We start from the raw sequence: 114,604 nt of genomic DNA, 5'->3' as shown, positions 1-114,604 counted from the left end.
TCGAAGCGGTGGCCTGGTACTGGCACTTCGTCGACGTGGTGTGGCTGGGCCTGTTCCTGTTCGTGTACGTGCTGTAAGAGGTTGGAGCGGAGGGCGCGTAGCCGTTCCGCTCGTCTCCAAATAAGCGCGACACTTGCCCGTCATTCCCGCTTACGGGAATGACGGCTCAGAACGACAACGCTATCGTCCGATCCCGTGGGGCGTAATCCACCCCATGTAGATGCTGAGGATCACCAGCAGGATCAGCAGCACCGACAGCGCGATGCGGCGGGTGAGCGCGTTCACCGTGCGCTTGGTCTTGCCCTTGTCGACCAGCATGTAATACAGACCCGCGCCGAGGTTCCAGAGGATGAGTATCAGGAAGGCGACGATCACCAGGGTTTTCAGCGAATCGTTCATCACGGGCTCCAGCGCGGGCGCATGAGCGATTATCGCAGGCCTGGAACGAAGCGCGCATGAGCCGCTCTCGTCATCTTCCGCTTCTGTGGACGCTGGCGTTGCTCGCGGCAGCGGGTTTCTGCGCGCTCGGCACCTGGCAATACGGCCGCATGCATCAGAAACAGGCGATGCTGGATGCGGTGCAGACGGTGCTGCAGCGACGCGAAGCGCAATCAATGGCGCTGGCCGCCGATCCCGCGCGCAAGGCCGACTACGACTGGACGGCGGGCGAGGGCGAATTCGTACCGGGTCCCGCGCTGTTGCTCGACAACCAGCAGCGCGAGGATCGTGCCGGCGTGCGCGCGTATCGGCTGTTCCGGCCGGCTGCGGGCGCGCAGCCGCTATTGGTTGAGCTGGGCTGGCTACCGCTGCCCGGCGATCGCCGCCTGCCCGTGATCGCATTGCCGGCCGGCCGCCAGCGTATCCAGGGACTGCTGTCGCCGCCGCCCTCGCACGGCCTGCTGGCGGCCGTGGTCGCCAGGCAGCCGGACGGCACGCTGCTGACCACTGGCCTGGATGCCGCGGATCTGCCGCGCGAATTGCAGCTGGAGCGGTTGCCCCCGCGCGTGCTCAAGCTCGATCCCGCGCTCCCGCTCGGCTATGCGCGCGACCTGGACATTTTGCCCAACACCCTGACGCCGGAACGCCATCTCGGCTACGCCGTGCAGTGGTTCGCGCTGGCAATCGCGGTATTGGTGACGGCGTTGGTGCTGACTTTGCGCGGATCGAAGCCGAAAATAGCCGCATGAGCGAAGTCATCAACCCCCGCCAGCGCAATCGCAACCGGCTTCTGCTGCTGGTGATCTTCGGCGTGTTCTTCGGCGGCGCGATCCTCGCCGGCGCGTTGCGTTTCTCCGGCTGGAAGCCCGAGGGCATGAAGAACCACGGCGAACTGCTGCAGCCGCCCGGCGATCTGCGCAAGGTGGTGCCGCATCTGGCCGATGGCGGCGAATACCGCTGGGAGCCCGCGGCGCGCCGCTGGCGCATCGCGGTCGCGCCGCCGGCAGGTTGCGCTGAGGTATGCGTCGGACTCGCGCACCAGCTCGATGTGGTGTGGCAATTGTTCGGTCGTGACGCGGACCACGTCGACATTCTCTGGATCGGCACCCCGCCGCCGGCCGGCGCCAAGACCAACGCCGCCACGCGCGTATTGCGCGATGATCCGGCGCTGCGTGCGGTATTGCCGCGCCTGGATGCCCCATCCGATGCGGGCGCGAAAGAGAACAAGAATGGCATGAGCCTGCCCGTCTACGTCATCGATCCCAACGGCTTCGTGATCCTGCGCTACGCACCCGGCGCCGATCCCGGCGATTTGCGCGCCGACATGTCCAAGCTGTTGAAACTGATGTGAGGCCGGCGATGAGTCAGACTCGATGAGTGTGCCCACGAAACCGGCGATGTCTCGTCCCGCCGCCTACAAACCGGCTGTTTACAAGCACTTCCACAGGATCGCCTGGCTGGCGGTCGCGCTCGCGCTCACGGTGATCGTGTTCGGCTCGTTCGTGCGCCTGTCCAATGCCGGCCTCAGCTGTCCCGACTGGCCGACCTGCTACGGCCGCGCGGCCTGGCCGACGGCGGTGAATCAGGCGATCGACCATGCCGCGACCGCGATCCGTCCGGTCGAACCGCACAAAGCCTGGCGCGAACAGTTCCATCGCATGATCGCCGGCCTGCTCGGCGTGCTGGTGCTGACGCTGGCCTTGCTGTCCGCGCGCAAGCGCCGTTACGGCGTGCTGCAGATTCTCGCGGCATCGGCGCTGGTGGCGCTGGCGATCCCGCTGTACATGCGCGGGTTGCACGGCGCCGCGTCCGCACTGGCGGTGCTTGGCGAGGCGATCCTGCTGTTCGCCGCATTGCGCTGGTCGAATCTCGATCTCGCGCGGGCTTCGGCACTGACACTGGCCGTCATCATCTTCCAGGCACTGCTCGGGATGTGGACGGTGACCTGGCTGCTCAAACCCATCGTGGTGATGGGGCATCTGCTCGGCGGTCTGCTCACGCTCTCGCTGTTGGTCTGGATCGCCTGGCGCGCGACGCATCTGCCGATCCGTCTCGCCGATGCCGTGCGGCTGCGGCGCTGGCTGATCGTGACGCTGGTCCTGCTCGTGATCCAGATCGCGCTCGGCGGCTGGGTCAGCGCCAACTACGCCGCGCTGGCCTGCGCCAACGATTTCCCCAGATGCGTGGGGCAGTGGTGGCCGCCGCATGATTTTCGCGAAGGCTTCGTGCTCTGGCGCGGCATCGGCGTCGATTACGAAGGTGGCGTGCTTGATGGCGCCTCGCGCATCGCCATCCAGCTCGCGCATCGGATGATGGCGGTGGTCGCGTTCACGGCGCTGATCGCCACGGCGGTGCGGCTGCTGCGCACGCCCGGTTTGCGCGGCTGGGGGACGCTACTGGCATTGCTGGCCTGCACGCAGGTCGCGCTTGGCATCGCCAACGTCGTGCTGTCGCTGCCGTTGCAGGTCGCGGTCGCGCACAACGCCGGTGCCGCGCTGTTACTGTTCGTGCTGATCTCGCTGCTGGCGCGCTTGCGCTCGATCGATCAATGACATGAAAGGCACTTTCGGCCAGTACTGGGAACTGACGAAACCGCGCGTGGTGGCGCTGATCGTGTTCACCGCGCTGGTCGGCATGTTCTTGGCCGTGCCCGGCTTGCCGCCGCTGCGCGAGACCGTGTTCGGACTGCTCGGCATCTGGCTGGCGGCGGCGTCCGCCGCGGCGATCAACCACCTCATCGACCAGCGCATCGACAAGGTGATGGTGCGCACCGCGCATCGGCCCCTGGCGACCGGCGCATTGCGGCCGGCGCAGGTGCTGGCGTTCGCGGTGTTCCTCGGCGCGGTGTCGATGACGCTGCTGATCGCACTGGTCAACCCGCTCACCGCCGGGCTCACCTTCGCCTCGCTGATCGGCTACGCCGTCATCTACACCGGCTTCCTCAAGCGCGCCACGCCGCAGAACATCGTCATCGGCGGCATCGCCGGCGCCGCGCCGCCGCTGCTGGGCTGGGCCGCGGTCACCGACATGCGCCACGAATGGGACTGGGCGCATGCGTTGCTGCTGGTGCTGATCATCTTCGTGTGGACGCCGCCGCATTTCTGGGCGCTGGCGATCTTCCGCCGCGACGACTACGCGCGCGCGCTGATCCCGATGCTGCCGGTGACGCACGGCGTGGTCTACACGCGCTGGCAGATCCTGCTGTACACGTTGCTGCTGGTGGTGGCGACCATGCTGCCCTGGGCGGCGGGCATGAGTGGGCTGTTCTACCTCGGTGGCGCGCTGGTGCTGGGGCTGATGTTCGTCTGGTACGCCTGGAAGCTGATGAATCCGCCGGACGAGTTTTTCGCCATGCGCGTGTTCAATTATTCGGTGATCTATCTGATGGCGCTGTTCGCGTTCCTGCTGGTCGATCACTGGCTGCTGCCCGTGTTGCAGCCGACGCCCGCGTTTGAACTGCGGCCGACGTACTGACGGATCGATCAGCACCTCGTTCCGCGTTTCAATCAATGCATCAATCGGCGATATCGCCGGCGGTCGCATCCGCCGCGCGACGATGCGCGGCGCGCGCGTAACGCTGTGCCACGAAGGCGCAAACGATCAGCTGGATCTGGTGGAAGAGCATGATCGGCAACACGATCGCACCGAGGCTCGTGCCCGCGAACAGGACCTTCGCCATCGGCACGCCGGTCGCCAGGCTTTTCTTCGAGCCGCAGAAGACGATCGCGATCTCGTCCTCGCGCGAGAAGCCGAGACGGCGTGAGCCGAAGGTCAGGATCGTCATCACCAGCGCCAGCAACACGATGGCGATCAGCGCGACCGCGAACAGTGCGTCGAGCGGCGTCTTGCGCCACAGCCCCTCGATCACCGAGGCACTGAACGCGGTGTAGACCACCAGCAGGATCGTGCCCTGATCGGTGTAGCGCAGCACGCCGCGGTGACGCTCCACCCAGGCGCCGATCCACGGTCGCAGCAGATGGCCGGCGAGGAAGGGCAGCAACAATTGCAGCATGATGCTGCCGATCGCCTGTAGCGGATGCGCCATCGAGGCGCCGGCACCGTTCTGCGTGCCCGCGAGCAATCCCATCAGCAGCGGCGTGAGGAACACGCCGATCAGGCTCGACATCGAGGCGCTGCACACCGCCGCCGGCACGTTGCCGCCGGCCATCGAGGTGAAGGCGATCGACGACTGTACCGTCGACGGCAGCGTGCACAGGAACAGCACGCCGATATAAAGCTCCGGCGTGAGCAGCCAGTGCGCCAGCGGCTTGCCCGCCAGGCCCAGCAGCGGAAACAGCACGAAGGTGCTGGCGAAGATCGTCAGATGCAATCGCCATGCGGCCGCGCCGGCGATGATCGCCTCGCGCGCGAGCTTGGCGCCGTGGAGGAAGAACAGGAAGGCGATCCCGGCATCGGTGACGACGTCCATCACCTGTGCCGCGGTGCCGGACAGGGGCAGCAGCGAGGCGAGCAGGACGGTCGCCAGCAGTGCGAGGGTGAAGGAATCGATGCGGAGCTTGGACAGGATCGGCATGGCGGAAGTCTAGCGTCCCGCCCGCGTCATCTCGTGAGCGCGGCGAAACACGGAGTTCGGGCCGGCGCGAGGCGAGCCTATGATGACGCCACCGGATCATGGGAGCGGGCGATGGACAGGCGCGATTTCTGCATCGGCACCCTGGCGTTGGCGGCACCGGCCGCGGCGCAGGCGAAAAGCATCGGAAAACCGGGTCGACGCGCCATCGCACCGGCGGCCGACGGCACCTACGCGCAAGCGCACGAAGTCACGGGCGCCACGCGCGTGCTGTTCGTGAGCGGCCAGGTGCCGGCCGATGGCGAAGGCACGGTGCCCGAGGGCTTTCGCGCGCAGTGCCGCCTGGCCTGGGACAACGTCGGCGCGCAGCTCAAGGCCGCCGGCATGGATTACGGCCATCTGGCCAAGGTCACCATTTACCTCGCCGATCGCCGCTATCGCGACGAGGCGCGCGAGGTGCGTCAGCAAGTATTGGGCAAACTCGATACGCCGCCCGCGTTGACGGTGATCATCGCCGAGATCTTCGACGAGGCATGGCTGCTTGAGATCGAGGCCGTCGCGCTGGCGTGACGGCCTCTTCGAGGCAATGTCGAAAGTCTTCGTCATCCCAGCGCAAGCTGGAATGACGGCTCTTGCTTATTTCGTCTCGCTAAGCAGGTGCTGCTGCCAGAACAGGACGGACGCGGCATTGAAGTAGTCGCTGTTCGACTTCTTCTTGAAGCCGTGTCCTTCATCGTCGAACATCAGGAACCACACCGGCTGATCGTTGCCGCGCACGGCCTTGGCGATCTGCTCGGCCTCGGTATACGGCACTCGCGGATCGTTCTTGCCCTGCGCGACGAATAGCGGCACGCGGATCTTGCCCGCATTTTTCAGCGGCGAAATGCGTTCGAACACTGCTTTCATCTCCGGCACGCGCTCATCGCCATACTCGACGCGACGCAGATCGCGGCGATAGCTTTCGGTATTGTTGAGGAAGGTGGCGAAGTCCGAAATGCCGACGATATCGATGCCGGCGCGGATACGGTCGCTGTAGTGCACCAGTGAGGCCAGCGTCATGTAGCCGCCGTAGCTGCCGCCCATCACGCCGACGCGCTTGGCATCGAGTTCGGGCTGCTGCGCGATCCAATCGAGCAGGGCACCGATGTCCTTCACCGAATCCTCGCGCTTCTCGGCGTTGTCCAGCGTGACGTAGGTCTTGCCGTAGCCGGAGGAGCCGCGCACGTTCGGCACGAGCACGGCGATGCCGAGTTCGTTGACCAGGAACTGCGTGTTGGCGCTGAAGTTCGGAAATGCCTGAGCTTCCGGGCCGCCGTGGATGTTGATGATCACCGGCACCTTGCCGCCGTTGGCCGCCTTGGCGGGACGGTAGTAGAAGGCCGGGATCGTGCGTGGCTTGCCATCGACGCTGTCGAAGGTGGGGAAGCGCACCAGCGTCGGCGCGACGAACTTGCTGGTGTCGAGCCCGCCGACTTCGCTACGCGTCCAGCGCGTGAGCTTGGTGGACGTCAGGTCGATGACGTAGGCGTCGGTCGGCGAGGTCGCGGTGTTGAGGCTCAACGCCAGGCGCTTGCCGTCGGGTGAGAACTCCAGGCCGCCGATCAGACCGATCGGCAGCTCGGGCAGTTTCACCGGCGTGTGCGAGGGTAGCGACAGCACGTGCAAACGCGCGATGCCGTCCTCGTTGGTGGCGAAGGCCAGATGCTTGCCATCGCCGGAAATTTCGAGATCGGTGACATCCCACGGAATGTCCGCCGTCAGCGCCTTGAACGTACCGGTAGCGGGATCGTGATAGCGCAGCGTCTGGAATTCACTGGGCTTGCCGTCGATCGGTTCGTCGGAGACGAAATACACCGCCTTGCCGTCCGGCGCGAACTTGAAAGGACCGAACGCCGCCTTGCCGCCGTCGACGGGAAACATCTCCAGCTTGCCCGTCGTCAGGTCGACCACGCCCGGATACGCCTCCGTCGCCGACACGCCCTTGAAGACGAGCAGGCGCTTGCCGTCTGGCGAGAAATCCAGGGCTTCCCATGCGCCGCCCTCGGTGACGACGGCCTTCGCCTGTCCCGTGACGAGATCGCGTACCCAGACATCCGTATCGGTGCCGTTGCGCGCGGTGCTGCTGTAGGCGAGCAGCTTGCCGTCATGCGAGAGCTTCGGGACGTCGTTCTTGCTGCGCTTGCCATCGGTGAGCAGGCGCGTCTCGCGCGTATCGAGATCGAACCAGTGCAGTTGCCAGAATTCATCACCGCCCTTGTCCTTGCCGAACACGAAGCCGTTGCGCCTGGAGGCAGGCGTGATCTCGCTGAGCGGTTCCGCATAGAAGGTGAGCTGCTCGCGCATGCCGAGCGGTTCGCAAACGCGATGCGCCTGGTTGGTTTCGGCGAAGCGGGTGGTGATCAGCAGGCAGCCGTCCTGCGCCCAGCCGTTGACGGCGGCGCCGCGCGTGTTCTGATAGCGGCTGAGTTGTTCGGTCAGTGACGGCGGAATCGCGGGGATGCTTTCGCTGACGCGATTGCCCACGGTCTCGCGGGCCACGCGCTTGTCTTGCTGCTGCGTGCCTTGCGCGGGCGCGGATGTGATCCAGGATGCACAGGTGCAGGCGATGGCTGCGAACAACAGACCGCGAACGAGCTTCATGTCGACGTCCCCAGAAATGGAAGCCGCAGTCTAGCGCAAGGCCCCTGGGGTTTCCCCTACATAGGGTTGGTCCGAGTTACATCCCGATGCGTGAGTGAGGAGACTGCATTGCGAATGCAGCGCAGGGGGCTGCTCACGATCCGCGTTCGACCATCCGCAGTGCGGAGAGGGCCTGCCATGATCCACAACATCGTCAGGGGCGACACGCTTTCGGAACTCGCGCTTCGCTACGGGACTTCGGTCCATCGGCTGATGGCGTTGAATCCCAAGATCAAGGATGCCGACCTGATCTATGCGGGCGATACGCTGGATATTTCCGGCGACGCGTCACGTGGGCATGACGGAGCGAATGGCACGGGTGGGACGAGTGGCGTGTCCTCCGACACGCGCGTGGATTCCGGCATCGGCAATGCCGCCGCGATCGCGAAGCGCTTCATCGGCCGCGATGCCAGCGAACTCAAGCGCAGCGGCGAGTTGCCGATGAATCCCAACGTGCCGAGCAACGTGTGTTGTGCGAACTTCGTCACGGCTTGCCTGCAGAAGGCCGGCGTGATCGATTGGCACACCGATTCGGTCAGCGTGCTGCGCGACCGGTTGCAGGCCGAAGGTTGGCAGCGCGTCGACTTCCGTCACGCCAAGCCTGGCGATGTGGTGATCATGAAGAACGCCAACCAGTCGCATACCGTGCTGTTCGCCGGTCTCGATGCCAGCGGCCGGCCGCAGTTCATCGGCTCCAACAATCGCAATGCGGATGGCACGCAGGAAATCAGCTGGGGTGGGGCTTCCGGCAACTGGTACATTCTGTCGCGGCCAGGCTGATCGCCTTCTCGACGCGAATCAGTATTCGTGCGTGAGCACGATTTTCTGGAGCATCACTGGCCGAAGAGTGCGGCGGGCGCGCCGTAATCCTGTGGCCAGGATTCCCATGCGACGTCGGCGGGTCCGATGACGTGCGCGACAATCCTCCATTGCGCTTCCTCTTGCTTCAACAGCGCCGCATACACGTCGGAAAGGCCGCCGGTCGCGGCCTGCTCGGCCAGAGGCGTGCGGGAGTAATCGAGTCGCCGTCCATCGGGGGCGCGCAATTGCGCCAGCAGGAAGGCCCAGGCGCCGTAGCGATCAAGGCTGTCGACGTGCAGCGCGACAGGCAGCGCCAGCGTTTGTTCGGCAGGAATGCGGGCGATATCGAGAATGGTGCTGTAATCGGTATCGTCAGGTTGAAGCGCCTGCAACGTCGTTTGTGGAAACGAGGAATTCATGGCGACTCCGCTGCGGTCGATGCTCGAATACTAGAGCGTTATCGATTTGTCCGCGAATCAAGAAGGTTTGTTTGCTCGTCATTCCCGCGAAGGCGGGAATCCATGGACTTTCGTCAAGATAGCGGCCATCGGGCCGAACGTCCTTGGATTCCCGCCTTCGCGGGAATGACGAGCGACGTCTCTAGCACAGATCAAGAACGCCTCAGCGCGGCCCGGTCCTGCTGGCAAGCAAACCACGTAACTCGGCTTTGTCCGCATCATCGAGACTGGAGTCGCGTTGCTTCGCCTGCAATTCATCGACGCGCTGCTGCAGCGTCTGTTTGTCCAGCTGCGCGATGGTATCGAGGAATTCGCGCTGCCAGGCGGATTCCTCGCCCGGCAACTGCTGGCTCGCCAACTTCTGCAGCGCCGAGGCTTCCTCGCGGCCGTCGAAATGTTCGAGCAGGGCGCCGGTGCTGATCTCGGGACGCGCGCTGATCAGCGCGATCAGTTCGGTCAGCAGTTCGATGCCGGGTTGGCGCAGGCTGATGAAACGGAAGGGCGGCGCGAGTTCGAGCGCCAGCGCGGGCTTCTGCAGCAGCAGCGCGATCGCGCTGCGCACGAAGCTGCGCTTGGGCGCGGTCGTGGGCGTCGCATCGCGCGCGCGTTGCACGGGCACGTGCGTGTCGGGCGTGCTCGCGCGCGCGCCGACGCCGGTCAGTTCGGTGAGATGCTGCTTCATCAGATCGCCGAAAGCGCCATCGGGAATCTGCGCGAGCATCGGCTTGGCGCGTTCGGCCAACCGCGCCTTGCCATCGAGCGTGGCGAGGTTGACGTCGGCCGATAGCGAGTCGAACAGGAATTGCGACAACGGCGTGGCGGCGCGCAATCGCGCGTCGAAGCCCCCGGCACCTTCGCTGCGCACCAGCGTATCGGGATCTTCGCCGTCGGGCAGGAACAGGAAGAAGGCCTGGCGCCCATCACGCATGCGTGGCAGCACCGATTCCATCGCGCGGGTGGCCGCCTTGCGTCCGGCGGCGTCGCCGTCGAAGCAGAAGTACACGTCGGGTGCGTTGCGGAACAGCAGTTCGGCGTGATCAGGCGTCGTCGCTGTGCCGAGCGTGGCCACGGCCTGCGACACGCCATGCTGGAACAGCGCGATCACGTCCATGTAGCCTTCCACCACGATCAGTCGCTCGATCTTCTGGTGCGCCTGCCGTACCTGCCACAGGCCGTAGAGTTCGCGGCCCTTGTGGAACAGCGCGGTCTCCGGCGAGTTCAGATATTTCGGTGAATCTTCGGGATCGAGTACGCGCCCGCCGAAGGCGATCGCGCGGCCGCGGCGATCGAGGATCGGGAATATCACGCGATCACGGAACTTGTCGTAGACCGACCCTTTCTCGCTCTTCGACAACAGGCCGGCACGATCGAGCAGGTTCATGCGCCGCGCGTCGGTGCCGAGCGCGTCCTTCAGTGCCGAATAGCCATCCGGCGCATAGCCGATGGCGAACTGCGCGCGCACGCTCTCATCGACACCGCGGCGGTCGAGATAGGCGCGTGCCTTCTCGCTGGCATTCAACTGCCTGCGGAAGAATTGCGATGCCGCCTCCAGCGCGCTGTACAGATCGCGGCTGTCCGAATTCTCGTTGCGCTGCTGCGTCTCGCGCGGCACTTCCATGCCGACGCGCTTGGCCAGTTCGTCCACCGCATCGAGGAATTCGAGGCGGTCGTAGTTCATCAGGAACGAGATCGCCGTGCCGTGCGCGCCGCAGCCGAAGCAGTGGTAGAACTGCTTGGTCGGCGAGACGGTGAACGAGGGCGAGCGCTCGTCGTGGAACGGGCAGCGCGCCGAGTACTCCTTGCCCTGGCGCTTGAGCGGCACGCGCGCGTTGATCACCTCGACGATGTCCGTCCGGGCGAGCAGGTCGTCAATGAAGGCGTCGGGGATGCGGGCCATGCGACCATGATCGCATCTGTGTAAAGCGCCCGCGCCTTGAAGCCCCTCTCCCGCGAAGCGGGAGAGGGAAATGCGAGCGGAGCGAGCGAGGGTGAGGGGGCGGCTTTTCGCGAAAGACCGCGCCCCCTCACCCCCAACCCCTCTACCTGCTTCGCGGGAGAGGGGCTAGAACCATCGGAGCTAGGGTCGCCCCGGATGTGCGGAACGGGCGGGAGCGGGCTAGGATCGCCCCGTCCGATCAGGAGCGCCGCCATGTTTCCGTCCGACATCCGCCCGCCCGTCACCCCGCCGCCGCCCGCGACCTTGCCGACGACGTCCACCACCGCGCCCTACTGCCTGACCCCGGCGCAGACGCAGCAACTGGCCCAGCAATACGCGCCGATCCTGTATTTCCATCCGGACGAGCAGAATTTCCTGCAGAACCCGCAGACCTACATCGACCAGTCGACCCTGCGCCAGGAGCGCGATTTCTGGGGCGACAAGGAGCTCTACGGGCTCGGCGAGGTTCCCGGCAGCGAGTTGGCCGGGATCGGAGAAGACAACCAGGACGCCGACGGCCAACTCTTCCTCGACCACCAGAACGAGGAACTCGGCGACGGCATCCGCGCCGGCGACCTCGGCAACAGCCAGAACCTCTACCAGTACGATCCGGCCTCCAACACCATCACCTATCACCTGTTCTATTCGTACAACGACGGCCCGCCGGGTGTGGGCGACGTGCAGAACCACGAAGGCGACTGGGAAAAGATCACGGTGCAGCTGGACAGCAACTTCCAGCCGGTGGAGGTGCGCTACAGCGCCCACAACGGCCTGAACGTCTCGCGTTCCTGGGCCGATGCGCCGAAGGAGGATGGCCGCCCCGTGTCGTATGTGGGGCAGGGCTCGCACGCCAACTATCCCGAGCCCGGCGACTGGTCCACCAACTTCCCCGGCGTGAACGACGTCGCCGCCACCGGCGGCATCCGCTTCGATCTGGCCGAGCGGCCGGCGGTGGACGTCACGCAGGAGGATTACTACGGCGGCTACGTGCTGTGGGGCGAGCGCGGCAGCGCCGCGGAAGTGGGCATCGGCGAGACGACGGGGCCGACCGGGCCTTCGGCCACCAAGGGGCCGATCCTCGACGCATCGCCACGCGAGCCGGAATAGACGAGCCGGTGTGGATCAGGGCGAAGTGAACTCGCCGGCGAGCTTGCGCAGTGCCTCGCCGTCGATGCGCTGCACCGTCCATTCGTCCATCGCCACGGCGCCGAGCCGGCGATAGAAATCGATCGCTGGCGCATTCCAGTCCAGCACCCACCATTCGAAACGGCCGCAATCGCGTTCGACCGCGAGTTTTGCCAAAAAGCGCATCAGCAGCAGGCCGAGTCCGCGGCCACGGAATTGCGGGCGGACGAACAGGTCTTCCAGATACAGGCCGCGCTTCCCGAGCCAGGTGGAGAAATTGTGGAAGAACAGCGCGAATCCGGCGGGTTCGCCATCCGCTTCCGCAATCACGACTTCCGCGCCCGGCCGCTCGCCGAACAGGCTCTCGGCGAGCGTGGCCTCGTCGGCCACGACCGCCTCCGGCGCGCGTTCGTATTCGGCCAGCTCGCGGATGAAGGCAAGGATCAGCGGGATGTCCGCGCGTGTGGCGAAGCGCAGGCGGACGCTTGCATCGGAAGTCTCGATCGGTGCGTTCATCGCGAACGCGATCAGGGAGAAAGCTTCTTCTTCACCAGCGCCGACACCTGGCCCATGTCGGCCTGCCCGGCGAGCTTGGGCTTCAGCACGCCCATCAGCTTGCCCATGTCGGCGGGGCCGGTAGCGCCGGTTTCAGCGATGGCGGCATCGATGGCTGCCAGGATCGCCGCCTCGTCCATCTTGGCGGGCAGGTAGCCTTCGATCACCACGATCTCGGCGCGCTCGACGGCGGCCAGGTCCTCGCGGTTGGCCTGCTCGTACTGGGTCACCGAGTCCTTGCGCTGCTTGACCATCTTGTCGAGCACGGCGACGACTTGCGCATCGTCAAGCTGAATACGTTCATCGACTTCCTTCTGCTTGATCGCGGCGTTGATCAGGCGGATCACGCCCAGGCGATCCTTGTCGCCCGACTTCATCGCGGACTTCATGTCGTCGGTGAGGCGTTGCTTGAGGCTCATGACAAATCTCCTGTATGCGGGTCCTTCCGCAAGAGCCCGCACATCCCGTGCGGACTTCTGAATGCTCTAAAACACAAAAAGCCGGCGACGCTTGCGCGTGCCGGCTTTGCGGACAAGCGACGCTGCCTCAGTAGAGGCGCTGGCGCTTGGTCACGTCGCGCGAGCTGCGGCGCGCCTGGCGCTTCACGGCCGCGGCGGCTTTGCGCTTGCGTTCCTGTGTCGGCTTCTCGTAGAACTCGCGCTTGCGGGTTTCGGCAAGCACGCCGGCCTTTTCGCAGGTGCGCTTGAAACGGCGCAGCGCAAACTCGAAGGGCTCGTTTTCGCGGACTTTGACGCTTGGCATGGAATCTCCGGGACAATAAATCACCGGGGTCCACCCGGCGAGCCGCGTATGATAGCTGCTGCCCTTGCGGGGGCGCAACCCATACCCAATTCTGACCTCATGCGTGTTCTAGGCATCGAAACCAGCTGCGACGAAACCGGCGTGGCCGTCTACGACACCGCCCTGTCCGGCGCGGCGGGGCTGCGCGCGCATGCCGTCTACAGCCAGATCGCCCTCCACGCTGAATACGGCGGGGTGGTGCCGGAGTTGGCCAGCCGCGATCACGTCCGCAAGCTGCTGCCGCTGATCCGCCAGACCCTGGCCGAGGCGGGCCTGGGCACGGGCGACCTCGAGGGGGTGGCCTATACCGCCGGTCCGGGCCTGGTCGGGGCGTTGCTGGTCGGGGCCGGGGTGGCGCGTTCGCTGGCCTGGGCGCTGGATCTGCCGGCGATCGGGGTGCATCACATGGAAGGTCATCTACTGGCCCCGCTGATGGAGGACGACCCGCCGGCCCCCCCGTTCGTGGCCCTGCTGGTCTCCGGCGGCCATACCCAGTTGGTCGCGGTCGAGGCCATCGGCCGCTACCGCCTGCTCGGCGAGACCCTGGATGACGCCGCCGGCGAAGCCTTCGACAAGACCGCCAAGCTGATGGGGCTGCCGTACCCCGGCGGACCGCAGCTGGCGGCGCTGGCCGAGCAGGCCCGGCAGCGGTCTGGCTCCGATCAGACCTGCTTCAATCAGAGTGGTCCGACCCGCCGCTACCGCTTCGCCCGGCCGATGACCGACCGGCCCGGCCTGGACTTCAGCTTTTCCGGCCTGAAGACCCAGGTGCTGCTGGCCTGGCAGGGCAGCGACCGCAGCGACACCACCCGCGCCGACATCGCCCTCGCGTTCGAGGATGCCGTGGTCGACACGCTGGCGATCAAGTGCGAACGCGCGCTCGACGCGGCCGGCAGCAAGGTGCTCGTGGTGGCCGGCGGCGTCGGCGCCAATCGCCATCTGCGCGCCAAGCTGCAGCAGATGGCGGTCAAGCGCGGCGGGCGCGTGTGCTTCCCGAGGCCTGCGCTGTGCACCGACAATGGCGCCATGATTGCCTTCGCGGGTGCGCTGCGCCTGCAGGCGGGGCAGCACGACAACGCCGAAGTGCACGTGACGCCGCGCTGGGACATGGCCACATTGCCCCCGGTCGTGGCCGGTGGCGTTCAGGCGTCATAATTCGCGTCTCTCCTCGCGCCTGCTTTCGGGATTCATGGATAAAGTCTTCATCGAGGCCCTCGAAATCGAGGCATTGATCGGCATCTACGACTGGGAGCGCCGCATCCGCCAGCCGCTGCTGTTCGACCTCGAAATGGACTTCGACAACCGCAAGCCGGCCGCGAGCGACGACATCGCCGATACGCTCAACTACAAGGACGTCAGCAAGCGGCTGATCGAGTTCGTCTCGCAATCCGACTACGGGTTGGTGGAAACACTGGCCGAACGCTGCGCCGAGATCGTGCTGCAGGAATTCGGCGTCGCGCGCGTGCGCCTGAAGCTGAGCAAGCCGGGCGCGGTGCGTGGCGCCAAGGCGGTCGGCGTGATCATCGAGCGCAGCGCCGCCTGATGGGCACGGCCTATCTGAGCCTCGGCAGCAACGTCGAGGCGGAGAAGCACATCGCGGCGGCGTTCGCCGCGCTGCGCGAGCGCTTTCCTGGCGCGACATTCTCGGCGGTGTATCGGACGCGCGCGGTCGGTTTCGAGGGCGCCGACTTCCTCAATGCCGCGGCCAGGATCGAATCGGATCTCGATCCTTATGCGCTCGATGCCTGGCTGCATGCGCTGGAGGATGCGCACGGCCGCGATCGCAGTGGGCCGCGCTTCGGTGATCGCACGCTCGATCTCGATCTGGTGCTCTACGACGATCTGGTGCTGGAAGGGGCGGGGCATCTGCAACTGCCGCGTGCGGAATTGCGGCATGCCTTCGTGCTGCGGCCGTTGGCCGAAATCGCACCGGATGCGGTGGAGCCGCGCAGCGGACTCACGCTGGAACGATTGTGGGCGTGTTCGCCAGACCGGAATGCGGTGATGGAGCTGGTTCCGGGATTTGGCGAGGAACTCCGGCGCCAGCAGGAGTGACGCGGCGGCTTTAAGGCGTCGTTCGGCAGGATGCTAGCCGCCGTCGGCGCCCTGGACCACCTCGTAGTGAGAGACGGTTGGGAACGGTTCGTAGAAGTGGTGTAGCCGTTGCTTCCACTCCTGGTATTCCGGCGATCCGCGAAAGCCAATTTCGTGGGCTTCGAGCGACTGCCAGCGGACAAGCAAAATGTACTCGCAGGGTCTCTCGATGCAGCGCCGCAGTTCATGCGAGAGATAGCCCGGCATTGCCGAAATGATGCGCTGGGCTTGCAGGAAGGCGGCTTCGAACTCTTCGGCTTGGCCGGCTCGGATCTGCAGCGGAGCGACTTCGAGGATCATGGGTAGGCATTCGCAGGGCAGGGCGGGGCATGCGCCGCGACACTCGGCAACTGGCGCCCGCGCCGAGCGGCGATGCGGCTTTGCTGCAGCGATGTCGGGCCTAGGCTATGTTCGCAAGATGCATGGGAAGAGGGTGTGCAGGCGATGATGGTGGTTGCGAGGCTGGTCATCGGGTCTGTGCGCAGGCAACCCCGTGCCTCCATGTTCCGGGTGCGAGCCGTCGTCGGGGGCGCGTTGCGCTCGGTCTAGGATTCGAGCATGCGTCCACCATCCAGGCGAATGATTTGCCCGGTGGTGTAGGTCGCATCCTGTAACAGCCAGCGCACGGCTTCGGCGATTTCTTCGGAGTTGCCGGTGCGGTTCAACGGCGTGCGCGCCAGGATCGCCTGCTGCTTGGCCGTATCGCCCTGATCGGGCCAGAGGATCGCGCCGGGCGCGATCGCGTTCACGCGCACGTCCGGCGCGAGTTCCAACGCCAGCGAGCGCGTGGCCATCACCAGCGCGGCCTTGGCCATGCAGTAGATCGTGTGGTCGCGCAGCGGGCGTTCGGCGTAGATGTCGGCGAGATTGACGATGGCGCCGCGCGTGGCCTTCAGATGCGGCGCCGCGGCCTGCGCCAGGAAGAACGGCGCGCGCGCGTTGGAGGCGAACAGTGCATCCCATTGCGCCGGTGTGGCGGTGCCGAGCGGCGTGGGCGTGAAGGTCGAGGCGTTGTTGACGAGCGCGTCGAGCCGGCCATAGCGGCCGATGGTGCGGGCCACGAGCTCCGGGATGCGATCGAATTCGGTCAGATCGGCTTGCAACGTCAGGACGCTGCCGCCGCGCCGTGCTTCGAGTTCCACGGCCAGTGCTTCCATCTCGGTGGCGGAATCACGGTAGTGCAGGGCCAGGTCGTAGCCCGCCGTGTGCAATGCACGCGCGATGGCGGCGCCGAGGCGGCGTGCTGCGCCGGTGATCAGGGCAACGGAGCGGGCGGATTGCGGTTCCGGCATGGGCACAGGATACGTGCAGAAGGCATGCGCGCGCGATGGGCGCCACACAGGGGGTTCCTGAAGCTCGGCGGTCGTACCCGACTGCTCGATCAACGACATGCGCCCCGGTAACACGAGGATGCATCGCTTCGCCTTATGCTGATGGCATGCCTTTCATTCCCCCAGACGCCGAGGCCTCGGCACATAGCGCGCGTTTGCGCGAGCTGATCCGCGCGCAGATCCTCGCCGCCGGTGGCGTGATCCCCTTCCATCGCTTCATGGAATTGGCGCTGTACGCGCCGGGCCTGGGCTATTACAGCGCTGGTGCGGCAAAGTTCGGCCGTGCCGGTGATTTCGTCACCGCGCCGGAGCTCGGTTCGCTGTTCGCCGAATGCGTTGCAGAGGCGGTGGCGCCGGTACTCCGCGAGATCGGCGAGCGTGCGGAATTCATGGAGCTGGGCGGCGGCAGCGGCGCCTTCGCCGAATATGCGATCAAGCGCCTGATGGCGATCGATGCGATGCCGGCGCGCTATGCGATCCTCGAGCCCAGCGCCGACCTGCGCGAACGCCAGCGCGAACATCTGCGCCGGCGCCTCACGCCGCCGGTGTTCGCCTGTGTGGAATGGCTGGACGGGCCGGTGCAGGAATCCTGGAACGGCGTGCTGTTCGCCAACGAAGTGATCGACGCCTTGCCGACCTCGCGTTTCACTTTGCGCGATGGCGAAGTGTTCGAGGAATTCGTCGCGCTCGATGGCGGCGGCGATTTCATGCGCACGGAACGACCAGCCGATGCGCTGCTGGCGGCGGCAGTGCGTCATGTCGAGCGGCAAGGGCCGGGGCCGTTCGCCGATGGCTATCGCTCCGAACTGTTGCCGCAGTTGCCGTATTGGGTGCAGGCGGTGATCGGCGGGCTCGATTCCGGCGCCATGCTGTTCGTCGATTACGGTTACCCGCGTCGCGAGTATTACGCGGCTTCGCGCGGCAACGGCACGTTGCGTGCGTTCTATCGGCACCATGTCGTCGACGACGTGTACGCGCGCGTCGGGTTGCAGGACATCACCGCCTCGGTGGATTTCACCGCGTTGGCCGAGGCCGGGACCGAGGCTGGTTTTGATTTCGCCGGATACTGCTCGCAGGCGAGTTTCCTGGTCGGCAACGGGCTGGAGCAGCGGCTGGCCGAACAGGAAACGCGCGCGCCCACCGAAGCGGCGCGCTATTCGCTGCGCCAGCAGGTGCAGCAACTGACATTGCCCGGTGCGATGGGCGAGCGTTTCCAGGCGATGGGCTTCGCGCGCGGTGTCGAATTCGGCACCGCGTTCCTCGCCGGCGACCTGAGTTTCCGTCTGTGAGTGTCGCCGCTTCGCTGAAACCGTTGCGGTACCCGCGCTTCTGGCTGGTGCTGTGGTGGCTGGCGGTGATCGTGACCGTGGCCGCCTGCCTCGTGCCCGCCGCCGACCTGCCCGAGACGCCGCCGGGGGGCGACAAGGTTCAGCATTTCCTGGCTTATTTCGTGCTGATGGCGAGCGCGGTGCAGCTCTATGCGGGCCAGCGCTCCCTGCTTCGTGTCGCGCTGGGTTTGCTCGTGATGGGGATCGCCATCGAGTTCGCGCAGGCCGCGCTCACGGCGACGCGGGCCGCGGATTTCTGGGATGCGGTTGCCGATCTGCTCGGCATCCTGGTGGGATGGGGCCTCGCGTGGACGCCCCTGCGGGATCTATTGCTGCATCTGGAGCGGAAGGCCGCACCGCGCGCGTGAGCGTGACGTGCGCGGCCATGCACGCGTCAGCGCGCGCGTCGCGCCACGGCGCGTTTGCTGGGCAGCAGAGTCACGCGGTCCACGACCCACATCGCCGGTCGCGTATCGCCGGTGAAAGTGATGCACAGGTCCTGCGTGGCGGCGGCCTGCTTGCGCAGCGACAGCTTCAACGTCGCGAAGCCGTCGGCGCCCGGTCTCGCCGGCAGGCGCGCGCGGCCCAGCACTTCGCCGTCACAGCCGGCGCGGATCTCCAGTTCACCTTCCGATGATGCGGCCGGTTGGAACTTGCGCTTGGCTTCGTCATGGGCGAGCTGGAAGTTGTACGGCACGTGCCCCGCGCGAACCTCGATGGCGGCGATGCCGCGCAGGTCGGCCTTCGGCCAGAGCCAGCAGGGGTTGAGGATGTCGGCGCCGAAGATTGCGCCCTCGCCCTCGCGCGGACCATCGTCCTCGAGGCGCATCATTGCTTCGCCGTTGCAGGATGCAAGCGTCGAGTTGCCGCGCGTGCGCAGTGAGACCGCATCGAAGTCGCGCGCACTGGCAGCGACCACGGCCTGCTCGCCAACGAACACCGCCGCCTTCACTTCCGCCGGAAGTTTCAGCACGAACGGCTCGGTGTAGCGCTGCGACTGCGCGGTAGGCGCGCTGCCATCGGTGGTGTAGCGAATGTCCTCGTATCCGGAGGGATTGGACAGCGCGATTGAGACCTGGTTGTCCGGGATATCGCCGGTGCCGTCGATCCACACCTGGAACGGCGTCTCGGCATAGGCAATGCCGAGTTGCCGGTACCGCGGCAGCTGCATCGGCAGGCGCGCGAGGAAATCGCGATAGTCCTTGCGCTCGGCCGGCGACCAGGCGATCTCCGCGACCGCCGCCAGACGCGGGAAGAGCATGTGCTGCACGCGCGCGAAGGTGCGGACGTGCTCGGTCCAGAGGTTGGCCTGCACACCGATGATGTGGCGCCGCTGCTTGGGGGTGAGCGCGGCCGGCACCGGTTCGTAATCGTAGATGTGGCGCAACGTGGTGGTGCCGGGATGGCTCGGCGGCTCGTTCGGCAGATCGCTCTGCGGGCGATTGAGGTAAAGCAGGTTCGAGGGCGTCATCACCGCATCGTGGCCGCCGCGCGCGGCCGCAATACCGCCTTCGATGCCGCGCCAGGACATCACCGTCGCGTCGGCGGGCAATTCGCCGTCGAGGATCTCGTCCCAGCCGATCAGGCGACGCTTGTGTGCTTCGAGGAAACGATTCAGGCGCGCGATCATCCACGCCTGCAGTTGGGTCTCGTCGCGCACGCCCAGCGCGCGCCTGCGCGCCTGCACCTGTGCGGAGGCCTGCCATTGATCCTTCACCGCCTCGTCGCCGCCGATGTGGACGTAGCGGCCCGGAAACAGTGCGATCACCTCGGTCAGCACGTTCTCCAGGAACGTCATCGTGGCGTCGTCGGGCTTGAACAGGTTGGGATACACGCCCCAATCGTTGCCCACCGGCAGCGACTGGCCGGAAACGCCGAGCTCGGGATAGGCGGCGATGGCCGAGGTGGCATGTCCTGGCACGTCGATTTCCGGAACGATAGTGATCTGGCGCTCGGCGGCGTAGCGGACGACATCGCGGATCTGTTCCTGCGTGTAGTAGCCGCAATATTGCTGTGGTTTGCCATCGGCGCCGATGCCGGCGTCACCGGCCGGCACGCGGCAGCCTCCGACTTCGGTGAGCTTCGGATAACGCTTGATCTCGATGCGCCAGCCCTGGTCGTCGGTGAGGTGCCAGTGAAAAGTGTTGAGCTTGTGCAGCGCCATCGCGTCGAGCAGTAGCTTGATCTCCTCGACCGTCTGGAAATGCCGGGCGGAATCGAGCATCAGCCCGCGCCAGCCGAAGCGCGGTGCATCGTCGATCCGAACAGCGGGGACATGCAGGACGCCGTCATCACCAGCTTCGAGCAGCTGCCAGAGCGTGACCGCGCCGTAGAACAGTCCGCGCGCATCCGATGCTTTCACGGTGATGCCGTTGCGGTCGGCCCGCAGCGAATAGCCTTCCGGGTTGGAAGAGGATTTCCTATCGATGGCAAAGACGATGCCGCCGTTCGCCCGCTTCGACGCGATATGCAGGTCAAGGTGTCGGGTGCGGGCGACGTACTCGACGAAACGTCCCGCCACCGCCCGTGCGGCGGCCCCTTCCGCATGCACCGATGTCCGCGCATCCACGACGAAAGTGCCGTCGCCGGCTTGCAGCTTCGCCGGTGCCGGAATCAGCGCCGGCGTGGCCAGGGCCAGCGGTGATGCCAGCAGCAGGACACAGACAGTGAAAGCGTGGAAGAGCGAACGGTTCATATCGTCACCATCGGCAATAGCGCAAGCATCGCGGAAAAAAACGGGCCCGGACAAGTCCAGGCCCGCGAGACCGACACCTTGGTTGGGAGGGCGTGAGAACTTGGATCTTCAGAATTTGAAGCGGAAGTTGAGGTAGTACTGGCGGCCGTTCTCGTAGAACGCGTATGGCAGCTTGCGGCCTTTGCCGTTGACCTGGCTGTAGTACTTCAGCTTCGGATCGTTGAGGTTCAGGCCGTCCAGGCTCACCGTCACCATATCGTTGATCTTGTAGCCGATCGAGGCCGACAGGTTGCCGATGCTGTCCTGGAAGAAGTCGTCGTTGCGGTTCACGCCCGCGTAGAACTCCGAGCGGTGTGTGTAGCTCAGACGCGCGTTGAACGACTCGTTCTCGAAGTAGCCGGAAAGGTTATAGGTGTTACGCGAGGTGCCGTAGACAGGCTTGTCGCCGTCGGAATCACTGTCGGCATAGGTGTAGTTGGCCGAGATGCCGAAGTTCTCGCCGATCGGCTGCTCGTAGGTCAGTTCCACGCCCTTTACGCGTGCATCCGTATTGACCGGCACGGAGACGGTGTAATCGGAGAACACCTGGGTTCCGCCCTGAGAGGCTTGCTGATCGAGGTAGGTGCGGACCTCGTTGCCGAAGGTGACGTAGTCCTTCAGACGCATCGAGTACACGCTGGCCGCCAGCAGGGCGCGCGGGGCGAAGTACCACTCCAGCGAGGCATCGAAGTTGGTGGAGATGATCGGGTCGAGCTCGGGATTGCCGCCACTGCCGCTGTGGGTCAGGTCGTCCAGCGAGACCGAGCCGGCCAGTGCCGAGAAGTCCGGACGGGTGAGCGTCTGCGAGCCGGCCAGGCGCAACACCAGGTCGTCAGCGAGGTCGTACTTGAAGTTGGCGCTGGGCAGCAGCTTGCTGTAGGTGTTCTCGTAACGGTTCTTGTAGTAGTTGCCGAACGCCGAACCGGTGATGGGCCCCTGCACCGTGTTCTTTTCCGGGACGCCCGTGTTGTAGTCGATGTCCGCGCGGGTACGCACGTAACGCAGACCAAAGTTGCCGCTCCAGCGGTCGCCCTGGAAGTTGGCCTGGATATACGCCGCACCGGTCTTCTCCTGCACGCTGTACAGGTCGGGCCAGTAGAAGCGCGTCACCGGATCGCGGTTGGCGAACTGCGCATTGATCTGCTTCAGCTGCTCCGGCGTCCAGTACCAGATGCCGCCCGGGACGTTGCCGCCGATGCCGCTGCCGAAGTCGTTCGGATAATGGCTATATGAGGCGGGATAGGCGGCGGGATTTTGCCAGTCGGTGGCGAAATTGGGGCCTTGCGCGATTTCATTGAGGCTTTCGCGCGTGTGATCGGAATAGCGAAGACCGAAATCGAGCGAGGACAGCACGCCTTCGAGGAAGGTGACTTCACCGTCGGCCTGCGCCCACTTCTCTTCGTCGAGGACGTCGATGCCCTGGCCGCCGAAGATCCAGCCGTTCTGCGGACGGATGCCCGAGGGCGAGCTGTTGTCGCCGCCGAGCGACCAGTCGATCGGATTGCCGTAACCGTTCATCGTCCAGCCCGCGCCGGCGTTGCCGGCGGTACCGAGTTCGATCACATCCTGCGTCGGGCTGCGGCCGTGGCCTTCGGTCTTGCCGACCTGCATGTTGAGATGGAAGCTGTCGCTGACCTGCCAATCGGCATCGGCGGTGACGTACTTGGATTCGGAACTGGCGTTCGGGCGCGAGATCTGGTCGTAGACGCCGAAGGGCACGGCCGGATCGGAGTTCGTCGGCGCATATTGCGCGTGCGTCAGGATGCCGTTCTCGACGCGGTAGCCGGGCAGTGGCGCGAAGTTCGGCGCGAACTGGCTGGTCCACATCATGTAGTTGCGGTTGTAGTTGTCCGCTTCCAGCTTCGAGTAGAACGCGTTGAGGCCGAGGGTGAGGTTGTCGTTCGCCTTCACCTGGATGTCGAGGACGCCGCCTTTGCGCGTGCGCTCCTGTTCGAACAGCACCGCGCCGACGAGGTTGGGGTACAGCACGCCGATGAGGTCAGGGTTGGTTGTGGCAAGAGGATTAGGCGAACCATCCGCTAGCGTCGCTGGGATTGTGCCGAATCCACCGACCACTTCCTGCCCATCACGCCGCAGATTGCGCCGCTCGTAGAACGCCTGCAGCATCACGCCGACATTGTCATCGGCACTCTTCCAGTTGAACAGGCCATTGAACTGCGGATCGGTCTTGCCGGGCAGATCGGCGTACACCTCGCCGAACGTGGCTTCGGTGGTGATCTGGTCGGCGAACTGCAACGGCCGGCGCGTGATGATGTTCACCGAACCGGCGCTGCCGCCTTCGACCAGCTTGGCCTCCGACGATTTGTGCACGACGACCTGGCTGACGATTTCCGACGGCAGCAGGCTGTAGCTGACGCTGCGTCCCACGGTCTGCACCTGGCTGAGCACGAACCAGTCGCCGGTGCCGACGGTGTGGCCGTTGATCAGCGTCTGGGTGAGGCTCGGGCTGGTGCCGCGCAGGCTGATGCGGTCGCTCTCGTCGAAGCCGCCTTCTGTGGCGCTGGAGGAGCTGATGTTCACGCCGGGCAGGCGTTGCAGCGTGTCGGCCACGTTGCGGGCCGGCAGCTTGCCGATGTCCTCGGCGGTCACGGCCTCCACGTGCGAGACCGAGTTGCGCTTGGTGTCGAGCGACTTCTCGACGCTGCCGCGAATACCGACCACGACGACGGTGTCCAGATCGGTCGCGGTAGGGGTCTGAGCTTGCGGTTGTGGTGCTGTCGCGGCTTGTTGCGGTGGTGACTGTTCCTGTGCGTGCGCCTGCGCGGCGAAGCCGAGACAGGTCACGATCGCAACGGACAGCGCGGATTTACGGGTCGTCATGGTCTCTCTCCCATCAATGTGATGAATGCCAAGCGTCGGATGCATGCCCGCCGCCCTCTTGTGCCGCCACGCTCCGCATCGCTTCCCTTGGATGCGTTCCCCCTCGATGCGGAGCGCGTTGTTTCTTATCTCTCTCGTCTGGCGAGGAACCAGTGCGCCGCGCCGATGACGCCGAGTTGGCCGTGCTCGACCAGCTTCACCGGGATACGCTCCAGCGCCTCGCGCATCACGCCCTTGTTGAGGAAGCGTTCGACAAAGCTGCTCTGCAGCAGGAATTCGCGGATCTGCGGCAGGATGCCGCCGGCCAGATAGATGCTCTGCACGCCGTACAGCAGCGCCATGTCGCCGACGGTGCCGCCGAGCAGGCCGCAGAACACGGAAAGACTGTCGCGCGCATTTGCATCGCGACCGGACAATGCCGCCGCGGTGATGTCGCCAGGTGAGGCGTAGTCGTGCGTGATGCCGCGCAGCGTGCACAGCGCGTTGTGCAGGTTCATCAGTCCGGGACCGGAGAGCGCGTGCTCGACCGGGACGTGCGTGCGCTGCGACAGCATTTGCTGGAGCAGCGCCATCTCCAGATCGTTGCCGACGGTCAGCGCGGCCTGTCCGGCCTCGGTGGCGAGCACCACGGCGCCGTGCGCGGTCGGAATCCAGACCGCGGCGCCGAGTCCGGTGCCCGGGCCGACCACCAGCGTCGGACCGCGCGGCGAGGTGTCCGGGCCGGCGAGGCGCAGCACTTCGCTGGCGTCCATGTGCGCGGCCGCATGCGCGACCGCTTCGAAATCGTTGACCAGGCGGAATTCGCGAAAGCCCAGGCGCTCGCGGATATCCTTCAGCGAGACCGGCCAGGGCAGGTTGTTGGTGATCAGCGTGCCGTTGTCGTGGCCGCCGTTGTCGAGAAGGTAGCCGGCGCTGGCGATCGCGCCGGCGTCCACGCGCACGCCCTCGAGCGTGCCGAGAAAGTCCTCGATGATCTCGGCCAGGCCTGCGAACGCGGCGCAGGCGTACTTGCGATAGCTGAGCACTTCGACCGGACGGGTCGCATCGCCGCCTGGACGGACGAGTCCGATGCGGACATGGGTGCCGCCGACGTCCGCGGCGATGAACGGCTGCGTCGCCGCACCCGTGGCATCCACCGCTGGGGGTCTTGCGATTGCGGACACTGCGTACTCCCTCCCGATCGCGCTCGTTGCCGTTGGCGGCGTCAGCGCGGGGCGGAGTGTGGAAGTGGTTTGACAACGTTGTCAACAAGTCGTCACGATGCGCCGCGCCTGCTCTCGCCACGCCGGGAAAATCGCGGCAGCTGGCGCCGGCAAAATGTGACAATAATCAATATTTGGCTGAAACCATGGGGATTTTCATTCGAAATGACGAGGGCAAACGCGCTTTCGATGTTGCGACGCAACAGAAATCCGCGCGGGAACGATGCTTTCGTTTGTGCGGAAACCGTGGCCGCCACGGTAAAAATATGACAACGTTATTCCTGGAATGATCCGGGTCACGGAGAATTCCTTCGCCCGCTTCACCGCCCGCTGCAGGAGCCACCGCGTATGTCCACAGCCGCCGCATCCCCATCCGCCACCGCGCGCCCGATCGTCTCGATCGCGATCATCGGCGGGCTGTTCTTCATCATGGGCTGGTTCACCTGGCTCAACGGGCCGCTGATCTCGTTCGTGCAGCTTGCGTTCGATCTCAACGAGGTGAACGCGTTCCTGGTGACGTTCGTGTCGTACCTGTCGTACTTCGTCTGGGCATTGCCGGCCTCGGCGATCCTGGATCGCACCGGCATGAAAAAGGGGATGGCCATCGCGTTGTGGGTGATGGCGATTGGCGCGATGGCGTTCGGCCAGTTCTGCACGCAGCGCTGGTATCCGGGCGCGCTGGGCGGGCTGTTCGTGATCTTTGCGGGACTTGCGATCCTGCAGACGGCATCCAATCCCTACATCAGCGTGTTGGGGCCGATCGAGAGCGGCGCGCAGCGCATCGCGATCATGGGCATCTGCAACAAGGTCGCGGGCATCTTCGCCCCCATCGTGCTGGGCACCCTGGTGCTGCACGGGATGGGCGATATTGCTGACAAAGTCGCCGCGGCCAATCCCGCGGACAAGGAGCATCTGCTCGACACCTTCGCGGCCAACATCCATACGCCATATCTGATAATGGCGGGCATTCTCGCGCTGCTCGGCGTCGGCATCCTGTTCTCGCCGTTGCCGGACGTGCGGGCAGAGCGCGGCGAAGCAGGCGCGGAAACCGGAAAAACCCGGAAGACCCTCTTTCAGTATCCGCACGTCTGGCTGGGTGCGCTGGCGATCTTCGTCTACGTCGGTGCAGAGGTGATGGCGGGCGATGCGATCGGCACCTACGCGCGCGGATTCGGCATCCCGCTGGACCGGGCCAAGATGTTCACGTCCCTTACCTTGGGCGGAATGCTCATTGGCTACATCGTCGGCCTCGTGGCGATTCCGTGGCTGATCTCGCAGCAACGCTACTTGGCGTTTTCCGCGCTGGTTGGCGTTGCCTGCACGCTGGGTGCGTACTTGACGACCGGTTACATTTCGGTGGGCTTCGTCGCCGCGCTCGGTTTCGCCAACGCCATGATGTGGCCGGCGATCTTCCCGCTGGCGATCCATGGGCTCGGTCATCTGATCGAGCGTGGATCGGCGCTGCTGATCATGGGCATCGCCGGCGGTGCGGTCATCCCGCAACTGTTCGCGATTCTCAAGCAGCACCTGCACTTCCAGCTGGTGTTCCTGCTGCTGATGGTGCCGTGCTACCTCTACATTCTTTACTATGCGCGGCGCGGCCACCGCGTCGGTCTGGCGAAGGACTGACGACCAGTGGACGATCGAACCGGAGGTCCCGTGCGCAGACCGACCATCAAGGACGTCGCCGAGCGAGCCAAGGTTTCGCTGAAGACCGTCTCGCGCGTGATCAACAACGAGCCGTCGGTGATGCAGGCCACGCGCTCGCGCGTGCTGCACGCGATCGCGGAACTGGATTACGAGCCGGATCCGTCCGCGCGCAATCTGCGCAGCGCGACGCCGTTCGTGATTGGCCTGATCTACGACAACCCCAATCCCTATCACATCATCGGCGTGCAGAACGGCGTGCTGGCGGCCTGTCGCGAGACCGGGTTCGATCTGCAGATCCATCCCTGCGATTCGAGTTCGCCGCTGCTCGCCGACGAATTGAGCGAGTGGGTGCGGCGTTCGCGTCTGGCCGGCTTGGTGCTGACCGCGCCGATGTCGGAGTCGATCGATCTGGTGGCGGCACTGGCCGCGCGCGGCGTGAAGTTCGTGCGCATCATCGCCGCGACCGAGGATCCGAAGGACGGCCACCCCTGCGTGTTCGTCGACGATCGCGATGCGGCCTACGAGATCACCGAGCATCTGATCCAGCTCGGCCATCAGCGCATCGGCTTCCTGTGGGGCGGCCTGGCGCATCGTTCGAGCACGGAGCGTTATCGCGGCTACGAGGAAGCACTGAAGGATTACGGCATCACACTGGACAAGCATCTGGTGGTGCCGGGCGATTACACCTTCGACGACGGATTCCGTGGCGCGCGCCGCCTGCTGGCGCTGCGTTCGCCGCCGACGGCGATCTTCGGCTCGAACGACGAGATCGCCGCCGGCGTGTCGGCGGCGGCGAAATCGGCGGGCATGAGCGTGCCCTACGATCTGTCGATCGCCGGTTTCGAGGACAGCCCGTTCTCGAAGCAGTCGTGGCCGGCGCTGACCACGGCCAAGCAGGCGACCGAGGACATCGCGCGCCATGCCGCGCGCCTGCTGATCAGCGGGCTGCGCCAGGACGCCTACGACGATCATCCGTTCGTCGTCCACAACCAGGGTTTCGTGCCACAACTGGTGGTGCGCGGCTCCACCGCGCCGCCGGTGCAATCGCGCGTGGCCGCGCGCAGCGAGGATTGATCCGTGATGTCAGACGTGGCCAATGGGGTGATGGCCGATGGGTTGCCCGCTCCCGAGCAGACCTGGATGTTCCGCGAGGCGGCGGAATCCTGTGATGCGATCGCGCGCCAGTACATGCGCAACATCGATGTCGTGCGCGCCCTTGGCGAGGAGTTGCGGCAGTCGCCGCCGCCGTTCGTGGTGACCTGTGCGCGTGGCAGTTCCGATCATGCGGCCACTTACGCCAAGTATCTGTTCGAGACGCAGCTGGGCATCGTCACAGCCTCGGCCTCGCCTTCGGTGGGATCGGTGTACGCGGCGCGGCAGAGCGTGCGCGGAGCGCTGTATCTGGTGATCTCGCAGTCGGGCAAGAGTCCCGACCTGCTGCGCAATGCCGAAGCGGCTCGCGAAGGCGGTGCGCGCGTGGTGGCGCTGGTGAACGTCGAGGATTCGCCGCTGGCGCAACTGGCGGACGTGGTACTGCCGCTGCGCGCGCGCGAGGAGCGCAGCGTCGCCGCGACCAAGAGTTATCTGGCCTCGCTGGCGGCGATCCTGCAGCTGGCGGCCTACTGGAAACGTGATGCGGCACTGATCAATGCGCTCGATGCGTTGCCGGACGCCTTACGCGAAGCCTGGCGGATGGACTGGTCGCCGCTGATCGATGGCCTTGCGAATGCGCGCAACCTGTTTGTGCTCGGTCGTGGGCTGGGCTTGGCCGCGGCGCAGGAGGCGGCGCTGAAATTCAAGGAGACCTGCGGCCTGCACGCCGAGGCCTACAGTTCGGCGGAAGTGAAGCACGGGCCGATGGCGCTGGTCGGTCCGGGATTCCCGGTGCTGGCGTTCGCGCAGCCGGATGAAACCGGCGCGGGGATGCTGGCGCTGGCGGAGGAATTCCGTGCGCGCGGCGCGCCGGTCTGGGTGGCTTCCACGCGTGATGATCCTTCGGCGGGGCCCGGCGAGGCATTGCCGCTGCAACCGGCGCCGCATCCGGTGTGCGCGCCGCTGCTGACGATCCAGAGTTTCTACCGCGCCATCAATGCGCTGGCGCTGCGTCGCGGCCGCAATCCGGACATGCCGCCGCATTTGAACAAGGTGACGGAGACGGTGTGATGTCGGCTTTGGGCAAACTCGACGCGCTGGTGAATGGCCGCGTGCTGGCGGACGAGGAGATTCGCGACGGTCTGGCCGTGCTCGTCGAGGGCGGCCGCATCGTCGACGTCGTGCGCGAGGACGATGCGCGGTTGCGCGATGCCGAGCGTCATGATCTGCAAGGCGGCACGCTGCTGCCGGGCTTCATCGACGCGCAGGTCAATGGCGGCGGCGGCGTGCTGTTCAACAACGCGCCGGACGTCGACGCGATCCGCCGCATCGGCGCGGCGCATCGCCGCTTCGGCACGACCGGCTTCCTGCCGACGCTGATCAGCGACGATCTCGCCGTGATGCGGAAGGCGATCGACGCAACCCGCGAAGCGATCGCGCAAGGCGTGCCGGGTGTGCTCGGCATACATCTCGAAGGCCCGTACCTCGCGCCCGCGCGCAAGGGCACGCACGATGTCGGCAAGTTCCGCGTGCCGGATGCGGAAGAACTCGCTGCGGTGACCGCGCTCGACAACGGCATCACCCTGATCACGCTGGCGCCGGAACAGGTGCCGGTCGCCTCGATCCGCGCGCTGGTTGAACGCGGCGCGGTCGTGGCAGCGGGCCATACCGCCGGCAGCTACGACGACATCCGCGCCGGTCTCGCGGCCGGCGTGAGCGGCTTCACTCATCTCTACAACGCGATGTCGCCGCTGCAGGGCCGCGAGCCCGGCGCGGTGGGTGCGGCGATGGAGGATCGCGACAGCTGGTGCGGCGTGATCGTCGATGGTGTGCACGTGCATCCGGCCAGCCTGCGCGTGGCGCTGGCGGCGAAGCCGCGCGGGAAGATCTTCCTGGTCACCGATGCGATGCCGCCGGTAGGCGCGGATGATCCGAGTTACGAGCTCTACGGCGAGGTGATTACCGTGAAGGACGGCGTGGTACGCAATGCCGCCGGATCGCTGGCGGGATCGGCGCTCGACATGGCGACTGCGGTGCGCAACGCTGTCGGCATGCTTGGATTGCCGCTGGCGGAAGCGGCGCGCATGGCTTCGACGTATCCGGCGCAGTTCCTGGGGCTGGGTGAGACACACGGCCGCATCGCGGCGGACTATCACGCCGATCTGGTGCTGTTCGACGAGGGCATGCAGGTCGTTCGCACGTGGATTGACGGCGTCGCCGCCTGATCGGCATGGGCGCGAGCGAATCGGCTGCTGCGATTCCGCGTTTTTCCTCGGTCGATGCGCTGCGTGGCCTCACGGTTGCGGCGATGCTGCTGGTCAACAATCCGGGCGATTGGGATCACATCTATGCACCACTCGAACATGCGGAGTGGAATGGCTGCACGCCGACGGATCTGATCTTTCCGACGTTCCTGTTCGTGATGGGCGTGTCGATCACGCTCGGCATCGCGCCGCGCATGGAACGGGGAGTCGATCGAAGCCGGCTGCGGCGTGAGGTGCTCCTGCGCGCGGCACGCATCGTCGGGCTGGGTCTGCTGCTACATCTGATCGCATGGATCGTGCTCGATCGAGATTATTTCCGTCCGTGGGGTGTGCTGCAACGGATCGGCGTGTGCTTCGCCGCCGCCGGTTTGCTGGCGATCCAGGTGCGGGCTCGCACGCAATGGTTCGTACTAGTGGCCTTGCTGTTGGGTTATTGGGCTTTACTCGCGGCTGGCGGGTCGTATGCGCCGTGGACCAATCTCGCCAGTCGTGTCGATACCGCGTTACTGGGGCCGCTCAATTACAAATTCGATGCCGCCACCGGACGTGGTCACGATCCGGAGGGTTTGCTCAGCACTTTGCCTGCGATCGCCACCGCCTTGCTCGGCGTGCGTGCTGGCGCCTGGTTGCGAGAAGGCAACAGTAGATATCTTCTGATCGGCGGCTTGTTGTCGCTCGTGCTCGGTGGTGCATGGGCGCAGGTGTTTCCACTCAACAAGAATCTGTGGACCTCTTCCTACGTATTGTGGACGGGCGGATGGGCGATGCTCGCGCTCGCGGCCTGTTACGTGGTGATCGATCGCTTGGGTTGGCCGCCGCTCGGCCGTCGCTTCGGCGTCAACGCGATCGCGGCGTTCGCGGGTTCGGCGCTGATGGTCTACGTGTTGCTGGCGCCGGGCTGGTGGGAGCCGCTGTATCGCATCGGCTTCGCGCAGTGGATGACGCCGCGGTTTGGCCCTTATCTGCCGTCGCTGGCGTTCGCGCTGGCGTTCGTTGCGGTGTGGTGGGGGATCGTGTATTGGATGGATCGGCGTGGCTGGCGGTTGAAGATCTGAACGATGAAGATTGCAGGTCGTGGAAGATTAAAGATCGTCATTCCAGCTTCCGCTGGGATGACGACACTAACTACATTCCTTCGTTTAAATCGGTTGCCCGGATGCTTGTGTTATTGCCCGCGCGGGTAAACGCGCGGCGCAGGATCGTCATGCCAATGGAGTTCAAGCGTTTTCCCGTTGAGCTTCGCACGCATGACGTCGTTGCCTTCGATGGAGAACAGGCCATCCTGCGTCAACGGCGACAGGCGTGCCGTTGGCCGGTTGGGCCGCGCCAGCCAGAGTGCATCGTCACGATACGTGACCTCGATCGGTCCCGGCCCCATGTTCGGCTTGCCATAACGTCCTGCCAGAGCCGCGAGCGCCGAAGGCGCGATCGTGACCGGATGCAGTCGCGCCTCCACACCCGTCTTCGCCCAGGCGTATTCGGCACGCGCCTCGGGGGTTGCCTTGGCATCGCCAGACAATCGATCCAGCGCACGCACCTGTGCGATGTCGAGCGCCTGCGCGGAGGGTGTTTCCACATCGGGCGCCACGCCGACACCTTCCCAATTGCCGTGACTGACCGGATGTTCGGGTCGCCCGTATGACACGCTGAGGATGAAATCCGGCGCCACCGGCAGCAACTTGTTGTTGTTGGCCGCACCGACGGTCTTGACGCCGATCAACTCGCCCAGCTTGAACTGCTGCACATCGTAGGCGAAGGCTTCGCCCGCCGAAGCGGTGAAATTGTTGATCAGCACATAGAGCGGCTTGCCCTTCAACCGGCCCGCCGGGAGATATTCGAGTGTCCGCGATTGCACCGGTGGCTGGGAGCCTTCCAGGAATGTCATCTCCAGCGTGTCGCCGTCCATGAAATGGCTGACCAGATAGCGCACCGCCGCATGCGAGCCGCCACCGTTGTCGCGCAGATCGATGATGATCGCGTCGCCGTCCTTGAGGAAGCGCATCGCATCGTCGTAGGCCGCGCCGGTTTCGTCGTTCACCCATTCGAAACCGTTGATCTTCAGGCAACGGATGTTGCCGGGCAGGCGCTTCATTTCGGCCAGGCCATGGTGATTGCGAATCGCCTGCTTGCGCATGAAGGCATCTTCGCCGGCATCGCTTGCCGGTGCCGCCAGTGCCGCGGCATAGGCGGCCGGGTTGACGCGCAACGAGAGATGCTTGTCGTGCGCGACATCGCGCAGGTCTTCGGTGATGCGGTCGGCGAAGAGGAGCGGATCGTCCACGTCGTAACGGCCGGACTTCTGTTCGCGATCGAGCCGTTCGATGATCTTCGGCCGCATCTCCGGGAAGACGTAGCGCTCCCGGAATTCCGTCTTGATGGCGTCCAGCGCGGCGTTTCGCGTTTTCGGCGAGAGTGTCGGCGGTCCTGGCCTGGGAGGAGGGGCGGCGACCGCGGTCGCGCAGAGCAGGCCGAATGCGACGAGCAGGAAGGATACGTGCCGCTTCATCGGGAAGTGTCCTGGTCGGAGGATTGGGAATTCGCGATCGATGCGAGCCGGTCGCTGAAGGGTTGGCGTTCCAGTGCTTGGATTGCTTCACGCAGTAATGCCGAAAGCGGCATCGACAGTTCGCGATCGAGCGCTTCCGCCGCTGCGTTGGTGGCGGCCCACTGCCGTTTCAGTCGCGGCACGATCGCCTTCGCCGCGGGCGTGAGCGCGACGATGCGTTCGCGCGCATCGCCGCCGGGACGCAGCTTCACCAGTCCCTGTTTCGCCATCTGCGAAACGGTCTGGCTGACCGCCGAGTGGGTGATGCCGGCGTGCTGCGAAAGCGTCCGGATCGAAGCGGGGCCGAGTTCGAGCAATGCGCGGACGATCGGTGTGAAGCGCGGGCGATAGCCGGGGGCGACACGGGCGTAGGCGTCCTCGACGGCGCCGTCGAGGGTTTCGGTCAGGTGCCGGAGCAGGGTGCCGAGGGTGGCGGTGCGGAGGGTCATGGCGAATATATAACAGCGCTGTTATATATCGGCATATGCCATTGGATGGGGTGGGCGGTTTGGAGATCGCCCCGTTTAGCGCCGCGCGGCGGCGATCGCGGCGATGCGGGCTTTGCGCAGCGCTTCGCCGAGCGCGGGGCCGGTGAGGCCCGTGTCGGCAAGATCGGCGCCGCGCACCGACACGGCGGCGGCATGCAGGCGCCGCAATTCGGGGCCCTGCGGATAGTCGTGGTCGGCGAGTCCCGCGCGGCCGCGCTTGTCGGCTTCGCACACGAGCGCGAGACGGGGGATGCGCTCGGGCTTGCGAAAGGCATCGCAGCGGGCGAGTAGATCGTGCACGGTGGTGTTGCGCAGTTCGAGCAGGCGATGCACGTTGAGATGCTCGCGGCAGGCAAGCAGGGCGAGGTCGCGATGTTCGGCGGGGACGCGCAGCCGTTCGCTCAGGGCGCGCAGCGGCGCTTCACCGCGCTGCTCGTGCAGGAGGTGTTTCGGCAATTCCTCGGCGGGCGTCAACGCCTTGCCGAGATCGTGGGTGAGCGCGGCGAATCCGACGACATCATCGCCGGGCGCAAGCCTGGCGGCCATGTCGCAGACCAGTTCGATGTGGATGCCGGTGTCGACTTCGGGATGGTATTCGGCGCGCTGCGGCACGCCGTAGAGTGCGTCGACTTCGGGCAGCACGGCATGCAGCGCGTCGCAGTCGCGCAGCGTGCGCAAGAATGCAGACGGGTTCGCCATGCGCAGTGCGCGTGCGAGTTCCTGCCACACGCGTTCGGGTACGAGCGCGTCGAGTTCGCCGGACGCCGTCATCTCGCGCATCAGCGCCATGGTTTCCGGCGCGACGGTGAAACCGAGATCGGCTAGCCGCGCCATGAAGCGCGCGGCGCGCAGCACACGCAGCGGATCCTCGACGAAGGCCGGTCCGACGTGGCGCAGCACGCGCGCCTCGATGTCGCGGGCACCGCCGTAAGGATCGATCAGCGCGCCGTCCGGCATCTGCGCGATGGCGTTGATGGTGAAGTCGCGGCGTTGCAGGTCTTCTTCGAGCGTCACCGATGGATCGCTGTCGACGACGAAGCCGCGATATCCGCGTCCGGATTTGCGCTCGGTACGCGCGAGGGCGTATTCCTCGCCGGTCTTCGGATGCAGGAACACGGGAAAGTCGCGTCCGACCGGCTTGAAACCGGCATCGAGCATCGCCTGCGGTGTTTCGCCGACGACCACGTAGTCGTTGTCGCCCGCGGGCTGGCCGAGCAGTTTGTCGCGGACGGCGCCGCCGACGAGATAGGCCTTCATGGACGGCGCGGCGTCACTTCGAGGTGTTCTGCGCCAGGATCGCGACGATGTCGGTGGCGCCGGCGTTGCGGCCCAGGTGCAGATCGAGCGGCGTGGCCTGGCCGGAGATCCAGATGCGCAGGTCGGCTTCCAGGTCGAAGTGTCCCGCGGTCTCCAGCGAATACATGACGATGGCGCGGTAAGGCACGCTGCGGTATTCGACCTTCCTCGCGGTCACGCCCTGCTTGTTGACCAGGATCATGCGGCGATCGGTGAAGACGATCAGGTCGCGGATCAGCCCGAAGGCGCGTTGCAGGGTTTCGCCCGGGGCGAGCAGCGGCGCGAATTCCTCGCGCAGGTCGTCGATCGATTTTTCGCCGGCGTGGCCGAGCAGGGTGTCGATGAGGCCCATGGGTGGCTCCAGTCAGGCGTGGAGGGCATTGTAGGCAAGGAAAGGGTCGCCTCGCTGACCTCGTGTAACCAACCGTCATCCCAGCGAAAGCTGGGACCCATGTTGCTTTTGCCGTACCCGCAGGAAAATCAAAATGGGTCCCAGCTTTCGCTGGGATGACGATAGTAAGAGGAATCAGCCGGCCGTCTGCTTGGCAGCCGTGCAGACGAATTTCTTGCGCTTGTCGGGGGCTTGTCCGCGCAGACGCTGCGAGAGTGGCACGGCGTCACCATTCATGCGCCAGTCGTAGAGCACGCTGAAGGCGAGCACCCGCGCGACGTATTCGCGGGTTTCTTTGTAGCTGATCGTTTCGATCCAGAAATCTGGATCCATGCCCGGCCGCTGCGACTGCCAGCGCGCCACCGGCGCGGGGCCGGCGTTGTAGGCGGCGATGGCGTAATAAGGCTGGCCGTATTTGTCGAGCATCTGGCGCAGGTAGGCGCTGCCGATGGCGATGTTGGTGTCGGAGTCGTACAGGCTGTTCGCGCCCGCGTAGGGAATGCCGAGGCGCTTGGCGACGCCGGCACCGGTGCCGGGCAGCACCTGCATCAGTCCCATTGCGTTGGCGGGAGAACGCGCTCTGGGGTTGAAGATGCTCTCGGCGCGGATTTCCGCGGCGACCCAGGCCGGATCGAGCGCGTTCTTCGCCGATTCGCGGCGGATGGTGTCGCCGTGATGCAGCGGGAAGCGCAGCGTGTACAGGCGCGATTCGTCCGGATAGTTCTTGCCGCCGACATTGACCAGGCCGAACACGCCGCGATCGAACCAACCGTTGTCCTGCGCCACTTCCACGGCGAGGCGGCGCTGGGTGTCGTCGAAGCGCGACAGGGCATCGTTCCATTCGCGTTGCGCCCAGCTGGCGCGGTCGATGCGGTTCAGGGCGACTGCGCGGATCAGCGCGGGATCGCGCGCGACCGTGGCCTTGGCGCTTTCGCTGTCGTTGGGGTCCCACGGGCACAGCGTGTAGGGCAGGTTGAGCCGGTCGGCGGCCAGGAAGCCGTGGAAATCCGTTTTCGTCGCGGCGACGCGGTAGAACGGCTCCGCGGCGGCCTTGTTGCCGGTGAGTTCGGACAGGCGCGCGGCGAAGTAGCTCCAGCGCGAATCGCTGCGCTGCTTCTCGCCCATCTTCTTGATGGCGGCGAGCGCGGCGGGCCAGTCGGAACGCGTCATCGCCTCGCGCACGCGCCATTCGTGCAGGCGCTCGTCATAGGCGGCGTCCGGCACGGCGTTGAGGCGGCGCGCGGCGTCGGGTTCGTAGGAGGCCACCGTCCACAGCGCGGCCTGGTACAGCACGCGATTGCGCTCGGCATCGTTGAAGCCGAGCGCCTGGGCGAAGCGCGGCAGCGCCATTTCGGCGGCGACCGGCGTGGATTTCGCCAGCCGCGCCAGGCCCTGCGAGGCCATCAGTCGGCTGCGCGGGGTCTTGGGCCAGGTCAGCGCGCGATCGTTGACCGCCTCGAAGAACGCGGCGTAATCGTTGGCGAGCGCGAACTCCTCGGCGGGCAGGCCGCGCGCGGCGGCGCGGATCACCGACGGTTGCCATTCCTCGGCGGCCTTGTCGATGCGCTCCCAGCGCAGCGAGGCGGGCAGTCCGCCTTTGGCGGCGAGGATGCTGAGTGGCGCATCGCAGCTGTCGGGAAGCGACTTCCCACTGTTGCTCCAGAGCGCCTGCGCGTCCTTCACCCATTGCGCGTCGGCGCGGCCGGTGGCCTGGCGGGCGTCGAGTTCGGCGCATTGCAGCTTCACATCCTTGATGCCGGGCTTCCATGCGGCGAGGAACGCCGGCCAATCGTTACGACGCGCGGCCACCACCAGCCAGGCTTCGCGGAACGTTTCGGCCACCGCCTGACCCTGGTAGCGCTTCAGGAAGGCCTGCGCCTGCGTGCTCGGCAGCGTGTCGATGTTGCGGCGCAACCCGGCGTATTCGAGCCAGCCGAACAGCGGATCGCGCGCGAATTGCGCGCTGTCGACCGGCTGCCCGCGCTCGCTGGCCTCGATGGCGGCGCGGATGGCGGCGTCGGACGAGGTGGTCTGGGCCTGTGCGAGGCAAGTGAACGCGACGCAGGCGAAGGCGGCCGCGATGAGCGGAACGAGTCGTGATTTCGGCATCGGCGGACTATAGCCGAAGGGAGGTGAACCGGATTTTTCGCACATTTTTGACGCACGTCTTGGTCACAACGGGTGCTTTCGGCCTTGTATGTGCCGGTCGACTTGTTTACAAAGTCGTAACGTCGTGGGAACAGGGGCGCGACGTCCAGACCAAAAATCCGGGAGAGAACCGATGAAGTCGTTGTCCCGCCACCGGCTGGCTGCTGCAGTCCAGCTGTCGCTGCTGTGCCTCGTTCCGATGAGTGTGCTGCCCGCCCTGGCCCAAGCCCAGGAGGCGCAGCCTCAGCAGACCCAGGCCGACGAGGCCAAGACCCTCGATACCGTCACCGTGACGGGATCGCGCATCAAGAAAGCGGAACTCGAGACCTCGGTCCCGGTGCAGGTGCTGAGCCGCGAGGACATCGACCGGAGCGGATTCACCTCCGTCGCCGACATCGTGCAGAACCTCACCGCCAGCGGCGCGGGCCTCAACACCAAGTTCAATTCGAGCGGCAACTTCGGCTTCCCGCCGGACGGCGGCGGCGTCGGTGCCGGCGCGGCCACGGTGGACCTGCGCCATCTCGGCGCCAAGCGCGTGCTGGTGCTGGTGGACGGCATCCGCTGGGTCAACGAATCCTCCGCCTCGGGCGTGGGCGCCTCGGTCGACCTCAACACGATTCCGCTGAACATCATCGAGCGTATCGAGGTGCTGGAAGACGGCGCCTCGTCGATCTACGGCTCAGACGCGATCGCCGGCGTGGTGAACATCATCACCAAGCGCAATGTCGAGGGCGCGACCGTCGAGGTGCACTACGGCCAGAACGGCAAGCTCGATGGCGGCGAGACCTACGGCGCCGACATCAGCTGGGGCGGCACCACCGAGCGTGCGCAGTGGTTCATCGCCGGGTCGTACTACAAGCAGAAGGAAATCTCGTCGTCGGAATACTGGGCGGCGCGCGAGCCGGTGCCGGGCACCGGTTTGGCCAACGGAAGTTCGGCAACGCCGAACGGGCGCTTCATTTTCGCGCCGGCGGACGGAAACAACACCTATGGTGGCCTGTGTCCCCTTGCCGAGGACGCGGCGGGGAATCCTATTCCCGGCACCGCATCCTGCAATATCACAACGCCCAACGGCAGCAGTTTCTCGCCGACACCTGGTTTTCCCAGCGATTTCATCGGATTCAGCACGGCAAATCGTTTCAACTTCGCGCCCTACAACCTGCTGCTGACGCCCTCCGAGCGCAAGTCGATCTTCGGTCAGGTGCGCTTCGAGTTCACGCCGAGCTTCAGCGGCTACGCCAAGGCGCTGTACAACGAGCGCGAATCGGCCAACCAGGCCGCGCCGGAGCCGATCTTCCTCGGCACCGACGCCGGCGTGTACAACAAGTGGGCCGAGAGCCTGCTGGTCATTCCCGCCAATCAGCCCTACAACCCGTTCGGCTTCGACCTCACCACGATGGGGAGCAGTCCGAACTTGTTCCTGATCGGCCGTCGTCCGGTTGAGGGCGGCCCGCGTCGCTACGAGCAGAAGGTCAAGACCTGGTACGTCAACGCGGGCCTGGAAGGCACGTTCAACGTCGGTGACCGGCCGTGGAGCTGGGACGTCAACTTCGTGCGCAGCGAAAGCAAGGCCGACCAGACCAACTACGGCAGCTACAACCTGCGCAAGATCAACCTCGCCCTCGGCGATCCGGCCGTCTGCGCGGCGACGCCGGGCTGCGTGCCGCTGAACATCTTCGGTGGCCCAGGCACGATCACGCAGGACATGTTGAACTGGATCCAGCCGGTCGTGCGCGACGAGAGCGAGAACAAGCTGACCCTCGCCTCGGCCAACATCACCGGCGATCTGTTCGAGATGTGGGCCGGTCCGCTGTCGTTCGCGGCCGGTTACGAATACCGCAAGTACGAAGGCAGCTACACGCCCGATCCGATCACGGTCGCGGGTGAGTACAACGGCGTGCCGTCGGGTCCGACTTCCGGCGAATACGACGTCAACGAAGCCTATCTCGAACTCAGCGTGCCGCTGATGAAGGATTCGGGCTTCGGCAAGAGCCTCGATCTCAGCCTCGCCGGCCGCTACTCGAAGTACTCCACCTTCGGCAGCAAGAACACCGGCAAGGTCGGCCTGCGCTGGCAGGTGGCCGACGAGTTCCTAATCCGTACGTCGTGGGCGCAAGGCTTCCGCGCTCCCACCATTGGCGAGCTATACGGCACCTTGAGCCGCTTCGACGCGACGCTGCAGGATCCCTGCTCGGGCCTGGCCACGGTCACGCCCGAGTGCGTCGCCAACGGCGTGCCGCAGGGTTACGAGCAGACCAACTCGCAGATCTCGGTGGTCACCTCGGGCAATCGCGAGCTGAAGCCGGAAAGCAGCCGCAGCTTCATGCTCGGCGCGGTGTGGAGCCCGTCGTTTGCCGACAACGCATCGTGGTCCGACAAGCTCGATCTCGGCGTGACGTTCTACAAGCACGAGATCACCGACGCGATCCAGGCGCCGGACGCGCAGGCGATCCTCGACCGCTGCATCTCGAACGTCGATCCGGCTGCGTGCGCGTCGTACAGCCGCAGCTCGACCGGCCAGATCATCCGGTTCGACGACATCCTCGACAACCTCGGCACGATCAAGACCGACGGCTGGGATTTCACCGCCGCCTGGACGCTGCCCGAGCAGAATTGGGGCCGCCTGCGCTTCGACTGGAAGAACACATGGGTGACCCGCTACGAGCTGGTCAACGAAACCGGACAGCTGGAGCCGCGTCAGCCCGGCATCGAAGTGAACAACAGCGCGATTCCGGAGTGGACCTCGACGCTGGTGACGGACTGGAGCCTCGGTCCGTGGAGCGTGGCCTGGTCGATGCGCTTCATCGACGGTGTGGACGAATCCTGCGGCGGCGCCAACGGCTTTGCCATCTGCGACGACAGTGGCAACGACATCAACCACCTCGGCGCGGTCACCTATCACGATCTGCAGGTGTCCTGGGAAACCCCGGCCGTCGCCAAGGGCCTGAAACTCACCGCCGGCGTCAACAACGTGGGTGGCAAGGATCCGCCGACCTGCCTGAGTTGCTCGCTCAACGGCTACGACGCTTCGACCTACGATCTGCCGGGCCGTTTCTGGTACGCGCGGGCGAAGTTCGAGTTCTGAGTTCGTTGTCTCAGGTGTGATGAACGAAGCCGGCCTCGCGCCGGCTTCGCTTTTTCAGGGTCTTGTAAGCGTGATCGGAATGCATGTGACGCTCGTTATTCCCGCTTTCACGGGAATGACGAGCAAAAAGCACTCTCTGGGAGTGGGAGCGCGCGCGAAAACCGCGCCAGCTCAGCGCTGCAACGCGACGTCGGGAATCTCCAGCTCCACCGACAGCGCCAGATGATCCGAATACGCCGCCGGCAGCGCGCGCATATCGCGTGCGCCGAGGTCGCCGGTGACCAGGATGTGGTCGATGGCGCGTTGCGGACGCCAGCTCGGGAAAGTCGGCACCAGCGACACCGAAGGCTGCAAACGCGTGAGCCGGTACAGCACGCCCATCTCGGGGCGTTCGGCGGTGCAGTTGAAGTCGCCCATCAGCACCGCGTGCGGATGATCGCTGATGAGTTCGGCGATGTAGGCCAGCTGCGCGCGCCGCGATTGCGCGCCTAGCGAAAGGTGCGCGACCGCGACCAGCAGGCCTTCCTCGCCCTCGCCGAAGCGCGAGAGCAGCACGCCGCGTCCGCGCACGCGGCCGGGCAGGGGGTAGTCGGTCACTTCCAGCGGTTCGAGCTTGCTGAGCAGGGCGTTGGCGCTGGAGGCGACGTTGCCGATGCGACGATTGGGCTGGTGGCTCCAGTAGTCGAAGCCGCCGCGCTCGGCGAGATAGTGGGTCTGGTTGGTGAAGCCGGAGCGCCAGCTGCCAGGATCGCTTTCCTGCAGGCCGACGATGTCGTATTCGCTGGCGAGCTTGGCGATGGCGTCGAGCGAACCGCGCTTGTTGCCGGCCGGCAGCACGTGCGACCAGCTGCGCACGGCGTAATCGCTGTAACTACGCGTGCTGGAGCCGGCCTGGATGTTGGCGCTGAGGAATTTGAGGCGTTGTGTCGCCATTCGGGCGAATTATCCCTGCCCGTCAGTCCCACGGAGAAGTGGGATCGACGAGCGGTGGGAATCGCACATGGCGGCTTTCAGCGGCAAGCGATTACTTGCTGCCCGACGCGCGCTCCTGCGCGATCAGCTGATCGGCGATGCGCAGCTGGTCGTCGCGCGAGGTGCCCTTCACCAGGTACTTGCCGTTGACGATCAGCGACGGCGTGCCCTGGATCTGGCTGCGCAGCGCGAACTGCTTGGCCTTGCTGGTCTTGCCGGCGATGGTGAAGCTGTTCATCGTGCTGATGAAGGTTTCGGCGTTGACGCCGTACTTGGCGTAGAACTTGGCGATGTCCTCGACCGAGTCGCGGCCGCGCTCGCCCTTGAGCGTCTGTTCCATGTGGATGGCGCGGTACAGGTCGTCGTGGCTCTTCTCTTCGATGCCGAGCGCCTGGGCGGTGTAGAAGGCCTTGGCGTAGTCGTCCCACATGCTGCCGAACAGCGCCGGCACGTAGGTGAAGCGCACGTCGGCCGGCAGCTTGGCCTTCCAGGCGGCCAGCTGCGGCTGGAAGCTGGCGCAGGCGGGGCAGACGAAGCCGAACACCTCGACCACTTCGATCTTGCCGTTGAGCGGATCGAAGGGCTGGCCGTTCTTGATCTCGTCGTAATCCTGGCCCGGCACGAGCGCGGCGCCGCTGTTGGCGGCCGATGCCGACGCGGCGGGCGGCGGGGTGGCTTCGGCCGGCTGCGCGTCGGCTGCGGGCGTGGTGGCGGCATCCGCGGCGGGCGCGGCCGGGGCTGGTTCTGCTGCGGGCGTGGTCGCGGCGGGCGTTTCGCTCGTGGCCGGCGTCGCGGTGTCGGCGGGCGCGGCATTGTCCTGGCGCGTGCAGGCCATCAGCGGCAGCAGGGACAGGGAGAGGAGGGCGAGGCGCAGGTTCATCGGATAACTCTCTCGTGGTGTTCGAATCGTGGGCGCGGCGGATCGTGCGGTCAGGGGGCGATCAGGGTTACTTGCCGGCCGCGGCGCGTTCTTTCGCGATCAGGTAATCGGCGACCTTCAGTGTATCGTCCGGGGACTTGCCGTCCACGCGGTACTTGCCGTTGATGATCAGCGACGGCGTGCCCTGCAGGTTGACGCTCAGCAGGAACGTGCGCGCCTTCTCCATTTTCGCATCGACGGCCGGGCTGGCCATCGCGGCCTTGAGCTTGGCCGCGTCCACGCCTTGCTGGCTGTAGAAGGTGGCCAGTTCGTCGACGCTGGGACGGCTCTTCGGCACGGTGCCGCTGTCGTGTACGGCGTGGAACAGCGCGGCATGCGTCTTGCGCAGCACGCCGAGCTGTTCGGCGGCGAAGAACGCGCGCGAGAAATTGTCTTCCGATTCGAAGGCGGCCGAGAGGTAGCTGAATTTCACGTCCTTGGGCAGCTTGGCCTGCCAGGTCTGCACGTGCGGTTCGAATTCGGCGCAGTGCGGGCACCAGTAGGCGAAGACTTCCACGACTTCGATCTTGCCCTTCTGCGGCTGCCAGGGCTGGGCGTTGATGACGGTGTAATCCTCGCCCTCGACCGGCGCCGCGGAAGAGGCGGATTGCGCGCAGGCCACGAGGGGCAGCAGCAGGAGCAGGAGGGTGGCGAGGCGACGGATCATGGCGGGCCTGAAGTCAGTGGTCATGGTCGAGAAGGTTAAGGATGCCATCCGTTGGCGGCATGGCTGGCTTCGGGAGGCAAAAAAATGCCGGTACAGAGCACTGTACCGGCGTCTGATTCAAGGGCTGTAGGGGGTTCGACAACGCCGATCCCCGGAAGTTCATCCGCCCTGGGCGGGCGCCTGCGCGGGCGGAGTGGCGGGCGCGGGCGCCGCGGCGGCAGGCGCGGGAGTGCTCGGCGCGGCCTCGGCCATTGCCGCCTGGGTTTCGGCGTCCGGGCGCTCGTGCAGGCCCTGCAGGTAGCTGCCCAGCGACTTGATTTCCTCGTCGGTCAGCGACTTGGCCACGGTGGCCATGATGTTGAACAGGTGCGCATCGCGCTCGGTGGTGGTGCCGGCGCGGTATTCCTGCAGGCGGCGCTCGACATAGGCCGCTTGCTGGCCGCCGACGTGCGGATAGGCCGGGCCCGGATTGCCGGCGCCGGCGGGGCCGTGGCAGGCCATGCAGGCGGGGATGCCGCGGCTCTTGTCGCCGGCGCGGAACAGCTGCTGGCCGACTTCGTAGAACTTCTTGTCCTTGTTCGGGCCGTCCTTGATGACGGTGTCGTCGGCGATGCCGGCGCCCGCCTTCTGCGTGGCGAAATAAGCGCCGATGTCGCGCATGTCCTGCGCGCTGAGCGAGGAGGCGAAGGGCACCATCACCGCAGCCATGCCGGTGTTGCGTTCGCCGCTCTTGAACAGGGCCAGCTGGCGGGACACGTAGCGCTCGCTCTGACCGGCGATGCGCGGGTATTGCGGATCGGCCGGATTGCCGTCGGCGCCATGGCAGGCGGCGCAGGCGGCGGCCTTGGTGGCGCCTGCCTTCGGGTCGCCCCAGTTCGCCTTGTCCAGCTCGGACACCGCCGAAGCGTCCAGCGGCGCGGTCTGCACCGGGGCGTTTTCCGGCAACGGCGTCACCGTGGTCTGGGCGAAAGCGGCTGCCGCCACCGCGAAAGCGGCGAGGCCGGCGATACCGTAGGCGCGAGCGTGGCGCATCAGCTGGGCTCCGAAAGGCTTGGGTCGTGCTTCATATTGTTCGCGAACCCCCGGGCCCGCGTGACGACACGGGCGCTGATCGCGCCCGCTCGAACGCGGAATTATCGTCGCGGGCCGTTGGCGCGGTCAAACCGAAGCCGCCGCCGAGAGGCCATGGGCCAGACGCGACCCTCGATCATGCGATCCTTACCTCATGGCATCACCCAACCCACTCGCTCGCGCCCGCTATCTCCTCGCGGCCCACACGCACAAGCAGCTGCCGCCCGATGGCGGCTGGGAGGTCGCTTTCGCCGGCCGCTCCAATGCCGGCAAGTCCAGCGCCTTGAACGCCATGTGCCAGCAGAACGCGCTGGCCCGCGTCTCCAAGACGCCCGGGCGCACTCAGCAATTGGTCTACTTCGAAGTGCCCCCGCACGAACAGCACTACCTCGTCGACCTGCCCGGCTACGGCTACGCCAAGGTGCCGCAGGAACTGCAGGCGCACTGGCAGGCCTTCCTCGACGGCTACTTCGGCAGCCGCGACGCGCTCAAGGGCCTGGTGGTGGTGATGGACATCCGCCACCCGCTGAAGGACTACGACCGCCAGATGCTCGGCTACGCCGTCGAGCGCGGACTGCCCGCGCACGTGCTGCTGACCAAGGCCGACAAGCTCTCGCGCGGCGCGGCGGGGAACACGCTGCAGGCGGTGCGGCGCGAACTGGCATCGGCGTTCGGCGACAGCGTCAGCGTGCAGACGTTCTCATCCTCGTCCAAGCAGGGCGTGGACGAGGCGCGGGGCGTGGTGTCGTCCTGGCTCGGGTTGCGCGAAGGCTGAGCGCGCCGCTTCACACCCGCACGTCGAACAGGCGGCCCACCGCCGAGGCGGCCGCCATCGCCAGCGCACCCCAGAACGCCACGCGCAAACCGCCACGCAGCATCGGCGCGCCACCGATCCAAGCGGCCAGGGCGCCGGAGCCGAACAGCCCCAGCACGGTGACGGCGGTGACAATCCTGCCCGTCCATGCCTCCGGCGCGAGCAGCACCGCCGCGATCGGTAGCAAGGCGCCACAGGCGAACGCGAAGGCGGACGCCATCGCCGCCTGCAATGGCTTGGCGCGCAGCGGTTCGGTGATGCCGAGTTCGTCGCGCGCGTGGGCCTGCAGCACGTCGTGCGCGCTCAGCTGACGCGCTACCTCCGACGCCAGTTCCGGCGTCAGGCCGCGCTTGACGTAGATGTTGGTCAGTTCCGCCAGCTCGCCCTTGGGGTCCTCGCGCAGCTCGCGTTTCTCGATGCGCAGGTCGGCCTGTTCGGTATCCGCCTGCGATTGCACCGAGACATATTCACCGGCGGCCATCGACATCGCGCCGGCCACCAGTCCGGCGATGCCGGTGGCCAGCAGCGCCGTCTGGCCGACGCCGCTGGCGGCCACGCCGACGACCAGGCCTGCGACCGAGACGATGCCGTCGTTGGCGCCGAGCACGGCGGCGCGCAGCCAGCCGCTGCGCTGGATCAGGTGGCGTTCGCGGTGACGTCCGGCCATCTCGGTCCTGCGGTCGAGGAAGATGGCGCGATCATGCCATCAGTGTGAGGACAACGCGCTGCTGCGGAGTCCAAATGGTTCCAGGCGATTGATTTCCGCCGGGCGAGGTCTAATCGCCCGAGCTGGAGTTCGGTGCCTCGGGGGCTTGTCGAGGCGAGAAGCGATCGCTGACGACGGGCGCCCAGTACGCCAGCGCGAGGATCACGCCCCAGAGGATGCTGGAGGTCTCGAACAGGGCCTGTTCCGCGGCCGACGACAGCGCAGCTCCGGAAAAGGGGATGAGGGCAATGCTGATGATCGTCGTCACGAGCGCCAGTGCGCGCGCCCACGACTTGAAGAAGAACATGCCGACGTAACTGGCGAGCATGCCGATCAGCAGGACGGCGACGATGCCCAGGAACACCCAGAAATGGTCCATCCAGGCCGGTGCGGGTTCGTTCGCGTAGGCGGTCGTCAGCTCTTGCGAGTATCCGCCGGGAAGGAAGGAGACGGCGATGCTGGCGATGAAGAGAACGCAATACACGGCCAGCAATAGGCGGAATCTATCTGCGGTCATGATGGCTTCCTGCGTTGGGGTTTGGTTTCGCCGCGGCGACGCGATCAGGGAAGGCTTTTCCGCATGTCGCAAACGGCGAGGCTGGCAACGAGCTGGTAGTAGCGCATGGCTTTCGCGTCCTCCAGCTTTTCCGGATCACCGAGCGCGCGTTGTTCCTGGCGCATGGCCTTGCACTGCTGGGTGAATTCCTTGTCCGACAGCGTCGGCGTGTCTCCGATCGGAGCGCCGTCGACATTGGACACCATGTCGGTGACGCTGCCGTCGCCGCGCGGGAAGACATCGACCCGGTAGATGAAGTCCTTTCCGGCACATGCTTCGACCGACCAATGCTCGATCGTGCCGCCAGCGCGTTTCTCCACGGTCCTGGAACCGGTGGCTTTCTTGAAAGGACAGTCGGGATGCTGCAGGTCGTGCCATTCGGCGACGTCGCGGATCACGGCCGGAATCTGCGCCTTGGGCACGGCGGTTTCCCGGAAGTCGGCCGCGTGCGCGGCACCGGTCGCGAGCACGAGCATCGGAATTGCGATTCTCAGCCGGGCGCGCATGCGGCGGTCCGTCAGTCCGCCTGACTCGCGCGCCGCTTGAGCAGCGCGTAGATCGCACGCAATCCCTGCGCCTCGCCGCCGGCCGGACGTCCCGGACGATCGTTGTCGTTCCAGGAATACACATCCAGATGCGCCCACTTCTGCTCGGCGGGCACGAAGCGCTCCAGATACAGCGCCGCGGTGACGCTGCCGGCCATGCGCGAGGGGCCGCCGTTGGCGAGATCGGCGATGTTGCTGGTGAGATAGCGCAGATACGGACGCCAGAGCGGCATGCGCCAGAGCGGATCGCGCGTCTGCAGACCGGCATCGAGCCAGCCCTGCGCGAGCGCGTCGTCGTTGGCGTACAGCGCCGGCAGATCGGGGCCGAGCGCGATGCGCGCCGCGCCCGTGAGCGTGGCGAAATCGATCAGCCATGACGGCTTGTCCTCGCTCGCCAGCGTGAGCGCGTCGCACAGGATCACGCGGCCCTCGGCGTCGGTGTTGTCGATCTCCACGCTTACGCCCTTGCGCGTGGCGATCACCTCGCCCGGGCGGAACGCGTTGGGACCGATCGCGTTCTCCACCGCCGGAATCAGCAGCGTGAGCCGCAACGGCAGCTTGCGCGCCATCACCAGCTCGGCCAGGGCCAGCGCGTGCGCGGCGCCGCCCATGTCCTTCTTCATGTTGCGCATGCCGTCGGCGGGCTTGATGTCGAGACCGCCGCTGTCGAAGCACACGCCCTTGCCGACGAGCGTGATGTGCGGATGTGCGTCCTCGCCCCAGTCGAGGCGGATCAAACGTGGCGCGCGATGCGAGGCGCGGCCGACGGCGTGGATGGCGGGGAAGTTGCGCGCCAGCAGTTCATCGCCGACCACGCTTTCGAAACGGGCGCCATGCGCCTGCGCGATCTCGCACGCGATGGCTTCCAGCTGTTCCGGCCCCATGTCCTCGGTGGGCGTGTTGACCAGGTCACGCACGCGCGTGCAGGCGCGCAGGAGGTCGGCGGTTTCCGCGTCGATGTCGGTCACGGCCAGTTGCGCCGGCGCGCGCGGCGCCTCGCGGTAGCGCGTGTAGCGGTAGGCGCCAAGGCCCCAGCCCAAGTGCAACGCGCGCAGTACTTCGTCGTCGACCTTGGCATCGAGTTGCCACAGTCCCGGCGGCAGCACGGTGGGCGCGTGCGCGTAGGAGAACGGATCGAGCGGATCACCGATGCCGAGCAACGCGGCGGCGAACCCGCCATCCTCGCCCGGCAGTGACAGCACTGAGCCGGGCGCGGCATCGAAGGCGTGCGTCTGCAGCCATTGCACCAGCGCGGGTGTCTGGTGTTCGCGCCAGGCGGCGAAGTTGTCGCGTTGGATCAGGAAAAGCTGGCGCGGCGCCTGCGCAGGGTTGTGCTGGGCAGAACCGGCACGTTCGGGATCGAGTCGGACGAATCCGTTCGGGAGAGTCATGCGCAGGCGGCTCTGGAAGCAGGAAGGGAGGCGGCGGCATCGAGCCAGTCGGCCAATGCGGTGAGCGTGTCGAATTCGAGATCCGGACGCGGATCATCGTGCGGCCATTCACTATGACCACGTACAGCCGGATCGGCGCGGCGCGCTTTTTGATCAACACGATTGATCCAGCAGGTCCGCAACCCGGCGCGCGCGGCGCCGACGATATCGAGATCGGCATCGTCGCCGACGTGCAGCACCTGATCGGGCGCGATGCCGAGGCGTTCGCAGGCGGCCAGGAAGATGCCGGCTTCAGGCTTGGCCGCGCCGTGCTCGTGGGCGCGCAGATAGAAGCGGAAATGGTGCGAGAGGCCGATCCGTTCCAGATCGGCATTGCCGTTGGAGAGCGCCGCCACCGGCACGCGCGCGGCGATGCGCGCGAGCGCGTCGAGGCTGTCGGGATAGCACTCCACTTGGTTGCGCGCGGCGTAGAACGCTTCGTAGGCGGCGTCGGCCAGGGATGGATCGGCGCCGCTTTCGCGCAGCGCGTGCGTCAGCGTCATGCGCCGCAGCGTGCCGATGTCGTGCACCAGTTGCGGATTTTCGGCGACCACGCGTTCGCGCAGGGCGCGCATCTCGGGAATCGGAAAGCGTTCGGCGGTGCGCGGGCTGTGCGTGCGGAACCAGTCGTCGAGCACCCGTTCGATCCGCGTGGCGATCGGCGCGAACGGCCAGAGCGTATCGTCGAGATCGAGGGTGATGGCGCGGACGGGGAAATTGGATTGGGAGCGGGGCACGCACGTATGTTACGGGATTAGGCAAAGCCCCGGCCTTTGCTTTCCTTCTGCTTCCGGAGATCGAGGCCGCCTCAAGCGGCTGAGGGGCGCGTAGCGCCGGATGAGGGCAGGGAACCACTGGCCGATGCACAGCACATTCCATCCATGACAAGTCATTCTCCCGCCCTCATCCGCCCCTTCGGGGCACCTTCTCCCGAGGGGAGAAGGGGAAGGCAGAGGCGAGAGCTTTCAGCGTTCCGAGATTTCCGTCGCCGCTTCCGCCGGACGCGGCGGCGCGTTCCAGGTCGGGTCCGGCTTGCGGCGGCGGTCGGAGGGCGGCACGGCTTCGGGTTCGGCCGTGGCCGCGACCTCGGTCGCACGACGCGCGGCCTCGATGTCGGTTGCGGGCCCCGCCTCGGGCGGTGTCCGCATCGTCGCGTCGTTTGCCGCGTCCGCGGCCTGTTCGGTCGCTTGCTTCGCCGTCGCCGCGGCGAGCCCGCTCTGCAGCGATGCCAGCAGCCCCGAGACCGCGGTGAACAACTGCACCCAGCGCGCGCCGTTGAGCCCGCCGAGCTTGCGCACGACACGCCCGGGCCGCGCCCGTCCGATCAGGAAACCGCCGACCAGGCCGGCGAGCAGGATCCGCGTCGGCGTCCAGCTCTCGCGCCAGGTGTCCTTCAGCGAGGTGGCGTGCGCCTGCGTCTGTTCGAGGCGACCCTCGACCAGGCGTTCGCCGCGGATCACGCGCTGCTTCAGGCGTTCGAACTTCATGGCTGCCGCGCCTGCGCGTCGGGGGTGCTCAATGTCTCGCCGCGTGGTTCGCCGTCCTCGTCGTCGCCGTCGCCGATGCCCAGCCGCGCCAGCTGGCGCCGCGTGGCATGCATGCCGGCGTAATCGAAGAACACCGACACACGCCAGGCGGCGATCGCGGTCACGGTGAGGCTCAGCACCGCGGCGATGGAAATCGAGGCCAGCCACGGCAGCCCCAGCGATTGCAGCAGCGCGATCAGCGCGGCCATCGCCAGCAGCCAGGTCGAGGCGCCGAACACGATCGCCACCGCCAGCCACGCCAGCGCGCGTCCGCTGGCGCTGCGCGCGAGGGCGAGGTCGGCGCCGATCAGTCGACGCAGCGCGCGACCGGTGTCGAGCGCGGAATCCAGCGTCGCGCGCCCCGCGGCGTGGATGCGGCGCACGCTTTCATCCAGGTGCGGCGCCTTGCCGGCGTCGGCATCCTCGCGGCGTTCCTCGCTCACGATGTCCCCCTCGATGCAGAGGGAATCAGCTTACCTGTCTCCACCGCCGCCGCGCGCGAGCTTGGCGATGATGAAACCGGCGGCGAAGGCAACGCCGAAGGAGGCGAGCGGGCGCTCGCGGATCAGGTCGGCGGCGCTGTCGATCAGGTCGCGGCCCTTGTCCAGAAGCGCATCGACCTGTTCGCGCGCGGCCGCGCCGCCTTCCTCGAGCGCGGCGATGCCGGCCAGTGCGCCATCGGCCAGATCGGCCTTCATCTGCGCGCGTCCCACGCGGGCCTCGTCACCGGCGGCGCTGGCGGCGTTGCGCAGTGTTTCGCTCGCGTGGCTGGCGGCGTCCTTCAGATGCGTGCCGGCTTCGCCGAGATTGCTCTTGAAGTTTTCGCTTGCGGTCGGATTCATCACGAGCTCCTTTGCATGAGTGCCTGGGAAGTGTGCCGGACGGCGGGTTGCCGGAGGGTTAAGACGTGAAATTCTTGTTGAACGCTCACCGCATCAGCAGATTGCCCGTCGTCCCGCCACGCAGTACGCGCAACACCAGCTGCGTGGGCTTTTTCTCAAAACTGGCGCGGAAGCTGGGCAGGTCGCCGAATTCGCCGTTGCTGCCTTCCACGATGATGTCGTTCGGACGCAGCCCGTTGTTCCAGGCGCGGCTGCCGCGCGTCACCGTGCCGACCTGCAGGCCGCCGTCGGCGCCCATGCTGCGCAGCTGCTGGCGCGTGGCCTCGTCCAGTTCCTTGAAGGTGGCGCCGGCCAGGCGTGCGTCGAGTGCATTGCCGTCGAGCGCGCGCGGGCTCTCCTTCAGCGTGGCGGTGAGCTGCAGCGCCTTGCCCTCGCGGCGCACGTCGAGCGTGACGCGGCTGCCGACATCCTGCAGGCCTTCGAAGTTGTGCAGGGACGGGCTGTTGTCCACGCGCTGCCCGTTGGCGGACAGCACCACGTCGCCCGGCTGCAACCCGGCGGCCGCGCCGGCCGATCCCGGATACACGCGCGTCACCACCGCGCCGCGCGGCTCGTCGAGGCCCAGGCCCTTGGCGATGCGGTCGTCGACGTTCTGCGTCTCGATGCCGAGCGTGCCACGCCGCACCTCGCCGGTGCTGACCAGCTGGTCCTTGATGTTGCGCGCCATGTTGATCGGAATCGCGAAGCCGAGGCCGATGTTGCCGGCCATGCTGCCGCGCGGATTGAAGCTGGCGGTGTTGATGCCCACCAGTTCGCCGCGCAGATTCACCAGCGGGCCGCCGGAGTTGCCCGGATTGATCGAGGCGTCGGTCTGGATGAAGTTCTGGAAGCCGGCCACCGGGATGCCGCTGCGGCCCACGGCCGAGACGATGCCCGAGGTCACCGTCTGGCCCAGGCCGTAGGGATTGCCCATCGCCACCACGAAATCGCCCACCTGCAGCGCGTCGCTGTTGCCCAGCGGAATGGCGGTGAGGTTCTTGGCGGGGATGCGGATCAGCGCCACGTCGGTGTCCGGATCGGAGCCGAGGAATTCGGCTTCCAGCGTGCGGCCGTCGGCGAGCGTCACCGACACACCGTCGGCGTTCACCACGACATGGTGGTTGGTCAGCACGTAGCCGTTCTGCGCATCGATGATCACGCCGGAGCCGAGCGCGCGCTCCACGCGTTCGCGCGGCATGTCGGGGATGCCGAAGAAGCGGCGGAAGAACGGATCGTCGGCGAACGGCCCGAGCGGACTGGCCACGCGCACAGTCTGGCGGCTGTACACGCTGACCACGGCCGGGGTGACGCGCTTGAGCATGGGCGCGAGCGAGGGCACGGCCTGGCCCTCGACGGTGGCGGGCAGGCTGGCCATGGTGGCCGGCACGGCCACGGGCGCCGCCGATTCGGCGCGGGCGGGCTGTTCCAGGCCTTCGCGCAGGGCCGTCGCGGCGAAGCCGCCGAAGGCCGCGGCCAGGGTCAGGGCGAGCAGGGTCTTGGTGGGGGTCGACAACCGACGCATGGGGTCCTCATGAGATGGCGCGTGGCGCACGGCGCACAGTGTGCCGGGACGGGCCCGGGGATGGCGTCGCGCGGTCCGATTAAGACGTTCAGTTTTGATGGAGACCGTTTAATCGGGCATGAAGTTTCGCCGATCCGCGGTGGCTTGGCGCCTTCCTGTCACCACTGAAATCAACCCTGAAAACCCCCAAACCCAGGCCCAGGGACCGCCCGTCCGACCGGCCCCGGGGGCGAGGCGGCTGTCACAAAAAAACTTCCAGATTTCCATTTTTCCGGTTGACAGCGCCCTTGCCCCGGCGTAGTTTGACCTCCCGTTCGGCCACAAGATGTTGGGGTCGGACTGGGAGGAGAGGCCCAAGTGGTAGGGTTTACCTGATTTTGACACGTCGCTACAGGGGAAGGCGCACGATGCAAGCAGGCTCGGCCCCGACTACAGATCACGGAATGGAGCGCGACGCGTAACACGCGGCTGCGGCTTCGCCGTCGGTCGCTTCTAAGGCAGGACGGCGGCACCGGGTTCCCGATGACGCCTGCAAACGGCAATCAAGAAATCAACGACAAGAACAACAAGCCGCGCCACGAGCCCGGCCAGTCAGGAGAAAGATTCAGCATGAGCACGGTGCGCCTGGAGGCGGTGAAAAACGATATGGGACAGACCCCTGACCCCAATCGCGCGGCCCTTGATCGCGGTGACCCCAATCGCGCGGATTTGAATCGCGAAATCCCCATGCAGCCCGCGTCGCAGGACATCTGGGACAAGAAGTACCGCCTGAAGACCAAGCAGGGCGTGGCGGTGGATGCCGACATCGACGGCACCTACCAGCGCGTCGCCCGTGCCCTGGCCGACGCGGAAACCGCCCCGGACAAGCGCGCCTACTGGAACGAGCGCTTCCTGTGGGCGCTGCGCCGTGGCGCGATCCCGGCCGGCCGCATCACCTCCAATGCCGGGGCGCTGGAGCACAAGCCGGCCACCAGCACGATCAACTGCACCGTCTCCGGCACCATCGTCGACTCGATGGACGGCATCCTGGACAAGGTCCACGAGGCCGGCCTCACCCTGAAGGCCGGCTGCGGCATCGGCTATGAATTCTCGACGCTGCGCCCTAGGGGCGCCTTCGTCGCTGGCGCCGGCGCCTACACCTCCGGCCCGATGTCCTTCATGGATATCTACGACAAGATGTGCTTCACCGTGTCGTCGGCCGGCGGCCGCCGCGGCGCGCAGATGGGCACCTTCGACGTCAGCCACCCCGACGTGCGCGACTTCATCCGCGCCAAGCGCGAGGACGGCCGCCTGCGCCAGTTCAACCTGTCGCTATTGATTACAGACGGCTTCATGCAGGCCGTGGAGACCGACGCCGACTGGCCGCTGGTATTCCCGATCAACGAAAAGGAAACCGGCGACCTCGACCTGTCCAACGCCGAGCAGGTCGTCTGGCGCGACTGGCCCCAGCACGCCAGCTACATCGTCCGCGACGATGGCCTGGTCGCCTGCAAGGTCTACGGCCACATCAAGGCCCGGCACCTGTGGGACATGATCATGGTGTCCACCTACGACTACGCCGAGCCCGGTTTCATCCTGATCGACCGCGTCAACGAGATGAACAACAACTGGTGGTGCGAGAACATCCGCGCCACCAACCCCTGCGGCGAACAGCCGCTGCCGCCCTACGGCGCCTGCCTGCTGGGCTCGGTCAACCTCACCAAGTTCGTGCGCAACGCCTTCACCGACCAGGCCGAGTTCGACTGGGAGGAATACAAGGAAGTCGTGCGCGTGTTCACCCGCATGCTCGACAACGTCGTTGAAGTGAACGGTCTTCCGCTGCAGCAGCAGCGTGACGAGATCATGCGCAAGCGCCGCCACGGCATGGGCTTCCTCGGCCTCGGCTCCACCGTGACCATGCTGAAGATGAAGTACGGCAGCAAGGAATCGTGTGAGTTCACCGAGCGCATCGCCCGCGAGATGGCCGTCGCCGGCTGGGAAATGGGTCTGGCGCTGGCCGAGGAAAAAGGCCCCGCGCCGATCATGGAGGAGCGCTTCACCGTCACCGCGGCGATGCTGCGCCAGCGCCCGGAAATGGCCGCCGACGGCTGGAAGCTCGGCCAGGAGATCCCCGGCAAGGTCCTGCACGCCCGCTACTCGCGCTACATGCAGCAGATCGCCACCGTGGCCCCGGAGCTGGTCGACCAGCTCGCCGAGAGCGGCGCCCGCTTCACCCACCACAGCTCGATCGCCCCCACCGGCACGATCTCCCTGAGCCTGGCCAACAACGCCAGCAACGGCATCGAACCGTCCTTCGCCCACCACTACAGCCGCAACGTGATCCGCGAAGGCAAGAAGTCGAAGGAAAAGGTCGACGTCTTCTCCTTCGAGCTGCTCGCCTACCGCGAACTGATCAACGCCCGGGCCATGCCGTTCAGCGAAGACCCGGCCGCCAAGCTGCCCGACTACTTCATCGCCGCCGACGACATCACCCCCAAGGAACACGTCGACGTCCAGGCCGCCGCGCAGAAGTGGGTCGACAGCTCCATCTCCAAGACCGCCAACGTCCCCACGGACTACCCGTACGAGGACTTCAAGGACATCTACCGCTACGCCCACCAGCAGGGCCTGAAGGGATGCACCACCTTCCGCTTCAACCCCGCCGCCTTCCAGGGCGTGCTGGTGAAGGAAACGGACCTGGAGAACACCACCTACCGCTTCGAACTCGAGGATGGCAGCGTGGTCGAGGTGAAGGGCAACGAGCAGATCGAATACGACGGCGAACTGCACACCGCCGCCAACCTGTTCGACGCGCTCAAGGAAGGCTACTACGGCAAGTTCTGAGGTTTTCCCTTCTCCCTCCGGGAGAAGGTGGCGCGAAGCGCCGGATGAGGGCGGGGAAATTCCGTGTCATAGAAGGTTCCCTCGCGAATGATTCTTCCTCCCTCATCCGCCCCTGCGGGGCACCTTCCCCCGATGGGAGAAGGAAATCAAACGCGCTACATTTCGCTCCACGGGCGCCCGCCCGTGTCCACTGACCTGAGGGAACCATCATGAGCAACGGCAACGGGGTCACCGCGACCCTCTCCAACGCCGCCGAAGCCGTCGCCGACAAGGCGAAGGAAATCGGCAGCGCGGTGTCGAAAAAAGCGAGCAGCGCGGTGAAGACCGCGAAGAAGAGCGCCGCCAAGGCCAAGAAGGCCGTCAGCAAGCGCGTCACCAAGGCGAAGAAGAAACTCGCCTCGGTCAGCGCCAGCGCCAAGGCCGAAGTCGCCGCGCTGAAGAAGAAGGGCGCCGCGAAGAAGGCTGCCAAGAAGACCGCCAAGAAAGCTGCGAAGAAGGCTCCGGCCAAGAAGGCCGCCGCCAAGAAAGCGCCAGCCAAGAAGGCCGTGAAGAAGGCAGCGAAGAAGACCGCCCGCAAGGCCCCCGCGAAGAAGGCGGCCAAGAAGGCGGCAAAGAAGAAATAAGCAACACCGCCCCGGTAGCCCCTCTCCCGCCCGCGGGAGAGGGGTTGGGGTGAGGGCATCCAGCCCCACGTAAACCTCATAACCACAAAAACAAGCAACACCGACCCATCAGGAACCGCGTCATGGCCGTCAAGATCGACAAGAAAATCAAGGGATACGCCGTCGTCACCGCCGAGGACAAGGAGAAGGCCGTCGCCGGTGCCTCCGTCGCGCGCGAGAAAGTCGAGGCCGAACTGCCCACGGCCGACGTCATCCAGATGCACGAGCGCATCGAGCGCCCGGAAGTCCTGATCGGCAGCACCTACAAGATCAAATCCCCGCTGGTGGAACACGCCATGTACGTGACCATCAACGACATCGTGCTCAACGCCGGCACCGAGCACGAACAGCGCCGCCCCTTCGAGATCTTCATCAACTCCAAGTCGATGGAGCATTTCCAGTGGATCGTCGCGCTCACCCGCATCATGTCCGCAGTCTTCCGCAAGGGCGGCGACGTCACTTTCCTCGTCGACGAGATGAAGGCCGTGTTCGATCCCAAGGGCGGCTACTTCAAGGCCGGCGGCGTGTACATGCCCTCGCTGGTCGCCGAACTGGGCATGATCGTCGAGGACCACCTCAAGTCGATCGGCATGATGCACGACCCCGAAATGAGCGACCACCAGCGCGCCCTGATCGCCGAGAAGCGTCGCGCATACGAAGAGCGCTCAAAAAAAAACACTGAAGTAAGCGTTCCGGTCCATCCGCAGCGTGAGGCGGGTGGGATCGAAGGGTCGTATCCCGATACCTATCCCGAGGACATCGCCGTGACCGGCGATGGCACCTCGTTTCCGCCGTCGGCGACCATGTGCCACAAGTGCAATACCAAGGCTGTGGTGATCATGGATGGATGCGCGACTTGCTTGAACTGTGGCTATTCAAAGTGCGGCTGATTGCCGACAAGCGGTAGAAGGATCAGTTATGGCTTGAAGTAATGGCTATTCTCGAATTCCGACAACTACCATGTATTCGGGAGTTCCCAGTGGCGCAAAGAGTTTGATAGTTACTAGAGCATATGTAACGCCATTGAGTGTTGCCCAAGCACTACGAAGTCTATGAATTTCATCGGGGGCAAATTCTTGCTCAGGATGTGTGCTGCAGCCGACCCAATACGACATTGTTTCAGTTTGTCCGAGAATCAGCTCGCGAACCAATGGGCGGAACGATTCGGTGCCAAGACGAGCTAAGGCATACGCATAAGCAATCTTTGCAAGCATTCTGGCAAAAGAAAGCGGGTTGATTGAAGAGAGATTGAGCGCTTCTTCATCTTTCTTCAATTCGTGCAACTTTTCTGTTCTGTCTAAGCGTGTCCAGAATGATCCACTCCAATGATTGCTTGGGGGTGTGCCAAGAAGGATGCCGGGTGGCTCCATGTTGGGCGTAATGTAGACAAGAGGGAGATCATTGGCTGGCGCAGTCAATTTTCGACCGCTAGGTTGAAAGCTTCCATCGATGCCCCGTTGCCCGATATTAATATTAACTGCGGCGTTCATAGTGCGCCTTGCACGCCTTCGAGTCGGCATGTCAGTCTGTTGGCGGTATAGCCCCCATGTCGATCGTAAGCAGTCCAGCTCGAAGCGGCTGGTGATTTTCTCGCAAGCGCGACAGCTTGCTTTTGGAAGAATAAGAGAGTTGCCGCCAAGTCCAAAGGGCACAATATGCTCGTCACTGAAAGGGCCTTCTATCGCTCCGCAATAGATGCAAAACCCAATCGGACGAAATTTTTCGGAAGTGGCAAACTTCATTGTGGGCATTATATCTTTCGTGCCATTTCCTCAAAATAGGCGGCAAAATAGCGCAAAACAGGCAAAACAGGGGTCAGAGTCGACTTTCTGAGAAGGGAAGGAGCAGAGTCGACCCTGCGATCCGCCCCGGCCAGTTCCAGATCGAAAACAGCAAGAGGTTCACCAATGGATGGATCACCGCATCGAGCATCTTCGGCAAGTGCATTCGGGTGGAGACCTAGCCCTCCACTAACGGGGTCTTTTCTCTAAAGAGGGTGCTCGAAGCATGGACGACCGTCTCTCCTTTGCTGTCTTGGAAAAGAAGCTGCAAGCCCTCCCGGATGGGCCGGCCGCCGTTCTGAGCATGCCGTCGTGGATGGGGATGTGGAACGCCATCGGTACGGTCGGCGTCGTGACCGGCTTGCTGCCTTCACTGCTGATCAAGTTCATGGTGCCCGCGATGTGGATGGTGTTCATGGCGAAGCTCGGCGTATGGTTGGCACTCATAGGTTATGGGCCTGGCATCGTGCGAGGACTCTGGGTGATGGCATTTGAGTTCTGGCACTGGAAGCCCAAGTTCGTCGCGCAAAGCGATCATGATCTGGCACATTTCCGCGAACTGAAACGCTGGTTGTCGACTTATCCGCAAGAAGAACTTGAAGAGCATCATCGCTTTGCCAGGCTCTCGCAGGACCGGCTAACCTCAAAGCTTGGCTTGCTGGCTGGAGGCTTCGACAAGCTAGGCATTATTCCGGCGCTGCTTGCATTGTTACTGCTACTCAGGAACTCGGGTGAAATCACGCTGGAAACGCTACTCGCGATTCCGCCTTGGCAGGCTGTCGCCGGCATCATTCTCTCGATCATGTACCTTCTCGGTCTGCTTGCGATGCGCATGCGGCTCTGTCTGCAGTTGTACGAAGCGATGCTGAGCGGGGCGCTCGACCACAAGATGAAAGAGGCACGAGGACAAGCGAATGGCTTGTCTTAGTTTAGACAGTGCAAAGCCGACCATGATGCATGGTGATGCTCGCGTAGACCGTCCTTCCGCCGCATCTGATTTGGGCAAAACAGGGGTCAGTGTCGGCTTTCTGCAGAAAATAGGGTCAGTGTCGATTTTCCGATACGGCCACAGTAAGGCGTTCCTGCGCGAAGCGCATTGGCAGGATGCCGGGATGTCCGCCGCGAGCCACCTCGGTTATCCGCTGCAGCATTTGATAGAGGCGGTGCTGGGGGAGGGGCCATGGCAACCGACTCCGGATGCCTGGCATTCCGAGATCGAGCATCAACCACCGCGCGATCGCGAATGATCTGCATGGTGTTTTTGCGGACAAGCTGGACTTGCTAGCCGCTTGAATTCGTATCCGGCCCGCAGCAGACTGCGCCCAGCGAGAGCAAAGGGGGCTCGGCAATGGAACGCATCGGCTTGACGATCGTGCTGACGGCACTGTTGTCCGCACCGGCCTGGGCCGGACAGTTCAAGGAACAGGACACGCTGAAGCCCGACGAGGGCATCCTGGCCACCACGTTGACCTGCGGTCACCCGATCGCGGGCGTCCAGCTGTTCCGTGCCGGCAAATCCAGCGGTGGATTCTGGGGGCCGCTCAAGTCCGATGGCTCCATCGCTTGCAGGAAGGGCGCTTGGCTGATGCGGCTCAAGGCGGGGCGTTATTACGTCGGGCAGTTCTACAGCGGCACCGACAATCTGGCCGTTCCCGAAGACAAGTCGCCGCAGATCAACATCGAGGCCGGCAAGCTGAATTACGTCGGCGACCTGTATGCCGGCAATGTTTCCGTGGGCGATGTCGACGAGCAGACGATGATCCGCATCGCCGGCCGCATGCTGACCGCGCTCAATCACGAACCGCAGATGCGGGAGACGCTCGAACGCGAGCATGCCGGCGTGCTGTCGCGCTATCCACTCGTGGTGGACGCGGCGTTGTCGCCGGTGGTGCCGGCGGCTGCTGCGGCGGAACCGCTCGTGCCCGGTCAGATGCGGGGCATCATGACAGTGTCCGCTGCGCGCTGGAAACGCGGCGAGGATGGGCAGCCGCTGATCTGCCGGCGTCCGGTGCCGCTGCCGAAAGGCACCAAGCCGGCGCCGGGCGAAGAGCTGCAGTGCAGCGAGGAATACATCACTGCGGAAGCCTACGTCGTCGCCCAGAACGGGCCGGGCGCGCAATTGGGTAGCGTGCAGCCGCAAGGGGACGACAACAGCACGCTGGTCATGACGTTCACGGGGTCGCCGCCCGCCAAGTAAGGGCGGAGCAGGCCCGCCGAGGCTGGGGACACTAATCGGACACAGTGCTGTGCCGTCATGTATCGGAGCGTTTCCGCTTGCGCGGTTTGGAGCGGAGTAGCTGAGTTTTCGTACTCATCTGTCCTTACCTGAAAGAACCCGTGGCACCAGGCGGCTGTGGCAGGGGCGTCGACTTTGGGCTTGGGGCGACCGTCCATCAGAGCGGGCACGGAAGTAGTTGCAAATATTTCAGGAAAGATTTAAGTTTCATTTCATGAAAGTGCCTCGCCCGAAATCGTCGACCGAGTATGTCCGCGAATTCCGCGAACGCATGCGCCGCGAGGGGTTCGTCAAGAAGGATGTCTGGATCCTGCCGCAGCACGCTCCGGCCCTGGCCATGGTCGAGCGCCGCCTGCGCCAGCCCGGGGGCATGGGGTCGGGCCACGCCGAGGGCGAGGGCTTTCCGGCCTGGACGGCGCGTTCCCTGCACGCCGCCCTGGCCGATGCCGGGCCGGTGCGGGCGGGCGAAGTGGTGCTGGAACTGCTGGAGGGCGTCGAACCGAGTCTGCATCTGGTGATGCGCGAGTACGGCGATCTGCCGGTCTTCATCGCGGTGAGCGGCGAGCAGATCAGCGTCGAGTCGCTGATGTGGCCGGTGGAGGATGTGGCGGATCCGGCCGCGTTCAACGCGCACGTCCTGCGCACGCACAAGGTGCTGCCGCTGTCGACGATGGGTGTGGAGATTATCGGCGGTGTCGCCTGCTACATCATGTCCGGCTCGCTGGACACGCGCTCCAGCCTCGACAACGTGCTGTTCGAGATCGAGACGCTGGCCGAGAACGTCCTCGGCGCGGCGGAAGCCTATGCGCCGTTCCTGCGTCCGGAAGTCTTCGCCGTGGAGGCCGCCGCATGAACGCGCTGACCCGCATCTTCGGGCGTGTGCGCGAGCAGCTGGCCGAGCTTGGCGAATCGATCGCCGGCAGCCAGGCGCAACGCGAACTCGACGAGGAAATCCGAGGCATGGACGAGCGCCTGCGCGAATGGCGCGCGAGCCTCGCCGCGTTCCAGGCCAACCGTTTCACCACGCAGGAGCGCGTCGAGGCGGCGGAAGCGGCGATCGCGCAGCGCGAGGCGCAGGCGCTGGCCAGTCTGCAGGCCGGCAAGCACGCACTGGCGCGCGAGGTGGCGACGGCGATCGTGCAACTCGAGGAGCGGCGCGACGATGAAATCGTGGCGTTGTCCCGCATCGACGAGCACATCACGCAGATGCGGCATCTCATCGGGCAGGGCGAGAACGGTCTGCGCCGATTGCAACAACAGCTGGATACGCTGCGTGCCGCCGAGACCGTGCAGCGGGCGCAGGAGAGCGTCGTCGGACGTCAGCCCGGTGTCACGCGGCCGCAGACGGCGATCGAATCGCTGCTGCGCGCGCGCCGGCGCGAGCCTGCGCCGGAACTGTCCGCTGATGGACACGCGGCGGTGGACGATCCCGAACTGGATGCGCGCCTTGCGGCGGAAGGCATCGATGTCCGCGATGCGCGCATCCAGTTCGTGCTCGACCGCGTTGGCCAGCGCGTGATCGATACCTCGCGTCCAGGCGGACGCCGTGCCAAGCCGCGTGCAACTCCGGGGAGTTCTCGATGATCGCTTTCCTGCAGACCGTGCTGACGTTTCCCACGCTCATCTACAGCATCCTGCTGACCGTGTGCGTTCTGTACTGGTTGTTGGCGGCCACCGGGTTGGTCGATCTCGACGGGCCCGATCACGTGTTCGGCGGCGATGGCGACGGTGATCCGGGCGCGGCCGCGGCGATCGTGTCGAAGCTGGGATTGTCGGGCGTTCCCGTAATGATCGTGCTGACGGTGCTGAGTTTCTGCGGCTGGCTGGGTACATATTTCGTGCAGCTGCTTGTACTGCAGCACCTGCCGGCCAGCTTGCGCATTCCGCTCGGGATCGTCGTCGCCGTGGGGATGCTGATTCCCGGGGTGATCGCGACCTCGCTGCTGCTGCGCCCGCTCAGCCGCGTGCTGTTGCGGCTGCGTCCGCCACAGGAACCTTCAATCCTGGGACGCACCGCGATCGTCAGCACCCCGTCGGTCGATGCCGGCTACGGTCAGGCGACGGTGGACGACGGTGGTGCCGGGCTGGTGTTGCAGATCCGTTGCCAGGAAGCCGGTCGTTTCAAACGGGGAGATCGCGTGGTGCTGATCGAGTATCTCGACCAGCAGCACGCGTATCGGGTGATTTCCGAAGAGCAGTTCCAGAGCCTGTAACTGTATGTGCTTGAGTTCCAACCCTACAACGTAGGATCACTAAGGAGAGGTTGAAATGAGTGTGTCCATGGTCCTCCCGCTTTTGATCGGTGTGGTCGTCGTGCTGGCCGTGATGCTGGGTCTGTTCGGTCTGTTCAAGGCCTTCTACATCAAGGTCGACCAGGGCACCGCCCTGATCGTCAACGACATGAGCGCCACGCCGAAGGTGCGTTTCACCGGCGGGCTGATCATCCCGGTGCTGTATCGCGCGGAACACATGCGCATCAGCCTGATCACCCTGCAAGTGGATCGCCGCGGCAAGGAAGGACTGATCTGCCGCGACAACATGCGCGCGGACATCACCGTCGCCTTCTACCTGCGCGTGAACGAGACGCAGGCCGACGTGCTGCGCGTGGCCAAGGCCATCGGCGCCGATCGCGCTTCCGACAAGAACGCCGTCGACGAGCTGTTCAACGCCAAGTTCTCCGAGGCGCTGAAGACGGTCGGCAAGAAGTTCGAGTTTACCGATCTGTTCGAGAAGCGCCAGGAATTCCGCGACGAGATCATCAAGGTGATCGGCAACGACCTCAACGGCTACGTGCTCGAAGACGTGGCGATCGACTATCTCGAACAGACGCCGAAGAGCCTGCTCGACCCGAGCAACATCCTCGACGCCGAAGGCATCCGCAAGATCACCGAGCTGACCGCCACGCAGAACGTGGTGACCAACGAGCTCGAACAGAACGAGAAGCTGGCGATCACCAAGAAGAACGTCGAGGCGCGCGAAGCCACGCTGGCGCTGGAACGCCAGCAGGCCGAGGCCGAGGCGCGGCAGAAGCGTGAAGTGGACACCATCCGTGCCCGCGAGGAGGCCGAGACCGCGCGCGTGCGCGAGGAGCAGCGCCTGATCGCCGAGCAGGCGCGTCTCGCGGCCGAGGAACAGATCCAGATCCGCGATCAGAACCGCCAGCGCGAAGTGGAAGTCGCCGAGCAGAACCGCCAGCGCGCCGTCGCCATCGAGGCCGAGCGCGTGGCGCGCGCGCGCCAGCTGGAAGAAGTCACCACCGACCGTGAAGTGCAGCTGCAGGGCGTGGAGCGCGACAAGGTGGTCGAGACCGGCAAGATGGACGTGGCCAACATCACCCGCGAGCGCATCGCCATCGACAAGACCGTGGCGCAGGAAGAGGAGCGCATCAAGGAGGTGCGCACCGTCTCGCAGGCTGAGCGCGAGCGTCAGGCCAAGGTGATCGCGGCCGAAGCCGCGGCGCAGGAAGATCTGGTGCGCACCGTCAAGGAAGCGGAAGCCGCGGAAACGGCGGCGAAGTACCGGGCGGTGGAACTCACCACGCTGGCGCAGGCCGAAATGGACGCGGCCGCCAAGCAGTCCGATGCCAAGAAGCTGCTGGCCGAAGGCGTGAAGGCGGAAACCGCCGCGCCCGGGCTGGCCGAAGCGCAAGTGCGCGAGGCGACCGCGAGCGCGATCGAGAAGGTCGGTGTTGCCGAGGCGCGCGTGATCGAGGCCAAGGCCGAGGCCAACTACAAGCAGGGCAGTAGCGAAGCGCGAGTGCTGGCCGAGAATCTCGCCGCCAAGGCCGAGGGCGAGGAGAAGATGGGTCGCGCCAAGGCGACGGCGGTGGAGTCGGTGGGCGTCGCCGAAGCGAACGTCACGGTGAAGAAGCTCACCGCCGAGGCGGAAGGATTGACCGCGAAGTTCGGCGCGATCGATTCGCTGAGCGACAACGCGCGCGGTCACGAGGAATTCCGCATGACGCTCGAGACGCATCTGGAGCAGGCGATGGCGGCGATCGAGGCCGGACGCGAAGTGTCGAAGGAAAACGCGGAAGTGATCGCCACGGCGCTGCGCAACGCCAACATCGATCTGGTCGGTGGCGACGGCGGCCTGTTCGAGAGCTTCTCCAAGGCGCTGTCGCTGGGCAAGGCGGTGGAAGGCTTCGTCGGCAAGAGTCCGATCGCGCAGGACCTGCTGGAGCGCTTCCTCCGCGTGCCCAAGCCGGAGCCGCGCGAGCCGCAGGCACTGGTCGGGCGTGATACGCCGGAACTGGGCGAACCCGCCTGAAACCTTTGAGGCACTGTCCCGCGGCACTGTCGCCGCGGGACAGCGTGCTTTGATGCTTCGGGCCACTTCTACCGCGATCGATCGAGAGTTCAAGACATGAGCAAAGAGAACCGAGACTTCCTGGAAATGGCCTTCCGCTCGATCCGCTGCTTCAGCGACGACGGCCGTCTGGACGCGACCGAGCTGGGCAAGATCCTTGCCATTGCCGAACAGGATGGCGTGGTGGATGCCAATGAGCTGCGCGTGCTGGGCAACATCATCGCGCGCATCCAGCCGCACGAGATCGACGCGCCGATGCAGGCGCAGCTGGCCGATATCACCCGCAAGTTCGGCCTCCAGGCGCCAGGCGCGACCAAGGTCTGACCCCGTCGTTCCAGTCCCGTCTTTTCGCAGCCGCTCATTAACCGCCCAGGATCGGGCGAGGTATCACGATGTCGCAATCCGTCACGCCAGCCGTGCAAGACGCCGCCACCGAAACCAGCCAGGCCAATCAAACAGTCGATCAGGCGGTCGATCAGGCCGTCGCCCAGGGCGGCGCCTATGAAGTCCTGCGCCGCCGGCTGAGCGAGCAGGGCGAGCGCTTGCGGCAGACGGCCAACACGCTCAACCAGCGCCGCTTGCAGGAATTCGGCGACAGTCGTCTCGAGGCGATCGGGCGCCTGCGCATCCGCACCGAGAACAATTGCATCGGCCGCGACATCGTCCCGGTCGGCGATCTGCTGCTGTTCGGCTACAACGTCTTCATCGGCCTGAAGACCACCACGCGCGTGGAGGATGTGTTCGGCCTGTACAAGCTGGTGGAGGGCGCGGAAGGGTACGACGTCACGCCTGTGGAGATCGCGACGAGCTTCCTCGGCGACGCGGCCTTCGTTCGTGATTTCAACGAACTCTACGCGTATTACAAGGACGCGCGTCTACTGCAGCTCGACGTGACCGGCAGCAAGCTGCTCGCGGCATTCCAGATCGGTGCGCGCAGCAGCGACGTGCGTGTGTTCCGCTGGGCGATCTCCAACCAGGGCGAGCTGAGCTACATCGACATGCGCGGCGAGCGCGATCTGGTGCTGGCGCCGCCATTCGATTTCACCTGGACGCGCGCCACGCGCGAGTTGATGGTCAGCGGCCGTTTCCCGCACCTGAACATCCTCGACACGATCTTCGTCGAGACCAGCGGCGGCGATCTCACCATCAAGGTCGAGAACAATACCGAGCGCGGCGAGGGCATCTACAGCGAGCCGGTGGAGGACAAGACCCAGTCGCTGGACGACGCCGCGTTCGAATTCGCCCGCGTCGGCTCGCTGATCCTGCTGAAGGTATTGCCTTACCGCGAAACCGTCTGGCGCGGCCTGGTCTACAACACCTTGACCGGCAAGGTCATACGCAACGACGCCATCGTGCAGGCCTGCGTGCAGCTGCCGGAAGACCACGGCATCATTTTTCCGGGCGGCTACTACCTGCAGAACGGCGAGCACAAGGCCTTCGACGCCAGCATGGACGGCATGCAATTGCAGCGCTCGATCCGCTCGCCCAACGGCGAGGACGTGATGTACGTCTTCTACGAACATGAGGAAGGCCGCAGCGCGCTGTTCGTCTACAACATGATCCAGCGCAAGCTGCAGAATCCGTTGTTCGGCCATGGCCATGCGGTGTTGCAGGACGGTCGCATGGTGCTGTTCCACGCCGAAGGCGACGGCGCGACCCGCATCCATCCCATGCAGGTCTGGCAGACACCGTTCGCCAGCGCGGAGTTCGCCGCCAGTCGCCCGATGGGCACCAGTTTCATGGGCAAGATCGGCAACGCCGAGCTGGTGCGCGGTATTTCCAATCTGTTCGATCTCGGTCGCGAGATCGAGAGCTCCGAAGTATCAGTGCAGCGTTACCAGCTGCTCGTGCGCAATACCCGGCGCCTGTTCGATGCCCATCATTGGCTGGACGATGCCAACTGCGAAGGCGCGGCCACTCTGTTGCGCGAGATCAGCGCAACCGGCGAGTCGGTGCTGGACGAATTCGAGAAGGTCGAGAGCATCCGCCGTCAGTCGGATGCGGCGATGACGCAGGCGCGCGCCGACCACAAGGCGCTACTTGGTCGGTTGCTGCCGGAAAACTGGACGCAGGTGTCCGAGTTCGTGGAGGCGCTCAATGCCATCACTCGCCAGCGCGGCCATCTGCTGACCATCCGCGAATATCGCTATATCGACACCGCCGCGATCGACGCCATGGGCGCCGAACTGCAATCCGAGCACGCGCGTATCGGTGCGGCCACCGGCACCTTTCTTGGCGATGACAAGGCATTGCAGCCGTATGCGAAGCGCGTGGAGGAACTGGATGCCCTGGCCCAGCAGGCACAGACCGCGAAGCAGCTGAGCGAACAGGTGCAGGCGCTCCAAACCATGTCGGCCGACCTCGACATGCTCTCGGAACTGATCGCCGGCCTGCAGGTCGACGACGCCACGCAGCGCACGCGCGTGGTGGAGGCGATCTCGGCCATCTACGCGCGTCTCAACCAGGCCAGGGCGCGCGCCGAGCAGCGGCGCAAGACGCTGGGTTCTGCCGAGGCCGTCGCCCAGTTCGGCGCGCAGTTCGCGCTGTTCGGGCAGGCGATCACCAGCGCGCTCGGCCTCGCCAGCGATCCGGAACGCGCCGACGAACAGCTGTCGCGATTGATGGTGCAGCTGGAAGGGTTGGAAAGCCAGTTCGGCGAGCACGAACAGTTCCTCGACGACATCCTCGGCAAGCGCGAGGAGTTGCTGGAAACCTTCGAGTCGCACAAGCAGGCATTGCTCGACGAACGCCAGCGCAAGGCGCAGGCGGTGCTGGATGCCGCCGATCGCATTCTCGACGGCCTGGGTCGGCGCACGGAGAAATTCGCCAGCGCCGATGAGCTCAATGCCTTCTTCGCTGGCGATCCGCTGATCCTCAAGGTCCGCGAACTGGCCGATCGGCTGCGTGCGCTGAAGGACAGCGTCAAGGCCGACGACGTCGAGGCGCGACTGAAGAGCGCGCGCGATCAGGCCGTGCGGGCCTTGCGCGATCGCACCGATCTGTTCGAGGACGGCGGCAACGTCATCAAGCTCGGCCGTCACCGCTTCAGCATCAATACGCAGCCGCTGGATCTCACCTTGCTGCCGCGTGGCGATGCGCTGGCCCTGCATCTCACCGGCACCGATTTCATGCATCCGCTCCAGAGCGAGGAACTCGCCGCGCTGCGCGAATTCTGGCCGGTCACGCTGGAGTCCGAATCGCCGACGCTGTATCGCGGCGAATACCTGGCCGGCGAGTTGTTGGATGCGGCGGAAGCGGGACGGGACGGCCTCAGTCTCGATCTGCTGCAACGCCAGGTCTCCGACCCGGAAGCGCTGGCCAAGACCGTGCACGGGTTCGCCGCGCCACGTTACCGTGACGGCTACGAACGCGGCATCCATGATCACGACGCGACGCTGATCTTGCGCACATTGTTGACGCAGCGCGCAGCGGCTGGCGCTCTGCTTCACGCACCGGCGGCACGTGCGCTCGCCGTGCTGTTCTGGGCTGAGCACGGACAACGCGAGGATGCACATGGCTGGGTACAGCGACGCATGGCTGCTGGTGCCATGCAGGCACTCTTTGGTGCCCGCGCAGGGCTCGAAGCGCTGCGCGCGGAGATCGCAGAGGCCATCGCTAACCATATCCGGGATGCCGCGCTGGTCTTCGATCCAGCGCTCGCGCGCAAGGCGGCGGATTATCTGGTCGAGGAGCTGGGCGACGGCGAACCGGCCTTCGTGCTCTCGTGCTACGCGCGCGAGTTGCGCGAAGGATTGCATGCACGCCTGGCGGCCGCCGGCATGCAGGACGCCTTCGCGCGCACATTGACGGCATTGCCGACGGCCGCACGCTGGGTACATGCCTTGCATTGGCTGGAAGGGCTGTGTTCGCAATCGCAGTTCGCGCCGCTGGCCGCGTATGCGCCGGAAGCGGCGGCGCTGCTGCTTAGCGGATCGGCGTTGCGCCGTCGCGACAACGATACCGCCCTGCTGGCGATCATCGAAGGATTGCTCGGCGAGCATCCGCGCATCCAGGGCGGGCGCATGACGCTGGCGGCCGACGATCTGATCGAGCGTCTGTGCGTGCATCGTGACAGTTTCCTGCCCGGTTATCGCCGCTACCAGTCGATCCGCCAGGACGTCGTCACGCGCGAGCGCGAGGCGCTGCGGCTCTCGGAGTTCAAGGCGCGGCCACTGACCTCGTTCGTGCGCAACAAGCTCATCAACGACGTCTACCTGCGGATCATCGGTGACAATCTCGCCAAGCAGATCGGCACGATCGGCGAGGACAAGCGCAGCGACCTGATGGGTTTGCTGATGATGATCTCGCCGCCGGGTTACGGTAAGACCACGCTGATGGAGTACGTCGCTCATCGCCTCGGCTTGATTTTCATGAAGATCAATGGCCCCGCGCTGGGCCATGGCGTGCGTTCCATCGATCCGGCGCAGGCGCCCGACGCCACTTCCCGGCAGGAGCTCGAGAAACTCAACCTCGCGCTGGAAATGGGCAACAACGTGATGCTGTATGTCGACGACATCCAGCACACGCATCCGGAGTTCCTGCAGAAATTCATTTCGCTGTGCGACGGCACGCGCCGCATCGAGGGCGTGTGGAAGGGCGGCACCAAGACCTACGACCTGCGCGGCAAGAAGTTCTGCGTGGTGATGGCCGGCAATCCTTACACAGAATCCGGCGAGGTGTTCAAGATTCCGGACATGCTCGCGAACCGCGCCGACATCTACAACCTCGGTGACGTGCTCGGCGGCATGGAAGATGCGTTCACGCTCAGCTACATCGAGAACTGCCTGACCTCCAATCCGGTACTGGCGCCTCTGGCCACGCGTGATCTTGGCGATCTCTATCTCTTCGTCGACAGGGCGCAGGGCAAGGAGGTCTCGCTCAACGGCTTGAGCCACGCTTACAGTGGCGCTGAGAGCAACGAGATCGTCGCCACCCTGCAACGCCTGATGCAGGTGCGCGATGTGGTCTATCGCGTCAACCAGCAATACATCGCCAGCGCCGCGCAGTCCGACAAGTACCGCACCGAGCCGCCATTCAAGCTGCAAGGCAGCTATCGCAACATGAACAAGCTGGCGGAGAAGATTTCGCCGGTGATGAACGAAGCCGAGCTGCAGCAACTCATCGGTGATCATTATCTCGGTGAAGCGCAGCTGCTGACCATGGGCGCGGAGGAGAACCTGCTCAAGCTCGGCGAACTGCGTGGCACGCTGACGACCGAGGACGCCGCACGCTGGGCGCAGATCAAGCGCGAATTCCTGCGCAACAAGGCGATGGGCGCCGACGATGCCGATGTCGGCGGTCGCGTGGTGGCGCAATTAGCCGATATCGCCGGCGGTCTGCAAGCGATCGGCGATGCTGCGGCGCAACCGCCCGCGCCGGTCGTCGTGCCTCCACCAGCCGCTACGCCGGCCCCTTGGGATGCGTTGCTGGCATTGCTGCAACGCGTGGCCGATCGACCGTCGGCCGCATCCGAAACATCCGTATCGGGAACGACAACGACGAACATCACCGAAGCCTTGCCGCACACCTTGCGCGCTGCGGTCGAGCCCTTGCTGGAAGCATTACGCGCCAGTCACGACCAGCAGCAGAAAATCCAGACCATCATGTTGCAGCTGGTCGATGCGACCCGTGCCACCGGCATGGAGCCCAGGGCCAAGTCTTCCGGTGTGCGCAAACAACCGCATCGTCCCACGTCGGCGGAACTCCCGCTCGATGCGGCACTGGAAAGATTGGGCGATGCGGCATCCACGGAAGCGGCACCGGTCAAGACCTCGAGGCGCGGCATCGGCCCGGAGGCGGATCCCTCGTGATGCCCGACGCGCCAGGTTCCGAAGCGATGTCGCCCGAGCCAGACGATGGCCGTGACGCCGTGCGACAGATCGGCGCCGACATTCTTGCCGCTGTCGACCTGGCCACCATCAACGCGCGCCTGGCGCAGCTGCCATCGGGCGCGCTGCTTGCCGAGCTCGAGCGCGTCCTGGCGGCGATCGATAGCGGCGATCCGGTGCGGCGCCGCCAGCGCGCCGGCGTCTTCGGCCGCCTCATCGGCCGCGATCTGGTCGCCGAAGCCCAGGCCGATTCAGTCGAGAACCGCGTTCGGCTGCATGCCCTCGCGGCACAGGCGCACGCCGACGCACTCATCGGCGGGCGCGCCGAGTTGAAGACGCTGTCGGCCTCCCTGCAACAGCAGATCGAGCGCCTGAACGACTTGCTGGCGCGCGAACGCGTGGCACCACCGGCGACGGCCAAAAACGAGGCGGCCCGGCAGCGCCGTCTGCAGCACCTCGATGCCATTCTCGCTTCGTGGCGGATGAGCGTGTCGCAGATCGCCATGGTGTGCGACCATGCCGCCGCGCTGCTCGATCGCCATGCGCAGCTGCGCGACGTCCTGGTGCCGCTCTGGCGCCAGCGTGCTTCCGCCGAAGCCGTCGCCGCGCAACTCGATCGCGAACGCGCGGCCGCGATCGCCGACGTTCGCGACGCCTTGCGCGCGCAACTCGCCTCGCTGCACATCTCCGCTTCGCGCCTTCCCGCAGACGGACTTCCCACAAACGCGACACCCATCGAACGCATACCCAAGGAGCCATCGCCATGACCCAGCCCACCACGGACGTCGTCGTACTGCCCGCCTCGGGCCTGCCGGACGAAGCCGCGTTGACGGCGCTCGGTCTCACCACCGCCGATACCGCGCGCATCGTGGAGATCAGCCGCACGCTGCAGGATCTCGCCCCGGCGGGCATCCAGGGGTTCGGTCGCGACGCGGCCGCCAAGACCACGGCGTTTTCCAGCCAATTGCTCGACCAGGTGCGCAACCGCGATCTCGACGGGACTGGCGACAAGCTCGGCGAGGTCGTGCGCATCGCGCGCACGCTCAACCTGCAGAAGCTTGGCGCGCGCTCGAAGCTGCCGATCGTCGGACCGCTGATCGACCGGATGCGGGCGTCCAAGGGCGAGCTGGTACAGAAGTTCAGCAATACCAATCAGCAGATCGAGCAGCTGATGCGCGACGTTTCGCGCCAGCAGGAGGACCTGGGCAAGCGCGTCAGGGAGTTCGACCGCATGCACGAGATCGTGCGCGAGGAGCGTCACGATCTCGGCGTACACATTGCGGCTGGCCGCCTGCGCATGGCCACTCTCGAAGAGGAGCGGCGCGGGTTGGCGGACAAGGACGACCCGGAATCGCGCACGCGGCGCTCGGAACTCGACAACGCGGCGCGCCTGCTCGACAAGCGCATCGGCGATCTGGTGCTCCTGCAGCATGCGGCCGACCAGTCACTGCCGACTATCCGCATCATCCAGGCCAACGCGATGCTGCTCATCGAGAAGTTCGCCGCGGTGCGCGACATCACCATCCCGGCCTGGAAGCGCAGCTTCGCCATCCAGCTGTCGCTGCACGAACAGAAGAACGCAGTCGAACTGGCCACAGCCATCGACGACGCCACCAACGAGATGATGCGCAGGAATGCCGATCTGTTGCACGAGAACTCGGTGGCCACCGCCAAGGCCAACCAGCGCGGCGTGATCGATATCGAAACCCTGCAATACGTCCATGACCAGCTGATCAAGACGGTCGAGGACGTGCGAGAAATCCATCGGGAAGGCATCGAGAAACGGCGTCAGGCCGAGCGCGATCTCACCCAGATGCGCGAGGACGTGCAGAAACGTCTGGCCGCGCCCACGATCGAGCCGGCGGCGTAAGCGATGGATTTCGGCCGGCTCGATGAAGTCCTGCGCGCCAGCGTCGCGGATTTCAATCTCGACAACGAGGAGCGCTTCGAGCTGCGGGAGGTCGGCGCGCGCCTCGACGCCGAACGCATCCGCTATCTGCGCAACCGCGCCTTCGAGATGGCGCGAGAGCTGGTGCTGGCCGATGGCACCGGCACCCTGGACGTGCTGCGCTGGCTCGAACAGGTGGTCAAGACGCTCGACCTCTCAACCGCGACCGCCGTCGCGGCGACGACGGCATTCTTCACACCCGGCGAGAGCTGCCTTCGCAAGCTGCGCGAACTGTGTCGCAGCAGCCGGCACAGCATCGATGTCTGCGTCTTCACCATCGCGGACGATCGCTTGAGCAGTGAGCTTGTCGCCGCGCATGGCCGCGGCGTGCGCGTGCGCATCATCAGCGACAACGACAAGCGCTTCGACGAAGGCAGCGATATCGCGAGACTGGCATCGGACGGCATCGAGGTGAGGCTGGACGATGCACCCTCCCACATGCATCACAAGTTCGCGCTGTTCGATGGCGAGCAGCTTGCCAACGGGAGCTTCAACTGGACGCGCAGCGCGAGCAGCTCCAATCAGGAGAATCTGATCGTCAGCCGGGATGCGTACCTGATGCGTTGTTTCGGCATGCAGTTCGAACAGCTGTGGGAGCGGTTTCCGGCGCTGTCCTGACGATATCGTTCTATACCCGCAGCAGTACCGCCACCTGTGCCACGCTGCCGATCCCGATGCCGTAAAGGACGAGATAAGGCGTGCGCAACTGTTTGCGGTAGCGGGCGAGGGTGAAGGGGACGGAGGCGAAGATCAGATTGCCCGCATCTTCGAGGGTGTCGAAGTAGTCGCGCGGGCGGATTTTCGCGTTCCAGTGATCCATCAGCTTGCGGCTGGCCTGGTGGCCGATGAAGGTGATGTCGTCTCCGCGCAGGCCGGCGCGTTCCAGTAACCGTCCGACGAGTGCGGGCGCACCCTCCATGCCCAGGCTGAGGAAGGTGCGCATACCGTCTTCCTCGAGCGCGAAGGTCGGCTGTTCCGCCCCGGTGCCCGCGCGCGAGCGCAACGTCATGGCCTGGTACTGCGAGCCGAGCGTTTCCGCTTCCCAGTCCTGCACGATCAGAGATTCGCTTGCGCCAAGCACGACAGCGGCGGCACCGTCGCCGATGCCGAAGGCGCTGCCGCGACGGTAATCCATGTTGCGCGTCCAGCCGGCGCCTGTGGCGATCAGCGGATGTTGGCAGTGTCCGGACTTGAGCGCTTCCCAGGCAGTAATCAGGCTCAGCACGAAGTTGGTGAATTCACCTTGCAGCGGCAGCGTCATGAGGTTCGGGCGCAGGCCGAGGAGTTCGTGCACGCGATACAGTTCGGCCGGTGCGAGGTATTCCGACAGCGAGACGGCGCCGTAGAGGCGATCGATCTGTTCCGTGGCCAGTTGTGCGTCCGCGAGTGCCGCGCGCGCGGCATCGGCCGCCAGTTCCGCGAGCGTCTCATCCAGCCCGAGTACGTGATGCTGACGATTGCCGTAGAACAGCGCGGCTTCGCTGATGCCGTTGCTGGCGGCTTCCTGGCGGATGTGGTCGAAGATCGGGTCCTCGCTCGTGCGCACACGTTTGGGCAGGGCGGTGCCGAGCCCGACGATGCCGAACTCCTGCGCCATCACGCGGCTCCCGGCGGGCCGCCACCCGCGGCCTTGGCGACGGAACTGAAACGATCGCCGTAGGGTGGGCAGACACGATGATCGATGTGCGCGACGACGACCTGCGGTTGTTTGTCCGTTTCGGCGCGCTCGAACGCGTCGGCGAGGCAGGGCCAGAGTTGGCTCGGGCGGCGCACGGCATGGCTGCGTGCACCAAGTGCGCGCGAGAACGCTTCGAGATCGAGCGTGCCCAGCGAGTAGTAGGGATCGTCGATCGAATAGGCGCGATCGGCGCTGGCCCGTTCGCCATGATTGACCGTGCCGAGATAGTTGTCCTGCAACACGATCGTGACGGTGCCGATGCCGTATTTCGCGGCCACACCGATCTCGCTGCCATTCATCAGGAACGCGCCATCGCCCACCAGCGAGACGGCGCGCCGTTCAGGGCGCGCGATCTTGCCGCCGATCACTGCGCCGCAACTCCATCCCATCGATGACAGTCCGCAAGGGATGAAGATGCGCGCCGGCGGCCGCACGCAGAGATAGTTCGCGGCCCAGGCGGTGCAGTTGCCCATGTCGACGTAGAGATCGGTGTCCGGACGCAGCACGCGATTGAGTTCGCGCATTACGTGCTGTGGCTTGAGCCGGTTCTGATCGGAGGTGTCATCCTCAATCGGCTGCTCTTGTGGTCTCGGCAGGCTTTGCAGCTGTGCAATTTCTTCGAAACGGCGCGCATCGGGCGCGGGCGCCTGCAGGTCTCGCGCCAGCGAGATCAGCGTGCGCAGGAAAGCGCCGGCCTCGGCGACGATCGGCACCTGTGCCGGTCGCGTCTGGCCGATGTTGGCGAGCTTGAGATCGACCTGCACGAGCGTTGGGATGCTGTGCAGCGCGGCCGAGAACCCTTTGCTCGACCATTCGCCGAGACGGCTGCCGATCACCACCAGCAGATCGACACCATGCTCCAGATAACGATCGGCGCGCGCACTGCCGCCGATGCCGTAGACGCCGAGCGACAGTGGATGGTCTTCGTCCAGCAGTCCCTTGCCACGCACGCTGGTGACGGTGGGCAGGCAATGCGTCTCGATAAACTGGCTCAGGCTCTCGTGCAAGTCGGGCATCGCTTCGCGCGCGCCGGAGCCCAGGTACAGCAGTGGCCGTTTGGCGCGGCGGATCATGTTCAGGACCGCGCGCGTTTCTTCCACGCACACGTTGTGCGCATGCCGTGTGGCCGAGACCGGCGGAATCTTCGTTCCCGTCGGAATCGGCTGATTGCCGATGTTCGCGGGCAGGCACAGATGCGCCGCGCCGGCCGGCCTGGAACAGGCGGTGCGCATTGCGCGCGCCAGCAGGCGCGGGAAGCTGCGCACGTCGCTCACCAGCGTGGAGCTGGCGGTGCAGTGTCGCAGCATTTCCACGGTATTGATGCCGTTCTCCGATGTACTTTCCTGGATCGCGGATTGCCCGAAGCGGTCGGTCGCGGTCTGTCCGCTCAGCAGCAGTAGCGGCACGTTGTCCAGCTGCGCGGACGCCACACCGGTGATGGCATTGGTCGCGCCGGGACCGGCGGTGACCGTGCACACGCCGAGTTTTCCACCGGAGCGCGCGTAGCCATCCGCCATGAAGGCGGCGCCGGCTTCGTGATTGGCGATGAAGTAGCGCACGCGCTGTTGCCGGCGCAATGCCTGTGTCAGCGCCGAGATGTGTCCGCCCGGCACGCCGAAGACCGCATCGACACCTTCGGCATGCAGGCTGTCGAGAAAATGATCGACAGCGGATACCGGGCGCGGAGGCCTGGACGCGGTAACGGGTTCCGCATCGGCGATCTCGGGTCGGGCGTCGGTGAGTTCCATCGCGGCCTCCACAGGCTCGGCGTATCGCACTGGCTTCCATCATGCGCAGCTCGCGGCGGCGGCTTCACCTGACAAAGTTCGCAGGTGCCTGACATGGCGCTGTCGTCTAGATTTGCTAGCGACGTGACGGTGGTAGCGGTTTTGAATCCCATCCTCGACCGGAGTCACGTCCGTGATGGGTTGACCTCTGCTTCCAGGAACTCCCGATGTCTGGTCTGGTCCGCTTCTGTCTGGTGTGTAGCATGGCGACGGCATGGTCGAGCGCGTCCGCGCAGGGCGGTTCGCAAGTCGTCGCCGAACCGCCGCAGGCCGTGATCGTGCGTGCCGACGATGCCGATGGCGGCCTCAAGCGGGTGGCGGGCGTGGCGCCGATGTCCGGAGGTGGCGCCCGGCTGATGCTGGATCTGCAATACACCGACTCGCAGATCTTCAATCCGGCCACTGGCCGTTTTGACAAGGTCCATCTGCGTTCCTACCGAAACCCGGGCAGTGCCACGCCGGCCGTGCCTTTCGTGGCGCCAACAATCTCCGTCTATCCGGGCGAAACGGTGCGCGTGAGCCTCAACAACAAGCTGCCGCGGGAAACGGGGTGTTCGCTCGCGGATGCGCCGCCGGACAACCACAACATTCCGCACTGCTTCAATTCCTCGAACCTGCATGCGCACGGTTTGTGGATCAGCCCCAGCGGCAACAGCGACAACGTGCTGATCACATTGCGTCCCGGTGTGAGTTTTCAGTACGAGTACAACATTCCCGCCGATCATCCCGCTGGCACGTACTGGTATCATCCGCACCAGCACGGATCGACCGCGCTGCAGGTATCCAGCGGCATGGCCGGCGCGCTGGTCATTCGCGGCACGCGCCTGCCGACATCCGCGCGAACCGGCGATATCGATACCTTGCTGCGGCAAAGCAGCGGCGCATCCGTGCCGGAGCGCGTGGTGCTGCTGCAGCAGGTGCAGTACGCCTGTCGCGACACGACGGGCAAGATCAAGACGCAGAAAAGCGCCGACGGCAAGACCGTGTCCTGGATTTGTGATCCGGGCGATGTCGGCGGCCTGGAAGGCTACGATCAGTTCGGTCCCTTCAGCTGGGGGGAGTCCGGCCGCTACACCAGCATCAATGGCCGCATCTTGCCTGTCTTCACCGACGTGCGCGCCGGCAGCATCGAACGTTGGCGCATCATCGACGCCGGCGTGCGCGACACCATCCAGGTGCAGTTCCGCAAGCTGCGCATGAGCGCGGCGGCGCCCGGGAAGCTACGGCCTGCTCAGCAGAACAAGTGGATTTCCGAAAATTGCACGGGCGAACTGCTATCGCAATGGGAGATCGCCGCGGACGGCCTGACGCACGGTCAGATGATCCACAAGACCAGCAACACGATGCAGCCGGGTTATCGCAGCGATGTGCTGATGGTGTTCCCGGAGGCAGGGAACTATTGCATGCTCGATGCCGCGGCGCCGGCCGACGGCAATGTCAATGCCGTGCTCGAGAGCCGGCAGCTGCTGGGTTTCGTCTCGGTCGGCGAGGGCACGAATGTCACTGGCGATCCGCAAGCCTATCTGCGCGACCAACTGGTCGCCGCCGCGCAACGCTTCATGCCGCCCTCGATCGCGGCGAGCGTGGTGGCCGATTTGCGGCAAGACCTGCGCACGCGCGCCTTCATGCCGCACCCGAGCATCACCGACGACGAAATCACCGGACACCAAAGCGTGACGTTCAACATCGATCTGGCCAAATCGCCACCGGAGCCGACCATCGACGGCAAGCTGTTCGACCAGAACAATGTACGGACATTGGTGTTGGGCGATGTCGAGGAATGGACGCTCGCGTCGAAGTTCATCGGTCATCCGTTCCACATCCACGTCAATCCATTCCAGATCGTCAAGATCCTGGATCCGGATGGCAACGACGTCAGTGCGAGTGGCGAACCGGGCGATTCGCAATACGCGAATCTCAAAGGGACATGGAAAGACACGATCTTCGTCAAGCAGGATTACAAAGTCGTCGTGCGTTCGCGCTACCGGCGCTACACCGGCGACTTCGTCCTGCATTGCCACATCCTCGATCATGAGGACCTGGGCATGATGCAGATGGTGCGTGTGGTATTGCCGGATGGCGAAGGAGGCGCGATGCCGGTGGGACACCATCACTGAACAAAGGCGGATATGATGGGGACAGGGGAAACATCGGAGGCGCGAGGAGAACGATGAAACGCGAACGGCGATACTCCGAAGGCTCCGACGTTGTCGGAGCGGGCAGACAGTTACATCAGCAGCAGGCCAAGCACGACGGCACGAACGACAGCCGCGGTCTTGTTGGTCGCGTTCAACTTGATCATGGCATTGTTGATGTGGAAGTTGACCGTGCGCTCGGTGATGCCGACGATCTGCGCGATCTCGCCAGAAGTCTTGCCCTCCGCAGTCCAGCGCAGGACCTCCACTTCCCGCTCCGACAGCTTCTGCGTGGTTTCCGGCATCAGTTTGCCGGCCAGGCAACTGGCCATGCCCTGGTGGGCTGTCTGCGAGAGCCACATCATCTTCAAACCCTTGTCCTTGAGTTCGGCTTCGGAGAGCGGGTCGTCGGAGCGCGCCAGCGTGAGCATGCCGCGCGTGCCATCCGGGCTGCTCGAGGCTTGTGCCCAACCGAATCGCAGTCCGAACGAATAAGCGTCTTCCCAGAATTCCGGCGACGAAGCGGAGGTGCTGTCTGACCAGGTGGTCGGCAGAAGCGAGCGCATCCCTTGCTGCACGGTGGGATCGACGGCGAGATAGTTCTTTTCCTGGTACAGCTTCTGCCAGGCAACCGGATAATTGTTGAACATCACGGTCTTGGGTTGCGTCAACGGCAAAGGCGTGCGCATTCCATAGGCGCAATAAGTGAACCCGAGATCTTGCGCGATCGAAGTGATTTTCTTGAACAAAGCTTCTTCGCCACGAGTGGACAGCAACGCGTGAAGCAGCTCTTCATTCCAGGTGGTCATGGCGCCTCCCCAGGCCCAATCTGTCGCAAACGATGACGTAAGTCACGATTCGGCCTCAATCTAAGGGAACGTAATGTCTGCGGCGCGTGAAAGATCTACTCCCCCAAAAGTAGATCGGGTTTTTGGATCGATAACTGTCAGAACTGACACTACTACGCTAAAGAAGCCATATGTATCTTGCGTGACCAAGTAATCAAAATTACTCATGAGCACAATGTTTTTCTTTATTAAATACGCGGTCGCAGGGATGCCATTGGATGATTAAGCTCGCCGAAAACGGGATCGTCCGTCTGAAGCTGGCCGCGCTTCTGGATCTCCCTCTAGTGCATTTGCTCTCGGGGTTGGACGAAGACTTGCACGAACAAAGTCTTCACGGCGCCACGCGCGCGACGATCTCAGGCTATACCGAATGGGTGACGCGAAGCGTGCCCGTCATCACGCTGGGATGGGACTGGAAACTGGACACCTTGCGCGGGAGTCCGGACCTCGTGCGCGTGGGTGAACCGCGCAGCAATGTCATGCTCGTCGATGTGCGCGGCAGCGATCTCGGCTTCGACAAAACTTCCGTACTGATCGAATCCGCGATCGATTCATTGCCGTGGCAGCCGGTCGTGATGAAGACGATCGACGCGCGTTATTCGAGCCCCTGATAACGTTGACAGTTACGTGATTGATCTTTCACTCGCAATACTCCTAATCGCCATCCAAAAAATGAGCGGGGAGATATGCGAGTCATTTCAGGTGCTCCGGCGACGCTTCCAGAAGGGGTGCATGCGAAGGTCGCGAATTATCGTCACAAGATTTTTGTCGAGCGGCTGGGCTGGCAGCTGCAGACACAGAACAACGCAGAGCTTGACCAGTTCGATCGTCCCGACACGATCTATGTCGTAGCACAGGACAGCGACGGTCGCGTTTCAGGCTGCGCGCGACTGCTGCCCACCAACCGCCCTTATCTTCTGGGCGAAATCTTCCCGGAGCTGTTGAACGGGCTTCCGGCGCCGAATTCTCCCGAGGTCTGGGAGCTCTCGCGTTTTGCGGCGGTGGATCCGGACAATCCGGCCAATACGGCGCGTGGGCAGCTTTCGTCGACCACCGCGATCAAGCTGCTGCATGAGGCGATCGCCTGTGCGGCGCGTCATGGCGCGAAGCATCTGATCTCCGTGTCCCCGATCGGCATCGAGCGGCTGCTGCGCGCGGCGGGCGTGCGCGCGCATCGCGCCGGTCCGCCACTGGTGATCGGTGATCATCCGATCTTCGCGTGCTGGATCGAAATTCCCTCGGCTGTCGCGGCGGCGGCGTCCGCCGAAATCGCTGCCTGAGCACGACACGCCGCCCATGTCTCGCGCAGCCTCCCAATACATGCCCATGCGCCTCGGAAGGCGCTCGCTCCGCATGCAGCGGAATGGCGCTGTGAGCGCGAGCGCGCATACGTTTCGCGAGAGCGCGTCATGATCGCGAAGACGGCCTGGGTGTTCCCGGGGCAGGGTGCGCAATATCCCGGCATGGGGCGTGGCTTTCCGTTCGCCGTCGCCGTCGTGCACGGCATCTTCGAGGAAGCCGAAGCTCTGTGCGGACAACCGCTGCGCCGATTGGCGCAGGAAGCTTCGGCCGACACGTTGCGTGATCCGGCCGTACTCGAGCCGATGCTCACCGCATTCGCATTGTCCTACGCCGCGCTCTTGCAGGAGCGTGGACATCAACCATCGGCGGTGGCCGGATACAGTGCCGGCGCCATCGCCGCATTGTGCTGCGCCGGCGTGATCGATCGCACCAGTGCGCTGACGATCGCCGCGCGCCGTGGACGCTTGCTGCGCGAAGTCGCGCCATGCCATGCGGGGCGGTTGACGGCCGCATTCGATCTTTCCGCCGAGAAACTGCTTGCCGTCACGGCAGCGGACGATGTCGAGGTCGCCGGCTGGAACGCGCCCGATCACCTGACGTTCGTGGCGAGCGAGTCGGCGATGCGGGACGTGATCGAGAAGATTGCGGCCGCGGGCGGACACTGCTTTCCCGTCGATGTCGCGGGTGCCTGGCACAGCGAGCGCGCCGCGCCGGTGGCCGAGCATGTCGCGCGCCTGCTGCGGGATTTCGAATTCAAGACTCCGCGGATTCCCTTTTACTGCAGCGTCAGCGGGACGCGGGAATCGGTACCGGAACATCTTCGCGCGCATCTGGCTGCGCAGATCCATCGCCCCGTGATGTGGCATGCCGCGATCGGCAACCTGCGCGCGCGCGAGGGCATCGATCGTTTTCTGGAGGTCGGCTGCGGGAGAACCCTGCACGGCCTCACCCGCCGTGTCGCGGCCTTCGCCGGCGACGCACTGTCCTTTCTCAATCTGTATCAACACCTGGAGCCTGCACATGCGTAAAGCAATCCTGACCTCGGCCCTGCTTCTGGCCTCGGCGCTCGCCAGCGCCAGCATCAAGCCGGGCGATCCCAAACTCACCGGCGAAGGCATCGAGCGCGATCAGGACAAGATGCAGAGCGGCTATATCGGCGAAACGCGCGATATGACGCTCACCCTGATCAGCGCCGATGGCAAGGAGACGGTGCGCAAGCTGACCTTCGAAGGGTTCGAAGGCCCGAACCGCCGCGACAAGACCGTCATGCGCTTTGTCTATCCCGCCGACATGAAGGGCGCGGCAGTACTGACGCACGAGCAGGGCTCCGGCGACGACGATCAGTGGCTGTTCCTGCCGGCGATCAAGCGCGTCAAGCGCATCGCTTCCAGCAATCAGAGCGGCTCGTTCATGGGGTCCGAGTTCTCCTATGAAGACTTGGTCGTGCGCCAGTTCGACAAGTACACCTTCAAATACCTCGGTGACGAGGTGATTGACGGCAAGGATTGCTACGTCATCGAGCGCATTCCGAAGAACAAGAATTCGGGCTATTCCAAGGTCGTCCGCTGGCGCATGAAGGACAACCTGCAGGAGCTGCGCACGGACTATTTCGACCGCAAGGGCGAGTTGCTCAAGCGCCGCAAGATGGAAGGCCATCATCTGGTGGACGGTTTCTGGCGCGTCACCAAGGTCACCGTCACCAACGTGCAGACCAACAAGAAGTCGACGATGAGCTTCGACACGGTTGCGGTGAAGCAGAAGCTGCCGGAGCAGGAGTTCAGCGTGCAGGAATTCAACGCGGTGCAATGACGTGATCTCGACGAAGACGATCGCCGCCGGTATCGCCGCGCTTGCCTGGGCCTCGGTCGCCCAGGCCGAGTGGAGCTGGAAAGGCTTCGCCGGCCTGGAGGGCGCGCGATATCCCCAGTTCGTCGGTGTCGACGGCGTCGTCAACCCGCGCCAGGAACGCGACAACCTGGCATTCAAGGGGCAGCTGGAGGTCGGCTACACGGCGGAATCGAACTGGAGCGTCGGTGTGCGCGCCTTCGTGCGCGAGGACAAGTACAACGACGATCGGGATGCGACCCGCTTCGACGAGGCCTGGATTCAATACGCGACCGATGATTGGGATCTGCGCGTGGGCAATCAGCTGGTCACCTGGGGCAGCGTGGAGAGTGTCAGCCATCTCGACATCGTCAATGCGCGCGATTACGAGGAGGACATCGTCGAACCGATGAAGATCGGGCAGACGGCGGCGCGCATGCGCTGGCGCTTCGATTCCAGCGATCTCGCGCTGTACTGGCTGCCGTATTACGAGCCGTCGCAGTTCGCCGGTCGCCGCTCGTACTACAGCATCGGCGGCGGCGTTCCGGAGGACTATCCGGACAGCGGCTGGAAGTCGGATCAATGGGCGCTGCGGTATTTCCAGCAAGGCGATGGTTTCGATTGGGGAGTGAGCTACTTCAACGGCTTCGAGCGCAACGCCAGCTTCGATTTCGATGCCGAGCGCGGCGAACTGGTCGGTGAAACGTACCGCGCAAGCCGGCTTGGATTGGAAATGACCAAGGTGATCGGCGACTGGCTGCTCAAGGGCGAGTTCGTCTATCGCCACAGTGGCCAGCGGAACAATCGCGACGCGCTGCTGTACACGGTCGGTGTCGAGTACACGGCGAGCAGCATCTGGCGGCACTCGGATCTGACGTTCTATGGCGAATACCTGGCCACCACCCGTAACGTGGCCGCGCACGAGCTGATGCAGAACGATCTGTTCGCGGCGCTGCGCTGGACGGTGAACGACCGTCATCAACAGCGGCTTCTGCTCGGCACCTTCCTCGATCTGGACAACACCACGGGCCACGTCTACAGGCTCGAATACACGATCAGCCCCATTCCGGATTACGACGTGGTGCTGCGCTACACCGATACCCGCAACTACTACCCGAGTCCCCGCCATACGGAGCGGAATGACGGCGCGATCAGCCTGTTCCTGCGCCGCAACTTCTGAATCTCCGCAACTTCCGAGCCGCGAACATGAAGCTTTCCGACTTCGTCCAAAATTACTCCGCCTGGATCATCCGCAACCGGATCGTGGTGATCCTGACCTGCCTGATCGTGACGATCGCGCTGGGCACCTTCACCGACCGGCTGAAGTTCGACACCAACTACCGCATCTGGTTCGAGTCGGACGATCCCTATCTCGCGCAACACGACAAGTTCCTGCGCGAGTTCGGTAACGACGACAGCTTCGTGGTCGCCTTCGAGGACGAGCAGGGCATCCTGCGCAAGGAACCGATCCAGGCGATCCAGCGGCTCACGGACAGGTTCTGGCACCTGCGCGGCGTGATGCGGGTCGATTCGCTGAGCAATTTCCAGGCCACGCGCGCGACCGATGACGGCATCTCGGTGAAGGATCTGTTCCCGACCGACGAGCCCCTGGATGCACAGGCGATCAAGGCTGGTGCCGAATACATCGCCGGCGAGCCGCTGATCACCGGCGCCTTGCTCACCAAGGATCAGAAGGTCGCGGTGATCCGCGGCAAGTTCGCGCCCAACGCGATCAATCCGGAGCTGCCGCACGCGGTCTACACCCAGCTCAAGCAGATCCTCGATGAGGAATCCGCGCGCAGCGGCTACACCTTTCACATCGCCGGCGGCCCGATCACCGACGAGGCCTTCGATCAGGTCTCCAAGAGCGACGGCGCGAAGCTGATGCCGCTGCTGTTGCTGGCGATGGTGGCGATCCTGGCGCTGCTGTTCTTCTCGGTCTGGGCGGTGATCATCCCGCTCGTGGTGGCGGTGCTGACCATTGCCGCCACGCTGGGCCTGCACGGCCTGCTCGGCTTCAAGATCGACGCGGTGACCGCGATCACGCCGCAAGTGCTGCTCGGCATCTCGGTGGCGACGGTCATGCACGTGCTGGCCACTTTCTTCGACGAGAAGCGCAAGGGCGCGACCTCGAAGGACGCCGCGCGCGAGGCGCTGGCGGACAATTTCGTGCCGGTTGTGCTCACCAACATCACCACCGCGCTTGGATTCGCATCGTTCATGGTCGGCAATATCGTGCCGGTCACGTTGTTCGGTTTCCTCGCCTGCGTGGGATCAATGTTCCTGATGGTGCTGTCGCTGAGCCTGGTGCCAGCGCTGTTGAGCTTCTATCCGAAGAAGGCGGGCCGCTCGCCGCTGGCCGCGCTCGATCTGTCCTCGCGGCTAGGCCGCCTTGGTGCATGGGTGGTGCGTCATCGCAAGCCGGTGATCCTGAGCTGGGTGGCGCTCACCGTGCTGTTCGCGGCCTTCATTCCGAGGTTGACGGTGGACTCCAACCCCAGCCTGTACTTCCGCGAGGGGCATTGGTTCCGCGATTCGATCAACTTCATCCAGACGAAGGGATCGGGTGGCGCGGTGTACGAGATCGTGGTGCGCGGCAAGGGGCCGGAGTCGATCAAGACGCTGGACTACATGCATGACCTCGACAAGTTGAGCGAATACCTGAAGAAAGACGCGCCGGTCGATTTCGCCAACGTGTATTCGCTGTCGATCATCCTGCGCAACATCAACCGCTCCATGCACGGTGACGATCAGGCCTACCACGTGCTGCCGGACAGCGATGAGGCCATCGCGCAGTACCTGTTGCTGTATTCGCTGTCGGTGCCGGTTGGTCAGGACATCAACGACCGTTTCAACGTCGACAACTCGGCCACGCGCGTGACCGTGATTCGTCCGCTGACTTCCACCAAGATCAGCCGTCGCAACATCGACGCGATCAGCGCCTGGGCGGCGCAGAACCTCAAGCACGCCAAACTCGAGTTCACCGGGCGCGACGTGCTGTACACCAACATGGGCAACAATCTGACCGACAGCATGGTCAAGTCGCTGGCGTTCGACCTGCTAGTGATCATTCCGGTGCTGCTGTTGATGTTCCGCTCGGTCACCGCCGGGGTAGTGAGCGTGTTCTCGAGCGTCGCGCCGCTGGTGATCGTGCTTGGCCTGATGGCGCTCCAGGGCATCATGCTGGACGTCGGCACGCTGATGGTGGCCGCGCTCGGCCTCGGCATCGTCGTCGACGATACGGTGCATCTGCTGGCGCACTACTTCAAATACCGCAAGGCCGGAGAAGACGCGGAAACCGCATCGGTGTCGACGATGCGCCACATCGGCACGCCCGCGCTGGCAACGACGCTGACGCTGATCTGCGCATTCGCGATGTTTACTCTCGCGCAGTTCCAGCCGAACCATTACTTCGGTCTGCTCATCAGCATCATGGTGGCGCTTGCACTCATCGCCGACTTGAGCCTGACGCCGGCACTGCTGGCCTGGCTTGACGGCAGACGCGCAAAGACGCCAGCGGCGAAGCCGATTCGTGAGAACGCCGCGCCGCCAGTGTGGCCCGAAGGCAAGGTCGATATCCCGGCAGACGCGATTCCATCGCCGGCGCAGTAGGCATGCAGTCAAGACACGCTCCATTCCTTCCGAAACGAACAGGGAAACTCATCGGATTCCGTCATGGCCAAGAAATCTGCGAAAAAAACCGCACCAGTCCGCAGCAACAAGCGCAAGACACCCGCCATGTCGCATGCGATCGGGCGCGCGCCGGCCGGCATCCTCGATGCCGAAGGCTCGCTCGCCGATCTGCTGCTGCGAGGCGCGCAAGAGAACGACGTCGGCATGGTGTTCGTGCAGCCTGATGGCAGCGAGCTCAACGTCAGCTACGCACAGATCCTGCAGCAAGCGAAGGCACGGCTGGCCGGGTTGCGCGAAGCCGGTGTACCGACCGGCGTTCCGGTGCCGATGGTGGTCAACCACGGCCCCGATTTTCTGGTGACGTTCTGGGCCTGCATTCTCGGCGGCATCGTGCCGGCGCCATTGACGTATCCGACCTCGTTCACTTCGCCGAACAACGCGCTGACCAAGGTGTATGAGGTCTGGCAGCAGCTGGAACAGCGGCCGATCCTCGGCGATCGCACGCTCGCCGAGAAGCTGGTGCAGACGGAGCTGATCGATACGAGCAACATGCGCGTGCTGGTCGGCGACGACCTCGACCGTCCCGGCACCGAAGCCGAACCCGCGCCTGGTCGTGCGGACGACATCGCCTTCATCCAGTACAGCTCCGGCAGCACCGGCAGCCCCAAGGGCGTGACGCTCACGCACCGCAATCTGCTGATCAACGTCGAGGCGCTGATGCTCGCCACGGAGCACAAGTCCGGCGAGACGACGGCGAGCTGGATGCCTTTCAGTCATGACATGGGACTGATCTGCCTGCATCTGTTCCCGCTGGCCGGGCTCGCCAAGCAGATCAACATGGCGCCGCAGTTGTTCGTGCGACGGCCGCTGCTGTGGTTGGAGAAGATCGCCCAGCATCGCGCGGTGCTGACCGGATCGCCGAATTTCGGTTATCGGCTAGTGCTGGACAAGCTCACGCCGGAATACGTGCAAGCACTGGACCTGAGCGCTTTGCGCGTCATTCTCAACGGCGCCGAACCGATCTCGGTGCCGCTGATGCGCGAATTCACCGAGGCACTCACGCCATCTGGATTGCGTGCGGAAGTGGTGTACCCGGTCTACGGCATGGCAGAGGCCAGCGTCGGCCTGGCGATTCCGCCGATGGGGCGGCCGGCCATCATTCGCGCTGTCGATCGTCGCCTGCTGGCGGAAAGCGGCCGCGTGAAAGTGGTCGACGAGCACGACCCCGAGGCGATCCTGATTCCCGACGAAGGCCCGCCGATCGCCGCCAGCGAATGCCGCGTGGTGGACGATACCGGCAAGCTGTTGCCGGAAGGCAACGTCGGACACATCCAGATCCGTGGCCTCAACGTCACGCAGGGGTTCTACGCCAATCCGGAGGCCACGAGCGAAGCGAAGGATGGCGACTGGATCCGTACCGGCGATCTCGGTTTCATGATCGACGGGCGTCTGAGCATCACCGGTCGCGCCAAGGACATCATCATCGTCGATGGGCAGAAGTTCTTCGCCTACGACCTGGAAGCCTGCGCGGAAAGCGTGGAAGGCGTCGCCACCGGCAAGGTCATCGCCTGTGGGTGGAATGACGCGGATATCGGCCGCGAACGCGTGGCGCTGTTCGTCGGCGTCCGTGGCGAGCAGGGCAGGGACTTGCTCGCAGAGGTATGGCGCAAGATCAACGCGGTGTTCGGCATCGCCGCCGACTATCTGGTGGCGATCAAGTCGGTGCCGCGCACGACCAGCGGAAAATTGCAGCGCTTCGCGATGCGCAAGGACTTCCTGGCCGGCGAATTCGCCGACAGCACGTTCACCGCCGACGATCTGCTCGCCGAGCCGGTGCGGGCGGAAGCAGCGGTGCAAGGCATCGAGGCCCCGTCTGCGGAGACGTTGAAGACGCGGATCCGCACAATCTGGGCGCAGATCCTCGGTCGCGACGAAACACGGATTCCGCTGGATCGCCCCTTCCTGGAGCTGGGCGGCTCCTCGGTGAAGGCGGTGCAGGTGTTGGGCGCATTGGAACAGGATCTGGCGACCACGCTCAGCCACGAATTCCTTCTGCAGTGCCGCACCATCGAGGAGATGGCGGCCTACTTACAAGCGCATCTGGCACGGCACGATCACGCCGTCCTGGCGGAAACCAAGACCGTTGCCGCCAGCATCGACAACGACGAAGACATCGCGATCATCGGCATGGCCTGCCGTTTCCCGCAGGCCGACACGCCGGAAGCCTTTTGGGACAACCTCATCCAGGGCCGAGATTGCGTGAGCGAAGTGCCGCGTGATCGCTGGGATGCCGACATCCACTACCAGCCCGGTGTGGCCGGCAAGAGCAATTCGCGCTGGGGTGGATTCATCGAAGCGCCATATGCGTTCGATCCGGAGTTCTTCCACATCAGCGCCGAAGAGGCGCGGATCATGGATCCGCAGCAGCGTCTGTTCCTGCAGACGACGTGGGAAGCGCTGGAACGCGCCGGCCACGCGGGTGCGCGCACGCAGGGCAAGCGCGTGGGCGTGTTCGTAGGCGCTGGGCATCTGAATTATCTGGAACACCATCTGCATGGTTTGGACCTGCAGCGTCTGCAAGGCTTCGATAGCGTGCGCAACCTGCCGCAGGAGCAGCGCGAGGCGCTGGTCGCGGAATGGAAGACGCGCTTCGGCGATAGCGAGCTGCAGCCCAACACGCTGGTCGACAATCTGCTCAACATGATCGCCGCGCGCACCTCGCACGCGCTCAACTTCAAGGGACCGAGCCTCGCGGTCGACACCGCCTGCTCGTCCTCGCTCGTGGCGGTGCATCTGGCCTGTGACAGCCTGCGGCGCGGCGAATGCGAGATCGCGGTGGCCGGTGGCGTCAACCTCAATCTCACGCCGACGCCTTATCTGATGTTCTCGCGCGCCGGCGCGCTCTCGCCGAGCGGTCGTTGCCGCGTATTCGACGCCGAGGCCGACGGCATGGTGCCGGGCGAGGGTGCCGGCACCGTGGTATTGAAGCCGCTCAAGCGCGCGCTGGCCGATGGCGATCCGGTGCTGGCGGTGATCAAGCGCTCTGCGATCAACAATGATGGCCGCTCGCTTGGCGTGATGGCGCCCAATCCCGATGGTCAGCGCGTTGCCGTCGCCAGCGCCTATCGTGATGGTCGCTTGAAGCCCGCCGATATTCAGTACGTGGAAGCACACGGCACCGGCACGGCGATCGGTGATCCGAGCGAGCTGCGCGCATTGGCGCACGTGTTCTCGGAGCTCGGCGCTCCGGATGATTGCGTGGTCGGATCGGTGAAGGCGAACATCGGCCATCTGCTCAGTGCGGCGGGTGTCGCCAGCCTGATCAAGCTGGTGCTCGCGCTGCAGCATCGGCAGATGCCACCGAGCCTGCACGTGAAGCGTGTCAACGCGCAGATCGACGGACAGATCGATTCCACAACAGGCAAGCCCGTATTCCGTGTATTGCAGGAAGCGCAAGGCTGGGAAGCGCCGAAGCAAGGCACGCGACGTGGCGCGATCAACTCCTTCGGCTTTGGTGGTACGAACTGTCATATGGTGGTGGAAGAATTCCGGTCGACCGCCCATGAACCGCGCGCCGAGCGGCCGCAGCACCTGCTGTGCCTTTCGGCCCAGAACGAGGCCGCCTTGCAGCGCCGCGCCAGCGATCTGGCCGCGGCGCTGCAACGGTGGTCCGACCAAGCCGCGATCGATGTCGGCGCTGTTGATGTCGGTGCGGCTGATATTGCATTTTCGCAACATACCGGTCGCGCACATCTGCCAGAACGGCTGTTCGTCGTCGGCGACAGCGTTGAAGCGCTGGCCGAGCAGCTCGCCGGTGGCGAATACAAGCGCGCTCGCGCATCGCAAGCGCCGGCCAAGGTCGCGCTGATGTTCACGGGCCAGGGCGCGCAGTATCCAGGCATGGCGCGCCGCCTGTACGACACGCTGCCGAGCTTCAAGCGCATTCTTGACGAATGCGCGGCCTGTTTCGAGGGACAACTCGAAAAGCCGTTGCTTTCTTATCTGTACGCCGCCGACAGCGATGAAGCGCTGCTCGCGCAGACCTGGCTGACGCAGCCGTTGATGTTCAGCATCGACTATGCGCTCGGCCGGCTGTTGCTGGATTGGGGCGTCAAGCCGGCCTGCATGCTCGGCCACAGCGTCGGTGAATACGCAGCGGCCTGTCTGGCGGGCGTGATGCGGCTTGAGGACGCAGCGAAGATCATCGCCGCGCGCGGACGGCTGATCGCGGCGTTGCCGGCCGGCGGTGGCATGACCGCTGTGTTCGAATCCCAGGAGAATCTCGCGCCGCTGCTGGCCGCCTACGAGGGAGAACTTTGGTTCGGCGCCCACAACGGCAATCACCAGGTCGTGTCCGGCAAGTTGGATGCGCTGGCGAAGCTGCAGGAGCAGCTGCAGGCGCAGGGCAAGGTCTGTCGCGCGCTGAAGGTCTCGCATGCCTTCCACACGCCGCTGCTCGAACCGATGCTCGATGCGTTCGGGAAGGTGCTGGCCGAAATCGAATTCTCGGCGCCGAAGATTCCGCTGATCTCCAATCTCGGCGGCCAATGGATCGAGGATCGTGCTCTGGACGCTAAGTATTGGCGCGAGCACGTCTTGGCGCCGGTATGTTTCGAGCAGAGCGTGCAACTGGCGGCCGAGCGTGGCATCGGCGTCTTCATCGAATGCGGCCCCGACAAGGTGTTATCGAATCTCGCCCGTCACATCCTGGGTGCGCAGGCACAAGTGTTTCCGACGCTCGATCGCAAGCGCGACGACTGGCATGGGCTGCTGCCCGCATTGGGCGGGCTGTATCTCAATGGTGTTGAACCGGATTGGGAGGCTTGGGACGCCGATTTCGCGCCGAGGCGGATCGGGCTTCCGACCTATCCCTTCGCGCGCGATGAATACCGCATCGTCACCAACGATACGGCTTCCGCGTCGGAAGCTCCCGCGCCTCGTGTGCAGGATTGGAGTGGTACCGCCGAATCCGGGCGTTTGCTTGCCTTGCAACCCGTGCCGGCGCGCACCGCCAATGAAGAGCGTTTCATTGTTCCGACTCCCGCTCAGCAGGGAAATGAAAGTGGGAAGCCGTTGCAGGACTGGTACCAGGTCGTGCAAACGCTGGTGGCTGAACTCGCGGAGATTCCGGCGTCGCAGGTCGACATGTTCCGCAACTTCCACGATCTCGGCCTGGATTCGGCGACGGCAGTGAAACTTGCGGGACGGCTGGGCGAATTGACGCAGACCAAGCTGCCACCGACGCTGTTGTTCGAGCATCAATCGCCGACGGCCCTGGTCGAATATCTGCGCGCGGAAGCGGTACTGACGCGTGAGCCCGCCGCGCGCGAAACCGTTGAAGTATCGGCGGCATCGTCCCTGATCCCTCTCGGCGCGACGAGCTCGGCGCCCAGCGCAATCTCCATCGAGTCCAACGCGGATCTCCCCCACGTCCGCGATCACGATATCGCCATCATCGGCATGTCCCTGCGCATGCCGGGCGCCGACACGCCGGAGCAGTTCTGGCAGGCGCTGATCGAAGGCCGCAAGGCGATCCGCGAGGTCCGGCCGGATCAATGGTCGCTCGAGGACTACTTCAAGGCCGAAGACCAGGAGGCGCATACCAGCTACACGAAATGGGGCGCCTTCCTCGACAAGCCCTACGATTTCGATCCGATGTTCTTCGGTATCTCGCCGCGCGAGGCCGAGGCGATGGACCCGCAGCAGCGGCTGTTCCTCGAAGTCGCGTTCGAAGCCCTGCAGCAGTCCGGCTACGGCGGTGATTTCCGCACGCGCGAGATCGGCATCTATGTCGGCTGCGAGCAGAACCAGTATGGCGAACACTTCGTCAGCCATCAGCGTTACCAGGCGCTGCTGCGCCGCTACGCGCGGATGGAGTGGTTCAAACAGCTGCCAGAAACCGCGCGCGCGGAGCTGCTCGGCACGCTCAACGACGTGATGCGGCCGGCCGAGCTGATCTCCGATGCGGTGGCGGGGCAGGGCCTCAACGAAATTCCGGCGCGTGTGAGCCACTGGCTCGATCTGCGCGGACCGAATCTGATGGTCAACACCGCGTGCTCGTCGTCGCTGGTTGCACTGCACCTGGCCTGCGAAAGCCTGCGTGCGGGCGAATCACGCATCGCCATCGCCGGTGGTGCCTATCTGACCGGTTGCGACACGCCATTCGTGTTCCTCAGCCGTCTCGGCGCGGTGTCGCCGACCGGCGAATGCCTGCCGTTCGATGCCAAGTCCAACGGCATGGTGCTCGGCGAGGCGGTGTCGGCGGTGATCCTCAAACCGCTCAAGGATGCGATCGCCGATGGCGATCATATCCATGCTGTGATCAAGGGATCGGCGATCAACAACGACGGGCATTCCAACGGCATCACCGCGCCGAATCCGCGCGGCCAGGCCGAAGCGTTGCGCAAGGCCTACGTCAACGCCGGTCTGAGTCCGGATCTGGTCAGCTACGTCGAATGCCATGGCACGGGCACGCCGCTGGGCGATCCGGTCGAGATCGAAGGCATGACGCAGGCGTTCCGCAAGTTCACCGATCGCAAGCAGTTCTGCGCGGTCGGTTCGTTGAAGGCGGCATTCGGGCACAGCCTGTCCGGTTCCAGTCTGCCGAGTCTGATCAAGGTGATACTGTCGCTGCAGCACCGCACGATTCCGGCCACGATCGGTTACAACCAGGCCAATCCACACATCGATTTCGCCAGCTCGCCGTTCCATGTCGTGGCCGGACGGCCGCTGTCGTGGCAGCCGAGTGGCGATCAGCCACTGCGCGCGGGCATCAATTCGTTCGGTTTCGGTGGGACCAACTGCCATGTCGTGCTGGAGGAGGCGCCGCGCCTGCCGCCACCGGTGCAGAGCCAGGATGCGACGCAGCTGTTACTGCTCAGCGGCCGCACGCAGAATGTGTTGCAGGAGATCGCCACGCGTCTGCTCGGCGCCGTGGAGCAGCATCCGGAATACAGGCCGTCGCAGGTGTGCCTGAGCATGAATGGCACACAGCGCGATCTCGCTTTCAAGGCCGCGTTGCTGGTGCGCGATCGTCATGATCTGCAGAGCAAGCTCGCCGCCCTGTCCGCGGGACGCGAAGCCCCGGGCATCGAGGTGCGTCGCGGCAATCCCAAGCAGGTGCCGCAGGTGAGCCTGGTGCTGGATGGCGTCAATCCGCTCGACGCGCAACAGGCGCAGGAACTGATCGACGCCTTCCCGCTGCTGCAGCAGATCTGCGCCGACTGCAAGGGCTATTACCGCGATGCGATGGCCTACAGCAATCCGCTCAACCAGCAGCATCTGGATGAGCTGCTGTATGCCTTCGCGGTGCAGTACGCGCTCGGCCGGTTGTTGATGTCGGCCGAGATCAAGCCGGCGGCGATCGTCGCGGAAGGGACTGGAGTGCTGGCCGGCGCCTGTCTGCTCGGAATGTTGAGCCTGAAGCAGGCGGTGGCGATGTTGAGCCGGTATGCGCTTGGCCGGCACGAAATCGTCGATGGCGCATTCGAGTCGGAGGCGCGCGGCGACAGCTGGCACTGCCCGCTGGTGCTGCCGGGTGCGGTGTTGCGCAGCAATCAGGACCAGGCGGCGGTGCAGCTGAGCGCCTATCTGCAACAGCCGCGTCGTCTCGGCGCGCAGGACGTGCAGGAACTCGCGCGCGGCGACTACGGCCTGGTGCATCTTGGCGGCTCGCGCGAGTTACGCGAACAGCTGGGCATCGCCGACGCCGGCAACTGGCTCGGCGTGTCCGAGCCCGGGCAGGCGCGCGATGGCCACGAGCGGCTGCTGGCGCTGTTCGGCCGCATGTATGTGCGTGGCATCCGCTTCAATGCCCGCGTGCTGGCGACGGCGGGCGCGCGTCGCGTGCCGCTGCCGACCTATCCGTTCGAGAACAAGCCATACCGCTACAAGGCGCTGACCGTTCCGGGCCAGCAGGCCGTCATCGCTGCACCGGCGCAGGTGGCTGCTCCGAGCGCGCCGACGCTGGTTCCCATCGCGACGCCGAAGATATCGCCCTCGCTGCCACGCTTACAGCCGGCCGCGCCGTCATCGCAATCGCTCACACGCCTGCAGCCAGTCGCGCTGGCACAGCAGGCGCTCTCGACCGCACAACGCACGGCCCTGGCCGAGGAGCTCCGCAAGGAGCTCAGCCAGGTGTCGTGACCAATCAATGCCGTTGCCTATCGATCAGGTGAATTCCATGGCTACCGATTCCAATTCCTTGCAACAACGTCTGCGCATCGCCGTCTCGGCCGTGACCGGCCACCAACCGGAGGACCTGGATGCCGACCAGTTCCTGGAAAGCGATCTCGGCATTGATTCGATCAAGATGGTGGAGCTCACGCAAAGCCTGTTGTTGATCGTCGCGGAGCCGCTGCGTGAGCGTTTCATGGCAGAGGTGCCGACCGATCGGCTGATGCAGGTGCAGACGCTGCGTGAGCTGGAGACGATTTTCCAAGGGTGGGATGGCGCTCCGGCTTCTCAGCCGGTTGAGACGGCTTCGATTCCTGCGATCACGCGTGAGGGCATTGCTGCCTCTTCTCCTGCGGCTGCAGGGATCGAGGTCGCCTCAAGCGGCCGAGGTTGGGGAGAGGCTGTGCCCGTAACAGCAACGCTTCCGGAGAATGTCTTTGTGCCGGCGGCACCCCCTCCCAGCCTCCCCCTGCAGTCGCAGGGGGAGGGGTTGGGCGCCACGGATCTCGCGCCACGCGTATTTGCGTTGATCTCGCAGATCACCGGTCACAACCCCGACGATCTCGACCTCGATCTCTTCCTTGAAGGCGACCTCGGCATCGATTCGATCAAGATGGTCGAGCTGAGTTCGAACCTGCTCAGCCTGGTGCCGGCCGATCGGCGCGACGCGTTCGCCGCGCAGGTGCCGACCGATCAGTTGATGCAGGTGCAGACGTTGCGCGAAATCGTGCAACTGTTTGCGCCCTGGCAGACATCCGACAATACAGCCTCCGGGCCGTCTGTCACCGCGGCTGCGATGCCGGCGCCTCAGTCGCAGGTGGACACATCCGCGAACGTGGCGTCCTGGCCGGGCAATGCACTGTCAGAAGGCGGCGAACTGAACCTGCTGCCTTCGCAATACCCATTCCTGGTCTCGCACTGGGCGGTGTCCACCTGCAGCCTGTGCTCGCGCGTGCGCCTGCAGGGGCCGTTCGACCTGCAGCTGGCGCAGCGCGCCTGGAACGAGCTGCTCGGTCGCCATCCCGCCTTGCGGGCTCGCTTTGTGATCCCGGCCGAAGCACGCAGCTTCAAGGAGTATCGCTACGAAGTGCAGGCGCAGGTGCAGGCGCCCGCGCTGTCACTCACGGATCTGCGGCATCTGCCACGCGCGCAGCAGGATGAGGCTGTCGCCGCCGAAGTCGAGCGCAACGTGAATGCCCAGTGGGCACTGAGTGATCCTCTGTTGCATCGCTTCTTCGCCTGGCGTTTGTCCGATGATCTGCACGAGGTGTTCTTCACCAACCATCACCTGATCTCCGACGGCTTGAGCAACCAGCAGGTGATGCGCGAATTCCTGGCCTTGTATGCCGCCGCGGCGAATGGTCAGCCGGCGGCGCTGCCGCCGGCCACGTCGCTGCAGCGTTATCGCGAAGTCGTCGACGGCATCAACGCTTGGCATGATCCCGCCGAGGATCAGGCCATCGCCGATCTGCTCAAGCGCCAGGGCAAGCAATCCTTCGTCTGGAATCCGAACAACCGCCCGCGCGCCGAAGCCCTGGCGAAAGTGCGCAACTATCGCTTCCGTCTCGACAAGGGCACCACGCAGACCCTGCAACGCCTGACCGGCGAACTGCGGGTGTCGATGAACAGCGTGCTGGTCGGTGCCTATCTGCGCACCGTCGCCGGATTCGTCAACGAAGAGAAGCCCATCTTCGTCAATATCCCGACTAGCGGCCGCGTTTATCAAGGCATCGACGCCAGCGGGATCATCGGTTGCTTCGCGCAAAACCTGGCGCTGGACTTCGCGCCGCCTGCCGCCAGCGAGGCCTGGGACACGTTGCTCGAACGCGTCCACCGCGGCATCGAAAGCGCGATCGGGCAGGGTGTCGATCGCGCGCAGACGCGCTCGCTCGCGCATACGATCCGCGATCGCTTCCAGCTCGAGCACGGCCGCATTCCCGAAGCGCACGGTCCGCTGATCCGCGCGGGCATGAAGTCCAACCTGTTCCTGCCCTACATCGGCAATACCCACATCGCCGAGCAGTATGCCGGGCTGCGCGTGGTCGACTATCAGGCGGCGACAGTGACCAACGCCGGGACGCTGGACACGGTGATCGAGCAGTTCAACGGCCATCTGGAGATGACCACCAACTACGACGCCAACCATTACGACATCGATTTCATCGCCAAGGTCGCCGAAGCCTTCCTGGTGCAGCTGCGCAGCCTGGCCGTGTTCCGCACTCCACAACTCGCGCAGGCCGCTACGCCGCGGACGACATCGATCGATTCAGTGCAGGCCGATCAGGTGCGTCAGGTGGCCGAGGAAATCATGCATCGCGCGCTCACCGCCGCCGATCTGGACAAGGATCTGGAGGCCGATCTCGGCCTGGACTCGCTTGAACGCATTCGCATCGTCTCGCGACTGGAGCAGTTCTCCGCAGGACGCTTCGATCGTCAGAAATTGCTCTCTTGCAGAAGCCTGGGCGAGATGGTGGCGCAGCTGGGCGGCGAGCAAGCCGCGCCTGCATCAGCGAGTGCGCCGGTATCCCATGATGCCGACACGGCCCTCATGCCCTATCGACAGATCATCGCGCAATGCGCGCGCACGCCGCAAGCGGTGGCGGTCCAGGCCGACGGCGCGTCGCTCACCTACGACGAGTTGCACCGGCAATCCAACCAGCTCGCGAATCAACTGCGCGCGCTGGGCGTGACGCGCGGCAGCCTGGTCGGCGTAATGGCGCATCGTGGCATCAACATGCAGATCGCGCTGCTCGGCATCCTCAAGGCCGGCGGCGGCTACGTGCCGCTCGATCCGGATTATCCAAGCGACCGCATCGCCTACATCATGGAGCACGCGCAGCTGACCGCCGTGCTCACCGAAACCGCGGTCGCCCCGCAGATGGCCGCCTGCCTGTCGCCGTCGTTGCCGCTGCGGCATCTGGTCTATCTGGACGAAAAGCCTTTTGCAGCGCCGTCGAACCTGCACAGTGTCGGCCGTGCCGAGTGGCGCGCGCAGCCGGACGCCGATCTGGCGCAGATCAGCCAACCCGACGACACGATGGTCGTGCTGTACACCTCCGGCTCGACCGGCAGGCCGAAGGGCGTCGTGCTCGGCCATCGCGGCTACGCCAATCGCCACGATTGGCATCAGCAGCTGTTCCAACTGCAGCCGGGCGAGCGCGTCGCGCAGAAGACCTCGATCTGCTTCGACATCTCGGTGTGGGAGTTGTTCTGGCCACTGCAGGTGGGCGGAACGGTCTGCCCGGTGTCGACGGCGACACTGCGCGATCCCTGGGCGCTGGCGCAATGGATTCGCGACAATGGCATCCACGTCATGCATTTCGTGCCTTCGCTGTTCGGCGAGTTCCTCAACGCCGTCGAGACGCAGACCATCGCGTTCCCCGCATTGCGGCAGCTGGTGTTCAGCGGTGAAGCAATGCCGGTCACGCATGTGCGGCGCTGGTTCGCTCGTTTCGGCTTCGGCGCCAAGATGGCGAACCTGTACGGGCCGACCGAGGCATCGATCGACGTCAGCGCCTGGCAGATGGATCGGATGCCCGATCTGAACATGGCACGCGTGCCGATCGGCCACGCCATGCCGAACGTGCAGCTGCTCATCCTCGACGAGAACATGCAACGCGTCCCGCAAGGCGAGCAGGGCGAGCTGTGGATCGGCGGCATTCAACTCGCGCACGGTTATCTGCACGATGCGCAGCGCACGGCCGACAGCTTCCGTGTCAATCCGTTCCCGGATGTGCCGTGCCCGACGCTCTACAAGACCGGCGATCTGTGCGTGCAGCTGCCGGATAACAGTTTCGATTATCGCGGCCGTGTCGACAGCCAGGTCAAGATCCGCGGCTTCCGCGTCGAGCTCGGCGAGATCGAGAGTGTGCTTGGCACACATCCGGCGGTGCGCGAGGCAGCGGTGCTGGCAGTCGATCACGGCGATGGACATCTGCGCCTGGAGGCCTGGCTCTCGGGCGAGTACACCGAGCCGCGCGCCTTGCGCGAGCATCTGGCCAGGAAACTGCCGGCCTACATGCTGCCCAACACGTTCGACTGGCTGCCGAGCCTGCCCAAGAACCAGAACGGCAAGCTCGACCGCAAGGCGATCGCCGCGCGCGGGAAGACGTCCGTGCCGGTGACGCCTGCGGTGCCCGCCAGCGCGCCCGCGGTGGAAGCGCCCGCGCAGACGCTGGAAGACCAGATTGTCGCCAACACGATCGATTTCCCGCTCGGGCCGGCACAGAGCTGGCTGCTGAACTACTTCGAGCCACCGTATCAGTGGGCCGGCTTCAGCCGCTTCCGCTACCTGCAACCGCTCGACATCGAGACATTCAATCGTGCCCTGCGCAAGCTGACGCAGAAGCATGCCGCGTTGCGCTCGGTGTTTCATCAGAAGGGTGGCGTCTGGCACCAGAACTTCCCTGAACCGCGTGCGTGGCCGCAGGCCGAGGTGTACGACGGCACGCATCTTCCGCCAGCTGTGCGCGAGGAGCAGCTGCGCGCATTGATCGTGGAGCGCGTGAAGGGCCTGCGCCTGGATGGCAACGGGCCGCTGTGGTCGGTGCTGGTGATCAAGGAGGCCGAGGATCGTTATGACATCTGCATCGTCGGTCATCACATCATCAGCGACATGCTCGGCAACGGCGTGGCCTTCAAGTCGCTGTGGCAGCTGTACAGCGAATGCTTGGCGGGCGAGGACCGCGAAGTACACGAAGATCCGCCGCTGTTCGTCACCTATCTCGAAGCGCTGGAGAAGAAGCGCACGCGTGATGCGGTAGCGCGCTACGTCGACTACTGGACCAAACAGTTCCCGGCCACCGATCCGGCCTTCAACGTGCCGCTGGATCATCGCAACGGCGAGAACACCGAGGCTTCGACGGCAAGCGAGCGCTTCGTCCTCGATGCCGTGGAAACGGCAAGCCTGCAGCGCGCCCGCCAGCAGTATGGCAGCACGCTCTATCACCTGCTGCTGGCGCCGCTGTACCGGGCGCTGGCGGAGTGGAGCGGAAATCCAAAGGTGGCCCTGAGCCAGCGCACGCATGGCCGCGATCTTGGCGATGGCGCGACGTTCTTCGAATGCGTCGGTAATTTCGCCGTGAACTATCCGCTCGCGGTGCATGTGGACGCCCAGTCCGGCTGGCAGAATCTCCTGCAGGCGATCAAGCAAGGGTTCGATGCGGTGCCGTTGAACGGGATCAGCTACGATCTCGTCGCCGACAGGCTGCCTGGGCACCTGTACCCGGACAACAAGCTCACGCCGGTGCGCGCCAACTATCTCGGCAACCGCGAGCTGCCCAAGAGCAGGCTGTTCGAATTCGACAGCGGCGACTGGGACCAGCGGTTCAACCTGCCGGAACAGAAGCGCAGCGCGTTGATCGAGGTGTTCTTCAGCATCGGCGATGAGAACACGCTGCAGGTGGAGCTGGCCTATTCGAGCAATTTCCATCGCGCCGAAACCATCCGTCGCGTCGGCGAGCGTTACATGCAGCTGTTGCGTGATGTGCTGACACAGGCGCCCGCAGCTAGGTCGATGCCGGCAGCGGTGCAGTCGGTTCCTGCGCAGTTGGTTGCCGCGAACGCGGAAGTCATCGCACCGTTGTCCGCGGTGGCTCCGGCACCCGCGACATTGAAGCCGCTCACCGGCAAGATCGCCGTCATCACCGGCGCCGGCCGCGGCATCGGTCGCGACATGGCGATTCGCTTCGCCGAACAGGGCGCCAGGCTGGTGCTGGTGTCGCGCTCGTCGGGACCATTGGAAGAGACCCTGCAGAAAGTGCGTCGCGTGACGCCGGATGCGATCGCCATCACCGCCGATGTCACACAGGAAACAGCGGTCGAGGCGATGATGCGGCAGGCGATCGCGCACTTCGGACGCGTCGACATCCTGATCAACAACGCTGGTGCCAATCACGCGATGTTGCTGGCCGAGTCCGATCCGAAGGCCTGGCGCGAGATGATCGACATCAATCTGATGGCCGCCTACCTGTGCAGCCGCAGCGTGTTGCCGCAGATGATCGAACAAGGTGGCGGAAAGATCGTCAATCTGGGGTCGGCGGCCAGCGTGATCGGCTACCCGCTGTTCAGTGCCTACTGTGCCGCCAAGCATGCGGTGGTCGGCTTGACCAAATCCCTGGCGGAGGAGGTGAAGCAGAAGAACATCCAGGTGAATGTGGTCTGCCCGGCCTTCGTCGATACGCGCATGACGCCAGCGGCGTTCCGCAGCGCCTCGATGCCGGTCGAGCAGGTGGCGGAAGTCGTGCTGTTCCTTGCCTCGAAGGCGGCCGATGGTATCACCGGTGAAACCTTGAACATCTTCGGCAAGCAGGACATGTACTCCTACGGCTCCGACAAGATGAGCACGTTCAAGTCGATCACGCGCGACTTCAAACCCGGAGTCGCTGCGTGAACATGCGGAATGCACCGCAAACGGCGCGGCAGGCAGTATCGCAGGCCAAACCCCGTCATTCCCGCCTCCCGGAGATGTCGTCAACACAACGGGACGGGAATGACGGGCGGGAGATGCGCGTCTTCTCGCCGCCGTTGCGTGCGTTGTATCTGGTCTCGGCGCTGGCGGGTGTCGCGATCGGGTTGTTCAATCCGCTGATCTCCGCGTTGTTGAACGAGCGTGGCGTTTCCGAGCTCGGCATCGGCTTGAATGCCAGCGTGTTCTTCGCGTTCACGCTGCTGGGGGCGCCGCTCGCGGGTCGGCTGATTCATCGTGTCGGCACGCGCGGGACGATCGCGATCGGCATCGTGCTCACCGCGATCGCAGCTATGCAGCTGCCCTGGTGGCATCACCAATTGGCGTGGTTCGCGGCACGCGCGGTAATGGGTGTGGGCATCGGTCTGTACATGATCGGTGGGCAGACGGCACTCAATGCCAGCGTATCCGAAGCGCAGCGAAGTCTGGTCGGTGGCCTGCATGCGTTGGCGTTCGGAGTCGGGCTTGGCGTCGGCCCGCTTTTGGGCGGTGTTCTATACGGAGCCTCGCCGATCCTGGCGTTCTACCTCGGTGGCGTGTTGTTGCTGATGGGGTTGCCCATCGTAGGAAAACATCTGCCGACGTTGCACGCGCAGACGCCATCGCCGCGCTTCGATCTCGTGCGCCGCCTATCCCTGCCGCTGCATGCGATCTTCGCCTACGGCGTGGCGGAGGCGACCTTGCTGACGCTTTATCCAGTCTTCCTACTGCAAAATGGGTACAGCGTGAGTGGCATGAGTTTCGCGTTCGCCGCGTTTATCGGTGGCGGGTTGATCGGGACCTTGCCGCTGGGTCATCTGGCCGATCGCCATGGCCGAGAACGCGTGCTTGCGATATGTGCCGGCGTCGGCACCGTGGCGACGATCACGCTCGCCATCGCACCGAGCCTGCCGATTGCCGCGGCGGTGTCGCTGCTGGTCGGCGCGAGTCTTGGACCGGTGTTCGCCATCGCGCTCGGCATCGTCGGGCAGCGTCTCTCGCGCGAGGAATTGCCCGGTGGCAGTGCCTTGTTCACCATGGCCTTCAGTCTCGGTTCGCTGGTCGCACCCTGGCTATCGGCGCTGATCATGCGCGAGCTCGGCAGCGTGCACGTGTTCACGCTGAGCGCGGTGTTGTTCCTGAGTCTGCTGCTGCGCCTGCTATGGCGGCGCCCGGCGGTCGCGCTGGTGTCGGCGGAGGCATGAGCAAGGTGCAGGCTGCGATCCGCCGACCGCAGGATTTGTTCCCTTCCACGTTGTTCAGCGTGGAAGCGGGCGCATCCAATGGTGACGAAGCGTCGCTGCATCCGCTCGAACGCGCGCTGGTGGAACGCGCGGGGAGCAAGCGCAGACGCGAGTTCGCCGCCGGCCGTGCCTATGCGCATCGTGCGCTCACGCGGTTGCAGGTCGCGCCCGGACCGATCCTCAGCGATCGGCATGGCTGTCCTCTCTGGCCGAGCGGCACGCTCGGCAGCATCAGTCACACCGAAGGCTGCGCGATCAGTGTGGCCGCGACGTCCGGGTGCGTCACCGCGGTCGGCGTGGATGTGGATCGCCGCAGTAACGCGTTCAGTCACTCGGTCCTGCGCCATATTTGCCGCGAGGAAGAGCTGCGCTGGATTTCCGGCTTGCCGGGCATGCTGGTGCCGATGTACGGCCTGCTGCTGTTTTCGATCAAGGAAGCGATCTACAAGTGCGTCTACGCCGCGACTGGTGAGCGCCTTGGTTTCGGCGACGCGTCTGTTGTGCTCGATCTGTCGCAAGGCCTGTTCAGCGCGCGCTTGCTGCGCGAAGTCGGCGAGGAGGGCCGCGACAGACTCGTCGGCCGCGTGGGCTGCAACGAGGACTACGTGTTCTCCGGTCTGTGGTGGCCATCGTTCAACCCGTCCACTTTCCCCCATTCCCCACTTCGTCATTCCGATGTGTTTCGGAATGCGACCGCTCACGAGAGGAGACTTTGATCATGACGACCGACCCCGTGCCTTCCCGCCGCAGATTCCTGCGCTACGCCGCCGGCGCGGCATCGCTAGCCGTCCTGGGCGGCGCCGGTGCGGTCGGTTTCGCCGGTGGCGTGCATCCCAATGCCGCGGCCTATGGCTACTGGCGGCAGAAGGAGAAGAATGGATTGAGCGATCTGCAGTATCTCGCGCTGTGCGCCACGCTCGCACCGAGTCCGCACAACACGCAGCCGTGGAAGTTCGGAATTTCCGGCGACCGCATCGAGATCTTCGCCGACCTCAGCCGCCATCTCGGTACCGCCGATGCCGAATTCCGCATGATGCAGACGGCGATCGGCAGCGCGTTGGAGAACATCGATGTCGCCGCGAAGCGCCTGGGTTACCGCGCCGAGGTACAGGATCTCGGTGCCGATCGTCGCTTCGCGCAGGACGGCTATTGCGCCAGTGTCCGGCTGCATCGCGGCCCGGTCGTGCGCGATGGTGCGTTCGATGCGTTGTTCACGCGGCAGACTACGCGCACCGAATACGACATGAGCCAGCCGGTTCCGGCCGCGCTGAAGACGGCACTGAATCAACGGACCGGCGATCTTCCCGGCATTGGACTAACCTGGTTCCCGGACGGCCCGCTGGTCGCGCGTCTTGGCAACATCCTGCGCGGATCGGTGCGTGGCTTCCTCAGTGACGAGCGCAATCGCGACGGCATGAAGTGGTTCCGCATCACGCCCGATCAGTGGGAAACCCGGCGCGACGGCATCGCCGTGTTTAACGGCGACGCGCCGCTGCTGGCCAAACGCTATGTCGAGTGGTTCGTCCATGAGAAGGATCTGCTCAGCGCGCAGTTCAAGCAGGGGGAGATCGACACGCTCGATCGCCTGGTGTCCACCACGCCGACATGGGGACTGATCTACGCCGATCGCGCCACGCCGAATCAGCGCATCCAGGCGGGGCGCCTGGCCGAGCGCGTCTATCTGGAAGCGGCCGCGCGCGGTTACGCGGTACAGCCGCTGTGCTATCCGACCGAGTTCGAGCCGAGCCGAGAAGGCTTGCGCGAACTAGCCGGCCTGGCGTCCGCGCAGGATCCGCTGTTTCTGTTCCGCATCGGCAAATCCGACTACGTCGCGAAGTCCGTGCGGCGCGATCTGAAGGAAGTTCTGCTGGCCTGAAGTGCTTCAGGAGCGATCGCTGAGTCGCCCGCTTGCGCGAGCGCCACGTCGTGCGCTGTTAACTTGTCAGAACACATTCTGTTTCCGGTGCGTTCGATATGCTCGGTCATGCCAGAATCGAGGGCGTGGCGCGCATATGCATGGCCGGGCTGATTACGGCGCCTGATCGATGGAGAGCGCGCCGCCGCCGGACAGGAGATCGCGATGACAGAACAACGTTTGACCCATCCGGAACGCATCGTCTATCCCGACGTGGGCATCACGAAGGGCCAAGTGGCCGAGTACTATCGCGCCGTCGCCGACTGGTTGCTGCCCGGGTTGGTGGAACGACCTTTGTCGCTGCTGCGCTGTCCGGACGGCATCGACGCGCAATGCTTCTTCCAGAAGCACCACAACGACAGTCTCGGTCCGGCCGTCCATCCGGTAACGCTGCGCGAATCCGATGGGGAAGCGGATTACCTCTATGTCGACGACATCGAAGGCGTGCTCGACCTGGTGCAGATGAATACCCTGGAATTCCATCCCTGGGGTGCGAAACGCGATGCGCCGGATCGGCCGGATCGACTGGTGTTTGATCTCGATCCTGACGAGAGCATTGCCTGGAGCGATGTCAAGCGCGCGGCGCGGGAAGTGCGCGATCGCCTGGGGGAGACCGGTTTGCGTAGCTGGGTGCGGCTGTCCGGCGGGAAAGGCGTGCATGTGTGTGTGCCGATCGTCCCCGATTCCGATTGGGACGCCGCCAAGGCGTTCTGCGAAGCCTTCGCCGATGCGATGGTGGCGCAGTCGCCATTGCGTTATGTCGCCACCGCGGCCAAAACCGCGCGCAAAGGGCGCATCTTCATCGACTGGCTGCGCAATACGCGTGGGGCGACCAGCGTGGCCAGTTGGTCGCTGCGTGCACGCGCGGGTGCGCCCGTGGCCATGCCGTTGCGATGGGAAGAATTGTCGCGCACGAAGTCCAGCGCCGATTTCGATCTGACGCGCGCTCTGCGACGCGCCGCGAGCCTGCGCGCGGACCCGTGGGAAGGATTCGTGGCGACGCGCCAGAGGCTACCTGTCATCTAGAGACCGAGGCCCGCATGGCCGTTGGATGTGAAAGCGACCCATCAGGCCATCACGGACGGCACGTCGTAGTTCAATCGCACGGCGCCCAGGCGTTCCAGTTGCGGGTCGGCGCGTTCGTGCAATGCGTCCTCGCAGTCGATCACGACCAGGACATGGCCGGCTTCGATCTCGCTCTCGAACTTGCGCCGCACCGGATCAGGCACGGACGAGCCGACCAAGGCGGACGCCCAGCAACCGACCAGGGCGCCGGCACCGAAGCCGGCGAGCATGATCCCGATCAGGGCGAGGTCCAATGGCGCGAGAACGATCGCCACCGCGCCCGCGGCGAGAAAGCCAGCGGCACCGCCGTATCCGGCGCCGCGGATCGCCGCCGGCATGAAATCGGTGTCCGCTGTCTTGCGGGCATCTGGAATCTGCGCGAGTTCGATATCCGAGCGCGCGATCAGGAAGATGCACGCGTAGGGAAGACCGGCCCGGTGGGCGACTTCCACCGCGTGTCGTGCCTGGCGGATGTCGGGCGTGCTGAACACATGGCGCCGTTTCATGACGAGCCTCCCGGGGCGTCGAGGGCGGTTCCACCATGCGCCCGCCAGCATTCATTGATCGTGAGCCGGACATGCAAGGCACGTAACGAATGTGGGAAGAAGATGTAAATACCGAGGAACGGAGTGCTCTCCGGAGCGCCTGGTACTCCGTTCATCTAGCCGCCGGGATTGGCCGCCACGGCTCATCCGGAATTCATCGAGTCCCGCCAAACTGTGCACACCATCACGAGGGGTACTGCAATGAACGGAATGATGAAGGGAGCGCTCGCGCTGGCGCTCGCACTGGGTGTCTGTGGCGCGGTCCAGGCCCAGACCATCGGCTACAACATCCACACGGGCGATGTGTGGGTCGACAATCGCTTGGGTGAGATCAACGACTACGGGACGCGCTATCGCGAACCGTTCATCGATGAAATGTCCGGTCACTACGGCGCACCGCGCTCGCTGGTGGAGGATCTGCTCGGCTCGCGGCATTGGGCGCCGGGCGATGTGTACTACGCCTGTGCCCTCGCGCGCGCGCTGGGATTGCCTTGCATCGATGTCGTGCGCGAGTACGAGCGCAACCCGGGCCAGGGTTGGGGCGCGGTCGCGAAGCGTTACGGCATCAAGCCGGGTTCTTCGGCTTTCCATGCCTTGAAGCGTGGCGCGGTGGGCACCTATGACCGTTGGGGATATCCGATCGCGATCGATCGTCCCGTGCAAGTGGACTGGTCGAAGCACGGACCGGGCGGCCCCAAGAAGGCCGCCGCCGCGCCGCGCGGCAAGGGCAAGGCCGCGAGAGCGTGGGATGACGACCACTCGGACAACGGCAAGGGCCACGGCAATGCCGACAAGGGACAAGGCAACGGAAAGGGTCCCGGCGGCAGCAAAGGAAATGACAAGGGCAACAACGGCAAGGGACACGGCAAGCCGATGTAAGTAGACACATCGCCGATGTCGAGCAGCCGGACGGAATCACCATCGTTCGGCTGCCCGATGCGCGAATCGCGCATAGCCGCCTTGCTTCTTCGATGTGTTAAGCAAGCGTTTGATGCGGAGCCGTGTGTCTGTTCGTGTTCATCTGCATGCGCGCATTCTTCGGCCTTGCGGTACAGGGGCGTTCCAACATGAGCGGGAATTCCGGACTGCTCATGCCATCTAGATGAGGAAACCACACTTCATGAACACCACGATCCGTAATGCCGTTTTCGCCCTCGCCGCTGTCGGCGCCCTGTCGCTGAGCGCGTGCAAGAGCACCGGCGAGACGAGTGAAGAACCGTCCAGCACGCCGGCCCCGACCGAGCAGCCGGCTCCCGACACCACGACGCCGCCGGCCAGCACCACGCCGACGGACTCCACGACCACGCCGCCTGCTCAGGACGGCACCACGGCTCCGACGACGACGCCCTGATCGTCTGACGTCACGAGGCAGCAGCAAAGGCGGTGAAAACCGCCTTTGCTGTTTTTGACGCGCGGGAATGCGGCGCGTGCTTTCGGGAAATCAAAGGTGGAAGATTTGCAGAAAATCTTTCCCAAGCGCGATCCGAATCCTCAGGCGGCCGTGGTGTGGACTGCCCGTGCCTGATCAGGACGCCATCCAAGCAGGCGCGCGGGGAGGAAGAGGACTGCGCGCAAGAATGCGAACACCGCCGAGACGGTGATGCCGACCAGACGGAACGGCAGCGAGAGCAGCCACAGGATTGGCAAAAGCACCAGCGCCAGCAACGCCAGTGGCCAGCACAGCACGAAAAGAATGCACCAGGCGATGAAGGCAATGAGGGTTTTCACGTGCGGGCTCCTTGAGGTCAACTGGTGGGATGCAGGCAGCCAGGGACGGTGGGCGCGGCCTGATGATCGACGCACTGTTGCAGATGCTTCGGCAGATGATCAATGCGTTTCGAGGCGCCGGCCTTGAGGCTGAAGGCCTGCAAGATGCGCGGGGCGCAGGCACGAGAGTCGTGCTGTTGCGGAGAGTCAGCCTGCGTCGTGCTCTCGCAGTCCTGGGTGAACAGCACGAAGTGGCACAGTCCGCTCACGCTGTCGATGCATTCGAACTCACCGTTGCCATCGAGGATGCGCGTGCGTGACGAATTCACGCCGACATCGCTGATCGAATAGTTGGTGGTGGTGAGCGTGCCTGCTTCGATCTTGCAGCCGGAAAGCAGGAGCACGGTGGCAAGCAGGGTCATGGCGATACGCATGGAATCGGCTCCTTTCGCTTCGGTTGCGTGCGGTGTTCGGGAAGAAGGGTCACATGTTGCGGAACAGGGGCATGAAGGGCTGGCTGATGGTGAGCGTTTCATCGCGCTGCTTCAGGCGCAGCGTGCCCTTGCCGGTGTCGTCGCGCACGATCGAGGCGATCGCCTTCAGGTTGACGATGGTGGCGCGATGGATCTGCTTGAACACGGTGGGATCGAGCGCCGCCAGCAACTCGCGGATCGGCTTGCGCAGCAGCGCCTCGCCCTCGGCGGTGACCACGGTGGTGTATTTGTTGTCGGCGCGGAAATAGAGCACGTCGTCGACCATGATCAGTCGCGTTTCCTTGCCGGTGCTGGCGGTGATCCAGGACAGCGCCTGCGCGCTCGCGCGGCCAGGGAGCACGTCCTGCAATCGCTTGACCAGGGCGGCGAGGGTGTCGGCATCGGGATGTCCGGCGGCGGCGCGCGCGCGCAGGCGTTGCACCGTGGTCGTCAGCCGTTCGCGCGTGACCGGCTTGAGCAGGTAATCGATGGCGCCGTTCTCGAACGCATCGATGGCGTACTGATCGTAGGCGGTGACGAACACGACTTGCGTGGGAATCTCCGCCTGTGCGGCGGCGGACGCCACTTCCATTCCGGTCAGGCCGGGCATGCGGATGTCGAGGAAGGCGTACTGCGGGCGATGCTCGGCGATGGCTTCGAGGGCGCTGCCGCCGTCCTCGCAGATCGCGACGATGCGCAGCTCCGGCCAGACCTCGCCGAGCAGCGACACCAGCGCGTTGCGTAGCAGTTCCTCGTCTTCGGCGACGATGGCACCAGGTTGGCGGGGATCAGGCATGTGGGCGTGCTTCCGTTTGACGTGCTTCCGTCGACATGGCCGGCACGACGATCGTGGCGGCCACGCCGGCAGGGAAGTTGCTGACGAGATTGAACGACGCGGCGGGGCCATAAAGCAGGCGCAACCGTTCGCGCACGTTCTTCAGGCCGATGCCGGTGCCGCTGCTTTCCGTGTGCAGGCCGTAGCCGTCATCGGCGACGGTCACCGACAGATCGCGATCGTTGGCCCTGGCGAGCACCCAGATCGTGCCGCCCTCGGGTTTGGGTTCGAGTCCGTGCTTGATCGCGTTTTCCACCAGTGTCTGCAGCATCATCGGCGGAAACGGCACCGATTGCAGCGTTGGCGCCACGTCGATCTTCGTGGTCAGGCGCGCGCCCATGCGGATCTTGAGGATTTCGAGGTAGGCGTTGGCGCGTTCCAGCTCCTCACCCAGCGTCGAGAACGTTTGCTCGGTGCGCGGCAGCGAGTGACGCAGATAGGCGATCAGATGGCCGAGCATCTGGTCGGCGCGCACGGCATCGCTGCGCGTGAGCAGCTGCGCGCTGGCAAGAGTGTTGTAGAGGAAGTGCGGCTCCACCTGCGCGTGCAGCAGGTTGAGCTTGGCCACGGTGAGTTCCTTTTCGGTGGCGGTCTGCGCGGCGGCCGCCTGTTCGCCGCGACGATATTCGGCGACGCGGCGGGCGACGGCGCGGGTGATCGCGTCGGCGTTCTCGAGATTGGTGCCGTGGTCGACACCGATGAAGTCCAGCCAGGCCGGGCTGTCCGGTTCGCACAGCAGGTTGACGCTGCTGGTATCCGGGCCGGGAATGATCGTGGCGGTGATTTGATTGCGACGGTTGCCGAACCACGTCAGCAGGCCGAAGCGATCGATGCGTTCGAGCAGGCCGTGGCCGTAGGGATCGGGACGACGCACCTTGGCATGCACCTGCAGGCTGTCGCGCGCGCTTTCGACCAGTTCCGTGCGCGGCAGCTCGCGCAGGGCCGCATCGACGAGCGCGAAGGCATCGTCGGCACCGAATGGAATCTCGACCTGACGATGATGGCGATTGCCCAGCGCTTCCCGGTCGAGGCGGCCGGCGATCAGGCGCACCCGGCGCACGTGCGAATAAGCGCTGGGGATGACCAGGGCGATGGTGACGACGACGAGCAAGCCGAACACCCAGTTCGGGCCATCGCCGCTGACCACGTTGATCGCGATCACGAGCATCAGGAAGAGCAGCAGCCAGGCGACGATGATGCGAAGGACGAAAAGAAAGCCGGTCATGCCGGAGCCCCTGATGGCGAAGTGCGGAGGAGCATAGCGAGCGCGCATCCGCTTGTGTCCGCCGTTGCGACGAAACCCGGGGCGGGGCGATGAAATCGGGTTTTGATGCCGCGAAACCGGTCGGGCAGGGCGCCCGCAGGGCTCGTCTAGTAGCGCAAGACAGCGTGCAGCGGCACGGCCGCGTTCCAGCGCTGGCGGCCTCCCAGGAAACCGAGTTCGACCAGAACGGCGGCTCCCACCACGGCGACGCCCAGGCGTTCGGCGAGCGCATGCGCCGCCAGCAAGGTACCGCCGGTGGCGAGCACGTCATCGATCAGGACGGCGCGGGCGCCCTTCGGCAGGGCGTCGACGTGGATGTGCAGATGGTCGCTGCCGTATTCGAGCGCGTATTCCTGCGACAGGGTCCGCGCCGGCAGTTTGCCCGGCTTGCGCACCGGCACGAAGCCGACACCGAGCACATGCGCGAGCGCCGCGCCGAGGATGAAGCCGCGCGATTCGATTCCGATCACCGCATCGAGACGCGCATCGCGCCAAGGCTGCGCCATCGCGTCGATCGCCGCGGCGAAGCCGGCGCGGTCGGCGAGCAAGGGCGTGATGTCCTTGAACACGATGCCGGGCTTCGGGAAATCAGGAACGTCGCGGATCAGGTGTGGCCAGTCGGTCATTTGCGCGGATGAGATGAGAGTCGAGCCGGGGATGCTACCCGTGATGCGCATCCCCGCGCCATTCACGCCGCGATCACGCCGCTCAGCGGTTGATGCGCAGTCCTGGGCCGTGCATCACACATTGCCTAGGGCTGTCACTAGCTTCCCGCCGTGGATCGAATTGCTAGGCTCGCGGCGGGGATCCGACATCGTCCATCAAGAGGGGAAATCTAGATGCAGATGTATAGAGGTCCGAACCGGCTGGCGGTCGCCATGCTCCTCGCTTGTGCGAGTGCAACATCCGTGGCGACGGCGGCATCTCCCGCCGAAAAATCATCCACGCTGGTCGCCGCCGACCAGCCCATCCGCGCCCAGGCGCAGGCCGCGCTGAACAGCCAGCGCACGCAGCGCGCGCACTATCCGGCTTTCTTCCAGCGCGCCTATGCGCGCTATCCCGATCTGCCGCGCGGCGTGCTCGAGGCGATCGCCTACAACGAAACCGGCTGGAACAACGTCGCGCCGAGCGAAAAGGCGGATCACCGCCACATGCCCGCTGCTTGGGGCGTGATGGGCCTGTATCACGGCGAAGGCTTCGCCGATCAGGTGTCGGAAGGCGCCAGGCTGCTCGGTGTGCCGGCGAGCCTGGTGATGCGTGATCCCGAGACCAACATCCTGGCCGCCGCCGCGTTGCTCGATCGCGCCTCGAAGGAGAACAAGGCGATCGGCGAACCCTCGGCGAAAGCCGATCAGCCGGAAACGATGAGTGCGGTGCTGGCGCGTTATGTCGGCTACGGCCCGGGTTCCGGACAGATCTACACCTATGCGCGGCAGAGCTTCGCCTACGGCGTGCTGTCGTCGCTACAACGCGGCGTGCGCGAGAACGGTATCGCGGTGCCGGCGCGCGCGGTGAAGATGGAGCGCGCCTTCAGCTCCAATCAGTTGAGCAAGCTGCGCGCGCCTGCGCTGCGCATGAATGCCGACGAGGACACCGTCGAACTCGACAAGGCGCCGACGACGACCAGCAAATCGACCGTCACCGTCACCGCCACGCTGGCGGGCGATTTTGGCGAGGCGATCTGGAATCCGGCCAGCTCCAGCAACTACAGCACATCCAGCAATGCGATGACCGCAGTGATCATGCATACGATGGAAGGTTCGTATGCGGGCGCGATCTCGTGGTTCCAGAATCCGAGTGCGCAGGTGTCGGCGCATTATCTGATTCGCAAGTCCGACGGCCAGATCACGCAGATGGTGCGCGAGTACCACCAGGCCTGGCACGCGAAGTACCACAACTACTACACCATCGGCATCGAGCACGATGGCTACGCTTCGGATGCCGGCAACTGGTCCACGGCGATGGTCAACGCCTCGGCGCGACTGACCAGCAGCATCTGCGCGCGTCGCGGCGTCAACTGTGCTTCCGCATGGCAAGGCCCCGGCTACGACACCTGGCATGTGGTGCCGGACAGCGTGCGCGTGAAAGGCCACGGCATGCTCACCCAGAACGAGAACCGCTACGACCCCGGAAAATACTTCCCGTGGGCGTCGTACTACAGCCTCATCAATGGTGGCGCACCGCCTCCGCCTCCGCCGCCGACGGATCGGTACTGGGTCGACACCTACGCCAATGCACCGGGTTATGGCTCGCCGACCAGCACCACGCAGACCGGTACGTTGAACGCGGGCACCAACTACGTGTTCTGCAAGGCCTGGGGCCGCGAGGTTCGCAATGGCGACAGCTTCAACCATTGGTGGCTGAAGACCGATCTCGACGTCGGCCCGACCGGGCAGTGGGTGTCGGCGTACTACTTGAGTCGCTGGGGCAACGACGAGGCGAAGGACAACAACGGCGCCGTCATTCCGGATTGCGCCACACCGCCGCCACCGCCGTCGACGAGCAAGTACTGGGTGGATACGTATGCCAACGCCTCCGGTTATGCCTCGCCGACGAGCACCACGGCCACCGGCACGCTCAACGCCGGCACCAACTACGTGTTCTGCAAGGCCTGGGGCCGCCAGATCGGCAGCGGCAGCAGCTACAACCACTGGTGGCTGAAAACCGATCTCGATGTCGGTCCTGCCGGGCAGTGGGTCTCGGCCTATTACTTGAGCCGCTGGGGCAACGACGAGGCCAAGGACAACAACGGCGCCGTGATTCCGGATTGCTGAGCCGTTGATTCCGCGAAACGGTTCGTCGCCTCTCCTTCGCTTTCGCGGGAGAGGCGACGAATGCCGTTGAATCAATTGCACCGCGCTTCACCCGTCTGCGACTCCCTGCGGGTCGCCAACGCTGACCAATTCACAAGGGGAATGCCCATGCTCGCCCGCTTACTTTCTTTCGCAGCGGTCCTTTTCTTCTCCTGGAGTTCGATGGCGCTCGCCGCACCGAACTTCAAGGCACCTTATCCCTGCAATCAGACCTATTCCTACTATCACCATTCCAGCGAGGTGCGTCAGGCGCTGGACTTCAATGCCCCGTATGGAACGCCGGTCCTGGCATCGGCCGCCGGCTACGCGACGAGATACTACGAAGCGGGCGGTGCGGGAAACTATATCGTCATCGATCACGGCGGCGGCTGGAAAACCTACTACTTCCATCTGGACAGCTTTTCGGTGGCCAATGGCACGACGGTTAGCCAGGGACAGAAGATCGGCGTCACCGGCAACACGGGCAACAGCTTCGGCGCGCATATCCATTACGAACAATTGCTCAATGGCGTCGGGCAGGTGATCTACATCAACGGCCGTTCGCTGGCGCCGTATCCGAGTGGCAGCGGCGTCGCCAGCCTGACCAGCGACAACGGCTGTGGCGGCAATCCGCCGCCGGCCGGACAGTACTGGGTCGACACCTACGCCAATGCGCCGGGCTATGGCTCGCCGACCAGCACCACGCAAACCGGCACGTTGTATGCGGGCACCAACTACGTGTTCTGCAAGGCCTGGGGCCGTGAGATCCGCAACGGCGACAGCTTCAACCATTGGTGGCTGAAGACCGACCTCGACGTCGGTCCGGCCGGGCAGTGGGTGTCGGCGTACTACCTCAGCCGCTGGGGCAACGATGAGGCCAAGGACAACAACGGCAATGTCATCCCGGACTGCGCGCCACCGGCAGCATCGAAATACTGGGTGGATACGTTCGACAATGCGCCAGGTTACGGCTCGCCGACCAGCACCACGCAGACCGGCACGTTGAACGCGGGCACCAACTACGTGTTCTGCAAGGCCTGGGGCCGCCAGATCGGCAGCGGCAGCAGCTACAACCACTGGTGGCTGAAGACCGACCTCGATACCGGTCCAGCCGGACAGTGGGTGTCGGCGTTTTACTTGAGTCGCTGGGGCAACGACGAAGCCAAGGACAACAATGGCGCGGTGATTCCAGACTGCTGATGATTTCCAGCGCCTCTCCCGCAACAGCGGGAGAGGCGCTGGATGAAGTTTTCCTCAGTACAGCCGCCGCTCCGCCGCAGACGGCGGTGTCCACTGGTACAGCCAGGTCTCGCTGAGCGCGCCGTCCGCGTTCTTGAGATACAGGCGGATGTCGATCTGCTGCGTCGAGTCATCCGGCGGAACAGCGTCGAACATCACGCGATAACCATCGATCTCATGCAGTGGGCGCGCGGACACGGTTTCGACGCGTCCACCACCGCCGATCTGCAGCACGGGTTCCACTGTCGCGTTCTTCGCAGCGAGCGCGGCGAGATCACCACTGGCGAAATCCACGGAGAAGCGCCAGGAAAAATACGAGCGCTTGAAACCGATCCTGCCACCAAGCCCGGTACGCGTGGCGACGCAATGCGCCAGCGGCGGCGTCGCGGGCGGCCTTGCGCCCCAGTACAAGCGATAGCCGAACAATAATTCCTCGCCCGCGCGCACGGGCCGCTGTGGATTCCAGAACGCGACGATATTGTCGAAAGTTTCATCGAGCGTCGGAATCTCGACCAGCTGCACCGAGCCCTTGCCCCAGCCATGCTTCGGTTCCACCCACAGGCAGGGACGCTTGTCGTAGAACACGCCATCGTCCTGGTAATGATCGAAGTTGCGATCGCGTTGCAACAGGCCGAAGCCACGCGGGCCATCGTCCTGGAACATGTTGAAGCGCAGGTGTGGCGGGTTGCACAGCGGACGCCAGATCCATTCACCGGTCCCGGTCCACATCGCCAGACCATCGGTGTCGTGGATTTCGGGACGCCAGTCCCAGTCCATGCGCCGATCGTTCTCGCCGGTCTGGTACATGCTGGTGCATGGCGCGATACCGATGCGCTCGATCGGCTTGCGCGGGTACAGTGCGCAGTCGATGTCCATCGCCAGCACTTCGCCGGGCGTGATGGCGAAGCGATAGGCGCCCGCGACGCTCGGCGAATCGAGCAGTGCGTAGATCACAACGGTGTCCGAATCGGACGTCGGACGTTCCAGCCAGTACGCGATGAAGTCCGGAAATTCTTCGTCCTTGCCCGTGCCGGTGTCGATCGCAAGCCCTCGCGCCGATTGTCCATACTGGCCTTCGGCGCCGACCGCGCGGAAATAGCTCGCACCGAGGAACGCGGCGAAGTCGCGCCTGGGATCACTGCGCCGGTTGAGGCGAAAACCAGCGAAGCCAAGATCGGCGGGCAGCGACTTGCCTTGCAGGCCGCTCTCGCCGTAGTCGAACATCGCCGGATCGTAGCGAATCTCGCGCGCTTGACCGCCAACCAGTTCGTGCATCCGCACTGGTGTCTTGAAGAACAGGCCGAGATGGAAGAACTGCGCCAGGAAGCGCGTCTCGTCCTTCGCCCACAAGGCATGGTCCTGACGGAATCGAATCGATTGGTATTGATCCCAATCCAGTTTCGATACAGCCGGTGGCAGGGCGACACTGCGCGGCAGATAGACGGCTTCCGCCAGCGCACGCGCGCGGCCCTTCAGCGCGGCGTAATCAAACCGCTCTGGCGGGCCGAGGGTTTCGCCTGTGGCGGCATCGGCATCACGACCGAGCATCAGCGCTGGTACAGGCAGGCCAAAGGCGGCAAGCGTGGCGGCGGCGTTCTTCAGGAACTGGCGGCGAGTCATCTTCGAAACGGTATCATGAGGAATAACGGGGGCATCCTAGCCAAGCGCCATCAGAATTGCATGAAACCATCGCAGGACGCACTCGCTTGTCTGATTGCGATCACCGCTGCCGCACTATTGGCGGCGGCGCCCGCGCAGGCGCGCACCGTGTACCGCTGCGTGCGCGACAACACCGTCAGCATGGCCACGGCGCCGGAGCCCGGTTCGAAGTGCGTGGCCAAGGAGATCGACGACAACGCCATCCAGACGCCGAATCTGTGGGGCAACATGGGCGTCTTCAGCGGCACGCTGTATGAGCGCGAACAGGATGGCAAGTTGGTGTACTCGACACGCAACCTGCCTGGGTCGCGCGTCTTTCTGAAGTTCACCGTGCAGACGCCGCCGGGCGAGCCGGCGCATACCGGTCTGGGCAAGGTGGGAAAGCCGCAATTGAATCAGCATGCCAAGTTGTTCAAAGCGGCGGCGAAGGCGACCGGCGTGGATGACGCCTGGTTGCGTGCGGTCGCGCATGCCGAGAGCGGCTTTCTCGCCACTGCGGTGTCGGCGAAGGGAGCGCAGGGCGTGATGCAGCTGATGCCGGAGGTTTCGAAGGAGTATGGCGTGACGGACCCGTTCTCACCGCAGCAGTCCATCGATGCGGGAGCGCGGCACATGAAGATGCTGCTCAAGCGGTATGGCAATGATCGGGTGCTTGCGGCGGCTGCCTACAATGCGGGGATTGGTGCGGTGGCTCGGTACAAAGGGGTTCCGCCGTATGCGGAGACGCAGGCTTATATCGAGAAGTTGCAGGCGTTGTATGGGCTTTATCGGGAGGCGATGGGGTTTAAGGTGGAGAGGCCTGCGCAGTAAGGAAATTTGTTGCTTCAGGGGGCGCTGGGATCCAGATTTTGCTCGTCATTCCAGCGTAAGCCGGAGTCCAGCTTCTCGCATGATCGTCGTCCCAGCGGAAGCTGGGATCCATTTGGCTTTTGCTGTTGTCGTTGCTTGTGAAGAGCAAAAGCGTTTCGTCCGCTACGCGGCCGAGTTCATTTCTTTTGATAAGCGTCAAAAGAAACGAACCAAAGAAAAAC

At 64.9% G+C, this 114,604-nt stretch carries 95 protein-coding genes (1 of these 95 cut by a window edge); 53 read left to right on the top strand and 42 right to left on the bottom strand.

The window, feature by feature from the left end; genetic code table 11:
- Positions 1 to 77, top strand: the 3' end of a protein-coding gene (locus AC1RNP_RS00475; RefSeq protein WP_493049250.1) for a cytochrome c oxidase subunit 3. It extends 805 nt beyond the left edge of the window; only the last 77 of its 882 coding nucleotides appear in the window; its start codon lies off the left edge, out of view; it ends in the stop codon at positions 75 to 77.
- 103 nt (positions 78 to 180) lie between these two features.
- On the opposite strand, the gene AC1RNP_RS00470 is transcribed toward AC1RNP_RS00475, so the two are convergent.
- Complete coding sequence (locus AC1RNP_RS00470) at positions 181 to 399, bottom strand: twin transmembrane helix small protein (protein WP_226467639.1); 219 nt, start codon at positions 397 to 399, stop codon at positions 181 to 183.
- A gap of 56 nt (positions 400 to 455) precedes the next feature.
- Between AC1RNP_RS00470 and AC1RNP_RS00465 the strand changes: the two genes are divergently transcribed.
- From AC1RNP_RS00465 to AC1RNP_RS00450, 4 genes are read left to right on the top strand one after another with little or no spacing between them, the layout of a single operon-like run.
- Positions 456 to 1,187 carry an SURF1 family protein gene (locus tag AC1RNP_RS00465; RefSeq protein ID WP_493049249.1) on the top strand — a complete coding sequence of 244 codons (732 nt, stop codon included), beginning with the start codon at positions 456 to 458 and terminating at the stop codon, positions 1,185 to 1,187.
- Entirely contained in the window at positions 1,184 to 1,789 is a 606-nt protein-coding gene (locus AC1RNP_RS00460; RefSeq protein WP_493049248.1) for a redox-active disulfide-containing membrane protein, read from the top strand. The genes AC1RNP_RS00465 and AC1RNP_RS00460 overlap by 4 nt, the downstream gene beginning before the upstream one ends.
- A 46-nt stretch (positions 1,790 to 1,835) precedes the next feature.
- Entirely contained in the window at positions 1,836 to 2,990 is a 1,155-nt protein-coding gene (locus AC1RNP_RS00455; RefSeq protein ID WP_493049247.1) for a COX15/CtaA family protein, read from the top strand.
- Between the two features lies 1 nt (position 2,991).
- Entirely contained in the window at positions 2,992 to 3,912 is a 921-nt protein-coding gene (locus AC1RNP_RS00450) for a heme o synthase (protein WP_493049246.1), read from the top strand.
- A 40-nt stretch (positions 3,913 to 3,952) separates the two neighbouring features.
- On the opposite strand, the gene AC1RNP_RS00445 is transcribed toward AC1RNP_RS00450, so the two are convergent.
- Positions 3,953 to 4,972: a bile acid:sodium symporter family protein gene (locus AC1RNP_RS00445; RefSeq protein ID WP_493049245.1), complete on the bottom strand. Its 1,020-nt coding sequence runs from the start codon at positions 4,970 to 4,972 to the stop codon at positions 3,953 to 3,955.
- Positions 4,973 to 5,083: 111 nt separating this feature from the next.
- Between AC1RNP_RS00445 and AC1RNP_RS00440 the strand changes: the two genes are divergently transcribed.
- Positions 5,084 to 5,539 (top strand): RidA family protein, encoded by a 456-nt coding sequence (locus AC1RNP_RS00440; protein ID WP_493049244.1) that lies wholly within the window; start codon positions 5,084 to 5,086, stop codon positions 5,537 to 5,539.
- Positions 5,540 to 5,605: 66 nt separating this feature from the next.
- On the opposite strand, the gene AC1RNP_RS00435 is transcribed toward AC1RNP_RS00440, so the two are convergent.
- Entirely contained in the window at positions 5,606 to 7,609 is a 2,004-nt protein-coding gene (locus AC1RNP_RS00435; RefSeq protein WP_493049243.1) for an alpha/beta hydrolase family protein, read from the bottom strand.
- A 177-nt stretch (positions 7,610 to 7,786) separates the two neighbouring features.
- On the opposite strand from AC1RNP_RS00435, the gene AC1RNP_RS00430 reads away from it, so the two are divergent.
- Entirely contained in the window at positions 7,787 to 8,428 is a 642-nt protein-coding gene (locus AC1RNP_RS00430; RefSeq protein ID WP_493049242.1) for a LysM peptidoglycan-binding domain-containing protein, read from the top strand.
- A 53-nt stretch (positions 8,429 to 8,481) separates the two neighbouring features.
- Here AC1RNP_RS00430 and AC1RNP_RS00425 read toward each other — a convergent pair whose 3' ends face one another.
- On the bottom strand, positions 8,482 to 8,868 hold the full coding sequence (locus AC1RNP_RS00425; RefSeq protein ID WP_493049241.1) for a hypothetical protein: 387 nt from the start codon (positions 8,866 to 8,868) through the stop codon (positions 8,482 to 8,484).
- Between the two features lie 202 nt (positions 8,869 to 9,070).
- Positions 9,071 to 10,804, bottom strand: a complete 1,734-nt coding sequence (gene dnaG, locus AC1RNP_RS00420; RefSeq protein WP_493049240.1) for a DNA primase — start codon at positions 10,802 to 10,804, stop codon at positions 9,071 to 9,073.
- A gap of 252 nt (positions 10,805 to 11,056) precedes the next feature.
- Between dnaG and AC1RNP_RS00415 the strand changes: the two genes are divergently transcribed.
- Positions 11,057 to 11,950, top strand: a complete 894-nt coding sequence (locus AC1RNP_RS00415) for a Vps62-related protein (protein WP_493049239.1) — start codon at positions 11,057 to 11,059, stop codon at positions 11,948 to 11,950.
- Positions 11,951 to 11,965: 15 nt separating this feature from the next.
- Here the strand turns inward: AC1RNP_RS00415 and AC1RNP_RS00410 are convergent, their stop codons facing one another.
- The 3 genes from AC1RNP_RS00410 to rpsU all read right to left on the bottom strand — a co-directional run bounded on the left by AC1RNP_RS00410 (position 11,966) and on the right by rpsU (position 13,285).
- Positions 11,966 to 12,484: a GNAT family N-acetyltransferase gene (locus tag AC1RNP_RS00410; RefSeq protein WP_493049238.1), complete on the bottom strand. Its 519-nt coding sequence runs from the start codon at positions 12,482 to 12,484 to the stop codon at positions 11,966 to 11,968.
- 11 nt (positions 12,485 to 12,495) lie between these two features.
- Entirely contained in the window at positions 12,496 to 12,942 is a 447-nt protein-coding gene (locus AC1RNP_RS00405) for a GatB/YqeY domain-containing protein (RefSeq protein ID WP_493049237.1), read from the bottom strand.
- Positions 12,943 to 13,069: 127 nt separating this feature from the next.
- A complete protein-coding gene (gene rpsU / locus AC1RNP_RS00400) occupies positions 13,070 to 13,285 on the bottom strand; it encodes a 30S ribosomal protein S21 (RefSeq protein ID WP_056134345.1) in 216 nt (71 codons plus the stop codon).
- Positions 13,286 to 13,384: 99 nt separating this feature from the next.
- Between rpsU and tsaD the strand changes: the two genes are divergently transcribed.
- From tsaD to folK, 3 genes are read left to right on the top strand one after another with little or no spacing between them, the layout of a single operon-like run.
- Positions 13,385 to 14,479 (top strand): tRNA (adenosine(37)-N6)-threonylcarbamoyltransferase complex transferase subunit TsaD, encoded by a 1,095-nt coding sequence (gene tsaD / locus AC1RNP_RS00395; RefSeq protein ID WP_493049236.1) that lies wholly within the window; start codon positions 13,385 to 13,387, stop codon positions 14,477 to 14,479.
- A 34-nt stretch (positions 14,480 to 14,513) separates the two neighbouring features.
- Positions 14,514 to 14,867, top strand: a complete 354-nt coding sequence (gene folB / locus AC1RNP_RS00390) for a dihydroneopterin aldolase (RefSeq protein WP_493049235.1) — start codon at positions 14,514 to 14,516, stop codon at positions 14,865 to 14,867.
- Positions 14,867 to 15,379: a 2-amino-4-hydroxy-6-hydroxymethyldihydropteridine diphosphokinase gene (folK, locus tag AC1RNP_RS00385; protein WP_493049234.1), complete on the top strand. Its 513-nt coding sequence runs from the start codon at positions 14,867 to 14,869 to the stop codon at positions 15,377 to 15,379. The genes folB and folK overlap by 1 nt, the downstream gene beginning before the upstream one ends.
- 33 nt (positions 15,380 to 15,412) lie before the next feature.
- Here folK and AC1RNP_RS00380 read toward each other — a convergent pair whose 3' ends face one another.
- Both AC1RNP_RS00380 and AC1RNP_RS00375 read right to left on the bottom strand, forming a co-directional pair.
- Complete coding sequence (locus AC1RNP_RS00380; protein ID WP_493049233.1) at positions 15,413 to 15,718, bottom strand: antibiotic biosynthesis monooxygenase family protein; 306 nt, start codon at positions 15,716 to 15,718, stop codon at positions 15,413 to 15,415.
- A 245-nt stretch (positions 15,719 to 15,963) separates the two neighbouring features.
- A complete protein-coding gene (locus AC1RNP_RS00375) occupies positions 15,964 to 16,710 on the bottom strand; it encodes a pteridine reductase (RefSeq protein ID WP_493049232.1) in 747 nt (248 codons plus the stop codon).
- Between the two features lie 146 nt (positions 16,711 to 16,856).
- On the opposite strand from AC1RNP_RS00375, the gene AC1RNP_RS00370 reads away from it, so the two are divergent.
- On the top strand, positions 16,857 to 18,038 hold the full coding sequence (locus tag AC1RNP_RS00370; RefSeq protein WP_493049231.1) for a class I SAM-dependent methyltransferase: 1,182 nt from the start codon (positions 16,857 to 16,859) through the stop codon (positions 18,036 to 18,038).
- On the top strand, positions 18,035 to 18,445 hold the full coding sequence (locus tag AC1RNP_RS00365) for a VanZ family protein (protein ID WP_493049230.1): 411 nt from the start codon (positions 18,035 to 18,037) through the stop codon (positions 18,443 to 18,445). The genes AC1RNP_RS00370 and AC1RNP_RS00365 overlap by 4 nt, the downstream gene beginning before the upstream one ends.
- 26 nt (positions 18,446 to 18,471) lie before the next feature.
- Here the strand turns inward: AC1RNP_RS00365 and AC1RNP_RS00360 are convergent, their stop codons facing one another.
- The 3 genes from AC1RNP_RS00360 to AC1RNP_RS00350 all read right to left on the bottom strand — a co-directional run bounded on the left by AC1RNP_RS00360 (position 18,472) and on the right by AC1RNP_RS00350 (position 24,815).
- Positions 18,472 to 20,772, bottom strand: a complete 2,301-nt coding sequence (locus AC1RNP_RS00360; RefSeq protein ID WP_493049229.1) for a family 20 glycosylhydrolase — start codon at positions 20,770 to 20,772, stop codon at positions 18,472 to 18,474.
- A 108-nt stretch (positions 20,773 to 20,880) separates the two neighbouring features.
- The gene (locus AC1RNP_RS00355) at positions 20,881 to 23,652 is read right to left on the bottom strand and encodes a TonB-dependent receptor (RefSeq protein ID WP_493049228.1); all 2,772 of its coding nucleotides are present in this window, start codon (positions 23,650 to 23,652) and stop codon (positions 20,881 to 20,883) included.
- Between the two features lie 125 nt (positions 23,653 to 23,777).
- The gene (locus AC1RNP_RS00350) at positions 23,778 to 24,815 is read right to left on the bottom strand and encodes a glucokinase family protein (protein ID WP_493049227.1); all 1,038 of its coding nucleotides are present in this window, start codon (positions 24,813 to 24,815) and stop codon (positions 23,778 to 23,780) included.
- A 387-nt stretch (positions 24,816 to 25,202) separates the two neighbouring features.
- Here AC1RNP_RS00350 and AC1RNP_RS00345 point away from each other — a divergent pair, with 387 nt between their 5' ends.
- From AC1RNP_RS00345 to AC1RNP_RS00325, 5 genes are read left to right on the top strand one after another with little or no spacing between them, the layout of a single operon-like run.
- Positions 25,203 to 26,483: a sugar MFS transporter gene (locus tag AC1RNP_RS00345; protein ID WP_493049226.1), complete on the top strand. Its 1,281-nt coding sequence runs from the start codon at positions 25,203 to 25,205 to the stop codon at positions 26,481 to 26,483.
- Positions 26,484 to 26,513: 30 nt separating this feature from the next.
- Positions 26,514 to 27,578 (top strand): LacI family DNA-binding transcriptional regulator, encoded by a 1,065-nt coding sequence (locus AC1RNP_RS00340; RefSeq protein WP_493049225.1) that lies wholly within the window; start codon positions 26,514 to 26,516, stop codon positions 27,576 to 27,578.
- Between the two features lie 30 nt (positions 27,579 to 27,608).
- The gene (locus tag AC1RNP_RS00335) at positions 27,609 to 28,667 is read left to right on the top strand and encodes an SIS domain-containing protein (RefSeq protein WP_493049777.1); all 1,059 of its coding nucleotides are present in this window, start codon (positions 27,609 to 27,611) and stop codon (positions 28,665 to 28,667) included.
- On the top strand, positions 28,667 to 29,821 hold the full coding sequence (nagA, locus tag AC1RNP_RS00330; protein WP_493049224.1) for an N-acetylglucosamine-6-phosphate deacetylase: 1,155 nt from the start codon (positions 28,667 to 28,669) through the stop codon (positions 29,819 to 29,821). Before AC1RNP_RS00335 ends, nagA begins: the two co-directional genes overlap by 1 nt.
- Positions 29,822 to 29,826: 5 nt before the next feature.
- Positions 29,827 to 30,915 carry an acyltransferase family protein gene (locus AC1RNP_RS00325; protein WP_493049223.1) on the top strand — a complete coding sequence of 363 codons (1,089 nt, stop codon included), beginning with the start codon at positions 29,827 to 29,829 and terminating at the stop codon, positions 30,913 to 30,915.
- A gap of 110 nt (positions 30,916 to 31,025) precedes the next feature.
- Here AC1RNP_RS00325 and AC1RNP_RS00320 read toward each other — a convergent pair whose 3' ends face one another.
- From AC1RNP_RS00320 to AC1RNP_RS00300, 5 genes are all read right to left on the bottom strand, one after another.
- Positions 31,026 to 32,366 carry a S41 family peptidase gene (locus AC1RNP_RS00320; RefSeq protein WP_493049222.1) on the bottom strand — a complete coding sequence of 447 codons (1,341 nt, stop codon included), beginning with the start codon at positions 32,364 to 32,366 and terminating at the stop codon, positions 31,026 to 31,028.
- On the bottom strand, positions 32,363 to 32,854 hold the full coding sequence (locus AC1RNP_RS00315) for a MarR family winged helix-turn-helix transcriptional regulator (protein ID WP_493049221.1): 492 nt from the start codon (positions 32,852 to 32,854) through the stop codon (positions 32,363 to 32,365). Before AC1RNP_RS00315 ends, AC1RNP_RS00320 begins: the two co-directional genes overlap by 4 nt.
- A 75-nt stretch (positions 32,855 to 32,929) precedes the next feature.
- A complete protein-coding gene (locus AC1RNP_RS00310; protein WP_493049220.1) occupies positions 32,930 to 34,150 on the bottom strand; it encodes a multifunctional CCA addition/repair protein in 1,221 nt (406 codons plus the stop codon).
- A 13-nt stretch (positions 34,151 to 34,163) separates the two neighbouring features.
- Positions 34,164 to 34,541 carry a PH domain-containing protein gene (locus tag AC1RNP_RS00305; protein WP_493049219.1) on the bottom strand — a complete coding sequence of 126 codons (378 nt, stop codon included), beginning with the start codon at positions 34,539 to 34,541 and terminating at the stop codon, positions 34,164 to 34,166.
- Between the two features lie 174 nt (positions 34,542 to 34,715).
- On the bottom strand, positions 34,716 to 36,689 hold the full coding sequence (locus tag AC1RNP_RS00300; protein ID WP_493049218.1) for a lytic transglycosylase domain-containing protein: 1,974 nt from the start codon (positions 36,687 to 36,689) through the stop codon (positions 34,716 to 34,718).
- A 172-nt stretch (positions 36,690 to 36,861) separates the two neighbouring features.
- On the opposite strand from AC1RNP_RS00300, the gene AC1RNP_RS00295 reads away from it, so the two are divergent.
- Positions 36,862 to 39,813: a TonB-dependent receptor plug domain-containing protein gene (locus AC1RNP_RS00295; RefSeq protein WP_493049217.1), complete on the top strand. Its 2,952-nt coding sequence runs from the start codon at positions 36,862 to 36,864 to the stop codon at positions 39,811 to 39,813.
- Between the two features lie 171 nt (positions 39,814 to 39,984).
- Here AC1RNP_RS00295 and AC1RNP_RS00290 read toward each other — a convergent pair whose 3' ends face one another.
- From AC1RNP_RS00290 to AC1RNP_RS00275, 4 genes are all read right to left on the bottom strand, one after another.
- On the bottom strand, positions 39,985 to 40,746 hold the full coding sequence (locus AC1RNP_RS00290) for an endonuclease/exonuclease/phosphatase family protein (RefSeq protein ID WP_493049216.1): 762 nt from the start codon (positions 40,744 to 40,746) through the stop codon (positions 39,985 to 39,987).
- Positions 40,747 to 40,837: 91 nt separating this feature from the next.
- On the bottom strand, positions 40,838 to 41,665 hold the full coding sequence (locus AC1RNP_RS00285) for a thiol:disulfide interchange protein DsbA/DsbL (protein ID WP_493049215.1): 828 nt from the start codon (positions 41,663 to 41,665) through the stop codon (positions 40,838 to 40,840).
- Between the two features lie 67 nt (positions 41,666 to 41,732).
- Positions 41,733 to 42,371, bottom strand: a complete 639-nt coding sequence (locus AC1RNP_RS00280) for a thiol:disulfide interchange protein DsbA/DsbL (RefSeq protein WP_493049214.1) — start codon at positions 42,369 to 42,371, stop codon at positions 41,733 to 41,735.
- A gap of 159 nt (positions 42,372 to 42,530) precedes the next feature.
- On the bottom strand, positions 42,531 to 43,403 hold the full coding sequence (locus AC1RNP_RS00275) for a c-type cytochrome (RefSeq protein WP_493049213.1): 873 nt from the start codon (positions 43,401 to 43,403) through the stop codon (positions 42,531 to 42,533).
- A 193-nt stretch (positions 43,404 to 43,596) separates the two neighbouring features.
- Between AC1RNP_RS00275 and yihA the strand changes: the two genes are divergently transcribed.
- Positions 43,597 to 44,217, top strand: a complete 621-nt coding sequence (gene yihA / locus AC1RNP_RS00270; protein ID WP_493049212.1) for a ribosome biogenesis GTP-binding protein YihA/YsxC — start codon at positions 43,597 to 43,599, stop codon at positions 44,215 to 44,217.
- Between the two features lie 10 nt (positions 44,218 to 44,227).
- On the opposite strand, the gene AC1RNP_RS00265 is transcribed toward yihA, so the two are convergent.
- The 9 genes from AC1RNP_RS00265 to AC1RNP_RS00225 all read right to left on the bottom strand — a co-directional run bounded on the left by AC1RNP_RS00265 (position 44,228) and on the right by AC1RNP_RS00225 (position 51,422).
- Complete coding sequence (locus tag AC1RNP_RS00265; RefSeq protein WP_493049211.1) at positions 44,228 to 44,923, bottom strand: VIT1/CCC1 transporter family protein; 696 nt, start codon at positions 44,921 to 44,923, stop codon at positions 44,228 to 44,230.
- Positions 44,924 to 45,032: 109 nt separating this feature from the next.
- Positions 45,033 to 45,479, bottom strand: a complete 447-nt coding sequence (locus tag AC1RNP_RS00260) for a hypothetical protein (protein ID WP_493049210.1) — start codon at positions 45,477 to 45,479, stop codon at positions 45,033 to 45,035.
- 44 nt (positions 45,480 to 45,523) lie between these two features.
- Positions 45,524 to 45,994, bottom strand: a complete 471-nt coding sequence (locus AC1RNP_RS00255) for a hypothetical protein (RefSeq protein ID WP_493049209.1) — start codon at positions 45,992 to 45,994, stop codon at positions 45,524 to 45,526.
- Between the two features lie 41 nt (positions 45,995 to 46,035).
- Positions 46,036 to 47,454: a leucyl aminopeptidase family protein gene (locus AC1RNP_RS00250; protein ID WP_493049208.1), complete on the bottom strand. Its 1,419-nt coding sequence runs from the start codon at positions 47,452 to 47,454 to the stop codon at positions 46,036 to 46,038.
- Positions 47,451 to 48,230 (bottom strand): HAD family hydrolase, encoded by a 780-nt coding sequence (locus tag AC1RNP_RS00245; RefSeq protein ID WP_493049207.1) that lies wholly within the window; start codon positions 48,228 to 48,230, stop codon positions 47,451 to 47,453. The genes AC1RNP_RS00250 and AC1RNP_RS00245 overlap by 4 nt, the downstream gene beginning before the upstream one ends.
- A 228-nt stretch (positions 48,231 to 48,458) precedes the next feature.
- Positions 48,459 to 48,980, bottom strand: a complete 522-nt coding sequence (locus tag AC1RNP_RS00240; RefSeq protein WP_493049206.1) for a protein sip-5 — start codon at positions 48,978 to 48,980, stop codon at positions 48,459 to 48,461.
- A complete protein-coding gene (locus AC1RNP_RS00235) occupies positions 48,977 to 49,462 on the bottom strand; it encodes a phage holin family protein (RefSeq protein ID WP_493049205.1) in 486 nt (161 codons plus the stop codon). The genes AC1RNP_RS00240 and AC1RNP_RS00235 overlap by 4 nt, the downstream gene beginning before the upstream one ends.
- A 30-nt stretch (positions 49,463 to 49,492) precedes the next feature.
- Positions 49,493 to 49,861 (bottom strand): hypothetical protein, encoded by a 369-nt coding sequence (locus AC1RNP_RS00230; RefSeq protein ID WP_493049204.1) that lies wholly within the window; start codon positions 49,859 to 49,861, stop codon positions 49,493 to 49,495.
- 85 nt (positions 49,862 to 49,946) lie between these two features.
- Positions 49,947 to 51,422 (bottom strand): Do family serine endopeptidase, encoded by a 1,476-nt coding sequence (locus AC1RNP_RS00225; protein WP_493049203.1) that lies wholly within the window; start codon positions 51,420 to 51,422, stop codon positions 49,947 to 49,949.
- Positions 51,423 to 52,031: 609 nt separating this feature from the next.
- On the opposite strand from AC1RNP_RS00225, the gene AC1RNP_RS00220 reads away from it, so the two are divergent.
- The 3 genes from AC1RNP_RS00220 to AC1RNP_RS00210 all read left to right on the top strand — a co-directional run bounded on the left by AC1RNP_RS00220 (position 52,032) and on the right by AC1RNP_RS00210 (position 55,797).
- Positions 52,032 to 54,245, top strand: a complete 2,214-nt coding sequence (locus AC1RNP_RS00220; protein WP_493049776.1) for an adenosylcobalamin-dependent ribonucleoside-diphosphate reductase — start codon at positions 52,032 to 52,034, stop codon at positions 54,243 to 54,245.
- Between the two features lie 209 nt (positions 54,246 to 54,454).
- Positions 54,455 to 54,868, top strand: coding sequence for a hypothetical protein (locus tag AC1RNP_RS00215; RefSeq protein ID WP_493049202.1), 414 nt, complete (start codon positions 54,455 to 54,457; stop codon positions 54,866 to 54,868).
- Positions 54,869 to 54,990: 122 nt separating this feature from the next.
- Entirely contained in the window at positions 54,991 to 55,797 is an 807-nt protein-coding gene (locus AC1RNP_RS00210) for a TSCPD domain-containing protein (RefSeq protein ID WP_493049201.1), read from the top strand.
- A 45-nt stretch (positions 55,798 to 55,842) separates the two neighbouring features.
- On the opposite strand, the gene AC1RNP_RS00205 is transcribed toward AC1RNP_RS00210, so the two are convergent.
- Positions 55,843 to 56,649, bottom strand: a complete 807-nt coding sequence (locus AC1RNP_RS00205; RefSeq protein WP_493049200.1) for a hypothetical protein — start codon at positions 56,647 to 56,649, stop codon at positions 55,843 to 55,845.
- 265 nt (positions 56,650 to 56,914) lie between these two features.
- On the opposite strand from AC1RNP_RS00205, the gene AC1RNP_RS00200 reads away from it, so the two are divergent.
- From AC1RNP_RS00200 to AC1RNP_RS00145, 12 genes are all read left to right on the top strand, one after another.
- Positions 56,915 to 57,616, top strand: coding sequence for a hypothetical protein (locus AC1RNP_RS00200; RefSeq protein ID WP_493049199.1), 702 nt, complete (start codon positions 56,915 to 56,917; stop codon positions 57,614 to 57,616).
- Positions 57,603 to 57,935, top strand: a complete 333-nt coding sequence (locus tag AC1RNP_RS00195; protein WP_493049198.1) for a hypothetical protein — start codon at positions 57,603 to 57,605, stop codon at positions 57,933 to 57,935. Before AC1RNP_RS00200 ends, AC1RNP_RS00195 begins: the two co-directional genes overlap by 14 nt.
- Positions 57,936 to 58,036: 101 nt before the next feature.
- A complete protein-coding gene (locus tag AC1RNP_RS00190) occupies positions 58,037 to 58,885 on the top strand; it encodes a hypothetical protein (RefSeq protein ID WP_493049197.1) in 849 nt (282 codons plus the stop codon).
- A gap of 253 nt (positions 58,886 to 59,138) precedes the next feature.
- Complete coding sequence (locus AC1RNP_RS00185) at positions 59,139 to 59,777, top strand: YjfI family protein (protein WP_493049196.1); 639 nt, start codon at positions 59,139 to 59,141, stop codon at positions 59,775 to 59,777.
- Complete coding sequence (locus tag AC1RNP_RS00180; RefSeq protein ID WP_493049195.1) at positions 59,774 to 60,508, top strand: PspA/IM30 family protein; 735 nt, start codon at positions 59,774 to 59,776, stop codon at positions 60,506 to 60,508. Before AC1RNP_RS00185 ends, AC1RNP_RS00180 begins: the two co-directional genes overlap by 4 nt.
- The gene (locus AC1RNP_RS00175) at positions 60,505 to 61,137 is read left to right on the top strand and encodes a hypothetical protein (RefSeq protein ID WP_493049194.1); all 633 of its coding nucleotides are present in this window, start codon (positions 60,505 to 60,507) and stop codon (positions 61,135 to 61,137) included. Before AC1RNP_RS00180 ends, AC1RNP_RS00175 begins: the two co-directional genes overlap by 4 nt.
- Before the next feature lie 67 nt (positions 61,138 to 61,204).
- The gene (locus AC1RNP_RS00170; protein WP_493049193.1) at positions 61,205 to 63,193 is read left to right on the top strand and encodes a flotillin family protein; all 1,989 of its coding nucleotides are present in this window, start codon (positions 61,205 to 61,207) and stop codon (positions 63,191 to 63,193) included.
- A 96-nt stretch (positions 63,194 to 63,289) separates the two neighbouring features.
- On the top strand, positions 63,290 to 63,556 hold the full coding sequence (locus tag AC1RNP_RS00165; RefSeq protein ID WP_493049192.1) for a hypothetical protein: 267 nt from the start codon (positions 63,290 to 63,292) through the stop codon (positions 63,554 to 63,556).
- 68 nt (positions 63,557 to 63,624) lie between these two features.
- Positions 63,625 to 69,042: a DNA repair ATPase gene (locus AC1RNP_RS00160; protein ID WP_493049191.1), complete on the top strand. Its 5,418-nt coding sequence runs from the start codon at positions 63,625 to 63,627 to the stop codon at positions 69,040 to 69,042.
- Entirely contained in the window at positions 69,042 to 69,827 is a 786-nt protein-coding gene (locus tag AC1RNP_RS00155; protein ID WP_493049190.1) for a hypothetical protein, read from the top strand. The genes AC1RNP_RS00160 and AC1RNP_RS00155 overlap by 1 nt, the downstream gene beginning before the upstream one ends.
- Positions 69,824 to 70,930: a toxic anion resistance protein gene (locus tag AC1RNP_RS00150; RefSeq protein WP_493049189.1), complete on the top strand. Its 1,107-nt coding sequence runs from the start codon at positions 69,824 to 69,826 to the stop codon at positions 70,928 to 70,930. Before AC1RNP_RS00155 ends, AC1RNP_RS00150 begins: the two co-directional genes overlap by 4 nt.
- 3 nt (positions 70,931 to 70,933) lie before the next feature.
- Positions 70,934 to 71,626, top strand: a complete 693-nt coding sequence (locus tag AC1RNP_RS00145) for a phospholipase D-like domain-containing protein (RefSeq protein WP_493049188.1) — start codon at positions 70,934 to 70,936, stop codon at positions 71,624 to 71,626.
- A gap of 10 nt (positions 71,627 to 71,636) precedes the next feature.
- Here AC1RNP_RS00145 and AC1RNP_RS00140 read toward each other — a convergent pair whose 3' ends face one another.
- Both AC1RNP_RS00140 and AC1RNP_RS00135 read right to left on the bottom strand, forming a co-directional pair.
- Complete coding sequence (locus AC1RNP_RS00140) at positions 71,637 to 72,605, bottom strand: 3-oxoacyl-[acyl-carrier-protein] synthase III C-terminal domain-containing protein (RefSeq protein ID WP_493049187.1); 969 nt, start codon at positions 72,603 to 72,605, stop codon at positions 71,637 to 71,639.
- Positions 72,605 to 74,434, bottom strand: a complete 1,830-nt coding sequence (locus AC1RNP_RS00135) for a thiamine pyrophosphate-binding protein (RefSeq protein ID WP_493049186.1) — start codon at positions 74,432 to 74,434, stop codon at positions 72,605 to 72,607. The genes AC1RNP_RS00140 and AC1RNP_RS00135 overlap by 1 nt, the downstream gene beginning before the upstream one ends.
- Positions 74,435 to 74,640: 206 nt before the next feature.
- Between AC1RNP_RS00135 and AC1RNP_RS00130 the strand changes: the two genes are divergently transcribed.
- Positions 74,641 to 76,590: a multicopper oxidase family protein gene (locus tag AC1RNP_RS00130; RefSeq protein ID WP_493049185.1), complete on the top strand. Its 1,950-nt coding sequence runs from the start codon at positions 74,641 to 74,643 to the stop codon at positions 76,588 to 76,590.
- Between the two features lie 110 nt (positions 76,591 to 76,700).
- On the opposite strand, the gene AC1RNP_RS00125 is transcribed toward AC1RNP_RS00130, so the two are convergent.
- Positions 76,701 to 77,417: an autoinducer binding domain-containing protein gene (locus tag AC1RNP_RS00125; protein WP_493049184.1), complete on the bottom strand. Its 717-nt coding sequence runs from the start codon at positions 77,415 to 77,417 to the stop codon at positions 76,701 to 76,703.
- A gap of 257 nt (positions 77,418 to 77,674) precedes the next feature.
- On the opposite strand from AC1RNP_RS00125, the gene AC1RNP_RS00120 reads away from it, so the two are divergent.
- From AC1RNP_RS00120 to ligD, 12 genes are all read left to right on the top strand, one after another.
- Entirely contained in the window at positions 77,675 to 78,067 is a 393-nt protein-coding gene (locus tag AC1RNP_RS00120) for a DUF4902 domain-containing protein (protein WP_493049183.1), read from the top strand.
- A 75-nt stretch (positions 78,068 to 78,142) separates the two neighbouring features.
- Positions 78,143 to 78,736 carry an acyl-homoserine-lactone synthase gene (locus tag AC1RNP_RS00115; RefSeq protein WP_493049182.1) on the top strand — a complete coding sequence of 198 codons (594 nt, stop codon included), beginning with the start codon at positions 78,143 to 78,145 and terminating at the stop codon, positions 78,734 to 78,736.
- A gap of 129 nt (positions 78,737 to 78,865) precedes the next feature.
- Positions 78,866 to 79,786, top strand: a complete 921-nt coding sequence (locus AC1RNP_RS00110; RefSeq protein WP_493049181.1) for an ACP S-malonyltransferase — start codon at positions 78,866 to 78,868, stop codon at positions 79,784 to 79,786.
- Positions 79,779 to 80,567 carry an outer membrane lipoprotein-sorting protein gene (locus AC1RNP_RS00105; protein ID WP_493049180.1) on the top strand — a complete coding sequence of 263 codons (789 nt, stop codon included), beginning with the start codon at positions 79,779 to 79,781 and terminating at the stop codon, positions 80,565 to 80,567. The genes AC1RNP_RS00110 and AC1RNP_RS00105 overlap by 8 nt, the downstream gene beginning before the upstream one ends.
- Before the next feature lies 1 nt (position 80,568).
- A complete protein-coding gene (locus AC1RNP_RS00100; RefSeq protein WP_493049179.1) occupies positions 80,569 to 81,762 on the top strand; it encodes a hypothetical protein in 1,194 nt (397 codons plus the stop codon).
- A gap of 26 nt (positions 81,763 to 81,788) precedes the next feature.
- A complete protein-coding gene (locus AC1RNP_RS00095) occupies positions 81,789 to 84,194 on the top strand; it encodes an efflux RND transporter permease subunit (RefSeq protein ID WP_493049178.1) in 2,406 nt (801 codons plus the stop codon).
- 63 nt (positions 84,195 to 84,257) lie between these two features.
- Positions 84,258 to 92,360, top strand: coding sequence for a beta-ketoacyl synthase N-terminal-like domain-containing protein (locus tag AC1RNP_RS00090; RefSeq protein ID WP_493049177.1), 8,103 nt, complete (start codon positions 84,258 to 84,260; stop codon positions 92,358 to 92,360).
- Positions 92,361 to 92,397: 37 nt separating this feature from the next.
- Positions 92,398 to 98,781 (top strand): amino acid adenylation domain-containing protein, encoded by a 6,384-nt coding sequence (locus AC1RNP_RS00085; protein WP_493049176.1) that lies wholly within the window; start codon positions 92,398 to 92,400, stop codon positions 98,779 to 98,781.
- Between the two features lie 74 nt (positions 98,782 to 98,855).
- Positions 98,856 to 100,040, top strand: coding sequence for an MFS transporter (locus tag AC1RNP_RS00080; RefSeq protein WP_493049175.1), 1,185 nt, complete (start codon positions 98,856 to 98,858; stop codon positions 100,038 to 100,040).
- Positions 100,037 to 100,795, top strand: coding sequence for a 4'-phosphopantetheinyl transferase family protein (locus AC1RNP_RS00075; protein ID WP_493049174.1), 759 nt, complete (start codon positions 100,037 to 100,039; stop codon positions 100,793 to 100,795). The genes AC1RNP_RS00080 and AC1RNP_RS00075 overlap by 4 nt, the downstream gene beginning before the upstream one ends.
- Before the next feature lie 2 nt (positions 100,796 to 100,797).
- A complete protein-coding gene (locus tag AC1RNP_RS00070) occupies positions 100,798 to 101,955 on the top strand; it encodes a nitroreductase family protein (protein ID WP_493049173.1) in 1,158 nt (385 codons plus the stop codon).
- Positions 101,956 to 102,159: 204 nt separating this feature from the next.
- Positions 102,160 to 103,020 carry a non-homologous end-joining DNA ligase gene (gene ligD / locus AC1RNP_RS00065; RefSeq protein WP_493049172.1) on the top strand — a complete coding sequence of 287 codons (861 nt, stop codon included), beginning with the start codon at positions 102,160 to 102,162 and terminating at the stop codon, positions 103,018 to 103,020.
- Between the two features lie 41 nt (positions 103,021 to 103,061).
- Here the strand turns inward: ligD and AC1RNP_RS00060 are convergent, their stop codons facing one another.
- Positions 103,062 to 103,565 (bottom strand): hypothetical protein, encoded by a 504-nt coding sequence (locus AC1RNP_RS00060; protein WP_493049171.1) that lies wholly within the window; start codon positions 103,563 to 103,565, stop codon positions 103,062 to 103,064.
- A 240-nt stretch (positions 103,566 to 103,805) separates the two neighbouring features.
- Here AC1RNP_RS00060 and AC1RNP_RS00055 point away from each other — a divergent pair, with 240 nt between their 5' ends.
- Both AC1RNP_RS00055 and AC1RNP_RS00050 read left to right on the top strand, forming a co-directional pair.
- Positions 103,806 to 104,483: a hypothetical protein gene (locus AC1RNP_RS00055; RefSeq protein WP_493049170.1), complete on the top strand. Its 678-nt coding sequence runs from the start codon at positions 103,806 to 103,808 to the stop codon at positions 104,481 to 104,483.
- A 241-nt stretch (positions 104,484 to 104,724) separates the two neighbouring features.
- Positions 104,725 to 104,955 carry a hypothetical protein gene (locus AC1RNP_RS00050; protein WP_493049169.1) on the top strand — a complete coding sequence of 77 codons (231 nt, stop codon included), beginning with the start codon at positions 104,725 to 104,727 and terminating at the stop codon, positions 104,953 to 104,955.
- A 140-nt stretch (positions 104,956 to 105,095) separates the two neighbouring features.
- Here AC1RNP_RS00050 and AC1RNP_RS00045 read toward each other — a convergent pair whose 3' ends face one another.
- The 5 genes from AC1RNP_RS00045 to AC1RNP_RS00025 all read right to left on the bottom strand — a co-directional run bounded on the left by AC1RNP_RS00045 (position 105,096) and on the right by AC1RNP_RS00025 (position 108,560).
- Complete coding sequence (locus tag AC1RNP_RS00045; RefSeq protein ID WP_493049168.1) at positions 105,096 to 105,332, bottom strand: hypothetical protein; 237 nt, start codon at positions 105,330 to 105,332, stop codon at positions 105,096 to 105,098.
- Positions 105,333 to 105,349: 17 nt separating this feature from the next.
- Complete coding sequence (locus AC1RNP_RS00040; RefSeq protein ID WP_493049167.1) at positions 105,350 to 105,745, bottom strand: hypothetical protein; 396 nt, start codon at positions 105,743 to 105,745, stop codon at positions 105,350 to 105,352.
- 49 nt (positions 105,746 to 105,794) lie between these two features.
- On the bottom strand, positions 105,795 to 106,580 hold the full coding sequence (locus tag AC1RNP_RS00035) for a LytR/AlgR family response regulator transcription factor (protein ID WP_493049166.1): 786 nt from the start codon (positions 106,578 to 106,580) through the stop codon (positions 105,795 to 105,797).
- Complete coding sequence (locus AC1RNP_RS00030) at positions 106,573 to 107,844, bottom strand: sensor histidine kinase (RefSeq protein ID WP_493049165.1); 1,272 nt, start codon at positions 107,842 to 107,844, stop codon at positions 106,573 to 106,575. Before AC1RNP_RS00030 ends, AC1RNP_RS00035 begins: the two co-directional genes overlap by 8 nt.
- Positions 107,845 to 107,990: 146 nt before the next feature.
- Positions 107,991 to 108,560, bottom strand: a complete 570-nt coding sequence (locus tag AC1RNP_RS00025; protein WP_493049164.1) for an adenine phosphoribosyltransferase — start codon at positions 108,558 to 108,560, stop codon at positions 107,991 to 107,993.
- Between the two features lie 162 nt (positions 108,561 to 108,722).
- Here AC1RNP_RS00025 and AC1RNP_RS00020 point away from each other — a divergent pair, with 162 nt between their 5' ends.
- Complete coding sequence (locus tag AC1RNP_RS00020; protein ID WP_493049163.1) at positions 108,723 to 110,657, top strand: N-acetylmuramoyl-L-alanine amidase; 1,935 nt, start codon at positions 108,723 to 108,725, stop codon at positions 110,655 to 110,657.
- Positions 110,658 to 110,804: 147 nt separating this feature from the next.
- Positions 110,805 to 111,875, top strand: a complete 1,071-nt coding sequence (locus AC1RNP_RS00015; RefSeq protein WP_493049162.1) for a M23 family metallopeptidase — start codon at positions 110,805 to 110,807, stop codon at positions 111,873 to 111,875.
- A 54-nt stretch (positions 111,876 to 111,929) separates the two neighbouring features.
- Here the strand turns inward: AC1RNP_RS00015 and AC1RNP_RS00010 are convergent, their stop codons facing one another.
- The gene (locus AC1RNP_RS00010) at positions 111,930 to 113,534 is read right to left on the bottom strand and encodes an OpgD/OpgG family glucan biosynthesis protein (RefSeq protein WP_493049161.1); all 1,605 of its coding nucleotides are present in this window, start codon (positions 113,532 to 113,534) and stop codon (positions 111,930 to 111,932) included.
- A 60-nt stretch (positions 113,535 to 113,594) separates the two neighbouring features.
- Between AC1RNP_RS00010 and AC1RNP_RS00005 the strand changes: the two genes are divergently transcribed.
- Positions 113,595 to 114,383, top strand: a complete 789-nt coding sequence (locus AC1RNP_RS00005; RefSeq protein ID WP_493049160.1) for a lytic transglycosylase domain-containing protein — start codon at positions 113,595 to 113,597, stop codon at positions 114,381 to 114,383.
- Positions 114,384 to 114,604 lie beyond the last annotated feature (221 nt).

It is taken from the genome of Luteimonas sp. GW821-FHT14E02, from assembly GCF_058803905.1.
This window is presented reverse-complemented; position numbering and strand designations above follow the sequence as displayed.

Excerpts from the sequence above, each read along its gene's own strand:
- AC1RNP_RS00345 (WP_493049226.1), top strand. The coding sequence starts at position 25,203 with ATGTCCACAGCCGCCGCATCCCCATCCGCCACCGCGCGCCCGATCGTC.
- AC1RNP_RS00220 (WP_493049776.1), top strand. The coding sequence starts at position 52,032 with ATGAGCACGGTGCGCCTGGAGGCGGTGAAAAACGATATGGGACAGACC.
- AC1RNP_RS00080 (WP_493049175.1), top strand. The coding sequence starts at position 98,856 with ATGTCGTCAACACAACGGGACGGGAATGACGGGCGGGAGATGCGCGTC.
- AC1RNP_RS00110 (WP_493049181.1), top strand. The coding sequence starts at position 78,866 with ATGATCGCGAAGACGGCCTGGGTGTTCCCGGGGCAGGGTGCGCAATAT.
- AC1RNP_RS00140 (WP_493049187.1), bottom strand. The coding sequence starts at position 72,605 with ATGGCGCAGGAGTTCGGCATCGTCGGGCTCGGCACCGCCCTGCCCAAA.
- AC1RNP_RS00415 (WP_493049239.1), top strand. The coding sequence starts at position 11,057 with ATGTTTCCGTCCGACATCCGCCCGCCCGTCACCCCGCCGCCGCCCGCG.
- AC1RNP_RS00295 (WP_493049217.1), top strand. The coding sequence starts at position 36,862 with ATGAAGTCGTTGTCCCGCCACCGGCTGGCTGCTGCAGTCCAGCTGTCG.
- AC1RNP_RS00160 (WP_493049191.1), top strand. The coding sequence starts at position 63,625 with ATGTCGCAATCCGTCACGCCAGCCGTGCAAGACGCCGCCACCGAAACC.
- AC1RNP_RS00300 (WP_493049218.1), bottom strand. The coding sequence starts at position 36,689 with ATGCCGAAATCACGACTCGTTCCGCTCATCGCGGCCGCCTTCGCCTGC.
- AC1RNP_RS00135 (WP_493049186.1), bottom strand. The coding sequence starts at position 74,434 with ATGGAACTCACCGACGCCCGACCCGAGATCGCCGATGCGGAACCCGTT.
- AC1RNP_RS00005 (WP_493049160.1), top strand. The coding sequence starts at position 113,595 with ATGAAACCATCGCAGGACGCACTCGCTTGTCTGATTGCGATCACCGCT.
- AC1RNP_RS00055 (WP_493049170.1), top strand. The coding sequence starts at position 103,806 with ATGAACGGAATGATGAAGGGAGCGCTCGCGCTGGCGCTCGCACTGGGT.
- AC1RNP_RS00375 (WP_493049232.1), bottom strand. The coding sequence starts at position 16,710 with ATGCCGGAACCGCAATCCGCCCGCTCCGTTGCCCTGATCACCGGCGCA.
- AC1RNP_RS00210 (WP_493049201.1), top strand. The coding sequence starts at position 54,991 with ATGGCCGTCAAGATCGACAAGAAAATCAAGGGATACGCCGTCGTCACC.
- AC1RNP_RS00070 (WP_493049173.1), top strand. The coding sequence starts at position 100,798 with ATGACGACCGACCCCGTGCCTTCCCGCCGCAGATTCCTGCGCTACGCC.
- folB (WP_493049235.1), top strand. The coding sequence starts at position 14,514 with ATGGATAAAGTCTTCATCGAGGCCCTCGAAATCGAGGCATTGATCGGC.
- ligD (WP_493049172.1), top strand. The coding sequence starts at position 102,160 with ATGACAGAACAACGTTTGACCCATCCGGAACGCATCGTCTATCCCGAC.
- AC1RNP_RS00090 (WP_493049177.1), top strand. The coding sequence starts at position 84,258 with ATGGCCAAGAAATCTGCGAAAAAAACCGCACCAGTCCGCAGCAACAAG.
- AC1RNP_RS00150 (WP_493049189.1), top strand. The coding sequence starts at position 69,824 with ATGACCCAGCCCACCACGGACGTCGTCGTACTGCCCGCCTCGGGCCTG.
- AC1RNP_RS00035 (WP_493049166.1), bottom strand. The coding sequence starts at position 106,580 with ATGCCTGATCCCCGCCAACCTGGTGCCATCGTCGCCGAAGACGAGGAA.
- AC1RNP_RS00425 (WP_493049241.1), bottom strand. The coding sequence starts at position 8,868 with ATGAATTCCTCGTTTCCACAAACGACGTTGCAGGCGCTTCAACCTGAC.
- AC1RNP_RS00075 (WP_493049174.1), top strand. The coding sequence starts at position 100,037 with ATGAGCAAGGTGCAGGCTGCGATCCGCCGACCGCAGGATTTGTTCCCT.
- AC1RNP_RS00145 (WP_493049188.1), top strand. The coding sequence starts at position 70,934 with ATGGATTTCGGCCGGCTCGATGAAGTCCTGCGCGCCAGCGTCGCGGAT.
- dnaG (WP_493049240.1), bottom strand. The coding sequence starts at position 10,804 with ATGGCCCGCATCCCCGACGCCTTCATTGACGACCTGCTCGCCCGGACG.
- AC1RNP_RS00015 (WP_493049162.1), top strand. The coding sequence starts at position 110,805 with ATGCTCGCCCGCTTACTTTCTTTCGCAGCGGTCCTTTTCTTCTCCTGG.
- AC1RNP_RS00455 (WP_493049247.1), top strand. The coding sequence starts at position 1,836 with ATGTCTCGTCCCGCCGCCTACAAACCGGCTGTTTACAAGCACTTCCAC.
- tsaD (WP_493049236.1), top strand. The coding sequence starts at position 13,385 with ATGCGTGTTCTAGGCATCGAAACCAGCTGCGACGAAACCGGCGTGGCC.
- AC1RNP_RS00050 (WP_493049169.1), top strand. The coding sequence starts at position 104,725 with ATGAACACCACGATCCGTAATGCCGTTTTCGCCCTCGCCGCTGTCGGC.
- AC1RNP_RS00200 (WP_493049199.1), top strand. The coding sequence starts at position 56,915 with ATGGACGACCGTCTCTCCTTTGCTGTCTTGGAAAAGAAGCTGCAAGCC.
- AC1RNP_RS00185 (WP_493049196.1), top strand. The coding sequence starts at position 59,139 with ATGAAAGTGCCTCGCCCGAAATCGTCGACCGAGTATGTCCGCGAATTC.
- AC1RNP_RS00205 (WP_493049200.1), bottom strand. The coding sequence starts at position 56,649 with ATGAAGTTTGCCACTTCCGAAAAATTTCGTCCGATTGGGTTTTGCATC.
- AC1RNP_RS00225 (WP_493049203.1), bottom strand. The coding sequence starts at position 51,422 with ATGCGTCGGTTGTCGACCCCCACCAAGACCCTGCTCGCCCTGACCCTG.
- AC1RNP_RS00165 (WP_493049192.1), top strand. The coding sequence starts at position 63,290 with ATGAGCAAAGAGAACCGAGACTTCCTGGAAATGGCCTTCCGCTCGATC.
- AC1RNP_RS00440 (WP_493049244.1), top strand. The coding sequence starts at position 5,084 with ATGGACAGGCGCGATTTCTGCATCGGCACCCTGGCGTTGGCGGCACCG.
- AC1RNP_RS00230 (WP_493049204.1), bottom strand. The coding sequence starts at position 49,861 with ATGAATCCGACCGCAAGCGAAAACTTCAAGAGCAATCTCGGCGAAGCC.
- AC1RNP_RS00265 (WP_493049211.1), bottom strand. The coding sequence starts at position 44,923 with ATGGCCGGACGTCACCGCGAACGCCACCTGATCCAGCGCAGCGGCTGG.
- folK (WP_493049234.1), top strand. The coding sequence starts at position 14,867 with ATGGGCACGGCCTATCTGAGCCTCGGCAGCAACGTCGAGGCGGAGAAG.
- AC1RNP_RS00125 (WP_493049184.1), bottom strand. The coding sequence starts at position 77,417 with ATGACCACCTGGAATGAAGAGCTGCTTCACGCGTTGCTGTCCACTCGT.
- AC1RNP_RS00435 (WP_493049243.1), bottom strand. The coding sequence starts at position 7,609 with ATGAAGCTCGTTCGCGGTCTGTTGTTCGCAGCCATCGCCTGCACCTGT.
- AC1RNP_RS00095 (WP_493049178.1), top strand. The coding sequence starts at position 81,789 with ATGAAGCTTTCCGACTTCGTCCAAAATTACTCCGCCTGGATCATCCGC.
- AC1RNP_RS00130 (WP_493049185.1), top strand. The coding sequence starts at position 74,641 with ATGTCTGGTCTGGTCCGCTTCTGTCTGGTGTGTAGCATGGCGACGGCA.
- AC1RNP_RS00450 (WP_493049246.1), top strand. The coding sequence starts at position 2,992 with ATGAAAGGCACTTTCGGCCAGTACTGGGAACTGACGAAACCGCGCGTG.
- AC1RNP_RS00315 (WP_493049221.1), bottom strand. The coding sequence starts at position 32,854 with ATGACCCTCCGCACCGCCACCCTCGGCACCCTGCTCCGGCACCTGACC.
- AC1RNP_RS00305 (WP_493049219.1), bottom strand. The coding sequence starts at position 34,541 with ATGGGCCTCATCGACACCCTGCTCGGCCACGCCGGCGAAAAATCGATC.
- AC1RNP_RS00280 (WP_493049214.1), bottom strand. The coding sequence starts at position 42,371 with ATGATCCGTCGCCTCGCCACCCTCCTGCTCCTGCTGCTGCCCCTCGTG.
- AC1RNP_RS00410 (WP_493049238.1), bottom strand. The coding sequence starts at position 12,484 with ATGAACGCACCGATCGAGACTTCCGATGCAAGCGTCCGCCTGCGCTTC.
- AC1RNP_RS00155 (WP_493049190.1), top strand. The coding sequence starts at position 69,042 with ATGCCCGACGCGCCAGGTTCCGAAGCGATGTCGCCCGAGCCAGACGAT.
- AC1RNP_RS00180 (WP_493049195.1), top strand. The coding sequence starts at position 59,774 with ATGAACGCGCTGACCCGCATCTTCGGGCGTGTGCGCGAGCAGCTGGCC.
- AC1RNP_RS00120 (WP_493049183.1), top strand. The coding sequence starts at position 77,675 with ATGATTAAGCTCGCCGAAAACGGGATCGTCCGTCTGAAGCTGGCCGCG.
- AC1RNP_RS00325 (WP_493049223.1), top strand. The coding sequence starts at position 29,827 with ATGGGCGCGAGCGAATCGGCTGCTGCGATTCCGCGTTTTTCCTCGGTC.
- AC1RNP_RS00040 (WP_493049167.1), bottom strand. The coding sequence starts at position 105,745 with ATGCGTATCGCCATGACCCTGCTTGCCACCGTGCTCCTGCTTTCCGGC.
- AC1RNP_RS00430 (WP_493049242.1), top strand. The coding sequence starts at position 7,787 with ATGATCCACAACATCGTCAGGGGCGACACGCTTTCGGAACTCGCGCTT.
- AC1RNP_RS00215 (WP_493049202.1), top strand. The coding sequence starts at position 54,455 with ATGAGCAACGGCAACGGGGTCACCGCGACCCTCTCCAACGCCGCCGAA.
- AC1RNP_RS00405 (WP_493049237.1), bottom strand. The coding sequence starts at position 12,942 with ATGAGCCTCAAGCAACGCCTCACCGACGACATGAAGTCCGCGATGAAG.
- AC1RNP_RS00190 (WP_493049197.1), top strand. The coding sequence starts at position 58,037 with ATGGAACGCATCGGCTTGACGATCGTGCTGACGGCACTGTTGTCCGCA.
- nagA (WP_493049224.1), top strand. The coding sequence starts at position 28,667 with ATGTCGGCTTTGGGCAAACTCGACGCGCTGGTGAATGGCCGCGTGCTG.
- AC1RNP_RS00470 (WP_226467639.1), bottom strand. The coding sequence starts at position 399 with ATGAACGATTCGCTGAAAACCCTGGTGATCGTCGCCTTCCTGATACTC.
- AC1RNP_RS00310 (WP_493049220.1), bottom strand. The coding sequence starts at position 34,150 with ATGAAGGCCTATCTCGTCGGCGGCGCCGTCCGCGACAAACTGCTCGGC.
- AC1RNP_RS00255 (WP_493049209.1), bottom strand. The coding sequence starts at position 45,994 with ATGCTCGTGCTCGCGACCGGTGCCGCGCACGCGGCCGACTTCCGGGAA.
- AC1RNP_RS00285 (WP_493049215.1), bottom strand. The coding sequence starts at position 41,665 with ATGAACCTGCGCCTCGCCCTCCTCTCCCTGTCCCTGCTGCCGCTGATG.
- AC1RNP_RS00240 (WP_493049206.1), bottom strand. The coding sequence starts at position 48,980 with ATGAAGTTCGAACGCCTGAAGCAGCGCGTGATCCGCGGCGAACGCCTG.
- rpsU (WP_056134345.1), bottom strand. The coding sequence starts at position 13,285 with ATGCCAAGCGTCAAAGTCCGCGAAAACGAGCCCTTCGAGTTTGCGCTG.
- AC1RNP_RS00355 (WP_493049228.1), bottom strand. The coding sequence starts at position 23,652 with ATGACGACCCGTAAATCCGCGCTGTCCGTTGCGATCGTGACCTGTCTC.
- AC1RNP_RS00195 (WP_493049198.1), top strand. The coding sequence starts at position 57,603 with ATGGCTTGTCTTAGTTTAGACAGTGCAAAGCCGACCATGATGCATGGT.
- AC1RNP_RS00010 (WP_493049161.1), bottom strand. The coding sequence starts at position 113,534 with ATGACTCGCCGCCAGTTCCTGAAGAACGCCGCCGCCACGCTTGCCGCC.
- AC1RNP_RS00290 (WP_493049216.1), bottom strand. The coding sequence starts at position 40,746 with ATGGCGACACAACGCCTCAAATTCCTCAGCGCCAACATCCAGGCCGGC.
- yihA (WP_493049212.1), top strand. The coding sequence starts at position 43,597 with ATGGCATCACCCAACCCACTCGCTCGCGCCCGCTATCTCCTCGCGGCC.
- AC1RNP_RS00460 (WP_493049248.1), top strand. The coding sequence starts at position 1,184 with ATGAGCGAAGTCATCAACCCCCGCCAGCGCAATCGCAACCGGCTTCTG.
- AC1RNP_RS00380 (WP_493049233.1), bottom strand. The coding sequence starts at position 15,718 with ATGATCCTCGAAGTCGCTCCGCTGCAGATCCGAGCCGGCCAAGCCGAA.
- AC1RNP_RS00260 (WP_493049210.1), bottom strand. The coding sequence starts at position 45,479 with ATGACCGCAGATAGATTCCGCCTATTGCTGGCCGTGTATTGCGTTCTC.
- AC1RNP_RS00020 (WP_493049163.1), top strand. The coding sequence starts at position 108,723 with ATGCAGATGTATAGAGGTCCGAACCGGCTGGCGGTCGCCATGCTCCTC.
- AC1RNP_RS00060 (WP_493049171.1), bottom strand. The coding sequence starts at position 103,565 with ATGAAACGGCGCCATGTGTTCAGCACGCCCGACATCCGCCAGGCACGA.
- AC1RNP_RS00320 (WP_493049222.1), bottom strand. The coding sequence starts at position 32,366 with ATGAAGCGGCACGTATCCTTCCTGCTCGTCGCATTCGGCCTGCTCTGC.
- AC1RNP_RS00115 (WP_493049182.1), top strand. The coding sequence starts at position 78,143 with ATGCGAGTCATTTCAGGTGCTCCGGCGACGCTTCCAGAAGGGGTGCAT.
- AC1RNP_RS00335 (WP_493049777.1), top strand. The coding sequence starts at position 27,609 with ATGGCCGATGGGTTGCCCGCTCCCGAGCAGACCTGGATGTTCCGCGAG.
- AC1RNP_RS00030 (WP_493049165.1), bottom strand. The coding sequence starts at position 107,844 with ATGACCGGCTTTCTTTTCGTCCTTCGCATCATCGTCGCCTGGCTGCTG.
- AC1RNP_RS00105 (WP_493049180.1), top strand. The coding sequence starts at position 79,779 with ATGCGTAAAGCAATCCTGACCTCGGCCCTGCTTCTGGCCTCGGCGCTC.
- AC1RNP_RS00445 (WP_493049245.1), bottom strand. The coding sequence starts at position 4,972 with ATGCCGATCCTGTCCAAGCTCCGCATCGATTCCTTCACCCTCGCACTG.
- AC1RNP_RS00465 (WP_493049249.1), top strand. The coding sequence starts at position 456 with ATGAGCCGCTCTCGTCATCTTCCGCTTCTGTGGACGCTGGCGTTGCTC.
- AC1RNP_RS00025 (WP_493049164.1), bottom strand. The coding sequence starts at position 108,560 with ATGCGCATCACGGGTAGCATCCCCGGCTCGACTCTCATCTCATCCGCG.
- AC1RNP_RS00360 (WP_493049229.1), bottom strand. The coding sequence starts at position 20,772 with ATGAACCGTTCGCTCTTCCACGCTTTCACTGTCTGTGTCCTGCTGCTG.
- AC1RNP_RS00250 (WP_493049208.1), bottom strand. The coding sequence starts at position 47,454 with ATGACTCTCCCGAACGGATTCGTCCGACTCGATCCCGAACGTGCCGGT.
- AC1RNP_RS00085 (WP_493049176.1), top strand. The coding sequence starts at position 92,398 with ATGGCTACCGATTCCAATTCCTTGCAACAACGTCTGCGCATCGCCGTC.
- AC1RNP_RS00275 (WP_493049213.1), bottom strand. The coding sequence starts at position 43,403 with ATGCGCCACGCTCGCGCCTACGGTATCGCCGGCCTCGCCGCTTTCGCG.
- AC1RNP_RS00170 (WP_493049193.1), top strand. The coding sequence starts at position 61,205 with ATGGTCCTCCCGCTTTTGATCGGTGTGGTCGTCGTGCTGGCCGTGATG.
- AC1RNP_RS00175 (WP_493049194.1), top strand. The coding sequence starts at position 60,505 with ATGATCGCTTTCCTGCAGACCGTGCTGACGTTTCCCACGCTCATCTAC.
- AC1RNP_RS00370 (WP_493049231.1), top strand. The coding sequence starts at position 16,857 with ATGCCTTTCATTCCCCCAGACGCCGAGGCCTCGGCACATAGCGCGCGT.